102 protein-coding genes and 4 pseudogenes (1 of these 106 only partly in view) are annotated in these 112701 nt (G+C 66.1%); 45 read left to right on the top strand and 61 right to left on the bottom strand.

The genetic code is table 11. The features are described 5' to 3' along the window. Window positions 1-92, bottom strand: the start of a protein-coding gene (gene mnmE, locus KBY77_RS06825; RefSeq protein ID WP_255102811.1) for a tRNA uridine-5-carboxymethylaminomethyl(34) synthesis GTPase MnmE. The gene continues 1261 nt to the left of window position 1, outside the view; 92 of the gene's 1353 nt are visible here — the first part of the coding sequence; its start codon is at window positions 90-92; its stop codon lies beyond the left edge, outside the window. On the opposite strand from mnmE, the gene KBY77_RS06820 reads away from it, so the two are divergent. Next, on the top strand, window positions 73-594 hold the full coding sequence (locus KBY77_RS06820; RefSeq protein ID WP_255102902.1) for a DUF2062 domain-containing protein: 522 nt from the start codon (window positions 73-75) through the stop codon (window positions 592-594). The two genes, mnmE and KBY77_RS06820, sit on opposite strands and share 20 nt — an antisense overlap. A gap of 23 nt (window positions 595-617) precedes the next feature. Here KBY77_RS06820 and KBY77_RS06815 read toward each other — a convergent pair whose 3' ends face one another. Then, complete coding sequence (locus KBY77_RS06815; protein WP_255102810.1) at window positions 618-806, bottom strand: hypothetical protein; 189 nt, start codon at window positions 804-806, stop codon at window positions 618-620. Between the two features lie 225 nt (window positions 807-1031). On the opposite strand from KBY77_RS06815, the gene KBY77_RS06810 reads away from it, so the two are divergent. Then, window positions 1032-2732, top strand: a complete 1701-nt coding sequence (locus tag KBY77_RS06810; RefSeq protein WP_255102809.1) for a hypothetical protein — start codon at window positions 1032-1034, stop codon at window positions 2730-2732. Here KBY77_RS06810 and KBY77_RS06805 read toward each other — a convergent pair whose 3' ends face one another. Beyond that, on the bottom strand, window positions 2733-5090 hold the full coding sequence (locus tag KBY77_RS06805; protein ID WP_255102808.1) for a bifunctional (p)ppGpp synthetase/guanosine-3',5'-bis(diphosphate) 3'-pyrophosphohydrolase: 2358 nt from the start codon (window positions 5088-5090) through the stop codon (window positions 2733-2735). 105 nt (window positions 5091-5195) lie between these two features. On the opposite strand from KBY77_RS06805, the gene KBY77_RS06800 reads away from it, so the two are divergent. Then, the gene (locus tag KBY77_RS06800) at window positions 5196-6815 is read left to right on the top strand and encodes an ABC transporter ATP-binding protein (RefSeq protein WP_255102807.1); all 1620 of its coding nucleotides are present in this window, start codon (window positions 5196-5198) and stop codon (window positions 6813-6815) included. A gap of 3 nt (window positions 6816-6818) precedes the next feature. Then, on the top strand, window positions 6819-8129 hold the full coding sequence (locus tag KBY77_RS06795) for a chloride channel protein (RefSeq protein ID WP_255102806.1): 1311 nt from the start codon (window positions 6819-6821) through the stop codon (window positions 8127-8129). Here KBY77_RS06795 and KBY77_RS06790 read toward each other — a convergent pair. From KBY77_RS06790 to KBY77_RS06780, 3 genes are read right to left on the bottom strand one after another with little or no spacing between them, the layout of a single operon-like run. Next, complete coding sequence (locus KBY77_RS06790; RefSeq protein WP_255102805.1) at window positions 8080-9084, bottom strand: RluA family pseudouridine synthase; 1005 nt, start codon at window positions 9082-9084, stop codon at window positions 8080-8082. The genes KBY77_RS06795 and KBY77_RS06790 overlap by 50 nt on opposite strands. Next, entirely contained in the window at window positions 9081-10004 is a 924-nt protein-coding gene (gene ylqF / locus KBY77_RS06785) for a ribosome biogenesis GTPase YlqF (RefSeq protein ID WP_255102804.1), read from the bottom strand. The genes KBY77_RS06790 and ylqF overlap by 4 nt, the downstream gene beginning before the upstream one ends. Next, complete coding sequence (locus KBY77_RS06780; protein ID WP_255092290.1) at window positions 10004-10387, bottom strand: universal stress protein; 384 nt, start codon at window positions 10385-10387, stop codon at window positions 10004-10006. The genes ylqF and KBY77_RS06780 overlap by 1 nt, the downstream gene beginning before the upstream one ends. Window positions 10388-10524: 137 nt before the next feature. Between KBY77_RS06780 and KBY77_RS06775 the strand changes: the two genes are divergently transcribed. Continuing rightward, on the top strand, window positions 10525-11730 hold the full coding sequence (locus KBY77_RS06775) for a phosphoglycerate kinase (protein WP_255102803.1): 1206 nt from the start codon (window positions 10525-10527) through the stop codon (window positions 11728-11730). A gap of 6 nt (window positions 11731-11736) precedes the next feature. Here KBY77_RS06775 and KBY77_RS06770 read toward each other — a convergent pair whose 3' ends face one another. Beyond that, entirely contained in the window at window positions 11737-12144 is a 408-nt protein-coding gene (locus tag KBY77_RS06770) for a hypothetical protein (protein ID WP_255102802.1), read from the bottom strand. A gap of 72 nt (window positions 12145-12216) precedes the next feature. On the opposite strand from KBY77_RS06770, the gene KBY77_RS06765 reads away from it, so the two are divergent. Next, window positions 12217-13155 carry an NAD(P)-dependent oxidoreductase gene (locus tag KBY77_RS06765; RefSeq protein WP_255102801.1) on the top strand — a complete coding sequence of 313 codons (939 nt, stop codon included), beginning with the start codon at window positions 12217-12219 and terminating at the stop codon, window positions 13153-13155. Here the strand turns inward: KBY77_RS06765 and KBY77_RS06760 are convergent. Next, the gene (locus tag KBY77_RS06760) at window positions 13145-13900 is read right to left on the bottom strand and encodes a hypothetical protein (protein ID WP_255102800.1); all 756 of its coding nucleotides are present in this window, start codon (window positions 13898-13900) and stop codon (window positions 13145-13147) included. The two genes, KBY77_RS06765 and KBY77_RS06760, sit on opposite strands and share 11 nt — an antisense overlap. 72 nt (window positions 13901-13972) lie before the next feature. Here KBY77_RS06760 and KBY77_RS06755 point away from each other — a divergent pair, with 72 nt between their 5' ends. Further along, window positions 13973-15052 carry a glycosyltransferase gene (locus KBY77_RS06755; RefSeq protein WP_255102799.1) on the top strand — a complete coding sequence of 360 codons (1080 nt, stop codon included), beginning with the start codon at window positions 13973-13975 and terminating at the stop codon, window positions 15050-15052. Here KBY77_RS06755 and KBY77_RS06750 read toward each other — a convergent pair. Both KBY77_RS06750 and KBY77_RS06745 read right to left on the bottom strand, forming a co-directional pair. After that, the gene (locus tag KBY77_RS06750; protein WP_255102798.1) at window positions 15042-16163 is read right to left on the bottom strand and encodes a histidinol-phosphate transaminase; all 1122 of its coding nucleotides are present in this window, start codon (window positions 16161-16163) and stop codon (window positions 15042-15044) included. The genes KBY77_RS06755 and KBY77_RS06750 overlap by 11 nt on opposite strands. After that, entirely contained in the window at window positions 16136-16309 is a 174-nt protein-coding gene (locus KBY77_RS06745) for a hypothetical protein (protein WP_255102797.1), read from the bottom strand. Before KBY77_RS06745 ends, KBY77_RS06750 begins: the two co-directional genes overlap by 28 nt. A gap of 25 nt (window positions 16310-16334) precedes the next feature. Between KBY77_RS06745 and KBY77_RS06740 the strand changes: the two genes are divergently transcribed. Both KBY77_RS06740 and KBY77_RS06735 read left to right on the top strand, forming a co-directional pair. Next, window positions 16335-16631 carry a hypothetical protein gene (locus KBY77_RS06740; RefSeq protein WP_255102796.1) on the top strand — a complete coding sequence of 99 codons (297 nt, stop codon included), beginning with the start codon at window positions 16335-16337 and terminating at the stop codon, window positions 16629-16631. A 26-nt stretch (window positions 16632-16657) separates the two neighbouring features. After that, window positions 16658-17479 (top strand): pentapeptide repeat-containing protein, encoded by an 822-nt coding sequence (locus KBY77_RS06735; protein WP_255102795.1) that lies wholly within the window; start codon window positions 16658-16660, stop codon window positions 17477-17479. 23 nt (window positions 17480-17502) lie between these two features. On the opposite strand, the gene KBY77_RS06730 is transcribed toward KBY77_RS06735, so the two are convergent. The 6 genes from KBY77_RS06730 to KBY77_RS06705 form a co-directional block, all read right to left on the bottom strand. Further along, on the bottom strand, window positions 17503-20220 hold the full coding sequence (locus KBY77_RS06730) for a secretin N-terminal domain-containing protein (RefSeq protein ID WP_255102794.1): 2718 nt from the start codon (window positions 20218-20220) through the stop codon (window positions 17503-17505). 82 nt (window positions 20221-20302) lie between these two features. After that, window positions 20303-21133, bottom strand: coding sequence for a hypothetical protein (locus KBY77_RS06725; protein ID WP_255102793.1), 831 nt, complete (start codon window positions 21131-21133; stop codon window positions 20303-20305). Beyond that, window positions 21130-21843 carry a PilN domain-containing protein gene (locus tag KBY77_RS06720; RefSeq protein ID WP_255102792.1) on the bottom strand — a complete coding sequence of 238 codons (714 nt, stop codon included), beginning with the start codon at window positions 21841-21843 and terminating at the stop codon, window positions 21130-21132. The genes KBY77_RS06725 and KBY77_RS06720 overlap by 4 nt, the downstream gene beginning before the upstream one ends. After that, entirely contained in the window at window positions 21840-22811 is a 972-nt protein-coding gene (pilM, locus tag KBY77_RS06715) for a type IV pilus biogenesis protein PilM (protein WP_255102791.1), read from the bottom strand. The genes KBY77_RS06720 and pilM overlap by 4 nt, the downstream gene beginning before the upstream one ends. Before the next feature lie 63 nt (window positions 22812-22874). Next, the gene (locus KBY77_RS06710; protein ID WP_255102790.1) at window positions 22875-24080 is read right to left on the bottom strand and encodes a quinone-dependent dihydroorotate dehydrogenase; all 1206 of its coding nucleotides are present in this window, start codon (window positions 24078-24080) and stop codon (window positions 22875-22877) included. Beyond that, window positions 24077-24805 (bottom strand): ribonuclease H, encoded by a 729-nt coding sequence (locus KBY77_RS06705; protein WP_255102789.1) that lies wholly within the window; start codon window positions 24803-24805, stop codon window positions 24077-24079. The genes KBY77_RS06710 and KBY77_RS06705 overlap by 4 nt, the downstream gene beginning before the upstream one ends. Before the next feature lie 77 nt (window positions 24806-24882). Here KBY77_RS06705 and KBY77_RS06700 point away from each other — a divergent pair, with 77 nt between their 5' ends. After that, window positions 24883-25593, top strand: a complete 711-nt coding sequence (locus tag KBY77_RS06700; RefSeq protein ID WP_255102788.1) for a DUF3747 domain-containing protein — start codon at window positions 24883-24885, stop codon at window positions 25591-25593. A gap of 256 nt (window positions 25594-25849) precedes the next feature. Here the strand turns inward: KBY77_RS06700 and rplL are convergent, their stop codons facing one another. The 8 genes from rplL to gloA form a co-directional block, all read right to left on the bottom strand. After that, window positions 25850-26233: a 50S ribosomal protein L7/L12 gene (gene rplL, locus KBY77_RS06695; RefSeq protein WP_255102787.1), complete on the bottom strand. Its 384-nt coding sequence runs from the start codon at window positions 26231-26233 to the stop codon at window positions 25850-25852. A gap of 62 nt (window positions 26234-26295) precedes the next feature. After that, on the bottom strand, window positions 26296-26826 hold the full coding sequence (gene rplJ / locus KBY77_RS06690; RefSeq protein ID WP_255102786.1) for a 50S ribosomal protein L10: 531 nt from the start codon (window positions 26824-26826) through the stop codon (window positions 26296-26298). A 288-nt stretch (window positions 26827-27114) separates the two neighbouring features. Beyond that, complete coding sequence (gene rplA / locus KBY77_RS06685) at window positions 27115-27822, bottom strand: 50S ribosomal protein L1 (protein WP_255092315.1); 708 nt, start codon at window positions 27820-27822, stop codon at window positions 27115-27117. A gap of 120 nt (window positions 27823-27942) precedes the next feature. Further along, a complete protein-coding gene (gene rplK, locus KBY77_RS06680; RefSeq protein WP_255092316.1) occupies window positions 27943-28368 on the bottom strand; it encodes a 50S ribosomal protein L11 in 426 nt (141 codons plus the stop codon). A gap of 123 nt (window positions 28369-28491) precedes the next feature. Continuing rightward, entirely contained in the window at window positions 28492-29175 is a 684-nt protein-coding gene (gene nusG, locus KBY77_RS06675) for a transcription termination/antitermination protein NusG (RefSeq protein ID WP_255102785.1), read from the bottom strand. A gap of 63 nt (window positions 29176-29238) precedes the next feature. Beyond that, complete coding sequence (gene secE, locus KBY77_RS06670; protein WP_399212388.1) at window positions 29239-29487, bottom strand: preprotein translocase subunit SecE; 249 nt, start codon at window positions 29485-29487, stop codon at window positions 29239-29241. Between the two features lie 68 nt (window positions 29488-29555). After that, the gene (locus KBY77_RS06665; RefSeq protein ID WP_255102784.1) at window positions 29556-32411 is read right to left on the bottom strand and encodes an ATP-dependent Clp protease ATP-binding subunit; all 2856 of its coding nucleotides are present in this window, start codon (window positions 32409-32411) and stop codon (window positions 29556-29558) included. Window positions 32412-32465: 54 nt separating this feature from the next. Then, window positions 32466-32873 carry a lactoylglutathione lyase gene (gene gloA, locus KBY77_RS06660; protein ID WP_255102783.1) on the bottom strand — a complete coding sequence of 136 codons (408 nt, stop codon included), beginning with the start codon at window positions 32871-32873 and terminating at the stop codon, window positions 32466-32468. Between the two features lie 139 nt (window positions 32874-33012). Between gloA and eno the strand changes: the two genes are divergently transcribed. Both eno and KBY77_RS06650 read left to right on the top strand, forming a co-directional pair. Further along, on the top strand, window positions 33013-34308 hold the full coding sequence (eno, locus tag KBY77_RS06655) for a phosphopyruvate hydratase (RefSeq protein ID WP_255102782.1): 1296 nt from the start codon (window positions 33013-33015) through the stop codon (window positions 34306-34308). A 64-nt stretch (window positions 34309-34372) separates the two neighbouring features. Beyond that, entirely contained in the window at window positions 34373-34852 is a 480-nt protein-coding gene (locus KBY77_RS06650; protein ID WP_255102781.1) for a hypothetical protein, read from the top strand. A gap of 33 nt (window positions 34853-34885) precedes the next feature. On the opposite strand, the gene KBY77_RS06645 is transcribed toward KBY77_RS06650, so the two are convergent. After that, window positions 34886-36202 carry a hypothetical protein gene (locus KBY77_RS06645; protein WP_255102780.1) on the bottom strand — a complete coding sequence of 439 codons (1317 nt, stop codon included), beginning with the start codon at window positions 36200-36202 and terminating at the stop codon, window positions 34886-34888. Window positions 36203-36434: 232 nt separating this feature from the next. Here KBY77_RS06645 and KBY77_RS06640 point away from each other — a divergent pair, with 232 nt between their 5' ends. Both KBY77_RS06640 and KBY77_RS06635 read left to right on the top strand, forming a co-directional pair. Continuing rightward, window positions 36435-36737 (top strand): helix-turn-helix transcriptional regulator, encoded by a 303-nt coding sequence (locus tag KBY77_RS06640; RefSeq protein WP_255102779.1) that lies wholly within the window; start codon window positions 36435-36437, stop codon window positions 36735-36737. 322 nt (window positions 36738-37059) lie between these two features. Beyond that, complete coding sequence (locus KBY77_RS06635; protein WP_255102778.1) at window positions 37060-38010, top strand: outer membrane protein; 951 nt, start codon at window positions 37060-37062, stop codon at window positions 38008-38010. Window positions 38011-38024: 14 nt separating this feature from the next. Here the strand turns inward: KBY77_RS06635 and KBY77_RS06630 are convergent, their stop codons facing one another. The 6 genes from KBY77_RS06630 to argJ form a co-directional block, all read right to left on the bottom strand. Next, window positions 38025-39161, bottom strand: a complete 1137-nt coding sequence (locus KBY77_RS06630) for an FAD-binding oxidoreductase (protein WP_255102777.1) — start codon at window positions 39159-39161, stop codon at window positions 38025-38027. Window positions 39162-39209: 48 nt separating this feature from the next. Beyond that, complete coding sequence (locus tag KBY77_RS06625; RefSeq protein WP_255102776.1) at window positions 39210-40892, bottom strand: AarF/ABC1/UbiB kinase family protein; 1683 nt, start codon at window positions 40890-40892, stop codon at window positions 39210-39212. Continuing rightward, window positions 40892-41191 (bottom strand): hypothetical protein, encoded by a 300-nt coding sequence (locus tag KBY77_RS06620; protein WP_315856467.1) that lies wholly within the window; start codon window positions 41189-41191, stop codon window positions 40892-40894. The genes KBY77_RS06625 and KBY77_RS06620 overlap by 1 nt, the downstream gene beginning before the upstream one ends. Before the next feature lie 78 nt (window positions 41192-41269). Then, window positions 41270-41833 (bottom strand): hypothetical protein, encoded by a 564-nt coding sequence (locus tag KBY77_RS06615; protein WP_255102774.1) that lies wholly within the window; start codon window positions 41831-41833, stop codon window positions 41270-41272. 27 nt (window positions 41834-41860) lie between these two features. Further along, window positions 41861-43615: a sulfate permease gene (gene sulP / locus KBY77_RS06610; protein ID WP_255102773.1), complete on the bottom strand. Its 1755-nt coding sequence runs from the start codon at window positions 43613-43615 to the stop codon at window positions 41861-41863. Window positions 43616-43706: 91 nt separating this feature from the next. Beyond that, on the bottom strand, window positions 43707-44936 hold the full coding sequence (gene argJ, locus KBY77_RS06605) for a bifunctional glutamate N-acetyltransferase/amino-acid acetyltransferase ArgJ (RefSeq protein ID WP_255102772.1): 1230 nt from the start codon (window positions 44934-44936) through the stop codon (window positions 43707-43709). A gap of 37 nt (window positions 44937-44973) precedes the next feature. Here argJ and coaE point away from each other — a divergent pair, with 37 nt between their 5' ends. Then, window positions 44974-46452, top strand: a complete 1479-nt coding sequence (gene coaE, locus KBY77_RS16610; protein ID WP_315856466.1) for a dephospho-CoA kinase — start codon at window positions 44974-44976, stop codon at window positions 46450-46452. Here the strand turns inward: coaE and KBY77_RS06590 are convergent. Continuing rightward, entirely contained in the window at window positions 46449-47063 is a 615-nt protein-coding gene (locus KBY77_RS06590; RefSeq protein ID WP_255102771.1) for a chloramphenicol phosphotransferase CPT family protein, read from the bottom strand. The genes coaE and KBY77_RS06590 overlap by 4 nt on opposite strands. A 43-nt stretch (window positions 47064-47106) precedes the next feature. Beyond that, window positions 47107-48588, bottom strand: coding sequence for an Asp-tRNA(Asn)/Glu-tRNA(Gln) amidotransferase subunit GatB (gene gatB, locus KBY77_RS06585; protein WP_255102770.1), 1482 nt, complete (start codon window positions 48586-48588; stop codon window positions 47107-47109). 122 nt (window positions 48589-48710) lie between these two features. Between gatB and thiO the strand changes: the two genes are divergently transcribed. Continuing rightward, the gene (thiO, locus tag KBY77_RS06580) at window positions 48711-49958 is read left to right on the top strand and encodes a glycine oxidase ThiO (RefSeq protein WP_255102769.1); all 1248 of its coding nucleotides are present in this window, start codon (window positions 48711-48713) and stop codon (window positions 49956-49958) included. On the opposite strand, the gene KBY77_RS06575 is transcribed toward thiO, so the two are convergent. The 5 genes from KBY77_RS06575 to ndk form a co-directional block, all read right to left on the bottom strand. Then, entirely contained in the window at window positions 49855-51738 is a 1884-nt protein-coding gene (locus KBY77_RS06575) for an adenylate/guanylate cyclase domain-containing protein (RefSeq protein ID WP_255102768.1), read from the bottom strand. The genes thiO and KBY77_RS06575 overlap by 104 nt on opposite strands. 15 nt (window positions 51739-51753) lie before the next feature. Further along, a complete protein-coding gene (locus KBY77_RS06570; protein WP_255102767.1) occupies window positions 51754-52500 on the bottom strand; it encodes a FecR domain-containing protein in 747 nt (248 codons plus the stop codon). Window positions 52501-52542: 42 nt separating this feature from the next. Beyond that, window positions 52543-54381 carry an adenylate/guanylate cyclase domain-containing protein gene (locus KBY77_RS06565; protein WP_255102766.1) on the bottom strand — a complete coding sequence of 613 codons (1839 nt, stop codon included), beginning with the start codon at window positions 54379-54381 and terminating at the stop codon, window positions 52543-52545. Beyond that, on the bottom strand, window positions 54378-55019 hold the full coding sequence (locus tag KBY77_RS06560; protein ID WP_255102765.1) for a FecR family protein: 642 nt from the start codon (window positions 55017-55019) through the stop codon (window positions 54378-54380). Before KBY77_RS06560 ends, KBY77_RS06565 begins: the two co-directional genes overlap by 4 nt. Window positions 55020-55086: 67 nt before the next feature. Beyond that, window positions 55087-55545, bottom strand: coding sequence for a nucleoside-diphosphate kinase (gene ndk, locus KBY77_RS06555; protein WP_255102764.1), 459 nt, complete (start codon window positions 55543-55545; stop codon window positions 55087-55089). 209 nt (window positions 55546-55754) lie between these two features. Between ndk and speA the strand changes: the two genes are divergently transcribed. Then, window positions 55755-57731 carry a biosynthetic arginine decarboxylase gene (speA, locus tag KBY77_RS06550; protein WP_255102763.1) on the top strand — a complete coding sequence of 659 codons (1977 nt, stop codon included), beginning with the start codon at window positions 55755-55757 and terminating at the stop codon, window positions 57729-57731. A gap of 242 nt (window positions 57732-57973) precedes the next feature. Here speA and KBY77_RS06545 read toward each other — a convergent pair. Beyond that, a pseudogene (locus tag KBY77_RS06545) lies at window positions 57974-58637 on the bottom strand (IS5 family transposase); the annotation flags it as partial. Window positions 58638-59137: 500 nt separating this feature from the next. On the opposite strand from KBY77_RS06545, the gene KBY77_RS06540 reads away from it, so the two are divergent. Beyond that, window positions 59138-60112: a glycosyltransferase family A protein gene (locus KBY77_RS06540; protein WP_255102762.1), complete on the top strand. Its 975-nt coding sequence runs from the start codon at window positions 59138-59140 to the stop codon at window positions 60110-60112. Here KBY77_RS06540 and KBY77_RS06535 read toward each other — a convergent pair. Genes KBY77_RS06535 through KBY77_RS06525 form a run of 3 tightly spaced genes read right to left on the bottom strand, consistent with a single transcriptional unit; the run spans window position 60027 to window position 63271 of the window. Beyond that, complete coding sequence (locus tag KBY77_RS06535; protein ID WP_255102761.1) at window positions 60027-61310, bottom strand: glycosyltransferase family 4 protein; 1284 nt, start codon at window positions 61308-61310, stop codon at window positions 60027-60029. The genes KBY77_RS06540 and KBY77_RS06535 overlap by 86 nt on opposite strands. Window positions 61311-61322: 12 nt before the next feature. After that, window positions 61323-62282, bottom strand: a complete 960-nt coding sequence (locus KBY77_RS06530) for a glycosyltransferase (RefSeq protein WP_255102760.1) — start codon at window positions 62280-62282, stop codon at window positions 61323-61325. After that, window positions 62282-63271, bottom strand: a complete 990-nt coding sequence (locus KBY77_RS06525) for a glycosyltransferase (RefSeq protein ID WP_255102759.1) — start codon at window positions 63269-63271, stop codon at window positions 62282-62284. Before KBY77_RS06525 ends, KBY77_RS06530 begins: the two co-directional genes overlap by 1 nt. A gap of 402 nt (window positions 63272-63673) precedes the next feature. On the opposite strand from KBY77_RS06525, the pseudogene KBY77_RS16765 reads away from it, so the two are divergent. Together KBY77_RS16765 and KBY77_RS16760 are read left to right on the top strand one after the other, a co-directional pair. Further along, window positions 63674-63820 (top strand): annotated as a pseudogene (locus KBY77_RS16765) (IS5/IS1182 family transposase); the annotation flags it as partial. Between the two features lie 140 nt (window positions 63821-63960). After that, the gene (locus KBY77_RS16760; RefSeq protein WP_399212377.1) at window positions 63961-64233 is read left to right on the top strand and encodes a transposase; all 273 of its coding nucleotides are present in this window, start codon (window positions 63961-63963) and stop codon (window positions 64231-64233) included. Window positions 64234-64407: 174 nt separating this feature from the next. On the opposite strand, the gene asnB is transcribed toward KBY77_RS16760, so the two are convergent. Then, complete coding sequence (gene asnB, locus KBY77_RS06515; protein WP_255102758.1) at window positions 64408-66246, bottom strand: asparagine synthase (glutamine-hydrolyzing); 1839 nt, start codon at window positions 66244-66246, stop codon at window positions 64408-64410. A 240-nt stretch (window positions 66247-66486) separates the two neighbouring features. Between asnB and KBY77_RS06510 the strand changes: the two genes are divergently transcribed. Genes KBY77_RS06510 through KBY77_RS06480 form a run of 7 tightly spaced genes read left to right on the top strand, consistent with a single transcriptional unit; the run spans window position 66487 to window position 72788 of the window. Next, complete coding sequence (locus KBY77_RS06510; protein WP_255102757.1) at window positions 66487-66945, top strand: PqqD family protein; 459 nt, start codon at window positions 66487-66489, stop codon at window positions 66943-66945. Next, a complete protein-coding gene (locus KBY77_RS06505) occupies window positions 66942-67658 on the top strand; it encodes a glycosyltransferase family A protein (RefSeq protein WP_255102756.1) in 717 nt (238 codons plus the stop codon). The genes KBY77_RS06510 and KBY77_RS06505 overlap by 4 nt, the downstream gene beginning before the upstream one ends. Further along, complete coding sequence (locus tag KBY77_RS06500; protein ID WP_255102755.1) at window positions 67658-69016, top strand: glycosyltransferase family 4 protein; 1359 nt, start codon at window positions 67658-67660, stop codon at window positions 69014-69016. The genes KBY77_RS06505 and KBY77_RS06500 overlap by 1 nt, the downstream gene beginning before the upstream one ends. After that, entirely contained in the window at window positions 69009-70067 is a 1059-nt protein-coding gene (locus KBY77_RS06495; RefSeq protein WP_255102754.1) for a hypothetical protein, read from the top strand. Before KBY77_RS06500 ends, KBY77_RS06495 begins: the two co-directional genes overlap by 8 nt. Next, the gene (locus KBY77_RS06490; protein ID WP_255102753.1) at window positions 70064-71146 is read left to right on the top strand and encodes a hypothetical protein; all 1083 of its coding nucleotides are present in this window, start codon (window positions 70064-70066) and stop codon (window positions 71144-71146) included. The genes KBY77_RS06495 and KBY77_RS06490 overlap by 4 nt, the downstream gene beginning before the upstream one ends. Continuing rightward, window positions 71143-71847 (top strand): glycosyltransferase family A protein, encoded by a 705-nt coding sequence (locus tag KBY77_RS06485; RefSeq protein ID WP_255102752.1) that lies wholly within the window; start codon window positions 71143-71145, stop codon window positions 71845-71847. The genes KBY77_RS06490 and KBY77_RS06485 overlap by 4 nt, the downstream gene beginning before the upstream one ends. Next, window positions 71844-72788, top strand: a complete 945-nt coding sequence (locus KBY77_RS06480; protein ID WP_255102751.1) for a glycosyltransferase family 2 protein — start codon at window positions 71844-71846, stop codon at window positions 72786-72788. Before KBY77_RS06485 ends, KBY77_RS06480 begins: the two co-directional genes overlap by 4 nt. Before the next feature lie 25 nt (window positions 72789-72813). On the opposite strand, the gene KBY77_RS06475 is transcribed toward KBY77_RS06480, so the two are convergent. Both KBY77_RS06475 and KBY77_RS06470 read right to left on the bottom strand, forming a co-directional pair. Then, window positions 72814-74112, bottom strand: a complete 1299-nt coding sequence (locus KBY77_RS06475) for a glycosyltransferase (protein ID WP_255102750.1) — start codon at window positions 74110-74112, stop codon at window positions 72814-72816. After that, window positions 74109-75692 (bottom strand): glycosyltransferase family 39 protein, encoded by a 1584-nt coding sequence (locus tag KBY77_RS06470; RefSeq protein ID WP_255102749.1) that lies wholly within the window; start codon window positions 75690-75692, stop codon window positions 74109-74111. The genes KBY77_RS06475 and KBY77_RS06470 overlap by 4 nt, the downstream gene beginning before the upstream one ends. 135 nt (window positions 75693-75827) lie before the next feature. Here KBY77_RS06470 and KBY77_RS06465 point away from each other — a divergent pair, with 135 nt between their 5' ends. Together KBY77_RS06465 and KBY77_RS06460 are read left to right on the top strand one after the other, a co-directional pair. Then, window positions 75828-76724, top strand: a complete 897-nt coding sequence (locus KBY77_RS06465) for a hypothetical protein (RefSeq protein WP_255102748.1) — start codon at window positions 75828-75830, stop codon at window positions 76722-76724. A gap of 11 nt (window positions 76725-76735) precedes the next feature. Continuing rightward, the gene (locus tag KBY77_RS06460) at window positions 76736-77554 is read left to right on the top strand and encodes a hypothetical protein (RefSeq protein WP_255102747.1); all 819 of its coding nucleotides are present in this window, start codon (window positions 76736-76738) and stop codon (window positions 77552-77554) included. 24 nt (window positions 77555-77578) lie between these two features. On the opposite strand, the gene KBY77_RS06455 is transcribed toward KBY77_RS06460, so the two are convergent. Next, window positions 77579-78790 (bottom strand): nucleotidyltransferase family protein, encoded by a 1212-nt coding sequence (locus tag KBY77_RS06455; protein WP_255102746.1) that lies wholly within the window; start codon window positions 78788-78790, stop codon window positions 77579-77581. 121 nt (window positions 78791-78911) lie between these two features. Between KBY77_RS06455 and KBY77_RS06450 the strand changes: the two genes are divergently transcribed. Then, entirely contained in the window at window positions 78912-79808 is an 897-nt protein-coding gene (locus KBY77_RS06450) for a hypothetical protein (RefSeq protein WP_255102745.1), read from the top strand. Window positions 79809-80072: 264 nt separating this feature from the next. On the opposite strand, the gene KBY77_RS06445 is transcribed toward KBY77_RS06450, so the two are convergent. Both KBY77_RS06445 and KBY77_RS06440 read right to left on the bottom strand, forming a co-directional pair. Further along, window positions 80073-80495 carry a transposase gene (locus tag KBY77_RS06445; protein WP_255102744.1) on the bottom strand — a complete coding sequence of 141 codons (423 nt, stop codon included), beginning with the start codon at window positions 80493-80495 and terminating at the stop codon, window positions 80073-80075. Window positions 80496-80794: 299 nt separating this feature from the next. Beyond that, window positions 80795-80926, bottom strand: a complete 132-nt coding sequence (locus tag KBY77_RS06440) for a transposase (RefSeq protein ID WP_255102743.1) — start codon at window positions 80924-80926, stop codon at window positions 80795-80797. 227 nt (window positions 80927-81153) lie between these two features. Between KBY77_RS06440 and KBY77_RS06435 the strand changes: the two genes are divergently transcribed. Continuing rightward, entirely contained in the window at window positions 81154-82620 is a 1467-nt protein-coding gene (locus tag KBY77_RS06435; protein WP_255102742.1) for an NAD(P)/FAD-dependent oxidoreductase, read from the top strand. 15 nt (window positions 82621-82635) lie between these two features. Here KBY77_RS06435 and KBY77_RS06430 read toward each other — a convergent pair whose 3' ends face one another. Next, window positions 82636-82782 (bottom strand): hypothetical protein, encoded by a 147-nt coding sequence (locus KBY77_RS06430; protein ID WP_255102741.1) that lies wholly within the window; start codon window positions 82780-82782, stop codon window positions 82636-82638. Here KBY77_RS06430 and KBY77_RS06425 point away from each other — a divergent pair. The 6 genes from KBY77_RS06425 to KBY77_RS06395 all read left to right on the top strand — a co-directional run bounded on the left by KBY77_RS06425 (window position 82781) and on the right by KBY77_RS06395 (window position 89550). Next, the gene (locus KBY77_RS06425; protein ID WP_255102740.1) at window positions 82781-83728 is read left to right on the top strand and encodes a glycosyltransferase family 2 protein; all 948 of its coding nucleotides are present in this window, start codon (window positions 82781-82783) and stop codon (window positions 83726-83728) included. The genes KBY77_RS06430 and KBY77_RS06425 overlap by 2 nt on opposite strands. Continuing rightward, window positions 83725-84903, top strand: a complete 1179-nt coding sequence (locus KBY77_RS06420; RefSeq protein ID WP_255102739.1) for a glycosyltransferase family 87 protein — start codon at window positions 83725-83727, stop codon at window positions 84901-84903. The genes KBY77_RS06425 and KBY77_RS06420 overlap by 4 nt, the downstream gene beginning before the upstream one ends. A gap of 98 nt (window positions 84904-85001) precedes the next feature. Then, a complete protein-coding gene (locus KBY77_RS06415; RefSeq protein WP_255102738.1) occupies window positions 85002-86798 on the top strand; it encodes an ABC transporter ATP-binding protein in 1797 nt (598 codons plus the stop codon). A gap of 1010 nt (window positions 86799-87808) precedes the next feature. Then, entirely contained in the window at window positions 87809-88054 is a 246-nt protein-coding gene (locus KBY77_RS06405) for an efflux RND transporter permease subunit (protein ID WP_315856465.1), read from the top strand. Beyond that, window positions 88051-88308 (top strand): hypothetical protein, encoded by a 258-nt coding sequence (locus tag KBY77_RS06400; protein WP_255102737.1) that lies wholly within the window; start codon window positions 88051-88053, stop codon window positions 88306-88308. Before KBY77_RS06405 ends, KBY77_RS06400 begins: the two co-directional genes overlap by 4 nt. 249 nt (window positions 88309-88557) lie before the next feature. Then, complete coding sequence (locus KBY77_RS06395; RefSeq protein ID WP_255102736.1) at window positions 88558-89550, top strand: glycosyltransferase family 2 protein; 993 nt, start codon at window positions 88558-88560, stop codon at window positions 89548-89550. Window positions 89551-89564: 14 nt separating this feature from the next. Here KBY77_RS06395 and KBY77_RS06390 read toward each other — a convergent pair whose 3' ends face one another. The 5 genes from KBY77_RS06390 to KBY77_RS06370 form a co-directional block, all read right to left on the bottom strand. Then, the gene (locus tag KBY77_RS06390) at window positions 89565-90464 is read right to left on the bottom strand and encodes a glycosyltransferase (RefSeq protein WP_255102735.1); all 900 of its coding nucleotides are present in this window, start codon (window positions 90462-90464) and stop codon (window positions 89565-89567) included. A 47-nt stretch (window positions 90465-90511) separates the two neighbouring features. Continuing rightward, a complete protein-coding gene (locus KBY77_RS06385) occupies window positions 90512-91723 on the bottom strand; it encodes a glycosyltransferase family 4 protein (RefSeq protein WP_255102734.1) in 1212 nt (403 codons plus the stop codon). An 85-nt stretch (window positions 91724-91808) separates the two neighbouring features. Beyond that, the gene (locus KBY77_RS06380; RefSeq protein ID WP_255102733.1) at window positions 91809-92567 is read right to left on the bottom strand and encodes a DUF6817 domain-containing protein; all 759 of its coding nucleotides are present in this window, start codon (window positions 92565-92567) and stop codon (window positions 91809-91811) included. Further along, window positions 92554-93546 (bottom strand): NAD(P)-dependent oxidoreductase, encoded by a 993-nt coding sequence (locus KBY77_RS06375; protein ID WP_255102732.1) that lies wholly within the window; start codon window positions 93544-93546, stop codon window positions 92554-92556. The genes KBY77_RS06380 and KBY77_RS06375 overlap by 14 nt, the downstream gene beginning before the upstream one ends. Then, window positions 93543-94625: a Gfo/Idh/MocA family protein gene (locus tag KBY77_RS06370; RefSeq protein WP_255102731.1), complete on the bottom strand. Its 1083-nt coding sequence runs from the start codon at window positions 94623-94625 to the stop codon at window positions 93543-93545. The genes KBY77_RS06375 and KBY77_RS06370 overlap by 4 nt, the downstream gene beginning before the upstream one ends. 204 nt (window positions 94626-94829) lie before the next feature. On the opposite strand from KBY77_RS06370, the pseudogene KBY77_RS06365 reads away from it, so the two are divergent. The 3 genes and pseudogenes from KBY77_RS06365 to KBY77_RS06355 form a co-directional block, all read left to right on the top strand. Beyond that, window positions 94830-95573 (top strand): annotated as a pseudogene (locus KBY77_RS06365) (IS1595 family transposase); the annotation flags it as partial. Between the two features lie 210 nt (window positions 95574-95783). After that, a pseudogene (locus KBY77_RS06360) lies at window positions 95784-96225 on the top strand (arginine decarboxylase); the annotation flags it as partial. A 54-nt stretch (window positions 96226-96279) separates the two neighbouring features. Beyond that, window positions 96280-96828 (top strand): Crp/Fnr family transcriptional regulator, encoded by a 549-nt coding sequence (locus KBY77_RS06355; protein ID WP_255102730.1) that lies wholly within the window; start codon window positions 96280-96282, stop codon window positions 96826-96828. 6 nt (window positions 96829-96834) lie between these two features. Here the strand turns inward: KBY77_RS06355 and KBY77_RS06350 are convergent, their stop codons facing one another. Both KBY77_RS06350 and KBY77_RS06345 read right to left on the bottom strand, forming a co-directional pair. Next, on the bottom strand, window positions 96835-97251 hold the full coding sequence (locus KBY77_RS06350) for a DUF3307 domain-containing protein (protein WP_315856464.1): 417 nt from the start codon (window positions 97249-97251) through the stop codon (window positions 96835-96837). A gap of 58 nt (window positions 97252-97309) precedes the next feature. Beyond that, window positions 97310-98011: an SIMPL domain-containing protein gene (locus KBY77_RS06345; protein ID WP_255102729.1), complete on the bottom strand. Its 702-nt coding sequence runs from the start codon at window positions 98009-98011 to the stop codon at window positions 97310-97312. A gap of 149 nt (window positions 98012-98160) precedes the next feature. On the opposite strand from KBY77_RS06345, the gene KBY77_RS06340 reads away from it, so the two are divergent. Beyond that, window positions 98161-99639 (top strand): mechanosensitive ion channel family protein, encoded by a 1479-nt coding sequence (locus KBY77_RS06340; RefSeq protein ID WP_255102728.1) that lies wholly within the window; start codon window positions 98161-98163, stop codon window positions 99637-99639. 41 nt (window positions 99640-99680) lie between these two features. Here KBY77_RS06340 and KBY77_RS06335 read toward each other — a convergent pair whose 3' ends face one another. From KBY77_RS06335 to alaS, 4 genes are all read right to left on the bottom strand, one after another. Further along, window positions 99681-100328 carry a hypothetical protein gene (locus KBY77_RS06335; protein WP_255102727.1) on the bottom strand — a complete coding sequence of 216 codons (648 nt, stop codon included), beginning with the start codon at window positions 100326-100328 and terminating at the stop codon, window positions 99681-99683. A gap of 96 nt (window positions 100329-100424) precedes the next feature. Then, the gene (locus tag KBY77_RS06330) at window positions 100425-102329 is read right to left on the bottom strand and encodes a CHASE2 domain-containing protein (protein WP_255102726.1); all 1905 of its coding nucleotides are present in this window, start codon (window positions 102327-102329) and stop codon (window positions 100425-100427) included. Window positions 102330-102342: 13 nt separating this feature from the next. Then, entirely contained in the window at window positions 102343-104205 is a 1863-nt protein-coding gene (glsA, locus tag KBY77_RS06325; protein WP_255102725.1) for a glutaminase A, read from the bottom strand. Window positions 104206-104301: 96 nt separating this feature from the next. After that, a complete protein-coding gene (alaS, locus tag KBY77_RS06320; protein ID WP_255102724.1) occupies window positions 104302-106992 on the bottom strand; it encodes an alanine--tRNA ligase in 2691 nt (896 codons plus the stop codon). Window positions 106993-107025: 33 nt separating this feature from the next. Between alaS and KBY77_RS06315 the strand changes: the two genes are divergently transcribed. From KBY77_RS06315 to KBY77_RS06305, 3 genes are all read left to right on the top strand, one after another. After that, window positions 107026-107490 (top strand): hypothetical protein, encoded by a 465-nt coding sequence (locus tag KBY77_RS06315; RefSeq protein ID WP_255102723.1) that lies wholly within the window; start codon window positions 107026-107028, stop codon window positions 107488-107490. Between the two features lie 148 nt (window positions 107491-107638). Beyond that, complete coding sequence (locus KBY77_RS06310; protein WP_255102722.1) at window positions 107639-110752, top strand: DEAD/DEAH box helicase; 3114 nt, start codon at window positions 107639-107641, stop codon at window positions 110750-110752. Window positions 110753-110818: 66 nt separating this feature from the next. Further along, on the top strand, window positions 110819-111703 hold the full coding sequence (locus tag KBY77_RS06305; RefSeq protein ID WP_255102721.1) for an MOSC domain-containing protein: 885 nt from the start codon (window positions 110819-110821) through the stop codon (window positions 111701-111703). A 28-nt stretch (window positions 111704-111731) separates the two neighbouring features. Here KBY77_RS06305 and KBY77_RS06300 read toward each other — a convergent pair whose 3' ends face one another. Continuing rightward, window positions 111732-112403 carry a hypothetical protein gene (locus KBY77_RS06300; protein ID WP_255102720.1) on the bottom strand — a complete coding sequence of 224 codons (672 nt, stop codon included), beginning with the start codon at window positions 112401-112403 and terminating at the stop codon, window positions 111732-111734. A gap of 54 nt (window positions 112404-112457) precedes the next feature. Between KBY77_RS06300 and KBY77_RS06295 the strand changes: the two genes are divergently transcribed. Continuing rightward, the coding region (locus KBY77_RS06295; RefSeq protein ID WP_255102719.1) for a transposase at window positions 112458-112701 on the top strand (244 nt) is incomplete at its 3' end.

The raw sequence follows: 112701 nt of genomic DNA, 5'->3' as shown, positions 1-112701 counted from the left end.
GCCTCGGGGCCGGAGATTCTTACGATCGCCACACTTCCCTCACCGGGCGTCAACGCCGTGGCGATCGCAGCAATGGTGTCGTCCGAATCCAAGGAGCCGAAAGGCCGTGGTCCACGCCAGTCTGGGTGGCGGCGCTGGAGTTCTGGCTTCCTGACCAGGATCCGGCATTGGATCCACTGGCTGTGGATGCAGGAGGGAAGCCATGGCCAGCGGGCCCGAGGGCTGGCAGCCGGGGTGTTCTGTGGATGCTTTCCCTTCTTCGGGTTGCAGACCTTGCTGGGGGTGGGACTGGCCAGCCTGGTCAGAGGGAACCACCTGCTGGCGGCGGCCGGCACCTGGATCAGCAACCCCCTGACCTACGTGCCGCTCTACTGGTTCAACTATCAACTGGGCTGCTGGCTGCTCGGCACAGGGCAGGGCTGGCCCAGCCTTGACGTGCTCAAGGGGGAGGGCCTCTGGGAGCTGGGCTGGTCGTTCTCGAGCCGGCTGCTGCTGGGTTCGACGATCGTGGGCACGGTGGCCTCACTGGTGCTGGGCTTCGTTTATTGGCGCTGGTTAGAGCGCCAGAGCGGCAGAAACGTGACCGGCAGCTGACAGATCAACCGCCAGCTGAGGGCTCAGCTGTTGCCGAACCCAGGGCAGAGCATCAGGTCGATGTGGCCTCCGCTCGGCTGGCGCCACTCCCGGAACTCCTCGGCCAGTGCTTTGTGCTCACGCCGCTTCTGGACCGCATCAAGGGCCTGAAGCCGTTGATGCACCAGATCAAGGGTGTCGTCGATCAGTTGGGCCGCTTGCTCGGAGGTCATGGCAGCACATGCCAGAGGGTCATCGATTGCTGAATTCAGACAGAGCCCAGCTGTGGAAGCTGTAGCGCCGAGCACTCGGATCGTTCGCTGTGGCTGGATCCTCACTGGCCCTCCAGCGCAATGGCCTGCGCTCGGGCTCTGCTCCAGGGCCGTCAAGCTGTTCCGCTGGGACCGCTCAAACGGCCCATCCATGCAGACTGTGCGCTGGACGACCTGCAGCGAAGCTTGAGCAGACGACGCATCGTGCTGACGGCGCTGTGGCTGCTCACCCTGGTTGGCCTTGCCGTGCGTGTCTGGCGGGCCAGCAGCATCTCCGGTAGTTACGACGAGGAGATCGATTCGCTCGTCTATCTCAGCCAGCGCTGGTTGCAGGGGGGACTCCTCTATCAAGAGAGCTATCTGCGTCAGTGGCCGATCGTCCAGTTGCTCTACGCCCCCGCAGCCTGGCTGGGATCGATCCAGGCCCACCGAATCCTGATCCTGGGCCTCAACCTGCTCGGCGGCGTTCTGCTGGCCTCGGCGGTGCGGAACTTCTCACGCGCTGGCCTCATCCAGCTGGAGCCCAACTCCCTGGTCCCCCTGGCCAGTGGGATTCTGCTGGTGATCCTGAGCCAGAAAATTCCCGGCGGGATCGCCGGGAGCCCGCACCAGTTCGCCAACACCTTCCTGGTGCTCTGCGTCTACACGCTGGCTCGGGGCTTGCCCGCTGCGGGCGAACCCCATGGGCCGCGGGCCTGGCTGGTGGCCACCGGGGCGATGGGGCTGCTGGCGGTGGCCTGTTTCTTCACCCTGATCTATCCCCTCACCCTGGTGAGTCTCCTGGTGCTGGTGCACCACCGTCAGCCGGGTCGGGCCGCAGGAGCCCTCGCTGGTGGCGCCGTCCTGGCAACAGCCCTGATGGTCCTGCCCTATCTGTTCGTGGCGAATGGCCTGAGCCACGCCTGGGCCGGTGCCGTGGCCCTGCCGCTGGAGTGGATCAGTCAGCAGATCTGGAGGGAAGCCGACGTGGGCTTCCTGTTCGGAGCACTGATCCGCACGCCGATCGCAGGACTGCCGCTGTGGCTGCTTGTGCTGATGCCAGCGGCCGGGGTTCTCCTGATCGCCCGACAGACGTGGAAAACGTCTGGGCGACGCCGCGAACGGTTGTTGCTGGTGCCTGGCCTGGCCGTGGTGTTCCTGCTCGAGCTCACCTGGTCGTTCCAGCGCACCGATTTCAACGGTCATGACGGCCAGTTGGTCGTGGTTCCCGTGGTTCTGTTCGTGGCCTCGGGGATGGCGGCTCTGGAGCGCTCCGGCCGGCCCGCCGTTCGCCGGGCCGCCTTCGGTGGCACCTTGATCCTCTCGCTGATCCTGTTCAACAACATGTTCATCGCCGAAGTCTTCGGCGCCCCGTCACGACTCTCCAGCCGAGTGATCGCGCTGGAGCAGGACCGCACCATGCTGCGCACCTATCTGGCCTCCCTTCCCGCTGAAAGCCGCGGCTTCACGGCGCCTCAGGATCCAGCTCTGCAATGGCAGTTGAAGGTGCCGTCCACCACCGTGGGCATCGGCCCTGACTGGAGCCTCAATCCCCAGGGGATGAAAGCGTCCTGGGCCACCTCCGTGATCGGCCTGCCGGTGGGGGTGGCCCAGACCTGCGCCCAGCTGCTTCAGCCCGCCAACGCTCACCTGGTGTGGAAGCGGGTCGATCCGGAGGGTCCCAACACCGAGGCCTTCATGCGCCAGTGCCTCAGCCAGGAGCCTGGGCGCTGGGTAGAGCTCACCCAGGATCTGGGGCTGCGCACCGGCGAATTCAGACTGTTCAGCCGCCAGGGCGACCCCATTTCGGCTGCGGCCCCCTCTGACTTGACACGATCCGCCGGCCTGAGTGGTGAGCAAGACAAGCTGTTTGAAGGTCAAACCAGCTCCGCGGCAGACACCCCCTGATCAGCCGATGCCGGTGCGGCAGAGATCGAGCACGTCGGCCATGGAGCGGATCTGATCCATGGTGGTTGCAAGCTGGCTGGCGCTGGCGAGCTCCACCTTGAGGTCGATGCGGGCGGGCTTGCCGTAAGCCGTGCGCACCCTGGCATCACTGACGTTGATGCGGCTGTAAGAGAGGCGCGTGAGGATGTCCTTGAGCACACCGACACGATCGAGCACCTCGATCCGGATCTGAACGGGATAGCGACGACGCTGCTGGTCAGCGGCCGGATTCCAGCGCACCGGCAATCGCCGCTCCACCGGAACGGCGGCCACATTTGCGCAGTCCTGACGGTGAATCGTGATGCCGTGATTGCCCAGGGCGACGCTGCCGACAATCGCTTCCCCAGGCAGGGGACAGCAGCAGCCTCCCAGGCGGTACTCCAGGCCCTCCAGCCCCAGGATCGGACTGCCAGAGCCATCCGCCGAGGATGGCAGCGGCAAACTGGCCTGATTCGACACGCTGCGGGCAAGGTCCTCGTTGCTGAGCACCGGCGCCGCCGCCGCGGTCGCCAGCCGGACCTCCTCACGCAGGCGGTTGACCACCTGCTGCAGGGTGACGCCACCGAAGCCGATGGCCGCCAGCAGATCCTCGGTGCCCACCAGGTTGCATCGGCGGGCCACCTTCGCGATCGCCTCTCCGTTGAGCAGGGCATCGAAGCCATCGCGGCCCAGCTCCCGCTCAAGCATGGCAGTGCCTCGCTGGATGTTCTCCTGGCGATGGCTGCGTTTGTACCACTGCCGGATGCGGTTGCGGGCGGTGGGGGTAGCAACGAAGTTGAGCCAATCGAGGCTCGGATGGGCGGATTTCGCAGTGATGATCTGAACGAAATCACCGTTGCGCAGTGGCGTGGCCAATGGGCAGAGACGGTCGTTGATGCGCACGCCCTGGCAGTGGTTCCCCACTTCGGAATGAATGCGAAAGGCGAAATCCACAGCCGTGGATCCCTTGCGCAACCCCACCACATCCCCCTGGGGTGTGAACACGAAAACCTCCTCATCGAAGAGGTCTTCCTTGATCGAGGCGAGGTAATCGCTGCTGTCTTCACCTCCATCGTCCTGCTGCCAGTCGACCAGCTGGCGCAGCCAGTTGAAGCGATCGGCGGCACCGGCTGAGGCGGGTGATCCCCCCTCCTTATATTTCCAATGGGCGGCGATGCCGTACTCCGCCACCTGGTGCATCTCCGTGGTGCGGATCTGCACCTCAATCGGCCGATGCCGGCCGATCACGGCGGTGTGCAAAGACTGATAGCCGTTGGGCTTTGGCAGACCGATGTAGTCCTTGAAACGGCCAGGAATCGGACGGAAGGTGTCATGAACCACCGCCAGAGCGCGATAACAGCTCTCGAGATTGGGGGTCAGGATGCGCAGGGCCGCCACATCGAAGATTTCGTGGAAGGCCTTCTGCTGCATCTGCATCTTGCTCCAGATGCCATAGAGATGCTTGGGCCGGCCGCTCACCTCACAGTCGTGCAGACCCGCGCCCTGAAGCCGTTGCACCAGCAGGGCCACCGTGGCAGCCAGTCGCTCCTCACGGTCGCTGCGTTTGCTGGCCACCTGCTGCTTGATCTCGCCATAGGCCTCTGGCTCGAGGATCTTGAAGGCGAGGTCTTCGAGTTCCCACTTGAAGCGGCCGATGCCGAGCCGGTTGGCGAGGGGTGCGTAGATCTCTCTGGTTTCACGGGCGATCCGCTGCTGCTTTTCGGGTTTGAGGGCCCCGAGGGTACGCATGTTGTGCAGCCGGTCCGCCAGCTTCACCAGCACCACGCGGATGTCACTGGCCATGGCCAGGAACATCCGTCGCAGGTTCTCTGCCTGGGCTTCGGTGTGATTGGTGAAGTGAATGCCTCCGAGCTTGGTGACCCCTTCCACCAGAGCGCGCACCTCGGCGCCGAAATGAAGCTCAAGCTCCTCGGAGGTGACGTCAGTGTCCTCGACCACGTCGTGCAGGAAGCCGGCGGCGATCACACCGGCGCTGGCGCCGATGTCGCGCAGCAGATCAGCGACGGCGACCGGATGAATGATGTAGGGCTCGCCTGTGGCTCTCACCTGGCCGTCGTGGAGCTGGAAGGCGAAATCAAAGGCTGCCGCCAGCAGGGCTTCAGGGTCGGTCGGACAGGTCTCCCCGTCGCCGGGGGGCACGTGCACTATGCACTCCCTGAGCCAATCGGGGAGCTTCACCCCGTAGTCGTCGGGGGAGCGGATCGGCCGCCGTCTCAGAACTGGGACCGCGTCGATCGCCAGGGACGGCGGATCGCCAAAGCCCTCAACCAGGCTCTCGCCCGCAACGTTGTCCTTGATTCCAACGGCGGTATCGAGCATCACCGGACACTTCTGACTCCATCGTATGCAGATCACGCAACAAAACCACGAGTGCGCCCGCACGCCCCCCATGCTGTGCCAGCACGTCCTGATCCGCCGCGTCCCATGGCCGACACGCGTGCCGCCGAGCCGGTGCTGGAGATCAGCGACCTGGTCGTGAGCTACCCAGGCGGCAGCGCGGCCCCCACCCTCAATGGCCTCAACCTGCGCCTCTGCTCCGGTGACACCCTTGCCCTGGTGGGGCCCTCCGGCTGCGGCAAAAGCACGGTGGCGCGGGCGGTGCTGCAGTTGCTGCCCCCCGGCAGTCACTGCAGCGGACACCTGAGCCTGTCGGGTCAGGACCCCCGTGCTCTGAAGCGTCCGGCCCTGCGCCAGTTGCGGGGGGAAGCCGTTGGGCTGGTGTTCCAGGACCCGATGACAAGGCTGAACCCGCTCCTGCGCATCGGTGAACACCTCAGCGACACCATCTCGGCCCATCGTCCCGGCTGGGAGCGAGCCCGGGTGCGCCAGCGCGCGGAGCAGCTGCTGCTGCGGGTCGGCATCGGCCCGGATCGCTACAGCAGCTATCCCCATGAGTTCAGCGGTGGCATGCGCCAGCGGCTGGCGATCGCCCTGGCCATGGCCCTGGAGCCAGCCCTGGTGATCGCCGATGAGCCCACCACCAGCCTGGATGTGGCCGTGGCGGCCCAGGTGATGGCCGAGCTCACCGACCTCTGCCGCGAGAGTGGCAGCGCCCTGCTGCTGATCAGCCACGACCTCGCCATGGCGGGGCGCTGGTGCCAGCGCATCGCCGTGCTCGACCACGGGCAGGTGGTGGAGGAGGCGCCCGCCATCGGCCTGCTGCGCGCTCCCAAGGCACCGCTCAGCCAGCGGCTGGTGGCGGCGGCCCGTGCCCGCGAAGGCAGCCACACCCCGGCCACCGCCGAGGCGTCACTGCTGCTGGAGGTGGAGGAACTGCGCTGCTGGCATCCGCTGCCCTCAGCGCCATGGCGGCGGCGCTGGCTGAAGGCAGTCGATGGGGTGAGCCTGCGCCTGGGGCCGGGGGAAACCCTCGGGGTGGTGGGAGCCTCCGGTTGCGGCAAGAGCACCCTCTGCCGCGCCCTGATGGGGCTGACACCGGTGCGGGGTGGCCGGGTGAGTCTGGAGGGCCGCGACCTGCTCAGAATGGGCGGGACGGAGCTCGCCAGAGCCCGCCGCAGCCTGCAGATGGTGTTCCAGGATCCGCTGGCCTGCCTCAATCCGAGCATGACGGTGGGGGAAGCCGTGGCGGATCCGCTGCTGATCCATGGCCTCGCCAGCCGACTTGAGGCCCGCGCCAGGGCCCGAGAAGGACTGGCCACCGTGGGACTGGAGCCGCCGGAGCTCTACGAGAACCGCATGCCGCGGCAGCTCTCGGGAGGCCAGCAGCAACGGGTGGCCATCGCCCGCGCCCTGGTGCTGGAGCCGAAGGTGCTGCTATGCGATGAGAGCGTGAGCATGCTCGACGCCGAAGTGCAGGCTGAGGTGCTGGCCCTGCTGCGGCAGCTGCAGGGGCGCCTCGGTCTGGGGTTGATCTTCGTGACCCACGACCTGGCTGTGGCCGGCGGCTTCTGCCAGCGGCTGATCGTGCTTGACGGGGGGCGAATCGTGGAGGAAGGGCCCGCTGGAGCGATGCTCGAGCGGCCCCAGGCCGTGATCACCCGCCAGCTGGTGGAGGCCTGCCCGCGGCTGCCAGCGCCCGCCTGAACCATGCCCTTCCTCCGCCGGGTGTCATTGCGGAAGATCGCGAGCCTGCTGCGGCTGTTCCTGCTGGTGAATGCGATCGGCATCGGGGTGGCCCTGGCGATCTGGGTCTATGGACTGGAGATTCAGGCGGTGAATGCCCTGCGCCTGCAGCTGGCCAATCACCTGCCCCGCTGGTTCGTGCTGCCCATGATGGGCGCGCTGGGGGGCGGCATCGCCGGAGGCCTGATCAGCGCTGTGGAGCCCGGTGCCAAGGGATCGGGGATCGTGCAGGTGATGCTCTGGCTGCGGGGGGTGCCGGTGCCCATGGGCTGGCGGGTGGCGGTGGTGAAGCTGCTGGCCAGTGGCGTGGCGATCGGCGGCGGCATCCCGGTGGGGCCTGAGGGGCCATCGATTCAGATCGGCGCCTCCCTGGCCAAGGAAGCAGCTGGTGGGATTTATCCCCACGACCACCAGCAACGTCTGGCGGTGGCCATCGGCAGTGGCGCGGGACTGGCTGCCGTGTTCCACTCCCCCCTTGGTGGAACGCTGTACACGATCGAGGAGTTGCTCAAGCGCTCGGACGTGCGCACCAACGCCATCGCGACCTTCGCCACCTTTGCCACCATCGCCTGGACCCGCCTGCTCTCGGCGGCTCCCGTGGGACCGGCCTGGCTGCGTGATTTGTTGCCGACGATCCCCTATCCCAGCCGCCTCAATGATTTCCGCCTGGTGGATGTGCCGATCCTGCTGCTGCTGGGAGTTCTCGCCGGTGGTTTGGCGGTTTGTTATCAGCGGGGCATCCTGCGCCTGCGCCTGGTCCTGAGGCAGCTGAGTCTGGAGGCCTGGCAACTGCTGCCGCTGGTAGGACTGGCGATCGGCCTGGGCTGGTCACTCCTGCCCGGCAGCTTCGACAACCCTGACCGCCTCGACTTCGACGCCCTGCTGGGGCTCAGCGGCCCGTCCACCGCCCTGCTGGCCCTGGGGGTTCAAGGATTGGGGACGGCCGTGGCGGTGGCGGCGGAGGCACCGGGGGGGTTCCTGGCACCGGCCCTGGTGGTGGGCGCCTCCCTGGGCACCCTGGTGCAGCAACTCTGTCTGGTGCTGTTCTCCTATGCCCCGGCCACCCTGCTGTTCGCCGGGGGCGGCGCCTTCCTGGGCGCCCTCACACGCACCCCGCTGACGGCGATCCTGCTCAGCTTCGAGCTGAGCAAGAACTACGCCCTGCTGCTGCCGATCGGCTTTGCGGTGCTCACCGCCATCGCCGTGGCCGACCAGCTTGAGCGCCTCACTCTGTTCGATGTGATGCTTGAGGAAGCCATCCCGGGCTCCCGCTGACGGCTGGGTTGAGGCGCTGTCGCAGGGCGGTGAGCAGGGCCTCGAACACTGGCGGCAGTGGAGCCGCGAAAGCCAGTCGCTCGCCGCTGATTGGATGATCGAGACCCAGGGCCACCGCATGCAGGGCCTGCCCGGGCAGCTCCAGCGGGAGCTTGCGGCAGCGGCTGTAGGTGGCATCGCCCACGATCGGATGGCCGATGTGGGCGCAGTGGACCCGAATCTGATGGGTGCGGCCGGTGTCGAGCCGGAAGCGCAGCAGGGAGTAATCGCCGAGGCGCTCGATCAGGGTCCAGTGGGTGCAGGCGAAGCGACCCTTTTCATCGGCCACCACGGCGTATTTCTTGCGATCAGCAGGATGACGGCCGATCGCCCCCACGATCGTGCCGCTCTCGGCCGCAGGCGCCCCATGCACCACTGCCAGGTATTCCCTTGAGGCCACCCGCTTCTGGATCTGCACCTGCAGTCGCACCAAGGCCTCCTGGCTCTTGGCGACCACGATGCAGCCGGTGGTGTCCTTGTCGAGGCGATGCACGATGCCGGGACGCATCTCACCACCGATTCCAGGCAGATCGGGGCAGTGGTGCAGCAGGCCATTCACCAGCGTGCCGTCGCGGTTGCCCGGCGCCGGATGCACCGTGAGTCCGGCCGGCTTGTTGAGCACGATCAGATGGGCGTCCTCGTAGAGCACATCGAGGGGGATCGGCTGGGGCAGCAGGTAGGGCAGCGGCTCAGGCGGCGGCATCCACAGCTGCACCTCGTCGTGGAGCCGCAGGGGGGTCTTGGCCCGGCCCGTGACGCCATTGACACGCACGTAGCCGGCATCAATGAACTTCTGGATGCGGGCCCGGCTCTGCTCCGGCCGCTGGGCCACCAGCCAGCGGTCGAGGCGCATCGGCAGCGGCTTCGGGTAGTGGAGGGTGACCAGTTCACCCTCTCCTTCGCCGAAGCCCGTCATGCCTGATCAGGGGGCAGCTCCAGGGCGATCGGACCCAGAATGGAGCGGCGGAAGTCGTCAAGCAGGCGCTGGGCCATGCGGGCTGTGTCGCCACTGGTGTGGCGGGCGGCGGCGGCCTCCAGCCAGCCCCAGCCATCCACCACGTTGTTCTCCAGGCGTGTGATCGGCACGCCATAGCGCCCCAGTACGCCGCTGGAGGAGATACCCGCCGCCGGATGGACCTGCAGACCATCAAGCAGGCGCAGGAAGGCCACGGCCACGGCCTCACCGTCGTAGGCAGCCTGGCCGATGTCATCGCAGAGGGCTAGCAGCAGGGCGGCGCGCTGGTCATCGAGGCGGGGCGGCAGCACCCCGGGGGCATCGAGAAGATCCAGCTCCTGGCCCAGCCGCACCCAGCGCAGGGTGCGGGTCACCCCGGCGCGGCGGGCGCTGTCGACCACCTTCTGACGCACGAGGCGGTTTATCAGGGCCGACTTACCCACGTTGGGGAAGCCGAGCATCAGGGCGCGCACCGGGCGCGGCCGCATGCCCCGTCCTGCCCGGCGGGCGTTGAGCTGCCCGCCAGCGCGGATAGCCGCCTCCTGGAGCTGCTTGACGCCGGTGCCCACCTTGGCGTCGCACCACCAGGGGGTCTCGCCCCGTTCACGCAGCCAGTGGTCCCAGGCCTGGCGAGCTGCCTCACTGATCATGTCGCGGCGGTTGATCACCAGCAGACGCGGCTTGGCTTTCATCCAGCGCTGCAGACGGGGGTGGCCGGTTGCCCGAGGGATGCGGGCATCGCGCACCTCGATCACCAGGTCCACCTTGGCGAGCTGGGTGAACAGCTGCCGCTCCGCCTTGGCGATGTGCCCCGGATACCACTGGATCGCGGGGGCCGACTGGCTCAGACCCTCACCGACGGGGGTGGCGATCCCCTCCATCAGGGCACCACCAGCACAGGGCAGGGGGCCAGCTGGATCACCCGCGACGCGGTGCTGGGCTGATCGGCATCGAGGGAAAGGCCGCGGGTGCCCATCACGATCAGGTCGGCATTGATCTCATCGGCCACATCCCCGATCACGAAGGCGGGCCGCCCTTCCCGCTCGATCACCTCACAGGTCACACCGGCCTGCTCGAAGTGGCCGCGGGCCTGCTCCAGCAGCCGCGCCACGGCGGCGGCATCGTGCATGACACCCTCCTCGGGCTCCACCACGGAGAGCACCACCAGGCGGCTGCCGTGCTGGAGAGCCAGCTTCAGAGTCAGGGCCGCCGTGTCCATGGTCTGGCGGCTCTGGTCGATCGGAAACAGAACGGTGTTGAACATGGGTTCGCCATCGAGTGGTCGCCATCCCGGCGCAAGGGTCGGACAGAACGTGCCGCCCCACTTGTCCTAGCGCCAGCCTGGGACCCGGGCCGAGGGCTGCGGGTTAATCTCTCCCATCCTCGATCACCCAGACCCCCATGGCGAAGCGATCCCTGACCAGCCTGTCCGCGGCCGATCTGCAAGGCAAGCGTGTTCTGGTGCGGGTCGACTTCAACGTACCTCTGGATGAGAGCGGTGCCATCAGCGACGACACCCGCATCCGCGCGGCACTGCCGACCATCACCGACCTCACAGCCAAGGGCGCCAGGGTGATCCTGGCCGCCCACTTCGGTCGGCCCAAGGGCGAGGTGAATGAAGCGATGCGCCTCACCCCGGTGGCTGCCCGACTGAGCGAGCTGCTGGGCAAACCGGTTGTGAAAACCGAGAGCTGCATCGGCCCCGATGCCGAGGCCAAGGTTGCGGCCATGGCCGACGGTGATGTGGTGCTGCTGGAGAACGTGCGCTTCTTCGCCGACGAAGAGAAGAACGAGACCGAATTCGCCAGGAAGCTGGCGGCCCTGGCCGAGGTCTACGTGAACGACGCCTTCGGCGCCGCCCACCGGGCCCATGCCTCCACCGAAGGCGTGACCGAATTCCTCACTCCCAACGTGGCCGGTCACCTGATGGAGAAGGAGCTGCAGTATCTGCAGGGCGCCATCGATGAGCCGAAGCGCCCCCTGGCGGCGATCGTGGGCGGCTCCAAGGTGAGCAGCAAGATCGGCGTGCTCGAGTCGCTGATCGACAAGTGCGACAAGGTGCTGATCGGCGGCGGCATGATCTTCACCTTCTACAAAGCCCGCGGCCTGGCAGTGGGCAAGAGCCTCGTTGAGGAGGACAAGCTGGAGTTGGCCCGGGAGCTCGAAGCCAAGGCGGCCGCCAAGGGCGTGCAGCTGCTGCTGCCCACCGACGTGGTGCTGGCCGACGCCTTCTCCCCCGACGCCAACACCCTCACCACCTCGGTGACCGAGATCCCCGATGGCTGGATGGGCCTCGATATCGGCCCGGATTCGCTCAAGGCCTTCCAGGCCGCCCTGGCCGACTGCAAGACCGTGATCTGGAACGGACCGATGGGCGTGTTCGAGTTCGACAAGTTCGCTGCCGGCACCAATGGCGTGGCCCACACCCTGGCCGAGCTGAGCGCTCAGGGCTGCTGCACGATCATCGGCGGCGGTGATTCCGTGGCAGCGGTGGAGAAGGTGGGGGTGGCCGAGAAGATGAGCCACATCTCCACCGGCGGTGGCGCCAGCCTCGAACTGCTGGAGGGCAAGGTGCTCCCAGGCGTCGCCGCCCTCGACGACGCCTGAGGCCACTCAGATCTGGTCGGCCGGATCGCCCCAGCCCCCAGGGCCGCCCTTACCACGGCGGCCCTGGGGAGCCGGTAAACCCAGCCGCTGATGCAGGGCCCGGGCTTCCTCCCGGGTCCGGCTCATCAGCTCGCGCCTGGCCTGGCGTTCAGTTTGGCGGCAGGCGCTGAGTGCCTCCAGGTCCTTGGCCTCGTTCAGGCAGCGCTCACCCTTGCGGAGGATGGCGATCTGGTCGGTATGGGCCCGCAACGAGAGAGTGCGCTGCCCTTTGAACAGCTCACTTTTCTGGTTGGGGGTCAACTGAAGGCGGCTTGGCCCGGTCTGGGCCTGGCCCGAGCCCACCTGCAGCAGCATCGCCAGGGCAGCCGCGGCAGGAGGCATCAGCACAAGCTGGGCATTCCGGATGAACGACATGGCGGAAACGGTTCAGGCTCAACCATGCTCCCGTAGCCGGATCACCAGGGTCCAACTGAACGGGCAGAACTGATGACCAGATCTTTCCAAGACGGTCCAGAGCAACCAGGCCAGCTGGACCGCCCAGCCACGGCCTTCCTCGGTCTTGGAGCACTCGGGGCACCGATGGCGGCCCGGGTACTGGCGGCGGGATTTCCCCTGATCGTCCACAACCGCAGCCGAGGGGCGGAAGAGCCGCTGGCCGCCTCAGGGGCAACGAGAGCCGCCACAGCGGCTGAAGCGGCGGCCTCAGCCGAGCTGATCGCCGTCTGCCTCAGCGATGACACCGCCGTTGAGGAGGTGCTGTTCGGCCCAGCCGGGGTTGCCGAGGGCGTGGCCCCAGGCTCCCTGGTGATCGACTTCTCCACCATCGCGGCAGCCACCAGCCAGCGCGTCGCCGCCCGCCTGGGCGAGCTGGGGGTGGGATATCTCGATGCCCCGGTCACCGGCGGTACCGAGGGGGCTCGAGCCGGCACGCTCTCCCTGCTGGTGGGAGCCTCCAGCAACCACCTGGAGCGTGCCCGCCCCCTGCTGGAGGTGGTGGGTGGCCGGATCAGTCATTTCGGGCCGGTGGGATCGGGCCAGCAGGTGAAGGCCGTCAACCAGATCCTGGTGGCCGGGAGTTATGCCGCCCTGGCGGAAGGCCTGGCCCTGGCCAGGGCCCTGGGGCTGCCGCTGCGACAGGTCTGCGCCGCCCTCGAAGGGGGCGCCGCTGGCTCCTGGGCCCTGCAGCACCGAGCCGGAGCAATGATCGAGAACTGTTACCCCCTCGGTTTCCGCCTGGCGCTGCACCGCAAGGATCTGGCGATCGCCCTCGAGACAGCCGCCGCAGCCGGCGTGAGCCTGCCGATCAGCACCAGCGTGGCCGGGATCGAAGATGCCCTGATCGCCGCCGGTCACGGCGACGAGGATGTGTCAGCCCTGGCGCGGTGGTTCTGCCCAGACCAGGCCCCAGGTTTCCTCAGGGAGTGAGCGCGGCCTTGTCCGCTACCACCCGCACCCGCTTGGTGGTGCTGACGATGCCCTTGGGGTGGACCAGCAGCACAGCCCAGGTCTGGCTGCCGGGCTTCAGGGGTGCCTGCACCGACTTGAACAGGCCGCCACCGCCGAGGGCCGCCAGCTCCAGATCGGGGGTTTCCAGGGCGCTGATCTGCTCGGGGGTGATAGCGGCGATTCCACCGGCGGCCACCGCCCCATCGAGCGGTTCATCGAAGACCACGTCAACGTCGTAGCGCTGGCCCGTGAGCACCGCGTCCGGAATCAGCACACTCACCGGCAGGCTCGCCTCACCGCTGCGCAGGGTGGTGGTTTCGCGGATCAATTCCTGGCCGTTCAGCCGCGAGCCGTTGGCACTGAGGGCCAGCACCTGCTCGGCCTGCAGGCTGTAGCGGAAGGGGCCCTCCGAGCGGCTGCCGGTCACCGCGATGGCCACGGTGGGGCGACCATCGCGCAGGGGAGCGCCCGGGCTCACCGTCCAGCGGGCATCAGGGAAGCGGTCGCGCAGGATCTTGTAGCGGGCCTCCAGGCGAGCGGGATCCAGGCCGGGGCCCGCTTCCACCATGGCGGTCAGGTTGGAGGAGCTGCCGCTGTTGAGGGCGCCCTCCAGGCTCTGGAGCAGGGCCGGGGACGGTGGGGCGGCCTTGGCAGCCGGCAGGCTGACAACCACCGTGGCCGCCAGCAAAGCCAGAAGGAACGGGTGGAGGGGCGACTGCGACATCAGGGGCGGCCATGGCGGCCCTTTTAAGTTAGGCGCGCCCAGGTCAAGCGCCGTGCCCGTCAGTGAAGGTCCATGCCCAGGCTCCTGATTGCTGCCAGCGGCACCGGCGGGCACCTGTTCCCGGCCCTGGCGGTGGCGGAAGCCCTGCCCGCCGGCTGGCAGGTGCAATGGCTGGGGGTTCCCAACCGGCTTGAGAGAGAGCTCGTTCCCAGCCGCTTTCCGCTGCACACGATCCGGGCGGGGGGGTTGCAGGGCCGGGGCTTGCGCAAACTGTGGCAACTGCTGCGCCTGATCGCCGCCAGCGTGGCGGTACGCCGGCTGATCCGACGAGAGGGCATCGGCCTGGTGTTCAGCACCGGGGGCTACATCGCCGCTCCGGCGATCCTGGCGGCCCGCTGGTGCGGAGTGCCTGTGGTCCTGCATGAATCCAACGCCATCCCTGGACGGGTCACCCGCCTGCTGGGCAGGCACTGCAGCCGGGTTGCGGTGGGGCTGCGGGCGGCGGCGGAGCGCCTGCCCCAGTGCCGGCCCCTGGTCACGGGCACACCGGTGCGCGCCGACTTCCTGAAGCCAGCCCCCCTGCCCAGCTGGGTGCCCGAGGGAGAAGGCCCCCTGGTGCTGGTGATGGGCGGCAGCCAGGGTGCCCTCGGTCTCAACCGCATGGTGCGCCCCCTGGTGCCGAGGCTGGTGGCCGCCGGCTGCCGCGTGGTGCACCTCACCGGCAGCAGCGATCCGGACAGCGGCAGCCTGCAGATCCCCGCCTACATCGAGCGGCCCTTCAGCGACGAACTGCCCGGCCTGTTGCAGCACGCCCAGCTGGCCATCAGCCGTGCGGGGGCAGGCAGCCTCAGCGAACTGGCCGTCTGCGGCACCCCCACGATCCTGGTGCCGTTCCCCCAGGCGGCCGACCACCACCAGGACGCCAACGCCGAAGCAGCCGCCGAAGCCGGAGCCGCCGTGATCGTGTGGCAGCACGCCCCGGAGCACCCGGCCCTGGAGCAGGCGGTGTGGCGGCTGCTGGGGCCACGGCTTCGCGGGGCAAGCGCTGGCCTCGATCCGCTCCACACCCTGAGGGCGGGCATGGAGCGCCTGGCCGTGCGCGACGCCGATCAGCGGCTGGCGGAACTGCTGATCGAGCTGGCTAGCGGCTGATCTCCTGCCGCAGGGCCCGCAGCAGCCGTCGGTTGTTGCGGCGGTTTTGGAGGGCGATCCGCAACCAGCGCTCCCCCAGGCCAGCAAAGGAGCGGCAGTCGCGCAGCAGCACGCGATGGTGCCACTCCAGTCGCTCACGCAGCGGCACCAGGGAACTCTCCGAACGCACCAGCAGGAAGTTGGCGGCCGAGGGCAGCGGTGTCAGGCCAGGCAGCTGCTGCAGGCCCTGCTCCAGCCAGGGGCCCTCCACCGCCACCCAGCGCTGCACCCGCTCCTGCCAGCGCCGATCACCCACCACCGCCTCCCCCACCGCGGCGGCCAGGCCATTCACCGGCCAGGGGTCGCGCCAGCCGGCCCAGCGCCGCAGCCGCTCGGGATCGGCCAGGGCGTAGCCCAGACGCAGGCCGGCGATCGCCAGCAGCTTCGTGAGGCTGCGGATCACCACCAGCTGGGGGTGATCCTTGAGCAGCGGCACCAGCGACTGCTCTTCCCCGCCGGGCACCAGGGGCAGGAAGGCCTCATCGACGATCACCAGCTCGAAGCGCTCCAGCAGGGGCTCGAGCGAGGCGCGGCTCCAGAGCTGGCCGGTGGGGTTGTGGGGATTGGTGATCCACAGGGCCTGATGCGCACCGGCCGGAGGTGGCGGCAGTGGCTGGGGCCAGGTCAGCGCTCCCGGCAGCGGCAGCTGCAGGGGCCAGGCGCTCCAGGCACCACCCCAGCAGGCCAGGGCCCGGGGATAGTCGGCAAAGCCCGGGGTGGGCAGCAGGCTGACGCCCGCTGTGGCCGCATCGCGGGCCAGCCAGGTGAACAGCTCGGCGGCCCCGTTGCCGGGCAGCACAGCGGCCGGATCGAGCTGGTGGTGGGTGGCGATGGCCTGGCGCAGCCGCAGCTGCTCGCGGTCGGGGTAATCCCGCAGGGGCGAAGGCCGGCCTGGTGAGGTGCGCACCGCCGCCGCCAGCACCCGCCGCACCGAGGCCGGCGGCCCGAATGGCACCAGGGAGGCGCTGGCATCCAGCAGATCGGTCGGGCGGCAGCCCAACCGCCGGGCCACGGCCTCCAGATTGCCGCCATGGAGATCGGGCGTCAGCAGATCCAGAGGGGCAGCGTCCATGCCAGCTCCAGCAGGCCTCCAGCGTGAACGCCGATGGGCCCCAACATGGCCCAGGCCGGACCTGAGAGGTTGATCGTGCTGGCGAACGACCCCCAGGTGAGGAGGTCGCCATAATCGGCCCCGTGAAGAGAAAGATTGGTGGGCAAGGGCTGGGGCAGCGCAAACGGGCTGATGGCGGGCCTCACCGCGGCGGTCAGCCTGCTGTCGCCAATGGCCCAGGCCGCCCCCTACTGCCTGGCGGCGCAGCGATTCTTCAGCCAGGGACCGCAACCGCCCGACGCCTCGGTGGAGCGGGTTAATGGGCGCAACATCCAGAGCTGCTCCAGCGGCCAGCTCTGCCTCAACCAGCTGATCGCCGGGATGGTGGGCCTGGAGCCCTTGCCGGCGGCCTACGAATGGAAGAAAATCGGCCCTCGCTGGTGCATCGAGCCCCGCGATGTCACGGCGTCCCCTGCGGCCGCCCGCTGAGTCCACCCCCATCTCCCCCCTCCGGCATGGCATCCCCGCCGCGATTCCATGGCCCCCTCCTTGGGGGAGCTCTGCTGCTGACCGCCGGCGCCCAGCTCCTGGGCGGAGCGGGCCTGGCCGCGGAAGCCAACGACTTGATGCGCCTGCTCGACAAGAAGGCCTGCTCCAGCTGCCGGCTGCAGGACGCGGATCTGGTCCATGCGGACCTGCGCGACGCCGACCTGAGCAAAGCCCAGTTACAGCGAGCCAACCTCAGCCGTGCCCAGCTCGATGGCGCCAATCTTCAGGGCGCCAACCTCACCTTCACCTCCTTGCTGGGGGCCTCCCTGCGCGGCGCCGACCTGCGCGGTGCCCAGCTGGAGGGCACCGATCTGCGCGAGGCCGACCTCAGCGGCGCCCTGCTGGATGTGGACAGCCTGGCCCGCAGCCACTGGAAGCGGGCGGTGGGGGTGAATCCCAGCGCCAGCAGCTACGCCGACCTGCACAATTCCGGCGTGGAAGCGGCCCTGCAGGGCCGGGCGAGCGAAGCGGAAACCTATTTCAACCAGGCGATCCTGAAGCAGCCTGATGCGGCCCTGAGCTGGCTGGCGCGGGGCATCAGCCGGGCTGAGCAGGCCAAGCGTGAGCAGGCCGCCGCCGATTTCACCTACGCCGCCAGCCTGTTCGAGCAGCAGGGCAACACGGTGGTGGCCAAACAGGTGCTGCAGGGCGCCGAACAGCTCAAGAAGAACCCCCAGGGCGGGGCCGGCGGCAATGGCTGGGGCGGCCAGTTCCTGCAGAGCGCCACGGCGATCTTCCAGCAGCTGGCACCACTGGCGATCAAATACTTCGCTCCGCTGGCCTTCTGATCACAGGATCTGGGTCCCTGGGCTCAGGGGCTGTAGATCAGGCGGCGAGCATCCTGGGTGGAGGGGGTGTAGCCATAGCCGTAGGTACCTCCCTGCTCGTCATCAATGATGCGGGGGGTCACGAGGATCACCAGTTCATTCTTGAGGCGGGCGCCATTGGTCCTGCGGAAGAACTGACCCACCAGGGGCAGATCACCAAGGATCGGCCATTTCGACACTTCCTGATTATCTTCATCGGAGATCACACCGGTGAGGATCAGGGTCTGACCATCGCGCACGCGCACGCTGCCGGTGTCGAGACGTCGCAGGCGCAGGATGTCGATGAAGCCACAGCCCGGCACCGGTTGCTGGTCGACCACGCCGGAAATCGCCGGAGAGAGGGTGAAGGTGACGAAGCCATTGTCGTCGATTTTCGATATCCGCGCCCCAAACGTGAGGCCAGCTGTGCTGAACGTGGGCTCGCAGCTGGTGCCCACATTGGCGGTGTTGGTGACTTCATAGGCCGACACGACCTGGCGACCCACGGTGACGAACGACTCATTGGCCCGTGAGCGGCCGATCGTGGCGGGGCTGAGGCCAGAGGTGTCGCCAGCCTGCCCACCAAGACCACCTCCGCCAACATTGGCGCCACCCTCGATCAGCTCAGGGTTCTCACTGAGAATCAGGGTGGGGCTGGCCAGCACCTTGGCATTGCGTGACACGATCTGAGCCTGCAGGAAGCTGAAGAATTCGTTGTCGGGATAGTTGAGGCCGGGGTTGCGGCGGCGTGAGCCGGTGTAGCGCTGGAATGAGTCTGAAGCAGAATCAGAAAAGGAATCAGATCCTGATCTGGAGGTGCTCGAACCCGTGCGACCCGAGGCAGAGCTGGAAGTGGAACCGGAGTTGGCGAAGCCCGATCTGCTGCGTGTGATATTCACTCCGCTGTTCACCCGTGAAGATACAATCTGGGAAATCCTGGATGTGAGATCATCCGTGATACCCCGCGTGGTGCGGCCTGTGGGCACAATACGATATTCGGTATCAGTCACTTCGATATTGGGTAGCTGGTCAGGCGCTCCAGCATTTGGATTCGGAATAAACCGTGTCACTTCAAAGGGCTGAATCTCCGTGCCCGTCTCCCGGAACAGTCGCCGGTTCAAATCGCTGATCTGACTCTGATCCAGCGAGCGGCCGTTATTGAGCGAGAGGGTGAGATCTTCAGTAAAACTGGAAGCATTACCAGTTCCTGAATTGCTGCCAAATTGATCGCTTGAGTTGGCACCGGATGTCGCATTATTAGAAGAATTATTGAGGGAGTTATTCGACGAAGTCGACGAGGATCCAAAGAACTCTCGCGTGTTGGCATCGCTGAAATCGCTGGCATTAGCCGGCAGATTGCGTCCAAAAGCTGCCAGCAACCTGCCGCCATCGTTCACGATGAAGTTGTTGCCGAAGCGGAAGGCAAAGCTGTTGTCAATCTCGGTGTCGTTCGTGAGGGTCACGTCGAGAATCTTCACCGAGAGAGCCACCTGACGCTGGCGCAGATCCAGCTGCTTGAGGTATTGCTCGCCGATGGCCACCAGCGCCGGCTCGCCCACGATCGTGATCGTGCCCAGGCGTGGGTCGGTGGTGGCGCGCAACCCCACCAACGGGCCACTGGAAGCCCCGAAAGCCTCCACGGTCTGCTGGGTGGAGGTGGTGCTCTGGGAGGTGGCGGTGAGACCGCTGCCGGCAGGCTGAGCCCCCAGGGGCACACCCTGGGACACGGCCGTGGTGACGGACGTGGTTTTGGTGACCTGGGCCCCGAGGTTGGCGAGGTAATCCGCCGCTGAATTTGGTGACACCTGGTTGAGGCGGTACACCTTCGACATCTGCGGGCCGATCGTCTTGCCCAGCACGTCGGAGCCCACCAGGATGGTGTTGCCCTCTTTGCGCGCCTGCAGGCCGGAGGAGAGCAGAACGAAGTTGAACGCCCGCTCATAGGGCTCGTTCTGGAACGCAACCGTGACCGGGGCGGGAGGCCTTGGCGCAGAAGGGGAATTCACTCCCCCCTGCAGCGAGGCATCGGAGAAGGCAAAGCCATACCCACCCATCTGCGAGAGCACCATCAGCACGTCGCGCGGATTGGCGGCCCGGGTGGTGAGTGTCACCGGCGGGCCGTAGAGGCTGAGGTAGCCGCGGTTGCGGATTGTCATCGTGCCCACAGCGATGTCTCCCGAGGGAGGCGCCACGGCCCGCGGGCGCAGAGGCGGCACATAGGGCGCCGTAGGCACCCGCGCCGGCGCACGCAGATCCACCCTGGCCGTCTGGCTCACGGCCAGCTGCGGGGCGTTGAAGCGCACCGTGAGATCACGGCCGTCGCTGCTCACCAGCGGTGTGCCCAGGTTGCGCCCGGGCATCGGTGTCACCTTCAGCTGGAATTCCGTGCCGGTGCCATCGAAGGTGATCGAATCCACGCCGGCGTCAGTCATCGACAACGACTGGGGGCCGGCCTTGAGTCCACGGATCTGCGAGGTGCGCAGCTCGCCCAGCCAGGCCTGGCCCTGCATCTGCTGGCGCAGGTCGCTGCCCGTGCCCGCATCCTGGATCACCAGCTCCAGGGCATCGGGCAGGCGGCGCAGCTTCAGCTGCAGGCCGTCGGAGCGAATGGCCGCCTGGGCCAGCACGGGAGCGGGAGACAGCGCCAGAGGGAAGCTCGCCAGCAGTGTGCTGCTGGTGGCCAGCCACAGTCCGGCGCGGAATCCAAGACCAGCTGAGCCCATCAACACATCCATCACGCCGGAATGTTATTAGGAGTGCTCTGTAAAAACCAGATGACCAAATGCGACTGTGGCCCCTGCCTGCTCATTGGGGTGGAGCCGGGGGCTGCGCTGTGGGTTGGGGTTGGGGAGCCGGCGGTGACACCGGTGCAGTGGGGCTGGCCGCTGGTGGCGGACCAGCAGGGGCTGGGGCGACGGCAGTGTTGGCCGGTTTGCCGGCGGGCTTGACGGCTGGGCCTTCGCCGTAGAGCGCCAGGTTCAGCTTCAGCACCACCTGGGGAATGGGCGGCGCCTGGGCTGCGGGCCTGTTGGCGACCGGCTGGGCCTGGGCACGGACGGCTTCCAGATCAAGATTGAGATCGCTCTGGGCCACCAGCAGGCTGAGACGCTCCAGCCGGCGCAGGAACACCAGCAGGTTCGGATAGCGACCACGGGCGCTCAGCAGCAGCGTCGTGCGGCGCAGGCCATCGGCTTCGAGCGGATCCGGCGGGGGGGCAGGCTCCTTTTCATTTCCGCCAGCAGGCGCCGGAGCCGCAGCGGGCTTGGCCTCCACCGGCTCGAACACATCGAGCTGAACCCCAGTGGCTGCGGCTTCCCGGTTGAGCTGGGCCAGAAAGGTGCTGATCTGGCCGCTGCCGGCGATCAGCTTCAGCAGGCTGGAGCGCTGACCATCCACGGTCTTGACCTGGTCAAGCTGGCGCACCCGCTGGGCCCGCAGCAGCGGCAGCCGCTCATTCATGCCCCGAAGCTCATCAAGCTGGAGCTGATTGCGGCGCAGCTGATCCCAGGGCTGAAACACTCCCCCCAGGGCCACCAGGCCGGCCAGCACCACCCCAGCCGCCACGGGCAAGCCGATCAACACACCATTGCGCAAAAGCAGAGACCGGGGCGGCGCGCCCTGCTGAAGATTGGTCATCGCAGCAGGCCCTCCTTCTGCAGCAGCTCCAGGCGGCGTGCCATGCCGCCGGCACCCAGCTCCTGCAGCTGGGTCAACTGGGCCGGCCCGGACGGTGGAGGGCTGAAGGCCGCACTGACCTCAAACTCCACAAAGCCACTCTCGGGGCCCTTACCGGTCTGGTTGGGATCTGTGTCGTTGCGGATCGCGCGATTGAGATTCACGCTGGCAGGGTTGATCAGTGGCGAGCCCTTCAGGCGCAACACCAGGGCGTTGATCCGCTCAAAGGCCCCGGGGTCGCTGGTGCGGCCCTTGAGCTGCAGATCGTCCTTGCCCACCAGAACCGACGTGAGCTGCAACTCAGCCGGTGTGCGGCCGGCCAGGTCGGTCATCAGGGCTGAGCCTGAGCGCACAGCCACCAGGCCGGTCACCAGCTCAGCATTTCCTTTGCTCTTGCGCTCCAGGTTCCCCTTATCGGCGGCGAGTTCAGCCTCCAGCGTCTCCACCTGGCCCCGCACCGGTGCCAGCCTGGCGAGTTCCTGCTCCAGCAACATGGCCTGCAGCTTGAGCAGCAGCGTCGCCCCCAGGGCGCAGAGCACGAGGCCAGCGCCGATGGCCGATCCGATCAGCAGCAGCCGCCTGGCGTCGGGCGGCCTGGGCGGCTCAGCGGGCAGGCCCAGCTCAAGGCGGCGTTCACGCAGCAGGTCAAGGCCGGGAAGCATCGGGCTCATAAAGCCAGCTCCGCTTGCATCAGCCCATGCAGAGTGAGCAGAGCCGGGCCGGGGGGCAGCTCCTCTTCGCCGTCATCGGGGGGGAGAGCGATCCAGCCCAGGGCTACAGGATCGAGGATCTCCACGGGCCAGTCACCGCTGCGGCGCAGGTTCCCGGCCAGCAGGGGCAGATCCGGGCTGGCTCCTGCCAGCCAGATGCGAACGTCCGTCGCGCCGGGATCCCGGCTGCGCCAATAGGCCAGGTATCGCTCCAGCTGATCGCCGAGGTCGTCCATGGAGCCGTTCAATTCCTGCCCATACTCCGGCAAACCATGGCGCACCAGGGTGAGCCGTGCCCCCCGCTCGTACGGCACCAGCAACGCGTCGAGCCGATCAGGTCCGGCCCCGTCCAGCAGAGGGGCCAGGGCCCGCAGTTCACACACCTGGGCGGCTTCCAGCCTCTCCAGCTCCACGCCGGCGATGTCGAACACCTCGATCCAGTTCAGCACCCGCTGGCGGGGCGCAGTCACCAGGAGGGAGGAACAGCCAGTGGCCTGGATTCCATCAGCCTCCAGCGGCAGAAGGCTGATGGTGGCCTGGGATAGCTCATAGGGCAGAGCCAGGGCGGGATCGATCTCGCGCAGGGCCTCGCCTGGTTCCTCTGGCCAGTCGTCGAAGGGCCATTGCACCACCCTCCAGGCACAGGCCGCAGCCGGAAGCACCGCCACCACCTCAGCCCCCACCAGACCCAGCTCCACCAGCAGATCGCCGATCAGATCGCCCAGGGCCATCACCTGCTGGGGCTCGCCGCCGGAGCAGGCACCGGCGGGCAGGGACACCCGCCGCAGAAGATCCAGCTGCAGCGGCTGGCCGCGACCCTTGGTGGTGAGCACCGTGACCGCACGATCCTCCAGAGCGATCCAGACCCTGCGGGGAAACAGCCTTGCGGTGAATGGCTGGAGTTGTTGCCGCAAACCGGCAAGGACCAATCGTCTCGTCCTGGAATCCGCAGGCAGCGTATCGGCCTCCAGGCGTTTGCGCACCTCCCCCGCTCAGCGCCAGGGCAGACCGCTGCCCACGACCTCACTGAGGTGGCTGCAGCCATGACGATCCAGCTGGTCGCCCAGGCCCTCGAGAATCGCCGGCACCAGGCCCGGACCCTGGTAAATCCAGCCTGTGTAGAGCTGAATCAGCGAAGCTCCCGCCGTGATCCGCTCCCAGGCGGCCTCGGGAGAATCGATGCCTCCCACCCCGATCAGGGGCAAGGCTGGACCGGCCGTGGCCCGTAGCCGCCGGATCACTTCCAGAGCCCGACCGCGCAGGGGAGCGCCGCTGAGGCCGCCGGCCTCCTGGGCGAGGGTTTTTCCGGTCTGGGGCAGGCGCCGGTTCTCCAGCCCCAGCCGGTTGACGCTGGTGTTCACCGCGATCACCCCGGCCAGCCCCTCCTCATAGGCCAGTCGCGCAATCGTGTCGATGGCGTCGTCTTCGAGGTCGGGGGCGATCTTGACCAGCAGGGGCGGGCAGGCCGAGAGCCGCCGCAGCCGCTCCACCAGACGCCGCAGCTGCACGGCGTCCTGCAGCTCGCGCAGGCCCGGGGTGTTGGGTGAACTCACATTGATCACCACGTAGTCGGCCAGGGGCGAGAGCAGCTCCAGGGAGGAGGCGTAGTCGTCGGGGGCCAGCTCCAAAGACGTGATCTTCGACTTGCCCAGATTGAGACCCAGCACCGCAGGCCGCTGGCCCGGCAGGGGCAGGCGCTGGCGCTCCAGGTTGCGCTTCACCCCCAGGGCGCCGTCATTGTTGAAGCCCATGCGGTTGAGCGCGGCCCGCTCCTTGGCCAGGCGAAACAACCGCGGCCGCGGGTTGCCCGGTTGGGGGTGCCAGGTGATCGTGCCCAGTTCAGCGAAGCCGAACCCGAACAGGTGCCAGATCCCAGCCGCCACCGCATTCTTGTCGAAGCCGGCGGCAAGACCAACCGGATTGGCGAAGCGACAACCGAACAGCATCTGCTCGAAGCGATGGTCTCGCCGTTGCAGCTCGGCGCCGAGCCCCGCCAGGCTGCCTGACACCAGGGGCCAGTCGCGTCGCAGGGAGGCCTGGGCCAGGGCCGCGAGGGTGAGGCTGCTGAGCTGCTCGGCATCGGCCCCCTCATCCCTGGCCAGCAGCGGGCCCACCCAACGGCGGTAGAGCGCACCCGTGCTGGTGCTGGTGCCGCTGCTGGCGCCTGAGGAGGCGTGATCCGGATGCTCCAGGATCATCGGGACTCCTGCAGGGCTGGATCGGTGCGCTCCAGACGCCAGCGGCCCTCGCTGGTGGGACTCACCCGCCAGTCACGCCAGATCCAGGGGCCCTGCCGCTCCTGCAGACGGGCCAGGGGCTGCTCCACCAGGCGGGCCAGTTCGGCGGTCGTCAGGGCGTAGCCGCCGCTGGCGAGGCGGTCGGCCACCTCGAGGCGGGTGAGCAGTTCGCCAAGGGCCGCGGGCGCCGGCTGATCGAGCCCGTCCCCCTCAGGCTGGGCCAGCTCGGGGGAGCTTCCGCGCGAGTAGGCCACGGCGATCGCATCGCAGCGATCGTTATCGGGATCACCGCTGTGCCCTTTGACATGGGCCAGGCTCAACCCCGGCAGCCGCGCCCGGTCCAGCTCCTCCCAGAGGTCGCGGTTGAGCACGGGGCCGCCGGAGGCGGTCCGCCAACCCTTCCGCTTCCAGCCCGGCATCCACTTGGTCAGACCATCGATCAGATAGCGGCTGTCGGTGCGCAGGCGCAGGTCGGGATGAAGGGGCAGATTCCGCAACTCCTTCATCATGGCCAGGGCCGCGGTGAGCTCCATGCGGTTGTTGGTGGTCGCCGCGGCTGCACCCCCCAGTTCGCGCACGCTGCCGTCCTCGAAACGCAGCAGGCAGCCCCAGCCACCAGGGCCAGGATTGCCGCTGCAGGCGCCATCACAGGCGGCCGCCACCACCCGCACCGGCTCAGTTGCCACTGGGCAATCCGGCAATTGTTCGGTAGACAGTGGTGCCGTAGACCTTGGTGACGATGTTGGGACGCATGAAATCCACCATGCAGCGAACCTACCTGGCCCTTGCTGGGGCTGGGCTGGCCGCCGCCGCGCTCCAGGCCGTCACAACGCCCCTGGCGGAAGCCGCCGGGGTCTTCGACAGCCAACCGGTGGAAGCGTCCCGCTTTGCGGTGCTGGCCAAGCCGGTGGGCTTCGCCGACTGGTCATTGGTGCTGATCGAGCAGACGGCCAACGGCCAGCCCTGCTGGCAGGCCAGGCCCGACGGCCTGGTGGATGCCTCGATGAACCGCTTCGATTCCAGGGGGATCTGCACCAGCTATGCCGGCAGCAACGCCTACTCCCTGCGCGTGGCTGGCCAGGACCTTGCCAGCCGCTACCGCCTTCGCCTTGCTCAGGTGGGCAACGAGCTCCAGTTGCAGGCCATGAGCCCCGCGGACACCACCCTGCTGCTGCTGGGCCGGGGCCAGATCAGCCGCCGGGATCCCGATGGATTCGTTCCGATCAGGCTCGAAACCGACTGGCAACTGAACCGCCGCGTCTTCGGCCAGCAAACCCTCAACCACATCTATTTCGCTGCCAGCAATCCCCTGGAGCAACTGATCGCCCAGGCCGGCGGGCGCAGCCTCGAGAGGGTTCAGCCCATCGCCAGCACGGGACCGGACAACCTGGGACGCGCCATGGAGAACATGGCCAGAGGTGGCGAGCTGGAGAGTGGTCCGATCGCCCTGCAGGTGATCCCCTTCCGGGAGTGACAGTCGACACAGCGGCCCTCGCGGCTGGCACCCTACGGATCCATTCCGTATCTTTCACTTGTGTGAGGAGTGCAGAACGCTCTCCCGGGGTCGAAACGAGGACAGACTCCCGGCATCGTTCCACCTCGAAAGCCTGCCTTCGGCGGGCTTTTTTTTTGGCCTTGTCGTCCCACCAGCAAAAAGCCGGCCCCGGGAGGCCGGCTGAGTGAGATGGGTGGGGTGGTGCTGGCGGAGGGAAAACCTCCGCCGGGCGCGATCACTTGATGGTGACTTTGCCGCCCACTTCTTCGATGGACTTCTTGAGGGCTTCGGCTTCGTCCTTGGCGATGCCTTCCTTGACGGCCTTGGGAGCCGCCTCGACGAGGGCCTTGGCTTCGCCCAGGCCGAGGCCGGTGGCCTCGCGGACGGCCTTGAGGACCTTGATCTTGGCTGCGGCATCGAAGCCGTCGAGGATCACATCGAACTCGGTCTGCTCTTCAGCGGCCTCGGCGGCAGCGGCAGGAGCAGCCGCCATCATCACGCCGGCGGAAGCGGCGGCGGACACGCCGAAGGCCTCTTCGATCTGCTTGACGAGCTCGGAAGCTTCCAGCAGGGAGAGGGTCTTCAGTGACTCGAGAATGTCGTCAGTTTTGGTGGTCATGGTTGAGAATCAGCAACAGATCTGTGGAATGGAACCGGCCGAACCGGTGGATTTCGAGGGGCTCAGCTGGCGTCGCCGCTTTCGGCGTGCTGCTTGAGGGCCCGGGCGAGACCGGAGGGAACTTCGTTGATACCGACAGCCAGCTTGGTGGCCACCGCATTGATCGCACCAGCGATCTGGGCGATGAGCACCTCTTTCGAGGGCAGCTCACCAAGGGCCTTGATGTCGTTCTGGGAGAGGAGCTTGCCTTCGAAAAGGCCGCCTTTCACATCCGACTTCTTGGTGTCCTTCTGGAAGGCCTGAATGGCCTTGACGGCGCCACTGACATCGCCACTGATCAGGACGAAGGCGTTGGTGCCGGTGAGCAGGGAATCGAGTTCCGACCAGGCACTGTTTCCATCGATGGCACGGCGCATCAAGGTGTTCTTGGTCACCTTGCAAATACCGTTACTGGCCTGCAGACGGGTCCGCAGATCAGACATCTCCTTGATGGAAAGACCCTTGTAATCAAGGACCAGTGCCATTTCGGCCTCACCGAGGAGCCCCTTGAGCTCTTCGATGATCTGTTGCTTGTTCTCCAGCGTGCGGCCCATGGGTTTGGTACGGAGTTGGGGGGAACAAGCCGGGACGCGGCCGCCGACTCCCCAGCCGGTGTGAACCGAAGGGGGAGCATCGAGGCCGCTGAACGGTGATCTGCCCGGAGAATCCGAACCGAAAAGAGTCGCGTGCACCTCGGCAGGGTTTACAGGACCCGAGCCACTGGGATCTCCCACCGAAGCGGAGAACCCGAAGCCGAACCACTGACCTGCTGTCTTGGGCCGGGCGCGTGCCCGATCCATGAGCCTACACGGCAGGATGCGCCGTCACTTCACCTCCAGTGCTCAGCCCTCCAGCTTGATGTCCTGCAGGGCGGTGAAATCGACGGAAACGGAGGGGCCCATCGTGGAGGTGAGATAGAGGCTGCGCCAGTAGCGGCCCTTGGCACCACTGGGCTTCTGGCGATCGATCGTTTCCTGCAGGGCCTTCAGGTTCTCCAGCAGGTCGTCGACTGAGAAGCTGGCCTTGCCGAAACGCACGTGCACGATGCCGGTGCGATCGGCGCGAAATTCCAGCTTGCCCGCCTTGAACTCGTTGATGGCTCCCGCCAGATCGGTGGCCACAGTGCCGGCCTTCGGGTTCGGCATCAGACCACGGGGACCGAGCACTCGGCCCAGCTTGGCCACCTTGGGCATCATGTCCGGGGTGGCGATCAGCAGGTCGAAGTCCATCTGACCGCCGGCGATGGCGTCCACCAGCTCGTCGTCACCGGCCAGGTCTGCCCCGGCCGCTTTGGCTTCGGCCACCTTCTCACCACGGGCGATCACGGCGATGCGGATGGTCTGGCCGGTGCCCTTGGGCAGGGCCACGGTGGTGCGCAGTTGCTGGTCGGTGTATTTGGGATCGATGCCGAGGCGAACGTGGGCTTCGATCGTTTCATCGAACTTGGCGTTGGCGTTGGCCTTCACCAGCTCGAGGGCCTCGAGCGGGGTGTAGTCGCGGTCCTCGATCGTCTCGAGCAGGGCGGTGAAACGCTTGGATTGTCTGGGCATGGGTTTCAGCGGGGTTCAGGCGACAGGCTCTGCGCGGCCAGGGCCGGCGGTGACCGTCTCCCCCGGGTGGGGTGATGTTGGTGGTTGAAGCGGGAGTCGCGGAGCTTGGCTCCAGCGGGATCAGTCGCTGATGGCGACGCCCATGTTGCGGGCGGTGCCTTCGATGATGCGCATGGCCGACTCCAGGCTGGAGCAGTTGAGATCGGGCAGCTTGGTGCTGGCAATCTCCTGGAGCTGGGCACGGCTGATGGCGCCCACACTGCCCTTGGCCGAGGTGGCGGCACCCTTATCGATGCCTGCGGCCTTGGTGATCAGCACCGAAGCCGGAGGGGTCTTGGTGATGAAGGTGAAGCTGCGGTCCTCGAAGACCGAGATCTCCACCGGGATCACGTAGCCGGCCTTGTCCTGGGTGCGGGCGTTGTACTCCTTGCAGAACGCCATGATGTTGACCCCGTGCTGGCCGAGGGCAGGGCCCACCGGTGGTGCGGGGTTGGCTTTGCCGGCGTTGAGCGCCAGCTTGATTACGGCAACGACTTTTTTGGCCATCGGCTGGTCTACGGAGGGAAGCGCTGCGGATCGCCTGACCCTTGGGTCAAGGCGTTGGGCGGCGACACCGGAGCGATGCCGCCAGGTCGGGCCACCCTCCGCAGGGAGGCGGCCCCGTGGCGATCAGCTTTGCTTGCTGATCTGGGCGAACTCGAGTTCCACCGGGGTTTCCCGGCCAAAGATCGAGAGCAGGGCCTTGAGCTTGCTGCGCTCGCCGGAGACCTCGATCACCTCGCCCTGGAAGTCCTTGAAGGGACCCGCCGTAACCAGAATCTGATCGCCTTCGGCCAGATCGACCTTGACGACGGGCTTCTTCTCGGCGGCGCGCTTGAAGATCCGATCGACTTCCTGGCGGGTGAGGGGCCTGGGCTTGATGTGACCACGGGCCCGGCCGGTGGAGCGACGCTCCTCCTGGCCCACGAAGTTGATCACGTTGGGGGTGCTCCGCACCGCCATCATCGTGTCTTCATCGAGCATCATCCGCACCAGCACGTAGCCGGGGAAGACCTTTTCCTCGGCGGCCTGGCGGCTGCCGTCCTTCTTGAGCTTCACCGCCGGGGTCTGGGGAATCTCTATCTCGAGAATGCGGCTGTCGACCCCCAGCGTGATGGCACGTTGCTCCAGGGTGGCCTTCACCTTCTTCTCACAGCTGGAGGCCACCTGCACCGCATACCAGCGGGCCACCATCGGCTTGCCTTCGCGCTCGGCCGCCGGGGGGGGAGCTTCAAGGGCGGGCCCGTCAAGGCTGGCGGCGTCCTCAGGGGCGCCGTCGAGGCTGGCGGCAGTGACGAGATCGGCTTCGGACACGGGGACGGAGGAGTGGGTGCTCAGAAGGAACGGGACCGGGAGAGAGGAGGAGCCACCGGCTCCTCAGGGGAAGACCTGGCTGGAGGCCCAGCTGTAGAAGCGATCGACGGCGGCGATGGTGGCGGCCGAGAGACTCACCATCAGGATCACCGCCACCGACTCGCTGAAGAGCTGCTGACGACTGGGCCAGACCACCTTGCGCAACTCCTCCAGGGTGGAGGAGACGAATCCACCGACACCAGTGGGCTGGGCAGGCTTGGTCTCCGGCTCAGCGATGTCGTCGGGGGCGTTAGTGCGGCTGGGAGAATCCACGGGCGCGGGCGCACCGGACGGCAAGGCGAACCGGCAAACGAACACCCTACCGGACACCCTTTCAACCCTTACTCCAGGGGAAGGAAGCGCAGACTGTCGGCACCTCCGGGGCCGGCTGGATCGCAGAGGCAGACGCGCACGCCTCGGGCCCCGCGGAAGTGGTCTTCGAGCAACTCGGTGGCCAGGGGATTCTCGATGCGACGGCGCAGCACCCGGCGCAGGGGCCTGGCGCCGAATTCCGGCTCATAGCCCAGCTCCGCCAGCCGGCTCACCACCGCCTCATCGATCTCAAGCTCCAGCCGTTGCTCCCGCAGCAGCGCCGCCAGCTCCGCCACCTGCAGGCGCACGATGCGTTGCAGGTCGCTCGGCGCCAGGGGCCGGAAGCGGATCACCTCGTCGATGCGGTTGAGGAACTCCGGCCTGAACTGTCCGGACAGGGCGCGCTCCACCGCCGCCTCAAGGCCGGATTCGTCGCCGCTGCGGGCACTTTCAAGAATGGCCCGGCTGGCCAGGTTGCTGGTCATCACCACCACGGTGTGGCGGAAATCGACCGTGCGCCCCTGGGAATCAGTGAGGCGCCCGTCGTCGAGCACCTGCAGGAGCAGGTTGAACACCTCGGGGTGGGCCTTCTCCACCTCATCGAGCAGCAGCACCGCGTAAGGACGGCGGCGTACGGCCTCGGTGAGCTGTCCACCCTCCTCGTAGCCCACATAGCCGGGAGGCGCCCCCACCAGCCGGGCCACGGCGTTGCGCTCCATGAATTCACTCATGTCGAGCCGCACCAGGGCGTCCTCCTCATCGAAGAGAGCCGCCGCCAGGGCCTTGGCCAGCTCGGTCTTGCCCACGCCGGTGGGGCCGAGGAAGAGGAAGGAGCCCACGGGCCGACGCGGATCCTGCATGCCGGCCCGGGCCCGCCGGATCGAGGCGGCCACCGCCGCCACCGCCTCGGGCTGGCCGATCACCCGTTCCGCCAGCCGCTGCTCCAGCTCCAGCAGCTTCTGCCGTTCTCCAGCCAGCAGGCGCTGGATCGGGATGCCAGTCCAACGGGCCACCACATCGGCGATGTCGCCCTCCTCCACCTGCTCGCGCAGCAGGGAGAAACCGCCGCGCTGATCGTCGAGCAGTTCCTGCTCCAGGGCGGCGCGGCGCTGTTGCACCAGTTGCAGCTGATCCACCTGCAGGCGAGCCGCTTCCTCGAACTCGCCGTCCCGTTCGGCCTCGGCGATCGCCAGCCTCAGCTCATCGTCCTGCTGCAGCAGCTCCCTGAGCTCCGCCAGCTGATCGCGCTCCGCCTGCCAGCGCCGCTGCAGATCCTGCAGCCGCTCCAGGGCGGTGCGCCGCTGCTCCTGGAGGCCCACCCGCTCGTCCTGGGAGGAGGCCTCAGCCCCGAGCAGGGCCAGCTCGATCCGGCGCAGGTCGAGTTCGGCGGCCTCCACCACCTGGGGCTTGGAGGTGACCTCCATGCGCAGCTGGGCGGCGGCCTCATCGATCAGATCGATCGCCTTGTCGGGCAGGCAGCGGTCGGCGATGTAGCGGTCGGCCAGACGCACCGCCGCCTGCAGGGCTCCATCTGTGATGGTGACGCCGTGGTGGAGCTCATAGCGCTCCTTCAGGCCCCGCAGGATCTCGAGGCTCACCTCCTTGCTGGGTTCACGGATCACCACCTGCTGAAAGCGGCGGTTGAGGGCGGGGTCCTTCTCCACCGTGCGGCGGTAGTCCTCCGGCGTGGTGGCGCCGATGCAGCGCAATTCACCCCTCGCCAGGGCCGGCTTGAGAATGCTGCCGGCATCGGCACTGGAGCGGTCAGTGCTCACCACGGTGTGCAGCTCGTCGATGAACAGCACCACACCGCCATCGCCGTCCGAAGCGCGGCGTCCCTGCTCCGGCTCCTTCACCTCCGCCAGCACACTGCGCAGGCGTTCCTCGAACTGACCACGGAACTTGGCGCCGGCGATCAGGGCACCGAGGTCGAGGGCGATCAGGCGGAGGCCTTTGAGGGAGTCGGGCACTTCGCCAGTGGCGATGCGCTGGGCCAGGCGTTCAGCGATGGCCGTCTTGCCGACACCGGGCTCCCCGATCAGGACCGGATTGTTCTTGCCGCGGCGGGAGAGCACCTGGATCAGCCGGCGGATCTCGGTGTCGCGCCCGATCACGGGATCGAGCAGGCCCGCGCGGGCGGCGGCGGTGAGGTCGCGGCCGTACTGCTCCAGGGCGCTGGGCTCAGCCTCCAGAGTCAGCTCCTGATCGGGGGCTTGGGCCTGAGTTGCCGCCGCCGGACCGGGCACCGGACCGGGCGCGGGGGCAGGCCGGGGGCGGCGGGGCATGGAAGTGGCAGCGGCTGCAGCGGGGCCAGGGATCGGCGACAGCGCAGCCGGCTCCTGGGAAGGGCTGTCGATCCAGTCGTCGGATGGGGCGGGAGGCGCTTCGAAACGGCGGGGGCCAGAGGCTGGGGCGGCCGCGGGCCGCAGCTGGCGCAACAGCTGCGGCTCGTTCAGCCCCTCCTCCGCCAGCAGCGCTCCCCCCAGGCGAGGTTCATCGAGCAGGGCCAGCAGCAGATGGGGAATGTCGAGCAGGCGCGAGCCCCAGCCGGCGCGGCGGCGGTCGGCCTCCTCCAGCAGGTCTTCGAGGGCATCGCCGATGTAGAGCTCGTCCCCAGGGGATGAGGGCTGCTCGGCGCAGAACGCCTCCAGACCATCGAGCAGGCGCTCGCGCTCGATCGGCAAGGGATCCACCCAGGCCGCGAAGCGTGGATCCTGCAGCAGAGCCTGGAGGAGGTGCTCCACATCCATCTGGTCATGACGCCAGCGGCGGGCCTGATCCTGGGAGGCCAGCAGCAAGTTCCAGGCGGCCTCGCTGAACCGGTCGGGATCGCTGGTGAGGCTGACGGGCTGGGGAGTGCTCAAGGGCAGGGACTCAGGGCGCATCGGACCGCGAGGCCATCGGACTCAGGTCAACCCATCTTCATGCGCCGCTGGCGTTCAGGCAGGGCTCCGCTCGGGGCTGGACGACAACTGAATCAGCTCGACCTTGTAGCCGTCTGGATCCTCGACGAAGGCGATCACGGTGCTGCCGTGCTTCTTCGGGCCCGGCTCCCGCACAATCCGCCCTCCCTTGGCGGCAATGGCGGCGCAGGTGCCGTGGATGTCATCGACGCCGAGGGCCATGTGGCCGTAGCCCTCGCCCAGCTCATAGCGCTCGATGTCCCAGTTGTGGGTGAGTTCCAGCACGGTGGAGTCGCTCTCGTCGCCGTAGCCCACAAACGCCAGGGTGTAGCGGCCGGCGGGATAATCCTTGCGGCGCAGCAGACGCATCCCCAGCACCTCGGTATAGAAGGTGATCGACCGCTCCAGATCGCCCACGCGGAGCATGGTGTGCAGCAGGCGCATCGTGTTCGGGAGGGCAGATCCAGTCAACTCTGGCGGCAGGGCCGACCCAAACGGCTGGTCCGTCGGTACCGACCGTCACATCGGAGCGCCCCGGGGCGGCCCATAGGATCGCCGCAAGCCCTGACCGCCTGCAGTTTTCGTGTTCGACTCCCTCGACCTCGTGATCGATTCCATCGTGGCTCGGGAGGTGCTCGACTCCCGGGGCACCCCCACGGTGGAGGCGGAAGTGCGGTTGGAAGGGGGCGCTCAGGGCCACGCCATCGTGCCCAGCGGCGCCAGCACCGGCGCCCATGAGGCCCATGAGTTGCGCGATGGCGGCAGCCGCTACGCCGGCAAGGGCGTGCTCCAGGCGGTGGCGAACATCGAGGAGAAGATCGCCCCGGTGCTCTGCGGTCTCACCGCCATCGAGCAGGTGGCGGTCGACACCGCGATGATCGAGCTCGACGGCAGCGACAACAAATCAGCCCTGGGGGCCAACGCGATACTGGCCGTGAGCCTGGCGGTGGCGCGGGCAGCCGCCGATGGAGTGGGCCTTCCCCTCTACCGCTACCTCGGCGGTCCGATGGCCACCCTGCTGCCGGTGCCCCTGATGAACGTGATCAACGGCGGGGCCCACGCCGCCAACAACCTGGATTTCCAGGAATTCATGCTGGTGCCCCACGGTGCCCCCAGCTTCCGGGAGGCCCTGCGCATGGGCACCGAGGTGTTCCATACCCTCAAGGGTCTGCTGGCGGCCCAGGGCCTGTCCACCGCCGTGGGTGATGAGGGCGGCTTCGCCCCCAACCTGGAGAGCAACGACGCAGCCGGCGCCCTGCTGGTGGCAGCAATCGAAAAAGCCGGCTACAAGCCCGGCGAGGAGATTTCCCTCGCCCTCGATGTGGCCAGTACCGAGTTCTATGCCGAGGGCCGCTACGCCTTCGGCGGCGGCAGCTACAGCTCCGCCGAGATGGTGTCTCAACTGGAGGCGCTGGTGAGCCGCTATCCGATCGTCTCGATCGAGGATGGCCTCGCCGAAGACGACTGGGAGGGCTGGGCGCTGATGACCGAGCGCCTGGGCAGCCGGCTCCAGCTGGTGGGCGACGACCTGTTCGTGACCAACACCAGCCGCCTGCAGCGCGGGATCGACGCCGGCACCGCCAATTCGATCCTGATCAAGGTTAATCAGATCGGCTCCCTCACCGAAACCCTGCAGGCGATCGATCTGGCCGGCCGGGCCGGCTACACCAGCGTGATCAGCCACCGCAGCGGCGAAACCGAGGACACCACCATCGCCGACCTGGCGGTGGCCACCCGCGCCGGCCAGATCAAGACGGGCTCCCTCAGCCGCAGCGAGCGAGTGGCCAAGTACAACCGGCTGCTGCGCATCGAGGACGAACTGGGCAGCCAGGCCCTCTATGCCGGAGCCGAAGGACGGGGACCCCAGGGGAAAGCCTGAGCAGCCACTCCTCGCTGGTTGATTCCTAGGCGGTACCATCGCCGCCATCCTTGTTGGCTGACTGGTGATCCCTTCCACTCCGGCGCGTCTGACCCATGCCCTGGCAGTTCTGACGATCGGTGTGATGGCTGGTGGACCATCGCTGGCCCAGCCCACTCCCACATGCACGTTCCTGATGCCCATCGGTGGCTCCGAGCCGGTGGTGAGCAAACGGATCGGGCGAGGACGACTGCTGGGGCGCAACAACTGGAACACCGATTTCATCGTCGATCAGCCCTTCACCAGCTACCGCTTCTTCTTCACGGCCACCTCCACCGACCAGGCCAGTTATCCGGTGCAGGGGTTCATGCGTTTCACCGACGGGACGAGCCTGCAGCTGTTCAACGAAACGATCACGCCCCCCCAGGGCACCGGACGGATGTGGGGCCCCTTCGCCTCCGTGCCGGGCAAGCGCACCAGCCAGATGAACTTCAGGATCGGCTCCTCCAGCCAACCTGGAGCAGTGGGGTTCAGCTATCGGATCTCCGTCCAGGGCTGCAATTGAAAGCGGCCGGCTCGGCCTCGGCCCCCCTCAGGCTCAGACGGGGGTGGCATCCCTGACGCTGGAGAACAGGTCGATGTCCCAGCCCACCAGATCTCGGCGGATGGCTTCTGCTCGCGGACGCGGCAGCTGGCGGGCCAGGTCTTCACCGGTGATCACCCCAGGCAGCTCTCCACCGTCCTCGCGCAGGAAGGCCAGCGCGTGCCAGGTCAGGATCGCCGCCCCCACCGCAGTGGGGTAGGCGATGTAGGTGGCGCCGGCATAGGGGCTGTTGAGCAGCCCGTGGTAGCGCAGATAGCTGAGCCCCACCGTCTCGATCACGGTCTGACGCTCGTTGCGAACCGTCTCGGTGACTCGGATTTCGGCGGCAGCCGCAAAATGGGCGCGGCGGATGACACCATTGCGCAGGTAATCCTCGATCCGGCGTGGCTTGTTCATCCCCGGCAGAATGGCCCTCACCATTGCCTCCACCGTCAGCTCACTCTGCTGCGGCAATGTGCGCTTCGAGAGCAGGTTGAGCTGGAAGAGGGCCTTCACCAGCTCAACCTCTGAGCCACCGGTGTAGATGCCGATCGACTGGATCTCTGGGAAGGAGCGATGCAGCGACAGCAGCTCCTCCTGGTAGAGGGGGTACTGGCGAACGGGCTTGCTTTCGTTGGGAAAGGTGTAATCGCGCGGGTCCTTGAAGGGTTCCAGGATCTGCAGCCGGCCATCACGGATCTGGCGCGGCTGCTGGGCCAGTTCCTCGAGCGCCACCAGCGGCGACCAGGAGAACACCACCTCGTCGGAGTCGATGTCCTCAAGCAGATAGAGATCGACGCTCTCGATCTCCAGGTCGCGACGACGGGCCGCGCACAGCTCCACCAGGCGCTGACCGATCAGGAAATTGGTTACGCCCGGAGAAATGCCTAGGTTGATCAGGGCCGTCAGGCCACGCGCACGGAGATCGGCATCGGCCTGGTACTGGGCGAAGGTGAGGCTGCGCTCGGTCTCGGCGTCGTACATGTCGGAGGCGAGGTCCACCAGGTGTGCCCCCAGGCGAAGTCCGAGTGCCAACAGCGGCTGGTTGAAGGCGGGGTGGGCCGCATTGATCAGTACCTGTGTTCCGATCAAGGACGCGGGCGGTTCAGCATCGGCCGCGAGCAGCGGAGCGAAGTCGACGACGCCGACGAAATCGATGCGATCGAACAGGCGCTCGGCATGGCAGAGCGCATCCCGGGCCAGATCGGGATCGAGCACCACCACGACGAAGCGCAGCGGAACGCCGTCGCGTTCGGCCAGTTCGGCCAGACAGATCAGCATCGAGGAACCAACGGCACCGAGGCCGAAGAAGGCGATCGTGATCGGGTCCATCGTGGTCGGGTCCGGGGTCTCGGGAATGCGGCGTCCCCGAGGTCGGAGGACCCTTCAAGGGGGAAGACGCGCCGGTGGGACGGCCGTCGCTGCTTTTCTACCGCAGGGATCTGCCACGGTCCGGAACCAAGGCCAGCCATGACCGTTCCTGCCGCATCCTGCGGCCGTTCACCGCCCCCTCCGCCCGGTTCCCCAGCCGCGGGAGCAGGCGTTCACCGACTTGCTGGAGTGGATGAGGGCCCATCTGCACAGCCCGATCACCCTCACCCAGATGGAACTGCGCAGCGCCTACTCCCGCCGCAATCTTCAGATCCTGTTCCAGGAGAGGTTCGGCTGCAGCCCGATGCAATGGCTCAAGGCTCAGCGCCTCGAAGCGGCCCGGCAGGCCCTGCTCCATCCTGAAGCGGATGACACGGTGGCGTCGATCGCCCGCCGCCACGGCTTCGCTGATCTCTCCGGCTTCGCCATGGGGTTTAGGCGTCGCTACGGGGTGCTGCCCTCGGGTGTGTTGCGCCTGGGGCGTTCACCGGACTGAGCAGACTGCCAACGGATTGCCGCGTTGGCACAGGTGTACAGGCAGACCGCAATCTCCAACCGGAGCGAGGCAGGAATTGAGATGGTATGGAATAGTTTCCCTACCTTGTTCGATGCCGCCGGCTGGCGCTCGCGAATGGGTTGGGTTCAATTCTTGTCTTGATCACGTGGCCTGGTTCCTTCATTCTTCTCCAGAACGCCGTTCATGGGCCCGGGTCCTGCCGATCAGCAGCAGTTTGCTGACTGGCCTCCTGGCTTCGACCATTTCCCTGGAACCCTGTGCTGCCAGGGCCGCCGAACCGCCTTCAGCGGAGCCCTCCCTGATGGGGCCGATCCTGCGGGAGACCGCTCAGGCTGAACCAGTCCAGAACGAATCAACCCAGGTTGAACCCGCCTCCGTTGAGCCGGGCGCCAGCGAAGCCCAGCCAGCGCCGTCGCCCTGGGCCGCCACCTTGGAGCTCTACGGCTTCGCGCCGCTGCGCACTTCTGGGACCACCACCGTCCGAGGCTTCACAACCGACCTGGATCTGGACCTCGGCCAGGTGCTCAGACCCCTGACGTCCGCGGCCTACTTCCGGGGCAGCGTCGAGTACGGCCGGCTCGGACTCCTCACCGATATCAGCTATGTCTCCGTCAAGGGAGAAGAGGGAAAGCTCAAGGAGATCAGGACACGCTCCATCGAAGGCCCCCTTGGCGAGCGCAGCCTCACCTTCACTCCTGACGGCCAGCGCAGCATCGAGGCCAGTATCGGAAATATCCAGGGGATCTATGACCTGGCCCTGCGCTATCGCTTCGGAGAGCGCGAATCGGCCGTGGCACGCTCCGGCAGTTTCACGATTATTCCCTATGCCGGGGTGCGGTTCGTCGACATGCAATACGACCTGGAGGTTCAGAGCCAGGCATCTGGCGGAACCCTGACGTTCAAGGGGCCGAGCCTGGAGAAGTCACGGACGTTGCAGGGCTTGAATCTGCAGCGGCAGCAGTCGTTCAGGAGCACCGTGGCCCAGCCCCTGGTGGGGACCCAGGCCATGGTGTTTCTCTCTCCCCGCCTGAGGCTCTTCGCCCGTGCCGATGTCGGCGGCTTCGGCGTGAACAACTCCGATGACTACTCATGGAACGCCCAGGCCGGCCTCGGCTATGCCATCGGCAACTCCACCCAGCTCAACCTGTCGTGGCGCTATCTGCACCTGGGGGGAAGCAATGATCAGACCCCCGAAAATGCGTACAGCATCAATCAGAATGGCGTGGAAGCCGGTGTGAAGTTCTTCTTCTGACGGCGTCACCAGCATCAGCCCAACGCCGAACCCGGCATGGCATAGAGCTCCGCGAAACCCTTGAGGATCTCCGTTTCCGCTTCGGAGTCGAACGTGGTCGTTGGGTCGCCATGGACGTACGTCCCCCCCAGCAGAAGTCCCTCGGAGCGGGGATGCAGGTAGAGGGAGCCAGCTGAGAGCGTGTAGCGCAGGCGCGGATCGGGGGGAAGCATGGTCAGCTGACCCTTGACGGGCACCAGCTCGTTATCACCGAACAGGGCGGCGCTGCCGAGCCCGGTGCAGTTCACCACCACGGACTCCGGCAGCACAGCGATCTCGCCTGGCGCCTCGAAGCGCCGCTGCACCAGCTCTACGCCCAGGCGCCGCAGATCACGCTGCATCGCCAGCAGGTACTGAGGCATGTCGATCAGCAGCCCAGGCGTGGCCCCCACCCAGGCCGCCTGAAAGGGCAGGCCACGATCTGAGACATCCTGGGGTGGCGGGATCAGATCGGCCAGCAACGTGTCGGCCCAGCCGGGTGAGGGCGGCTGTGAGCCCAGGCGGAGGTGAGGGAGGAGCGCCACGCCATAGCCTCTGCCGACCAGGCGGCGGAAGCGCTGATGCGAGAACAGCAACGCCTGCCGCAGGCTGGCATCGAGCTCGGGTGAGCGGAAGGCGGGGTCGACCAGCTGGGAGGGGAACCAGCGCGCCGCCGCCACATCCGAGGTGGTGTGCGGGGAGAAGCGATCGGCGTACAGCCGCACCGGGCGGCCCCGCTCCCGCAGCAGCCAAGCGGTCGCCAGGCCCACCGCGCCGCCGCCGAGCACTGCAACCGCCCCGCGGCCTGGTGCCGCCAGCGCCAGGTCCACCGCCTGCCGGGCCGTCCCCCAGGAAAGGGTGACGCCGGAGCCACCGTGGCCGTAGTGGTGGATCAGCGTGGTGCGGCCGATCGCTTCCGCCTCGAGCCGGACACCCATGGGCCGGAAGGGTCTCAGACCCACCAGCCGCCGCACGATGCGCTCGGGGGCGAGGTCCGGCACCGCAACGGTGAAGTCGGCGGGGAGGAACGATCCTTCCGCTGTGGGGGCCGCAGCGACGGGTCTCCAGGCCCCGGCCAGGACGGAGCCGGCCAGCGCCGTGGATCCAAGCAGGAACTGACGGCGCGACGGCATGGGACTCAGGTGATCGACCAGCTCACCCCCAAGGGGACGCTCAACTGATCAGCTGCCCCCTCCGCTGGTTCCGGGCAGCTTCTCCAGCCGTGCGTCGCGGCGCAGCCGCCCCTGCAGCTTCAGCCAGCTCAACGCCACCGGTGCGGCCAGCACCAGCGGCACGGCCACAAGAGCCGGGATCGGGCCGGAGGCCAGGAGCGCCGCCGCCACGGCGAGGCCGCCGAGCAGGAAGGACTGGCCGGAGACCTGTTGGGCCAGCGCCAGACGCCGCAGCAGGCGGTCGGTCTCACCGGCACGGATCTGCACCTGAAGATCACCCTGCTCGATCCGGGCGAGGCTGTCGTCCAGCCGTCGAGGGATGCCGAGCGCGCGGCTGCCGAGGTCGCCGGCCTGGCGCCCGAGTTCACCTAGAAAATCATTCGGTCCGTTCCCGCTGGCGGTCATCAGGGGCAGCAGGTAGGGGCGGGCAATCGAAACAAGACTAAAGCCGGGATCGAGGCTGCGGCCGACGCCCTCGAAGGTGGAGAGGGCTCGCATCACGAAGATCAGCTCAGATGGCAGCCGGAACGGCTGGCCATAGACCAGGTCGTAGAGGTCACCGGAGAGCTTCTCGAGGATGTTGGCGGAAAACGGCGGCGTGAGCGCTTCAGTGAGCATCACCCGCACCAGCCGTCGCACCGGGCCGGGATCGATGCCGGCCGCGATCACTCCGGCCCCCTGCAGTTCCACCACCAGGGCCGAGGCATCCCGTGCCGCCGCGGCCCGCACCATGCGGCCCAGCCGGCTGCGCAGACGCTGGGAGATCTGCCCCATCATTCCGAAGTCGTAGTAGATGAGGGCACCATCAGCCGCCACGGCCAGGTTGCCGGGATGGGGATCGGCGTGGAAGAAGCCGAAGCGCACCAGTTGCTGCAGGTAGCTGGCCGCCCCCTTTTCGGCCACTGCTGCCGGATCGATGCCTGCCTCCACCAGGGCGCTGCGATCGGTGATCTTGATGCCGGGCAAAAAATCGAGGCAGAGCACCCGGCGGGTGCTGAGTTCCCAGATCACAGAAGGGATGCGGATGCCGGCGTCATCGAAGAACTGCTGGCGGAAGCGGGCGGCGTGTTCGGCCTCGAGGCGGAAATCCAGCTCCCGCAACAGCACCCGGCGACACTCCTGGGCGATCGACACCCAGTCGCGGCCCTCGCCCCAGCGCGGATGGCGCTGCATCACCGCCGCCACCTGCTGCATCACCTCCAGATCGAGGCGGAACAGCCGCTCCAGCCCCGGCCGCTGGATCTTGAAGACCACCTGGCGGCCACTGCGCAGGCTGGCGCGGTGCACCTGGGCCAGGCTGGCGGAGCCGAGAGGCTGCTCCTCGAGATCGATGATCTCGGCGCAGCGCTCCCCCAGTTCCTGCTCCAGAAGAGCCTGCACCGTGACGAAGGGGAAGGCCGGCACCCGGTCCTGAAGATGGGCGAGTTCCTCCACATATCCCGCTGGCAACACATCCGGGCGTGCCGAAAGCAGCTGGCCCAGCTTGATGAAGGCGGAGCCGAGGCTGATCAGTTCATTCGTGAGCCAGCGGGCGCGCCGCTGCTGCCGCTCCTGCCGCCGCTGCTCGCTGACGCCACCTGGATAGGTCCAGTCCTTTCCGTCCCACCAGAGCCCCGCCACAAGGCTCAGTACTGCCGACCAGATCCGCAGTGAACGGGCCAGGGCACGCCACTGTTGGCGCAAGGTCCCCATCAACCCCGGTCCTCGAGCTGGCGGGAAAGGGTGGCCACGCGGGCACGCAATTCGTCGATCTGGTCCAGGGGCGAAGAAACAGACCATCCTCGGGCGCTTGAGCCTCCGGAGGATGGGCCAGTTTCTTCGTCATCTGCGGCGAAGCCAGCTCCTGCTTCGGTTTCCAGCCGTTGGGCCTCCTGCTCCACTTCACTCCAGAACAGTTCCAGTTCACGGCGAAGGCGCTCCGGGGCTTCCTGGGCCAGCACCGCCAGGCTGGCTGCCGAATCGGCGAAGCCGCTGCCAAGGCGGGCTCCCAACCGATTCAACGCAGCCTGCAGGAGGGATTGGGGGGCATGCATCGAATGGACCGTCCGCTCTGGCCAAACTGTGGCAGATCAGGGCTGGAGGTCGGGAGAGCGCGGTGGTGGCGGCGCTAACGGCGGGGCTGCTTCCCCGGCAGGTTCAACCCCCTGGGGTTCAGGCGTGGAACCTGAGCGCTCGGAGGCAGCCTCGCTGGCTGGCTGCTCCTGCCGGGGCTCGCTGGCTTCGGGATTGGCCGCTTCGCTCTGCCTGCTGCTCTCGTTCTTACTGCTGTCCGTCTTGCTGCTCTCCTGCTCAATCAGCTCCGGATTGCCCGGAAGCTCCTTCTTGTCTGCACCGAAGCGCAGACGCAGGCTCTCCAGGCTGGTTCCTGGAAAGGGCTTGACATCAAAGCTCTGGTCCAGCTTGACCGCCTCGCCCTTGCCCAGGCTCAGCAGCCGGTCGGTGAGGCTGTAGCCCACGCCAAAGCAGAGGCCAGCCGCCAGGGGCAGCACCCACGGGGCCCAGCGCTTCGGCGGTGACGGCGACTCAAGGCTGGATCGACGGGATCGGCGCCGGGCTCCGCCCTCTGCCTCTGGCATGGGAGCTGGATGCAACTGCCCTGCCATCCTGACCTCCAGGGAGGCAGGCAGGGTCATGGCTTCACCTCACGCTCTCGATCAGGCTCAACCGACGGACCCAGCGGCGCTTCTCGAAGCCTGGTCCTGAAAGGCGGCGATCGCCGTTGGCAGGGTGGGATAAAAGTGCTCGGCGCCGATCCTCTCCGCCACACCGGCTCTGGCGAGCTGTAGGTAGAGATCCTGCTTGACCCGGGCCATGGCGAAGACGATGTGCCGCCCAGCCAGCTCCTGCTGCAACTCCCGCAACACATCAGCAGCGGTGATGTCGATCTCCACGATCGCCTCCGCATTGAGCACGAACCAGTCGACGGCAACGGTTTCGGCATCGATCGCCAGCAGGGCGCGGCGGCGGAAGTCCTCGGCATTGGCGAAGCAGAGCGGCGCGTCATAGCGGTAGAGCACCAGCCCGGGGATCGTGCTGGCGCCCTCCCAGTCCTCGACGTCGTGGAGGCCGGCCAGGTTGGGCGCGTTACCCAGTACCGCGTCATGGGGGCGCACCAGGCGGGCAAACAGATCGATCACCGACAGCGCCACCGCCAGCCCCACGCCCATCAGGAGGTCGGTGAGGAGCACCCCGGCGAAGGTGACCAGCGCCAGGCGGAACTCACTGAGCTGGAAGCGCCGCAGGCGCTGGAACTCGGAGATGTCGATCAGGCGCAGGGCGGCGTAGATCACGATCGCGCCCAGGGCCGCCTTCGGGAACAGGGCCAGCAGCGGCCGCAAAAAGAGCACAACCAGCGACACCGCCACGAAGGCCACCAGCGAAAACAGCTGGGAGCGGCTGCCAAGCGCCGCGCCGATGGCCGTGCGGCTGCCGCTGCTGCTGACCGGAAAGCCCTGCATCAGACCGTTGCCCAGATTCACCGCCCCCAGCGCCAGCAGCTCCTGGTTGGCATCGATGCGGTAACCGCCACGGGCTGCGAAGGCGCGGGCGGTGAGCACGTTGTCGGAGTAGCCCACCAGGGCGATGCCCACAGCTGCGGACAACAGGAATCTGAGTTTCTGAGGAGCAACGCCCTCCGGCAGGTGGAAACCTGGCAATCCGGCGGGGATCTGCCCGATCACGGCGACGCCCTGCTGATCAAGATGCAGCACCGCCACCACCGCCACCGCCAGCAGCACCGCCAGCAGCGGACCTGGGGCGGCGGGGAAGCGGCGCTGCACCAGCAGAAGAAACACCAGCACCCCGATGGCCAGCAGCAGGGTGGGGCCATGGATCTCACCGCTGCGGCCGGCCAACTCCCGCAGCTGACCCAGCAGCGACTCAGCCTGAAGATCCAGGCCGCTGATCTTGCCGATCTGGCCGCTGATCATGATCACGGCCACCCCGGCCATGTAACCCACCAGGATCGGCTTGGAGAGCAGATCGGCCAGGAAGCCCAACCGGCCCCAGGCCCCCAGGAAACAGACGAGGCCCACGGCCAGGGCCAGCAAGCTGGCGAGGCTGGCGTAGGCCAGCGGATCACTCCCGGCGAGCGGCGCGATCGCCACCGCCGTCATCACGGCCGTGGTGGATTCAGGCCCCACCGAAAGCTGGGGGGAGGAACCGAGCAGGGCATAGAGCAACATCGGCGGCAGGATCGCCCACAACCCAGCGACCGGCGCCACACCGGCCAGTTCCGCATAGGCCATGCACTGCGGAACCAGATAGGCCGCCACGGTTACTCCCGCCAGCAGGTCTCCCCTGATCCAGGCGGGTTGATAGGAGCGCAGCTGCCGCAAACCGGGCAGGATCGATGTCAGAGAGATCGCTCGTACCAAGGCCTGTTCAATCGGGAGCCGCCACCCGGCAGCCGCCACCGACTGGAAGATTCGTGACTGGAGCGTTGCACGGAAGCCAGCGCAACCCTGAGCCGATCGGTGCGGCTGTCACCGCTTGGCACACCGGCGTTCAGGTGGTGTAGTCGGCGTTGATGCGCACGTATTGATCGGAGAGATCACAGCCCCAGGCCCGACCCTGGCCGGGGCCGTCGCCCACCACCAGGCGGATGGTCACGGTGTCGCCACTGAGATAGGCGCCGGCGGCGCGCTCAGCCATGAAACGGGAAGCGGCCTGGCGGTCGAAGGACACGGGCTGACCTGCGGCCATCAGCTGGTGCTCCCCCAGCCAGAGGGCCACCGCCTCGGGGTCGAACTCCACACCGGCGCGGCCAGCCGCGGCCACGATCCGGCCCCAGTTGGGGTCACGGCCGTGGACCGCGCACTTCACCAGCGACGACCCGCAGATGGTGCGGGCGATGGCGCGGGCGCCGGCGTCATCCGTCGCCCCTTCCACCCGCGTCTCGATCAGGCAGGTGGCCCCCTCGCCGTCGCGGGCAATCGCCCTGGCCAGGTGCTGCGACACCGCCGTCAGGCCAGCCTCCAGCGCGTCGAAGTGCTCCGGGCTCAAGGGCTCGCCGGCTGCAAAGGCCAGGAACGTGTCGTTGGTGCTGGTGTCGCCGTCGACCGTGATCGCATTGAAGGAACGATCCACCGCCCGCCGCACCATCCCTTGCCACAGCTCCGCCGGCACACCGGCATCACAACTGAGGTAACCGAGCATCGTGGCCATGGTGGGGTGAATCATCCCGGAGCCCTTGGCCATGCCGCCGAGGCGCACACGCCGGCCGCCCAGGTCGGCCTCCAGGGCGACCTGCTTGTCGATCAGATCGGTGGTGAGGATGGCCGTGGCGGCAGCGGCGCCCCCCTCGGGGCTCAGGGCCTCCACCAGGGGATCCAGGCCCGCCAGCAGGATCTGCATCGGTATCGGCACGCCGATCACGCCGGTGGAGCAGATCAGCACCTCCTCGGCGGCCAGCCCCAGGAGATCGGCGGTGGCCTGGGTGGCGCGCAGGCTGTCGATCAGGCCCAGATCGCCCGTGCAGGCATTGGCCTGGCCGGAATTGGTGAGCACCGCCCGGGCGCGGCCGCCGCTGGCCGCCAGGCGCTCGGCGCAGAGATCCACGCAGGCGGCCCGCACACGGTTGGTGGTGAAGCTGCCCGCGCAGACGGCCCCTGTCGGAGCCAGCAGCAGCGAGAGATCAGGCTTGCCGGAGGCCTTGAGGCCAGCGGTGCTGCCGGCCGCCAGGAAGCCGGTGGGAGCGGTGAGGCCGCCGGGGATCGGGTGCCAGGGAAGGGACACAGCGGCAGGATGACTCACACCATCCTGCCGAGCCGCCGTGGCGGATCCAACCACGCCCGAATCGCCGTCTCCGCGGGAGGTGGAGGCCCTCTGCTGCGAGCTGGCCGGCGTGCACTTCCCCTGGGACACCACCCGCTCCCTGGAGCTGGCCCTGCTCAAGACCTTCTGCGTCCCCTCGATCTCCGCCCTGCTGGAGCGCACAGGTGAATTCACGCACAGACCTCGCAAGCGCTACGACGACACCGGCCTGATGGTGGCGGAGCTGTTGCGCTGGGGCCCGCGCAGCCCGGAGGGACAGGCGGTGATCACCCGGATGAACCGGATCCATGGCGCTTATGCGATCAGCAACCGTGATTTCCTCTACGTGCTCTCCACCTTCGTGGCCGAACCGATCCGCTGGTTGGCCCGCTACGGCTGGAGGGCCCTGAGCACCCGGGAGCAGACGTGTCTGTACCTCTTCTGGCGCCAGGTGGGCGAGGCGATGGGAATTCAGGCCATCCCTCACAGCCTGTCAGCGCTGATGGCGTTCAACCACAGCTTCGAGCTTGAGGCTTTCCGGAGCGCCCCCAGCAACCGGCGGATCGCCGAGTCCACCCTGGCGATGCTTCTGGACGACTGGCCTGCTCCCCTGCGTCCTGCACTACGCGGAGTACTGCTGGCGCTGGTGAGCCGCGACGTGTGCGGCAGCCTGGGGTGGACCAGCAGCCCCGACTGGCTGCAGCACCTGGTGCTGGGGGGCTTGCGCCTACGCAGCCGCCTGGCCCGCCGTTGGCCGCAGAGGCAGGGCGACACCCGCTTTTACTCCGAACGCCCAACCCCCAGCTATGGAGCCCGCTTCCACCTGGAGCAACTGGGGCCACCAGCCATGCTGGAGCAGCTGAATCGGCCCCGCTGGCGGGGCGGCCAGCGGCGGATCGGCCTCACCGGCGGCATCGCCAGCGGCAAGAGCAGCGTGGGCCGCTGGCTCGCCCAACGGCATGGGCTCCCGGTGCTGGACGCGGACACCTACGCCCGCGAGGCCCTGGCCTCCGGCAGCCATGGGGAGCAAGACGTACTGGAGCACTTCGGCGCGCGAGTGCGAGCGCCTGCGGGAAGCATCGATCGCTCCGCCCTCGGACGGATCGTGTTCAGCGACCCAGCCGAGCGGGCCTGGCTGGAGCAGCTGGTGCATCCGCTGGTGCGGAAGAGGTTCGAGATGGAGCTGAAGCGGTTGGCGGCCGCACCGGTGGTGGTGCTGATGATCCCCCTGCTGTTCGAAGCCGGCCTCGAGGGACTGTGCAGTGAGGTGTGGCTGGTGGACTGCGATCCAGAGCACCAGCTGCAGCGACTGATGGCCCGCGATGGGCTGCCCGAAACCGAGGCCAGGGACCGCATCACCGCCCAGTGGCCTCTGGAGCGAAAACGGTTACTGGCCGATCTCGTGCTCGACAACCGCGGCCCCGTCGAAGCCCTGCATGAGCAACTGACGACCGCGTTGACGGGAGGTTCAGCTGACGGCCCAGCACAGCAGACCTAGGTGGTCGCATCAACCCGCTTGAGAGCGGAGACCACACAATCCACGCAGGCCTCTGGCCCCAGCTGGCCGGAATCCAGGGTCAGGTCGTAGGTGCAGAAGCGATGAACCACATCCACCAGGCCCCGGGCTCGACCAAGGACGCGGTCGCCGCGGGCCCTCTCCCGGGCCTCGAGGATGGCGAGGTCACAGGTGATGCCCACGCTGAACACGCCCAGCCCCGCGAAGGCGGCCGTGCAGCTGTCCATCATCTCCTGGTCATGCAGGACATGGTCGAAGATCACCGGGTTGCCTCCCTCCACCAGCGTGCGAACCACCGGAGCCATGGTCCCGATCAAGCGCCGGAAGACCGGGCCAAAGCAGGGGCGCACATCCAGCGGATCCCCCTCCCCGGAAACCCGACACATCTGCACCCCCTGGGCGGTGAACGGATCGGATCCGTCCTGCCTGGGCGTGTCTGCCCCCCTGTAATAGCGAGGAGCAGCGAAAAAGATCAGGTCATCGAAGCCCAGGCACAGGTAGGGGTGCTCGATACGCTCCTGCAGCCGGCGGCAGAGAGTGGACTTACCGGCACTGGACGGTCCGTTGACAAGAATGACGTCCGGCCAGTTCACGCCGTCGGCCTGATCAAGGAAGCCTCGAGGCTATCCCGGAGGTTCAGCCCTTCAGCTGCTCGTTGAGGATCCGGTTGGCCAGCTTGGGATCGGCGCGGCCACCGGTGCGCTTCATCAGCTGCCCCACAAAGAAGCCCTGGAGTTTGGTCTTGCCGCCACGGAAGGCCTCCACCTCTTCGGGGTGAGCTTCCAGCAGCTCCTGCACCACCTTGGTGATGGCGGCGGGGTCGCTGATCATCCCGAGGCCGCGGTCGGCCACGATCGCCTTGGCGGAACCGCCCTGCTCCAGCAGCTCCGGCAGGATCTCCTTGGCGATCTTGCCGCTGATCGTGCCGTCGTCGATCAGACCCACCAGCTCCGAGAGCTCCTCTGGTTTGAGGGGCAGCTCGATGATCGAGAGCTTGCCCGCATTGAGATAGGCGGCGATGTCGCCCGTCACCCAGTTGGCCACTCCTTTCGGGTCGCCGCCAGCAGACACGGCAGCTTCGAAGTATTCAGCCATCGCGCGCTCATCGGTGAGCACCCGGGCGTCGTAGATCGAGAGGCCGAACTCCTCGGCGTAACGGTGACGCTTGGCCGCCGGCAGCTCGGGCAGCTCAGCCCGCCATCCCTCACGCCGCTCTGCGGTCACCTCGATCGGGCCCAGATCCGGTTCGGGGAAGTAGCGGTAGTCGCTGCTGCCTTCCTTGATGCGCATGCTCTTTGTGAGCTGCTTGGCCTCATCCCAGAGGCGGGTTTCCTGCACCACCGGCTCGCCGGATTCGTAGGCCTTGATCTGGCGCTGGATCTCGTGGTCTATCGCCTTCTGGATGGCCGAGAAGGAGTTCATGTTCTTGATCTCCACCTTCACGCCGAAGGGGGCCTCAGGGCCGCGACGCACGGAGATGTTGACGTCACAGCGCAGAGAACCCTCCTGCATGTTGCCGTCGCTCACGCCCAGATAGCGCATGATCCGGCGGATCTCGGAGGCGTATTCGGCAGCCTCCCGGCCTGTGCGCAGATCCGGCTTGCTCACGATCTCGGCCAGGGCCACACCGGCGCGGTTGTAATCCACCAGGGAATGGCTGCTGCCCGCCAGGCGATCGCTGCCGGCATGCACCAGCTTGCCGGCGTCTTCCTCCATGTGCAGCCGCTCGATGCCGACTGTCTTGAGGTAGGTGTCTTTGCCCTTCTCGGCCACCTCCACCTCGATCCAGCCGTTCTCGGCGATCGGCTCGTCGTATTGGGAGATCTGGTAGTTCTTGGGCAGATCGGGATAGAAGTATTGCTTGCGGTCGAACTTGCTGTGTTCGGCGATGTGCAGATTCAAGGCCAGGGCCGCCTTCACCGCATACTCCAGCACCTTCTCGTTCAGCACCGGCAGCGTGCCCGGCAGGCCGCACACCACTGGGTCGATGTGGGTGTTGGGATCGTCGCCGAAGCTGGTGGAGGCGGCCGTGAAGATCTTGCTGGCTGTGCCCAGTTGCACATGGGTTTCCAGGCCGATCACCGCCTCCCAGGCCCCATCTCCCATCGCCGCACCCATCCCGCTCTCCTGGCTTGAGCCGATCCTATTCAGAGGGCAGGGCCCTGGCGCCGAAGCCGGGAGGTAGCCGCAGGCTCAGCAGGGCCATCACCGAGCTGATGACGCTTGGATAGCTTGAAGGGATGACACCCCGTCGCGTGGATGGAGTCTCGACAGGCAGAGCCCCATCCGAGTCAGGTCCGGAACCAGTGCTGATCCTTGGCGGCGGCCTGATCGGTCTGGCGGTGGCCCACCAGTTGGCCCGCCGGGGCGAAAAGGTGCGAGTACTCAGCCGACGCCGCAGCGAGGCAGCCGGGTTCGTGGCGGCCGGCATGCTCGCTCCCCACGCCGAGGGGCTCTCGGGCCCGATGCTGAAGCTGGGGCAGATCAGCCTGGCGCGCATTCCGGCCTGGGTGGAGCAGATCGAGACCGACAGCGGCCTGAGTTGCGGCCTGCGCGCCTGCGGAATCGTGGTGCCCTTTGCCACGGCGCAGCAACGCGACGCGTACCCCACCGCCGCCTTCGGCACGACACTGACGCGCGCTGGACTGGAGCTCGAGATCCCAGGCATCGGCCCGCGCTGGCAGGCCGGGCTGCTCTTCCCCCAGGACGGGCAGATCGACAACCGCCGCCAGCTGATGCGGGCCCTGGAGCGGGCCTGCGTGGAGCGGGGCGTGGCTTTCGAGGAAGGGGCCGAAGTGCTGGGGCTGATCCGCCATCAGGGCGGAGCGCTCGACGCGGTGCGCATCCGTCGCGCCCAGGGTGACGAGGCCACATTCAGCTGCCGGCGGGCGGTGCTGGCCTGCGGCGCCTGGAGCGCCCGGCTGCTGCCCGAGCTGCCGGTGGTCCCCGTCAAGGGCCAGATGCTCTCGCTGCAGGGGCCCCGAAACGCCCTCAAGCGGGTGCTGTTCGGCCCGGGCACGTATCTGGTGCCCCGCGAAGACGGTCTGCTGGTGGTGGGGGCCACCAGCGAACCGGACGCCGCCTTCAGCGAGGGGCTCACCCCTTTCGGGCAGCGGCAACTGCAGGCGGGCATCGAGGCGCTGCTTCCGGAAGCGGCCAGCTGGCCGCCGATGGAGCGCTGGTGGGGCTTCCGGCCAGGCACGCCGGATGAAGCGCCCCTGCTCGGGCCCAGCCCGGTCCCGGGTCTGTGGCTGGCCACGGGCCATTACCGCAACGGCGTGCTGCTGGCGGCGATCACAGCGGAGCTGATCGCTGCGGCCATCCCCCAGGCCGGCGATCCAGATCTCGCGCCAGCGCCCATCGAGCCTGAGGCGGCAGCCCTGCTCAGGCCCTTTCGCTGGGATCGCTTTCCAGGGTGTAAACAGGAATCTCTCCCATCCCCTTCACCAGCACCGGCCCAAGCGGGCGCACGGGGAACTCCCCCCTGACCAGTTCGGCTGTGGCCGCATCGAAGACCACCGGCACCTGCAGCGGACGAGTCTGGCCCTCCAGCCGGCTGGCAAGGTTCACCGTGTCGCCGATCACGGTGAACTCCAGGCGCTGGGGACTGCCGATCTGGCCCACCATCGCCGGGCCGCTGGCCAGGCCGATACCGCTGTTGAGGGGCTCGACCCCTTCGGCCCGCCAGGCGATGTTGAGCTGCTCGAGGGCACGGCGCATGGCCCGAGCGCAGGACAGGGCCGCCAGGGCCTCCTGGCGCTCACCCCGGCCCAGGGGCGAGCCGAACACCGCCATCACCGCATCGCCGATGAACTTGTCGATCGTGCCGCCGTGGTCGGTGATCACCGCCACCATGGCGCCGAGATAGCGGTTGAGCTGGCGCACATGCAGTTCGGTGTGCCCCTCCTTGCCGCGCTTCTGGGTGAGCTGGGTGAAACCGATCAGGTCGGAGAACAGCACCGTCACCGGACGGACGCGCCCGCGCAGCATGCCCTCGGCGGCGGCGGGGTCGGACAGGATCTCGGCCACCACGCTGGGGGCCACGTAGCGCTCGAAGGTGCGCCGCAACCGGCGCCGCTCCGACTCCTCCCGCTGGTAGGCCTCACCGCCATAGAGCAGGCCCAGCAGCACCAGACCCCCGGCGGGCCCCAGGAGGGGCAGCCAGCGATGGCCGTGCAAGAAGGTGAACCAGCCAGCCAGGACCAGGGCCAGCAGGCCCACGCCCACCCAGCCGAGTCGCCAGCTCAGGTGTTTCCCCCGCAGGGCCACGGCCGAGACCACCAGGAGAGGGAGCATGGCCAGCAGAGCCCGCCAAGGCGCAGCGGTGGGCCAGGGGGCCAACCCGTCACCGCCCAGGGAGTTGGCGGTGGCGGTGGCCAGGATTTCCAGGCCTGAGAGGCGACCGAACGGCGTGGGGTTTCCGGCCTCGCCCTGGGACACCACAGGCCCGATCAGCACCACGGAGCCCCGGACGGCGGGGCGCAGGGGATGCCCCCGCCAACGACCAGGATCCAGCACCTCCCAGGCCGGGATGCGTGGGAAGGTGCCCTCCGGCCCATAGACGTTGAGAGCCATGGCGGCGTCGTGCTGGCGGCTGCTGCGCCCCGCCAGGCGCAGGGTCGTGGCAGAGAGCGAGGGGAACGGCTCCACCCCATTGGCCGGCAGCAGACGGCGGCCATAAGCCTCGGGGTGCCGCGGCGGCTCCCCTGGTTCGGCCGGCAGGGTGTTGCCGAGCCCGAGGCGCTCCGGCCCGCCCAGGGCCTCCAGAACCGCCTCCGGCCGGATCAGGGTCAGACCGGAGGACCCCGTAAGCGCATCCTCGGGCTCCAGCATTTCGGCCGCCAGGGCCACGCGGCCTGGGTAACGCCGAAGTTGCGCCGCCAGGTCCCGGTCGTCGGCTGGACCCCGGCCGCTGGGGCCAGCGAAGACCACATTGACGGCCACGGCGCTGGCTCCGGCCTCGATCAGGCGGGAGGCCAGCAGGCCGTAGGCCGCCCGGGGCCAGGGCAGGGTGCCAGTGCCCACCGCCCAGGCGGGCGGGCGTCCCTGCGGCTGACTCTGGTACCAGTCGCCCTGCTGAAGGGTGGCATCGTCGATCGGCACCACCACCACCTGAGCCGGCGGCCGGCGCTGGCCACGCAGCGCCAGCATCTGGTCTTCCAGACCCCGCTCCCAGTCACGCCAGCGGCCGATGGGCCAGCCGCTGATCACTCCCGCCAGCACGGCTACCCCAAGGGAAGCGGCAGCCAGGCTGCGGGTACGGGTCATGGTGGGGATCCCCTATCAGAAGAAACGCGGCAGACCGAACGAAGGAATCGAAGGCGCCGACCGTACCGATGGAATCGTTACCGAGGGCAGGTTGGAGCGCAGGTAGCTCTCCAGGGATCCGAAGGCCGGCAATGGGGTGGTGAAGCCCTGGAACAGGGGCCCGCCCAGGATGGTGCTGTAGTCGCCGCTGCTGAGCTTGAGCAGCGTCAGCACCACACCGGCCGGGGAAAGCTGCACTTTCTCGCCGGCATTCACGGTGGTTGAGCCGCCAGGGGCCGGCTGGCCGTCGCTGAGGGGCTCCACCTCGACCGAGCCTTCCAGCACCGAGAGCTCGGTGCCGCCGCTCTCATCGACCGAGAGCAGGTAGTTGGTGCCCCGCACGCTCAGGCGCGACGAGCGGGTGCAGCCGGCCTGTTTGCCGGAGACCAGCACCTGACCCTTGCTGAGCAGGAAGCAGTCCTGGCCAAGGCGCAGCAGGGAAAAACGATTGAGGCGGCCAGCGGCGCCGGAGGGGAAGGCCAGCTGGCCGCGACTGTTCTGGGTGCTCACCTGCTGGGGAGTGACCGCCTTGTCGTTCACCCTGGCCTGACGGGTGTCGATGAACAGTTCCTTGCCATCAAGGATCTCCCGCACCGTGGCCGCTTCGGCGGCCAGCAACGCCGTCGGCTGTAACGGCACCATCAGGCTGACGAGGGCCAGCAGCCCCAGCCGCGATTGCCTCCATAGCATGCCGACACCAACTGCAGCAGACGAAGGTGACATGGGCGATTCCGCAGAGGGACTATCAGGCAGACCGGGTCTCAGTCATGGGCATTCTGCTGGCTCCAATTGCGCTGGAGCACGCAGTCCCAGCAGGGCCAGCACCTCCAGAGGCTCGGGCCAGCCCTTGAGCTGGTGGGCTCCCAGGGGCTCCACCTCCAGCTCCCCGGGCAGCAGGGCCAGCAGCTCGGCGCTGATCAGGATCGGATGCTGTGGATAGTGGCGCGTGAGGCCCTCCAGGCGGCTGGCCACGTTCACGCTGGCGCCAACCACGGTGTACTCCAGCCGCTGGCTGGAGCCGAGATTGCCGGCGATCACCTCACCCACATGCAGGCCGATGCCGTGGCGCAGGGGGGGGCGATTGGCCGCGGCCAGCTGCTGATTGAGGTCCCGCAGACCACGCTGCATCGCCAAGGCGGCGCGTACTGCTGCCCTGGCCTCGATCTGATCGCCACGGCTGCGTGGCACACCGAACTCCGCCATCACCGCATCGCCGATGAACTTGTCGAGCAGGCCCTGCTCCGCCAGCACCGCCTCGGCCATGACCTCGAAGTAACGGTTGAGCAGAGCGAACAACTCCGGCGGCTCCAGAGCCGCACTCAGGGGAGTGAAGTCGACCAGATCACTGAACAGGAGCACGCAGCGGCAACGCTGGCCCCCCGCCTGGTTCCAGATCGCTGCGGGGTTGCGCAGGATGTCGTTGAGCAGGGTCGGGGAAATCCGGCGAGCCAGCACCTGGTGGAGGTAGGCCCGCTCCTGCAGCTCCTGACGGGCCTGGCCAGCCACACGCAGGCCGCCACCAAGCAGGGGGGCCAGAAGCAGGGCCGCCAGTGGCAGGTTGAGCTGGGCCCACAGCCAGAGCCCATAGGCCAGGCCAAGGCCCGTGGCCATCAGCGCGACGGCTGTGGCTGCCGTGCCCAGGGCCGCAGCCGGCCGTCCCAGGAGCACCAGAACACCAGCACCCCAGACCAGCAGCAGCAGCCCCTCTGCCGCCCCTGGAACTGAACGCAGCCCATCGCCCTCCAGCACATTGCCCACGGCCGTGGCCAGCACTTCGCTGCCGCTCATGGGCCCATAGGGTGTCTCCTGCTGATCCCCCAGCTCCGCCGCCGTGGCGCCGATCACCACCGTGCGTCCCGTCCAGATCCCCGCCTGGGCCTGCTGGATCCGCCAGGCCGGCAGCACTGGCAGGGTGCCCGCCGGGCCGCGGTAGTTGAGGCCAAGCGGTTCCTCAGCCAGAGCATCCGGCCGCACCAGAAAGGCCATGGGCAGCGGATTGGGGGGCGCAAATCCCGCAAGCTGCTCACGCCACCAGAGCCGACCCGGCACTGCCTCCGCCACCCCATCGTCCGCGTGCAACAGGGCAGTGAGGCCGGATGGCCCCAGGGCCAGCACCGGACGGCGCAGTTTGGTCTGCTCCAACCCCTGCCCCTGCTCCAGGGTGTAGCCGGTGGCGAGATGCACCCGATCCCGCCAGGGGGTAAGCAGCGCCAGAGCAGTCGCGTCATCGGCCGGGCCGTAACGACTGGGCTGGCTGTACTCGATGTTGACCAGCACCCCCCTGGCGCCACCCCGCAGGGCAGTGGCGGCCAGCTCCGCCTGCAGGGCGCGGGGCCAGGGCCAGGGGCCCATCCGCCGCCAAAGCGGCGATGCCTGGCGTTCGTCGGACCCCAGCAGATCCGCCAGGCGCAGGGACTCGGAGTCGATCGCCAGGATCAGGGGATCCCGCGGCGCGGGCCTGGGACCCCGCCAGCGAAAGAACGTTCCACGAGCCAGGCGATCGAATCGGGCGAGAGCCGCCGCCGGGGAGGTGTCGCGGCAGGAAGGGAGCGCCACGACCAGGGGAAGGGCCAGCGCCAGCCACCAGACACGGGCACGCTTCACGGCATGCGATCCAGCTCCCGCTCCAGGGCCGGCAGGGTTTCCATCGGCGAGCTGAAACCTTGGAGCAAGGTGCTGGCACGGCGTCGCTGGCTTGCCTCGGCTCGGCTTAACTGCCGCGGCCCACTCCAGGCGCCGTTCTCATGAATCACCTCCTCACCACTGCTGAGGATGAAGCGCTGACCGTCAACGGCTTCCACCTGAACTGACCCTTCCCAGCTGAAAATCCGCAGCCGCTCTGGGCCGGCTTCAAGAAACACGGTGGTGCCTGAGATCGAGGCGGTACCAACCCTTGTCCTGATCCGCAGGGGCGCCCCACCGGTGCGGCCGGGCAGCAACCAACCGATGATCTGGCCGCGGCTGAGTTCCACGTCGCGGTGGCCGATCAAGGCGAGAGAATCGCCCCCCAGACGGAATCGACGGCCATCGGGGAATGCCACCTGAACCCGCCCTGGTTTGCGTGTACGCAACACCGTGGAGGGAACCAGGCTCTGGCCGGGGCGAGCGTCGGATTCCTTCTCCCGGGGCGGGATGACATAGGCCGGCCTGGAGGGCACCTCCACCACCTTCGGCAGAGAAGACACAGCCCCACGGGCCTGGGCCGGCGGCAGGAAGCCAGCTACAACGACCAGGCCGGTCAAGGCCCATGGGACGAGAGGGTTGAGGCTGGCGATGACTGCAGGCTGCGGCTGGATCCAGCCTGGCCTCTCAGTCTTCGCAGCGCCACACCTGATCGGCCGGCGACCAGTCGCTCAGCTCTGAGGGCTGGAACCAGAGGCCGATCTCAAAGACGGCGGTTTCCGGAGCGTCGGAGCCGTGGATCACATTTCGGCCGATGTTCACCGCCAGATCGCCGCGGATGGTGCCGGGCTCAGCCTCGAGGGGCTTGGTGGCGCCGATCAGCTTGCGGGCGCTGGCGATCACGCCGTCGCCCTCCCACACCATCGCCACCACCGGACCACTGGTGATGAACTCCACCAGGCCGGCGAAAAAGGGGCGCTCGCGGTGCACGCCGTAGTGGCTTTCGGCCAGCTCCCGACTGGGCACGAGCTGCTTGAGGCCCACCAGCTTGAAACCCTTGCGCTCGAAGCGGCCCAGGATCTCGCCCACCAGTCCCCGCTGCACCCCATCGGGCTTGATTGCGAGGAAGGTGCGTTCGGTGGCCATGGCAAGAGAAGACGGCTGATCGAGCCATCGTCCGCGCTGGGCCTGCCGCTTGGCAAGCAAGCCCTGGCATGACAACCGCCATACGATCGGGTCTGCGGCCGGAACTGCGTTGATGCCAGCAGCGCCGGCAGTGCTCTCTCTGGCCCCAGTCTGGCAGCGGCATCCCGCCTAGATTCCCACCGACAGGCTTCGCCGCAACCCAGCCTCCGATGGTGCTCGCCGACCCGACCCGCCCGCCGGAAGCTCTCCCCGGTGCTTCCGCCCCCTGGACCGTGGCAGACAGCACGCGGCTGTACGGGTTGGAGGGGTGGGGCGAGCCCTATTTCAGCGCCAACAGTCGCGGTCATGTGATGGTGCAGCCCCGTGGTGATCGCGGTGGTTCCCTCGATCTGGTCGACCTGGTGGAGGGCCTGCAGAGCCGCGACCTCTCCCTGCCGCTGCTGATCCGCTTCGACGACATCCTCGAAGACCGGCTGGAGCGGCTCCATGCAGCCTTCGAGCGGGCGATCGCCCAGTACGGCTACGCCGGCCGCTATCAGGGGGTGTTCCCGGTGAAGTGCAACCAGCAGCGCCACGTGGTGGAGCAGCTGGTGGAAAGCGGCCGCCAGTGGCATTTCGGTCTGGAGGCCGGCAGCAAGGCGGAGCTGCTGATCGCGCTCTCGCTGGTGGAGGACCCCGAGGCCCTGCTGATCTGCAACGGCTACAAGGACCAGCGCTACATCGAAACGGCGATCCTGGCCCGACAGCTGGGCCGGCAGCCGGTGGTGGTGATCGAGCAGCCCGATGAGGTGGAGAGGATCATCCGTGCCAGCCGGGATCTGGGAGCAGCTCCCCTGATCGGTGTGCGCGCCAAGCTGGCCAGCCGCAGCACCGGCCGCTGGGGCAGCTCGGTGGGCGAGCGCGCCAAGTTCGGCCTTTCTGTGCCGGATCTGCTCGCCACGGTCGAGGCCCTGCGCCAGGTCGATCTGCTCAGCGAGCTGCGCCTGCTCCACTTCCACGTGGGCAGCCAGATCAACGACATCGCCGTGCTCAAGGACGCCCTGCAGGAGGCGGGCCAGATCTATGTGCAGCTGGCCGAGCTCGGAGCGCCGATGGGCTATCTCGATGTGGGCGGCGGCCTCGGCATCGACTACGACGGCAGCCGCACCGCCACCGCCGCCTCCACCAACTACTCCCTGCAGAACTACGCCAACGACGTGGTGGCCACGGTGCGGGAGTGCTGCGAACACCGCTCGGTGCCGCTGCCCACCCTGGTGAGCGAGAGCGGCCGTGCCATCGCCAGTCACTTCAGCGTGCTCATCTTCGATGTGCTCGGCAGCGGGGGGGTGCAGGGGGAGGAGCCGGCGCCGCAGGAGGTGGAACCGCTGATCGTGCGCAACCTGCGCGACACCCTGGCCTCGATCCAGGCCACCGTCCTCGATGCCCCAGGCCACGCCGAACACCTGCAGGAGGGCTGGAACGACGCCATCAAGTTCAAGCAGGACGCCCTCTCCGCCTTCCGGCTTGGCTACCTCAGCCTCACCGAGCGGGGGGCGGCCGAGCAGCTCTACTGGGCCTGCTGCCAGGCGATCGCCGCTCAGCTGGAGAACTGGAGCTCGAACACTCCCATTCCCGACGATCTCAAGGCATTGCAGGCAGCCCTGGCGGGCACGTACTACGCCAACCTCTCGATCTTCCGCTCCGCTCCAGACACCTGGGCGATCGATCAGCTCTTTCCGGTGATGCCGATCCACCGGCTCGATGAGCGCCCCAGCCGCCTGGGCAGCTTTGCTGACCTCACCTGCGATTCGGACGGCAAGCTGGCTCGCTTCATCGGCCCCGGACAGGCCAAACCGCTGTTGGAACTGCATGAACTTCGCGAGGGTGAGCCCTACTGGATCGGCCTGTTTCTCGGCGGTGCCTACCAGGAAGTGATGGGCAACCTGCATAACCTGTTCGGCAGCACCAATGCAGTCCATATCCGTCTGGGCGCCAACGGCCGCTATCGGGTCGACCATGTGGTGCGGGGGAACAGCAACGCGGAGGTGCTCAAAGCGATGGAACACGATCCTGAGGCCCTGCTTGAGCGTCTGCGGGTGGCCAGCGAGGCCGCCATTCACCGCGGCACCCTCACGGTGACTGGCGCCGGCCGGCTGATGGCCCATCTGCAGAACAGCCTGCGCCAGAGCACCTACCTGCAGACCTGAGCCTCAGCCGAGCGGGCCGCCTTTGTTCAGCACTGCTGCCCAAGCCCCCTTGCTGCCCAGATGCAGCACCTAGGGAAACTCTGGGCAACGCCCTCCGTGCGGTAACAAACAGCGGCACCATGTCCTAAATGTGCGCATCTATGGGCATCAAGGCTTCAATCAGGCAATTACTGCCGATTCCGAAGTAGATCTGCCCAGTTTCTTCTGCTGATCAGTGCCTAATAGGCACACTGATCCCTCATTCAGCTTGTCAACAGCAGTTGGCGGCGGGCCAAGAACAGGTTTATCAGTGTGGCCAGCACCTTGAATTTGCAGCCGTTCTTGGTCATGCCCCGCAGCCGCGTCTTCTGGAAGCCGAACTGTTGTTTTATCACGCGAAAGGGATGCTCAACCTTCCAAAGTGCCACTGCTTGCCCTTGCAGGTCTGGTGCATCTCAGGATCACGCTCCCCAGCTTTGTTCTTGGTGGAACTCGGTGCGGCGATCAAGGTGGCATCGATGATCGTGCCCTGCTTCATCGCCATTCCCCGCTGCTTGAGATGGCCTTTCACCGTCTCAAAGATCTGCTCTCCCAGGTTGTGCCTCTCCAGCAGATGCCGGAAGCCAAGATCGTGGTCTCATCCGGGATTCGATCGTTGATCATTTCGATCCCAGCGAAACGGCGCATGGTGGGCACCTCAATCAGCGCTTCTTCCATGCCTGGATCGCTGAGGCTGTACCACTGCTGCATAAGGTGGATCCGCAGCAACCGCTTCGCGGAAGCCAAGGGCTACGTGGCCAGCGGGTAAGGCGGACGGCCGCATTTCTTGCTGGTACTGGGGTAGTAGGCGTCGATCAGTTCAATCAGCGCCTGCCAGGGCACCACTTGGTCCATATCAGCGAGGAACTTCTCGCGTTTGGTGCGTTTCTAGTGGCTCCGCCACGCTCGCCCTGCGGGCTCGGTAAGGGCCGTGGTCTGCTCGTAATCACCGTGGGCCAAGCCCTCCGCGAAGCGACAGCCAAGCTGCTTGCCACCCATCAACCCAGTCCTGGCCAAAGGTCATGGGGCCATTATCCCGCGATGAGGCTCAGTTTTCCAGAGCCCCCCCTAGTCGATGCCGGGGCCATAGCAATGCCGGCATTGACCTATCCCGATGAGGTCATGGAGCAGCCATTCGGCCGCTGCCAATCACACCATGCCGTCAACGCGGCCAGAAGAGCTTGAGATATTAAGCAGGGCATTTCTCGACGGCCACTTGATCACTCTGGAGCGCAAAGTCGGCCTCGATATGTCACTTTTCCAGCAGGCAAACCATCGCCGGGCCAGAGAGACTATAGGCATGGGCTGACGACACAACAGCACCACCGGCTTGAACCCGAACGCCCGGACCGAGGACCAGTGAATGCACCTGTGCTGGCAGAACCAGCATGCTGAGACCCGTCCCACTGCTCACGATCCCCTTGACCTGCGATCCTGTGTTGACAGTGCTGGTCGTCTCCGATTACCGCGGCGGAGAGGGCAAGGGGTGGGAGGACATGCGCTGTTGTTTAGCCGGCCTTGCCGATCAGGATTTCGATGGCTGCGTGGAGGTGCTCCTGGTGGAGAACGAAAGCTGTCTGGCGGCCATGCCGGCTGATCTGCCGGGCCTGCTGCCGGGGTTAAGGCTTGTCAGAGGCAAGGCGGATGGAAGCTACGAGCTGAAGAACACCGCAATCAGCCAGGCCCGCTCGGAACTGCTGATGGTGCTTGATGCCGACAACGTTCCCGATCGATCGTGGATCTCAGCCGGCGTTGCGGCGATGGGAAGGCATCCGGAGGCAGTGGCCATCAGCGGACGCACCACCTATGCAGGCCGCACGAGGGTTGAGTGCGTACTGGGACTGCTGTCCCGTTCTTACACCGACATCGGCCGTGAAGGCAGGATCGAGCTGCTCGCCACCAACAACATGATCGCTCGCCGCGACGCTTTGCTGGCGACCCCGCTGCCCGAGGGTATGGGTCCATTTGCCTATCGATTGCTCACCGAAACCTGGCGGCGCGAGGGTCTGCCTCTGTTCTTCTGTCCCGAGATGCGGGTGGTGCACGACTTCGAGGGCTGGCCGATGGAGCGGGACGTGCGACGTGGCGTGGGCTGGACCGAAATCCGCATCCGCCAGCTCGACACCAGGATCCGCGGGGCGCTTGTCGTCCGCAGGCTGGGTACTTTGGCAATTCCGCCCCTGGTGCTCTATCGGGTTGTGGATCGCCTCGTCCGGGCGCTGCCGCTGCTCCGCCCGTTCGGTCTGCGCCGGGGTGACCTGCCCCTGGTGATCATCCTCACCCTGGTGGTGCATGCCCTTGAGATCCCTGGCATGGTGCGTGCGCTGCGGGGGCTTGATGTGGGGCCTTCGGCGTATCGCTGAAGGCCGTGGAAGCGTTCGTTCCGACGCGGCCCTCGGAGGCGGCGGCGAGGATCTCTCGCCAGTGCTCAAGGGTGGCTTCGGGATCGAAGCGCTGCGCCACCTCCTGCACCACCGCCCCTGCCACGTGGTGCTCCGGGAAGTCCGCCTGAGTGGCGATCCGCGTCAGGCAGGCGGTCAGGGCCACGCCATCGCCGTTGGGAAACAGCAACCCATGGCGCCCGTCCTGCACGATCTCGGACAGCCCACCCGCAGCGCTGGCGATCACCGGCACTCCGGCAGCGATGGCTTCCTGGGCCACCATCCCCAAAGGCTCGGCCCACAGGGAGGGCACAACTACTGCCCAGGCAGTGGTCAGCTCACGATCGATCGCCTCTCGCTCCAACCAACCAAGGAAGCGCACTCGATCGCCCAAGCCGAGTGAACGTGCCAGGGCTTCGAGATCGCGCCGGCACGGCCCCACACCGGCCAGGTGGAGACGGCCCGGCGAGGGCATCCTCGCGAACGCCCCAAGCAACAGGTCAACTCCCTTCTCCCGATCAAGCCGACCAATGAACAGGAAGCTGGGCTCCGAGGATGGCCGACGGGGGCGGGCAGGCCGGGGGACGACGGGAGTGGGGAGCACCTGCGAAGGCCAGCCGGCCCTCTGCAGTTCCTTCTGCACCCAGGCGCTGCACGCCACCATCGTGTGCACCCGGCAAAGGGCACGGCGGACGGCCGCGTAGCGGAGCTGGTCGCGCAGCCAGTGGGGCGGGCTCAGGCAGCCGGCCGCCAGGCAGGCGATGCCGGCGTTCTGTTTGCAGAGGCTGCCGTCAGGCAGCAACCGGGAGCTCAGCGGACAAAGGAGCTTGTAATCGGAGACGAACAACACCGAGGGAGTGGATCCGAGTGCCCCGAACACCGAGGGAGAAAGCTGGAGGGCAAACATATTGATCCAGGCAACATCGGGACGAAACTCCCGAACAGCACGACGCACCGTGGCTGCGGCCCGGGGATCGTGGATCTGGAGCAGGGCCCGGACGGCCCGCCTTTGGCTGGTCGGCACCACATAGTCCGCAGTGCCATCGGCGGCGCTACCTGCTGCGCTGGTGAGAAGGCGTACCTCATCGCCAGCCTGCCGCAAGCCATTCCGGAGCCGCAGGGCAAAGGCCTCGGCGCCGCCACGGCCGGGGTTCCATTCGATCAACATCAGGATCCGCACGCCGCAGCCTTCTCAGAACCGTTGTCCCGGCGGGAGGGCGGCGTAGTCGAGCTTGTGCAACTCGTAGTCCTGCATCCGCCGTTCTCCGTCAGTAGCCGATAGACCGAGGTAGCCCAGAAACTCTCCCCAGGCCCGCAGAACCATCCCTGCCAGGATCCAGAGCAGCAGGAGCGGAGAGAGCCGCTGCCGCCGGATCGTTAGCCAGGCACCAGGCAGCACCCGCCGGAACAGTACGAGGGCAATCAGCGGCGAAGCCAGCAGGTAGACCAGACGCCACCCGGCCCCCCAGATCCTGGTGCGATGGGCCGCCACCAGATGGCCGGTGAGCATCCGTTCATCGATCCAGGTGCGGGGTTGAGCGATGTTCACATGGGCCAGCCGTGCCGTCGGTTCGAAGAGCGTCCGCGCTCCCCGGGCCTGAAGGGCGCGCGGCAGAGAGTCGCTGCGGGCCAGCAATCGCTCAAGATCTGCCCCGAATTCCTGCAGCAAAGAAAGGCGGTAAGCGGCGTTGTAGATCGGCGCGGCGGCACATTCTCCGGCCGGCAGGGCCGAAGACCAGCAAGCGTAGTCGCACAGATAGGCCGCCCAGCTCCAGTGAGTGCTGGGATTCCCATTGCCGATGCCTGGCGCCACCACCGACCAATCACCTTTCGCGAAGGTGCGCATGAGCGTTTCGACGAAGCGGGGATCGGGAAAGGAATGGGTCTCACCGAGGAAGACGTAAGGACCCATGGCCTTATGGATGCCCTGAGCCAGAGCGTGGGCGTAGTTGTTGATGTCGGCCTCGACGACGACCACCCGTCCGATCCCGGCGGCCGCAGCAGGCAGCTCATCAATGGCATGGCGTGATGGGGTGACAAGCACGAGCTCGATCCGCTCTACGGCGCTCTGCCGACGGAGATGACTCAGCAGAGGGGCAATCGTGGCGCAGGTATCCGTGACCACCACATAGCTCAGGGCGAGAGAGACCATCAGCGGGATCTACGGACGGTCAGGTGTCGGTGGAGCAGGGTGCCCCAGCTTTCCAGCGGATAGAACCAGGGGCGCAGTCGCGAGCGTTCCCAACACCTGGCCAGGTCGGTGCTCAGGCGATGAACGGGACGGGTACCCGCCCAGTCTGTGCGGTCGACCACAGCATAGAACTGGCGGCTCCAGGCGTCGCTGCCGCGATGGGTCCAGGGCTTGAGCCTGCCGCTGAAATGAATCACTGCCGGATGTGGGGGAGCGGGTGATCCGGGAATCGGCGCCAGGGAAGGGTGTACATTCCAGCGCACCGGCAGTGGCTGCCAGAGACCCTGGCAGAGAACTGCATTGAGAGCTTCCTGATCCCAGAAGGAAACGCCATCGGCGAAGCGCTCGAGGTAGGCGAGGCAGCGTCCTCCCACGTTCTCCCTGCGCCAATGGGCCAAGTTGATAGCCATCACGCCAGCATTGAAATAGGGCGCGTCCGGATTCATCCCGAGGACTTCCCAGCCGGCGACTCCGAAGCGCGAAGCCAGCCGAGGTACTCGAGGGTCGATAACAGCGGCTGCAACTATTCCGGGATCGGGGACGTGGGCGAGGCGACCCGGATCGTCGAGCACCAGCAGATCTGCATCGAGCCAGAGCACCCGGTCCACATCCCGGGGCAGCCAGTCGCCGAGCATCAGCTTCTGATAGGTGGTCGCCGTCATCCGTCCCCATAGAGGTAGCGACGGCAAGATCCGTTGCGGAACGCACCACTCGATGCACACCCGGGGTGGCAACGAAAGCTCAATACGGCCGCGGTCCTCTGGGGTGAGGCCGTCGTCAAGCACGCAGGCCCTCAGCCAGGTGCTGGCCGCCAGCTGCTCCCCGGCCGAACGAAGCATCACGGCCAGAGGAAGCGCGTAGCGACCGTCGGCCGCACAGGCCACCGTGACGCACGCCTCGCCCGGGAGGCCACCGGGGGAGGGGTCTTTGCAGATCGCGCCATCAAGCATTCAAAGACTCTGTCACAGATTCCTGTTGGCGGAGGAGCAAAGACAGTCGCTTTACATCAACATCGAGAGACAAGAATGCAACTTCTTTTAGAAGTGATAATGGAAGTCAGCACCTTGGGGGGTCTCTGACTGCTCGCCATCGCAATACTGCACCGGATACCGGTCAGGTCGCCTTCAAAACAGCATTTGACCGGGCCATCCAGCTGAGCCAGGGAAACTCTGGAAAACCATACCAATCTACTCAAAAATGGCTTTGTGATCGTAGGCCAGCACTGGGGTGTTGGGCAGCAAGCAGCTCGGCTACCGCTTCGCGGAGGGCTTCGCCCACGGCGTCGCCCACGGCGATTACGAGCAGTCCACGGCCCTTACCGAGCCCGCAGGGCGAGCTGGCGGAGCCACTAGAAGCGCACCAAACGCGAGAAGTTCCTCGCTGATATGGACCAAGTGGTGCCCTGGCAGGCCCTGGTTGATCTGATCGATCCGCACTACTCCAAGACCAGCAAGAAAGGTGGGCGGCCTCCGTATCCTCTGATGAGCATGCTGCGCATCCACCTCATGCAGCAGTGATGCTCCTGTAGATCTTCAACCCCCAAGCGCCTCCCATCGACTACGTTGCCGAGCTGTTGTATGGCGAGGAGGAGGTGGTCTACACCGATGCCAGATAACAGGGCATTGAGAAGCGACCGGAAATGGAAGGCTCATCCGCGCAATTCCGTGTGGCGATACGTCCGGGCAAGCGGCGAGCACTACCCGATACGCCGGAAGGGCGATTGGACAACTGGGCTGAGACTGCCAAGGCACATATCAGGGCCAAAGTGGAACATCCATTTCGGGCGATGAAACAACAGTGGGGCTATCAGAAGGCCCGACTGCGAGGGATGGCCAAGAATCACTGCAAGGTGAAGGTGATGGCAGCGCTGACCAACCTGTACCTGGCGCGCCACCAACTGATGGCTACGTAATAATCAGTGGAATGGTGCGCCTTCTGACTCTAATTAACCATCCGAATAATGGGCCGAGAAGATTTCTAAATCGCATAGATCAGGAGCGATGTCGGCCTGATCAGCAACAATCCGGATTAAACACAAGCTTTGGTGCGAAGAGCCGCTCATCAAGTGGCATTTCCCAGAGATTCCTTAGATCGAAAGCTCAAAGTCCAGGTGGGTGGACATCCACCAGCCCAGCGTCATCAGGGCCCAGCGTCGCTGCCAGGGATGGGTGTCAACCGTTTCGGGAACGGGAAGGGAGGGCAATCTGCTGAAGGTCTCGGCGAAGCCTCCATCCGGGGAATCGAGCCAACGCTGGAAAGGAAAGGAGAAAGTCCGCTTGGCGCAGTTGCCCAGCAGCGGATCCAGCTCAGGAACAGCTCTGCGGAGAAGCTCCTTTCCCGGACCGAATCGCTGCTCCCAGGGCAGGCGTGCGACCACCGCAACCAGCGCCGGATCGACCATCGGTAGGCGGAGCTCCACGCCGTGCGCCATCGCGAACACGTCAGCGTCGCGGAGCAGCTGACCGGCCATGTAGTGGCTGCTCTCCAAGCAGGCGATCCGCTCGCAGACATGGGGAGCTGGTTTATGTTCAAGAATGTTGCACTGCGTGTGTGGCTCCACAGACAGCGACGCCGTAGCGGCCGCTTCCCCCAAGCCCCAGCTCTCCAGCAGAGCCTGCACTTCTGGGGGCGCGAACAAGCCCCGCAGGCATCGATAGGCTGAATCGATCGAGGCAGCGCCCCCAAGAAAGCCCGCCAACCTCTGCGATTCGGCTCCAGGGCATCGCCCATGCAAGAGGGCGAGGGTGGTGCTGCGGTGCCCTAGTTCAGCATGGAGGCGCAGCAGGTGCGGGATGCGCTCGAAGGTGGGGTAGCCCCCGAAGAGTTCATCGCCGCCGATGCCACTGAGAACCACCCTGACCCCGCTCTCCCGGATCAACCGAGCCAGGCAGTACGTGTTGAAGCCATCGGTGCTCGGCTGATCCATCGCCGCCAGATAGGAATGGAGCTCCAGGGCGGCCCGGTGTGCCCCGATGTGCCGAAGGTGATGGGGCCTCTGCCAGGCGCCGGCGAGTCTGGAAGCCAGGCGGGATTCATCAAAGCCGGGCTCCGCGAAGCCCAGTGTGAAGCAGGGGAGGGGGAAGGGCGAGAGAGCCATCAGGGTCGCGGAGTCGCGCCCGCCAGAGAGGCAAAGTCCTACGGAGGGGTCATCGGTCAGGTGAGCCCGGGTGGAGCATCGCAACGCATCCCGAACCAGCTCTACCGCATCCCCATCCGCGACCACCGCTTCGGCAGGGAAGGGTGGCGGCTGGAACAGTCCCTGGCTCCATCGCCCCTCTTCCCAGATCCCGAAACATCCGGCCGGCAGGCTTTCAATCCCCTGCACCAGGCTGAATGGCTCGGGAACGAACCCCCAGCTGAGGAAGGAGGCAAGCGCCGCCACATCCAGTTCCCCACGCCTGGTGGACACCCGCAGCAGGGCACGCACTTCTGAAGCGAACCAGATCTCACCCTGCTCACCGTGTCGCACATACAACGGCTTGATTCCAAAGGGATCACGTGCGAGCAAGCAACGTTCGCGCTCACGGTCCCAGAGCGCGAAGGCGTACATTCCCCGCAGACTTGGAAGGGCATCAACCCACCGTTCTGCAAGGAATTCCAGCAACACCTCACTATCACTTCGGGTGCGAAGACGCCGGCGCCGTGGAGGCAATAACCTGACGACCTCCTCTAGGTTGTACAGCTCGCCATTGAAGACCAGCACATAACGCCCACAGCTGGATGTCATTGGCTGACCAGCGAGTGGAGAGGGATCTCGAATCGCCAGCAGGGTATGAACAAAACTGACGCTGCAGGTTTTCGTCTCCTGCCAGTCTCCCCTTCCGTCCGGCCCGCGGTGACTAAGGCTTCGCTGGAATTCATTCACCAGCTGGTGATGATCATACGCAGCGGCATCAGGCCTGATAACTCCGGCGATCCCGCACATCAGGACGTGTCAACTGGATGCATGGTAGAGGTGGTTGAGGCATCAGGAACAGCATCATGATCTCTACGGAAAGCGCGGGCGGCATTGCCCCGCTCACTGCGTGAGCGACGCGGCAAAAGGGCTGTCCATGTCTTACCGACGCAACTGTGCAGACGAATCGGCGAGAAGTGGTTACACTCGGGCGCAATCATGACAAGGTAGTTTCGGCCTTGCAAATTCCTAGCCAGTGAACGCAGCTTTATGACAACGACCCAATCACACGCGGCTCTAACAATCAATGCCGACAAGGTGGCCCATGAAACCATCGAGGATGAGGTGATCATCATTCATCTTGAAACAGGCACCTACTACAACCTCGTGGATGTGGGCAGAGATGTATGGCTCGGCTTGGAAGTAGGCGTTCCGTCCCAGGAGATCGTCAAGGCGCTTAGCAGCGCCTACGGCGTGGCACCTGAGCTGGCAGGAGAAGCGGTGGAAGCTTTGCTTGCTTCCCTGCTGGCCGAGGAGATTCTGGTTGCGGCGGATTCCTCCCCGGCATCCATCGAGCCGTTCAAACTATCGGATCGCACTGGGTGCCCCTTCACGACGCCGGAGCTGACCATTCACACCAACATGGCCGACCTGCTGATGCTCGACCCGATCCATGACGTGGATGAACAGGGATGGCCGAGTGCCTCACCCCAGGACCGAGCTCTGTGACACCTCCGCTGGCCTCCGCTCCCGCGGTGAGTGTGATCCTGGTGGTGCGCAACGGTGCTGCCTACCTGGCGGAAGCGCTGGAGAGCCTCTGCCGTCAGTCCCACACCCCGGCCCAGGTGCTGGTGGTGGATGGCCACTCCAGCGATTCCACCGTTTCGGTAGCCGAATCCTTTCCTGGGGTGACGGTGGTGCAGCAGGAGGGGATGGGCCTGGCCAACGCCCGCAACCAGGGACTGGCGCTGGCCCGTCATCCCTATGTGGCCTTCCTCGACCACGACGATCGCTGGCTGCCCGGCATGCTCTCCCTGCAGCTGGCCACGTTGGAGCAGCAGCCCCGGCTCGGGTATGGCCTCTGCCATCTGCGCTTCATCTCCGCCCATGGGGAGCCGATCGTCCCTCCCGCCAACCGCGCCGGCGCCTCCCGTCGCTTTCCTGCGGTCACGCCAAGCGGCCTTGTGGCCAGGCGCTCGCTGTTCGACGCGCTGGGGGGCTTTGATCCGGCCTATGCGATCGGCTGCGATGCCGCCTGGTTCACCCGTGCCCGCGATGCCGGCATCCCATCGGCGCTCCTGGAGGATGTCCTGCTCGAGAAGCGTCTGCACGACACAAACCTTTCGAACCGCAGCGCCATCAATCGCAGTGAGATGTTCCGCATCGCCGCCGCCTCCTTGGCTCGGCGCCGGTTGCCGCAGTCAGGCAACGGTGGAAGCTGATGGCCGTGGTGCTTCACATCCTCGATCGGCTCAGTGCCGCTGGCCCCACCCGCTCCCTGATCAGCCTGGCGGCCCTGCAGCGGGAGGCCGGCGCCCCCTGGCAGCACCGCGTCGTGACTCTTCAGGCGGAGCTCTATCCCCACGCCCTGCTGATGGCACGCAGGGCCGGTCTGCAGGTGCGCAGGGCCGTGGACGCAGCGGAGCTGGCCGAGGAGATCGCCCAGGCCGACATCGTTCAGCTGCATTACTGGAACAATCCAGCCTTCCTGGATCTGCTCGGACGCCGCCTGCCTCCCCACCGCCGCATCCTGTGGTTCATGGTCGCCGGTGGGTCCCCCCCGCAGACCATCACGGAAGATCTGGCGGCCTGCGCCGATCTCTGCGTGGCGACGGCCTCCAGCACCTTGCGCCTGCCCGCCCTTCAGCGCCTGTGCAAACAGGGCCGGGTTGAGCTGATCCCCGGTCTCGCCGACTTCGATCGGGTGCAGGGCTTCCGGTCCGCCAGCCATGCCGGGATCCGGGCGGGCTATCTCGGCACCACCAACTTCAGCAAGATGCATCCTGGCTTCGTGGCGATGAGCGCGGCCACCACCAGCGCCGAGCTCAGCTTTTCCGTGGTTGGGGCCGGTGGGGGAGAAGCGGAACTGCGCCGGCAGGCGGAGGCGCTCGGGGCCTCCGGCCGGTTTTCGTTCCTCGGCTTCCAGGAGAACATCCGCACGGTTCTCGAAAGCCTCGACATCTTCGGCTATCCCCTCTGCCGCGACACCTACGCCACCAGCGAGAAGAGCCTGCAGGAAGCGATGGCGGTTGGCCTTCCGCCTGTGGTCTTTCCCTATGGAGGCGTTCCGGACCTCGTGGAAGACGGGGTCACCGGCAGGGTGGTCTGCAGCCCGGAGGAGTACACAACGGCGCTGGACCAGCTGGCCCGGGATCCGGCTGAGCGCCGCCGGCTCGGCGAGGCCGCCCGCCGCTATGTCCGCCAGGCCTTCGATCCCCGCCGGGCGGCCGCGGCCTTCGCGGCCCTCTACGGCCGCTTGATGGACCTGCCGAAACGGGAGCAGCACCGCTTCGCACCCGGGCTCACCGCCGGCGAGCGGTTCGCCCGGATGCTGGAGGCGGGTGAGGCGCCGTTCCTCCGATCGATGGGCGGCAACGACCCGGAGGCGGACCGCCAGATCGCCGCCGCCTCCTTCCTGCTCTCCCAGGGGGAGGGGGGCATCATCCAGTTCCGCAATGCCTACCCTCAAGATCCCTGGCTGCGGCACTGGAGCAGTCTTGTGCTGGAGGCGGCGGGCCGCTTCGAGGCCGCCGCCCGTGAACGGACCGAAGCGCTCCGGCTCGGAAAAGGCGATGGCTGAACCCGCCGTGGTGCTGATCCTGTTCCGCCGCCCCGCCAAGACGGCCCGGGTGCTGGAGGTGGTGCGCCAGGTCCGGCCGGCCCAGCTGTTCGTCCTTGCCGATGCACCCCGCCCCACGCATCCGGAGGACGACGCCCTCTGCGCCCGCACCAGGGCTCTGATCGACACGATCGATTGGCCCTGCCTTGTGCACCGCCACTTCGCCGCCACCCACCTGGGCCTGGCCGCCCGTGTGATCAGTGGCCTGAACGCGGTGTTCGAGCAGGTGGAGGAGGCGATCATCCTGGAGGATGACTGCCTTCCGGCTGCCTCCTTCTTTCCGTTCTGCCGGGAACTGCTGGAGCGCTTCCGCAGCGATCCACGGGTGGTGATGGTCAACGGCAGCAATCCGCTGGAGAGCTGGCGCTATCCGCAGCAGAGTTATCACTTCTCGGCCTTCGGCTGTCACTGGGGCTGGGCCACCTGGCGGCGAGCCTGGCAGCGCGTGGATTTCACCATGCACAACCTGGCCCGCCCCGGGCTCAGGGAGGAGCTGATCGCCGGCACCGGCCTGCCTGAGCTCGTGGATCTCTGGTTGGCGCTCTGGCGGGCCACGGCCGGCGGCAGGGTTGACACCTGGGATGGCGCCTGGACGCTGAGCCAGCTGTGCGAGGGCGGCCTGGCCGTGGTGCCGGCCCGCAATCTGATCAGCAACATCGGCATCGATCCCCAGGCCACCCACACGGTGGGGCTGGCCGCGAGCCAGCCCGCCGTGGCTCTCTTCTCCCTGCCAGCCCCGTTCCAGGGACCCGCCGCTGTTGCCCCGGACCGGGCGTACGACCGTCGGGTCGCCGACTGGCGGGTGGGGCGGCCAGCAGCCGAGGATGTGCTGCGTCGCATCGACAGCCTTCAGACGGAGGGACGCGCGATGGCGGCCCTGCTCCTGGCGCGGGCGTTCAAGGCCGCGGCCCTGCCCGCCAGCGCCGATCAGCGCCTCGGGATCGAGGCTCGTGCCACAGAGGCGCTCTCCAGCCTGCGGTCGAGGGCACAACGCCCGGGCAGGACCCCTTGAGCAGTGGCGCCCGGGCCTACGTCGAGCATGTGCGCGCTCTCCAGGCCGCCATGGAGGTCGAGGCCGGCCCCTGGCCCCAGCGCTCCTTCCGGATCGCCGACCAGCGAATCCAGCTGCACATCGGCAGCCCGGCCCTGGAGCCGCTGCTGACCGCCTCCCTGCAGCATCGATCCCTGCCCGCCTTCGCCGCGAACGAGGCCTCTCCCGCTGCAGATCTCCACCTGTATCTCTGGGATTCGGGCCGATCCGGTTGGCCCGCCCCGCCCTCTCCCCCCGCCTGGCTGCGCGGTGCCGTCACCGACCGCTTTCCTTGCCATGGCGAACTCCCCGAGGGCAACAGGGAAGGGATCCGCTGTTCGTTCAACCTCTGGCCCCACACCCTTCAGCTGCTGGATGGGGCCGCTGGCCAGGGCTTTTTCTGGATCGAGGATGCGGAGCGTCTGCGCATCCACGAACAGGCGGCGCCCCTGTTGCGGCTGCTCTCCTGGTGGATCGCCGGGCGCGGCGGAGCGCTGCTCCATGCCGCCGCGGTGGGCACTGCGGCGGGAGGCCTGCTCGTGGCCGGTGCCGGCGGGCGCGGCAAATCCACCACAGCCCTGCTCGCCCTCTGTGCGGGGCTGCGCTACGCCGGCGACGATTACAGCCTGGTGACAGCGGGCGAGCCGCCGCGAGCCCATGGCCTCTATGGGTCCGCCAAGCTCAAGACCTTGGCGGATCTGCACCGGTTCCCAGCGCTGGCGGGCTGCGTGGTGAATCCCTCGCCGCAGCCGGGCGACAAGCTGCTCCTGCAGCTGGCCGCAGCGTTTCCGCAACAGCTTGGCGATGGGTTTCCGCTCAAGGCCGTGCTGATCCCCCAGGTCGGCGCGGAGGGACCGGCTCGCCTGGAACCTCTGAGCGCCTCGGCCGCCCTGGCTGCCGCCGCACCCAGCGCCGTCGCCCAGCTGCCCGGCACGGCGCGCGAGGCCTTCCGGCTCCTGGGCCAGCTGGTGCGGCAGCTTCCCTGCTTCCTGCTGCACACGGGCGCGGAACCCGCCGCCATCCCCCCCCTCCTCGCCGCCTGGCTGGAGGAGAACCGGTGAAGCGTCCGGGCGGGAAGGCCAGTCGCGCCGAAGGCCCCACGATCAGCGTGGTCATTCCGGCTTATCAAGCGGCCGCCACTCTCGGCAGGGCACTGGCCTCGGTCCGAAACCAGACGGTGAGGCCGCACGAGATCCTGGTGGTTGATGACGGCTCAGGCGATGACCTCGTCGCTGCCCCTGGCCTGGAGCTCGGCGCCATCGAGCTGCTTCGTCGTGAGAACGGTGGCCCCGCCGCGGCCCGCAATGACGGCCTGGCGCGGGTGCGCGGGGATCTGGTGGGGTTTCTCGACGCCGATGACGTCTGGAGCACGCGGGCCCTGGAGCTGCTTCAGGCTCCTTTCCTTGCCCCCGATCCACCTGATGTGGTGCAGGGGCGATTGGTCGACGCCTGGCCACGGGAAGCGGGGCTCGCCGCACAGTCCGCCCCGCGTCATTCCTTCAATGTGGGCGCGGCCCTGTTCCGCCGCAGTGCCCTGCTGCGGATCGGGGGCTTTGATCCGGCCCTGCGTAGCGGCGAAGACGTCGATCTCTGGATCCGTCTGCGCGCGGAAGGGGCCGTGGTGCGCAGGGTCGAAGCCGTCGTCCTGACCTATGTCCGCAAGCCCCTGGAGCAGGGGTTCTCGCCTTCGCACCTGCATGCCGCACGCCTCCGCAGCCTGAAGCGCCTGCTTGATCGGGAACGGGCCCGGCACCGCCCATGACCCTGGCCAACCCGCCAGCCTTTGCGATCCCTGTGCTGTTGCTGCTGTTCCGGCGGCCTGACACCAGCCGAAGGATTCTGGACAGGCTCCGCCTGCTGAGGCCGACCCACCTGGTGGTCGTCGCTGACGGCCCTCGCGGCGATGTCCCCGGCGAGGGGAGACTCTGCCAGGCGGCCCGCCGGGAGTTGGGGCGCATCGACTGGCCCTGCAGGGTCGAGAGGCTTTTTTCAGCCACGAACCTCGGCATCGCCGCCAGCCTGGATCTGGGCATGCGGCACGTCTTCCGCAGCCATGAACGCGTGATCGTGCTGGAGGACGACTGCCTTCCCGATCCGAGCTTCTTCAGTTTCTGCGCGGAGCTGCTGGAGCGCTACGCCGACACGGAGCGGGTGATGGCGATCGCCGGCAGCAACCTCGGCGTCGGGATCCAGCCGGAGGGAGGCAGCTATGCCTTTTCCCGGTACCAGCTGCTCTGGGGCTGGGCCACCTGGAAGCGTGCCTGGCGGCACCAGGACATGGCCATGGGCCAATGGCCCGCGCGCGCCGCAGCCGGCTGGCTGGACACCGTGCTGGAAACGCCCCAGGCGCGGCGCTACTGGTGCTACCACTTCCGTACCAACCACCGCACGGCGGAGAACTGGGACTACGCCTGGACCTTCAACTGCTGGCGCCGCGATGGGCTCTGCATCCACCCGGCGGTGAACCTGGTGCGCAACCTGGGCTTCCGGGAGGATGCCACCCACACCGCCCTGGCATCGAGCCCCGGGGCGCAGCTGGAGGCGCACGCCCTGCCGTTTCCGTTGGTGCATCCGCCGGCCGTGCGGCGCGATGCAGAACGGGATCGCTGCGTTGAAGCCCAGGCCTACAGCGGCCCGGAGTTCCTCGCCCCCCTGTTCCGCTCGATCCGCCACCACCTCCACCCATCCGGTCCGCGCGCCTGAAGGGCGGCTCCCTCAGGCTCCAGGTTCACCGGCTCAGGTCGCCCAGCCCCAGTCGACGAAAGAAGGTGCCCGCGAAGCGTTCGCCGGTGTGCCGGGCAGCGAGGTTCCGCATCGACGCCCCATCGCCAAGGCTTCCGGGGACGGCCTCGATGCAATGGATCATGGACGCCGTCACGGCCAGGGGGTCGCCGATCTCCACGCTCAGACCAAGGCGCTCCTGTGCCACGATCTCGCCCATGCGCCCCTCCCGGGAGCTGAGCACCGGCCGTTGCGCCGCCGCAGCCAACAGGATCACATTGCTCAGGCCGGCATGGCCCTCGTAGAGCGTGAGCACCACATCCGCCCGGCTGAAGAGAGCCGCCACTTCCTCCTCAGTGAGGAAGTGGCGCAGCTCCAGCACCTTGAGGCAGGTGTGTTCCTGCAAAGCGCTGGCGGCGGCGCTGATCCGAGCCTTGAACGCAGGGTGGCTCTGGCCGGCGATCACCAGGGCGGCCCGCCGCTGGTGTTCAACCGGCAGGCGCGCCATCGCCTCCATAGCCGTCATCACCCCCTTGCGAGGGGTGAGGTCGCCGAAGACGAGGAACACCACCCGGCCCTCGAGGGAAGCGAGACGGAGCCTCAACGCGTCGGCCGCGGCTCCATCGCCGCCGCTCAGCTCCGCCACTTCCGGCAGGTGGACCGCCCGCTCGCCGCAGGAGAAGCTCCGCAGCGTGTCCAGCCAGATCGGATCGTTCACGAACAGGGTATGGAGCTGGGGGTGACGGAGGGCGCGGGCCAGCAAGAACGCATCGGCAGGCAGGGGTCTGGGAGCCGAGCCGTCTGATCGGTTCTGCAGGCGCCCGCCGGGGAAGGTGGCACAGAAGCAGATCCCGGAGAACCGCTCCGGTGTGCTGTGGCCAGCCGCCAGGAGGGGAAGGAACTGGTCCAGGCGCGCCATCACCGCATGGGTGACCCCCTCCCGCCGGGCATAGGCGCAGAACAAATTCCAGTCGAACAGCAGGGGGAAATCCTCTGCACCTGTGGAACGGAGCAGCCGGTGGAGCGGCCACTCCTGATGGTCATGGCACGCATATCGGCGTTTCCGCTCGCTCTTTTCTTCGGGCGTGATGGTCAGCAGCCGAACGCCTGCGCCGCAGAGCTGTGCCAACGCCGCCAGGCCAGGATGCCGCTGGAGAAAAAAGGGATCCAGCACCACCGAAAGCCGTCCCGGTGGTCTGTGCCTCTCCCACCAGAGCAGCCAGTGCCTCAGGAAGCTGAAGACATGGGCCTGCTGGGTGAGATCGAAGAGGAGCACATGCTCGTCTCGGGAGGCGGGCAGGGTCACAGAGGGGCCGAACGTCTGGGACAGTCGAGGATCTCAAAGAGCTCGTAGAGGGATCCTCCTTCCCGCCGCTCGGCGTACCTGCGCTGCAGCGTGCAACCCATCCTCTTGGTGATCGTCTCTTTCAGCTCAGCCGATGGCTGATAAAGGAAGGTCTCGCCCTCGTGAGGCGGCAGGCGGAGCGTCTGCGGGGAACGGGTTAAAAGAAACGAGCCATGGCCGCGTAGCTGGTGGCTGAGCAAGGCCAGCACAGCGAAGGACCCGTCCGCCACGATGCGTGGCTGATGGGCCTCTCGCAGCAGGCGGCCCAGGTCGTTGTCCACTTGAGACAGGCCCCACCAGGTGGGCGCCCGAAGCAGAAACAGACTGGATACGAACCCGAGACTCAGCAGACCGGCGGCCAGCAGCCGCACGATCCGCCCCCGTGCCGCAAGGACCAGCCAGCCGGCCAGAGCCAGAAAAACTCCGATCGATCCAGGCAGCAGATACTTCACCTGCACTGATCGCTGACCCCCGAGCAGCAGGTCGGCGATAACGAAAGGCAGCACGGGTACCAGGGAGATCAGCACCAGGAAGAGGCCCTGGCCGTTGTGCCGCCGCCGCAGCGCGGCCCACAGAACAGCCGCGACGCCCAACAGAAGCAGGACGGAAACGACAGGTCCGAGCGGGCCTGGGAACCGGGGCCAGGCCGTGAACAGGGTGTTCAGGTTGTCGAGCCCGTGGCCCAGCAGCGCCACCGTGGGCATGGGGCGAAGCAGGTGGCGTGTGGTGGCCACGGCGGTGGAATGTTTCACCGCCAGCACCACCGCCCAGGGCGAGGCGACCAGAAGCGCCAAGGTCGTCGCCACCAGGTAGGAACGCAGGATCAACGCCCGCCAGGCGGCTCCGCTCAGGACCAGGTGCAGTGCATGGGAGAAAAGCGTGAGGACGGTAAGGAGCTGGGTGAGCAGGGCAAGGCCCAGCACCAGCCCGTATGAGAGAGCGGCGGTTCGGCCGGGCTGCCGGACCAGGCGCAGATAGGCCACATGGGCAAGGATCACCAGCAGCAGCCAGAGGCTGTAGGGGCGGCCGTCCTGGGCGAACCGGATCCAGAGGGGCGAAACCGCCGCAAGCGCTCCCGCCAGGAGCGCGATCGCCCGATCGCCATAGGCTTCCAGTGCCAGCAGCACCATGGCTGGAACCGTCAGCGCTCCGCAGAGAGCGGACACCGACCGCATGCCGAGCAGGCTGTTCCCCATCAGCAACGACGCCGACCTTGCCAGCAGGAAATAGAGCGGGGGATGCTGGGGTTCCTTTCTGGCAAGGCCCCGCACCGTTCCAATCAACGGTGACCCCGGCTGAGCTTCCTGAAACGGTTCGAAGGCCGTAGGTGGGATCGGCCGACCTGTGAACAGGCTGGAAATGGCCTCGTCATGTTCGTCTCGGCCGGAAATCCGCAGGCGGGTGAAACCTTCGTCAAACCACAGAGGTTTGTCCGGCAGGTAGGCAAACCGCAGGCAGCTCCCTGTCAACACGATCAGCAGGAGCAGGATTGTGAAGACCCCGCTCTGGTGCCGCCGAGCTGGAAGGGGCCTGCTCCTCATGGGAATGTCCTCAGCACGGTGGTTCTGCCTGGGACTCGCCAAGTTTGCCGTGACCAGATCATGCTGCTGACTCCCCTTCTTTGCTGAGCCCATGTCACCGCATGACCAGGGATGAAGACCGGACCAGGTTCCAGGTTGGAGTCCCCTGGATTTTTCCGGCGCGCCATTGAGCGGGCGCTTACCGACGGTGTGGGCTTCGCCAGCGGCAAGCTCGGGATTTCGGAGATCCAGCGGCTGAACTTCTCGATCGCAGCGTCACGCCCAGGTGTCGATCCGCGCCTGCTCAAGCTGATGGAGCCGAACCTCCATTACCACTCCTTGCAGCAGTCGGCGTTATTCCCGGCGAGCACAGAGTTCTACCTCCGCTTCAACGATTTCTTCGTTGATAGCCTCTCCCAGCTCAACTGCCTGGGCGTGTTCCCAGATCTGCTCGCACGTATGGCCGTGCTGCGTGGGGCCCTCGGCCTCACGATGCCGTGGGTCGACTACCGCCACCAGGAGCCCGATCGTTCGTCCCCGGCCCGAGAGGATCTCTGTTACTTGCCGTTGCTGGAGGGACGCCGCCTCCTGCTGATCTCTTCCTGCGCCGAGCTACTGCGTGAGCGGGCTCGGCGCGAGGTGTTCGAAGCGGTATGGGCCCGCACGGGCAAGCGCTGGTTCAACCCCGCCGCTGTTTTGGCGATTGAGTTTCCGTATGGGTACAGCCCGGACACGCACCGGCTCTTTCCTGATTCGATGGCCCTGTTCCGCCACCTGGAAGAGCGGATGGCCGCCACCTCCTTCGACATCGCCCTGATCGCAGCCGGTGGCCTTGGCATCCCTCTCGCTGCCGCTGCCGGGAAGCTGGGCTGCATTGGCCTTTCACTGGGCGGCCATCTCCAGGTTCTCTTCGGCGTCCATGGCAAGCGCTGGCTGGCGGAATCCGAGTGGCGCCACCGCCATTTCAACGACGCCTGGATCCGAATGCCTGTCGCCTATCGCCCTCCCGGCACCGACCTGGCCAGGGTGGCCGATGGGGGGGCGTATTGGTGAACGAAGCAGCCATGGTTCCTCCTGCTCGGGTTGTCCTGGTCACCGGCTGCGTTCGCGATGGCGCCGGCACGCTCCGCTCCGATATCGACCGACTGAAGGAGGCACTGATCGATGTGCCGGAGCTGCGCTGGTTCCTCGTGGAGTCCGACAGCGAGGACGACACCCTCGCCATGCTGGCGACTCTGGCGGAGGAGATGGAATCCTTCCGGTTCAAGGCGCTGGGTCAACTGCGACGGCGTTGGCCTGAACGCACGGAACGGCTGGCCCATTGCCGCAACCAGTACCTGGACGAACTCCGTTCGCCACGCCATGACGATGTGGACAGCGTCGTCGTCGTCGACTTCGATGGCATGGGGCAAGGCTTCAGCCAGGAGTCGTGGCGAAGTGCCTGGATCCGGGACGACTGGACCGTCTGTACGGCGAATCAGAAAAGCCTGTACTACGACATCTGGGCTCTGCGTCATCCCGAATGGTGCCCGGATGATTGCTGGCAGCGCTTCCACTCACTTTGCGCCGCGGGCCTGCCCCGCTCGGAGGCCCTCGAGCAGGCCGTCCATGCGCGGATGATCCAGATCCCTGTGGATTCGGAATGGATCGCGGTTGACTCCGCCTTCGGGGGGCTGGCGATCTACAGGCGCTCGGCTCTGGTGGCCGGTCGCTACGAAGGGATCGACGGCGATGGCCGGCCCGTCTGTGAGCACGTGTCGCTGCATCGGCGCATCCGTGACGACGGTGGGCGGATCTTCATCAACCCGCGACTGATCAACGCCGGGCTGACGCGGGTCGCCGCCGAAGCGATCGCCCGTCGGCTGCAACGCGGGCGGCGCTGAGCGGGCGGCGCCACTTTGGCACCCTCATCCCTGCAGGTCCCAGCGACGGGTCAGCTCAGATCTGGCGTAGCTGATGACGCTGCCGGTGTCCGGTGCCCCGAGGATGTCGCAGACGAAACGGGGGAAGGGAGGCACGACCTGCCCTCCTGCAGCTTCGCGGCGCAATCGCCGGTGGCGACGGCGCAGGTAGCGCAGCTCCTCCAGCCCACTGCCCCAGCCCGGTCGCTCTCCGGCTGCAGCGACCAGCCGGCGCACCTGCCGTGAGTTTGCCGCCCCTGTCAGTTCGCGCAACACCTCGGCTGGCAATCCCACCTGGAACCTTTGCTCCAGCCAGCGAAGCATCACGAGCGCTGTGGGGGCCAGGTCACGACGCACCGCTTCGGCCACGAAGCAGCTCCAGTCGACAGCCGTGGTGGCCCGCAGCAGGAGGACGGCATCGGGGATCCAGCGGATCGGGGGGACCGGGTTCCAGCGCGCACCATGGGCCAGGAGCAGCAGCAGATGGTCGGCGCTCCCCAGGCTCTGCAACGTGGCAAGGGGCTGAACCTGCCGGACGCGGCAGCGTGAAGCGAGGCCAGAGGCCCGCTGCCAGGGGCCGTCGTCGGTGCCAGGGTCGCACTGCCCCTCGAACAGGAACCAGTGCAGGTCCATCTCCGTGCCATCGGGATGATGGAAGCCGTGGCTGTGGCGTACCCGCAGGTAGCAGGGGTCGAACCGCTCCAGCCGACGGGGCTGGCTGAGCCAGGCGGAAGACAGTGTGGCTGAGTCCTTCCCTCCACCCTTCAGGGGCGTAGGGGCGGGCTGCCAGCCCGCTTGCAGCAATCGCTCCACGGCGGTGCGCGCCTGCTCAAAGGGAACAACCAGGTCGATGTCGGCCATCGGACGGTTGCCCAGATCGGCATAGGCCTCCAGGGCCAGAGGAAGCCCCTTGATGAGCAGCGTGGGGATGGCGTCGCCGGCGAACAGCTGCCCCAGCCGGTTGGCCCGGGCCGCTGCGAGCTGACCCTTTCTCCAGCTGCGCAGGTAGTCGTCTTTCCACGCGGATGGGAGTCGCTGCATCCCCATCCCCGCCCAGCGCTTCCACAGCAGGGGAAGGAGTCGACGTGATGCTGCATCCTCCGCCTCATCACCGCCGCCGCGCCAGGCGACGAGGGCGTCATGGGCTTCGTGTGGTGGAGCCAGGCAGGCCTTCAGCAGCAGGAACTGACGATCCGTCGGTAACCAACCCGATCCCATCGCGGCCTGGGCCAGGGTCCCTATGTTGCCGAACGACTGCGACAGCTGCCGAAGGTCAGTGTTCGATCCAGACAGACTCCATCTCTGGCATGGACCGGCGCCGGAACCCCGCCACGCTCTGTTGCTGAAGGCCTGCCTGGCCAGTCCGGAGATCGCTCGGCCTGCCTGGCAAAAGTGGGTGCGGCAGTGTGACTTCGACCACGAAGATGCGGCCAGCCATGAACTGGCGGCCTTCGCCGTCCTGCGGTTCGGCGATGAGGTGCCAGCTGGAACGCTTGCCAGTCGCAGCCGCGGTTGGTTCCGGCGGAGCTGGTTTCTGTCCCAGTTGGCGCTGCAGGCGCTCGAGGGAATCGCCTCCCTGGCGAGGCGGCGCGGCAAGCCTCTGATCGTCTGCGGTGACGCGGCGGTGGCCCTCCGGGGTACGACCTTCCATGGACATCCGTTCCCCGTGCGATCCCTGCAGCTCAGGTCGCCCGCCGCCGCAACGTCGTTCAGCAGTGAAGAGCTCCTTTCCGCCGTCACGGCAAGGCCAGCCAGGGAGGCGCTGCGCAGTGGTCAGTTGCGGCTCGTCTTGGATCATCCCCATGGCCGGCGGAACTTGCACCCTCTGACCCTGGCGGCCTCCGCCCCCTTCGACGGGCTGCTGGTGCCGGAACCGGCCTCCCTGCTGGCCGAGCTGATTGGCTCCAACTGGCGCTGGCACCCCCCCGGACAACTTCGCTGGGTACTGGAGCTGGCGGCCAGCCTGGAACAAGGCGATCGCGGCCAGTGCGACCCCGATCAGCTCATCGAGATCGCCCGTCGCTGGGGCTCCCTGGCGGCGATCCAGCAGGCCGGTGCCTGCTTCGTTGCCTTAGGGCTGGGGGACCCTCTCGAGCAGATCGGTCGTGCCGCAGCCATGCTGCGGGTGCCACGCCGGCAGCACTGGGCACTGCGAGGGGAAATGAGTCCACCGGAATCCATCTGGTCCAGAGGGCTGCGGCTCGTAGAGCGGGCCCGTTCCATCCTCCAGGGCTGATGCCCTCGCTCCGGATCCTGCCCCCGGTGGGTAGCGCCGATGTCACTGGAATGGCCATTTTCTGGCAAGGCTGGATTTACGAGCAAAGTCGCTAGGGAAGCTATGGGCGACAGCGGTTTTAGCAGCTGACGAGACCTGAAATTGGGAGACTTAGTATCCTGCTAGCCTCAGAGCCTGCTTTGCATCGATTCAAGGTGATTCTCTGGCCAGTTCTGGATGTATTGGACCTGTAGCTGGACCCAGTTGGGCACACGTCTCTCCTGGTCAAGATGTCGCCAGCAGGTGACGCCAGGCCAGGAACAGGTTTGTTAGCGCAGCCAGAACGTTGACCATGCAGCGGTTCTTGGCCATCCCCCACAGCCGGGTCACTTGGAAGCAGTACTGCTGCTTGATTACACGGATGGGGTGCTCGACCTTGGCACGGATATGCGCCTTCGCCGCCTCGATCAGATCCTGCAGCTTCCCGTCTGGGTTATTGGGCAGGGAACGGCGTATTCCTGGTCGTATCGCCACCCGAAACTCCATTGATTTCCCAACCATCGCTGATCTCATAGCGATTCCCTGGTGGCCGGCGTCGCCGAAAACCACCTGCTCATTTCCATGCAGCAGGTCGGCAGATGGGGTGAGGCGATGAACGCTGGCAACAGTGGTCACCACCGAATGGATAAGGCCAGAATCCTTGTCCAAGGAGTAGCACTTGGCTTCCGCGAAGCAGTTGTACGCCTTCAATCCGTAGTACTACTGGTTCTTTTCCTTGGTCTGGTGCATCTCTGGATCCCTTAGCCAACAAAGTTCTAGTGGCTCCGCCACCCTCGGCCTGCGGCCTCGGAAAGCTTGGAACTGGGCCCTACGATCAAGGTGGCACGCACGAACGTGCTCTGTCGCATCGTCATGCCCCGCTTGCTCAGGTGGGCCTTGTCGGTCTCAAAAATTTGCTTGCCCAGGCCGTACTCCTCCAGCAGGTCGTGGAGGGTGAGGATTGTGGTCTAATCTCCAATCCGGCCGCTGATCAAATCAAAGCCCTCGAACCGGCGCATGGTTGGCTCCTCAATCAGGGCCTCTTCCATGGCTGGATCGCTGATTGAATACCTATCTTGAAGCAGGTGGATTCGCAGCATGATGAGAAGCGGTTAGGGAGAGCGCCCACCTCACAGGAGCCCACCCGGGGGATCCCCAGGTCGGCGGGTTCGATGCTGGTGCGCTAGCCTTGAAGATGACTCCAGGGGCGCCCCCAGAGAAACACGCGATGATCCCTTGAGATGCACCCGGGGTAGCAGGGTCCTCTCAACCAAGGGGGCTTGAGATATCGTGTTAAGATGGTAGTGATTTTGACTGCCGTTGCTAGATGCAACCGGGGACAAGAGTTGCAGTCATTGGCGCTGGGCCTGCGGGCCTTACAGCAGCCTACATCCTTCGCAAGGCTGGGGTAAATGTTGATGTTTTCGAGGCCGACCCCATTTATGTGGGTGGCATTTCACGCACGGTTGTGCATAATGGGTTCCGATTCGATATCGGCGGCCATCGTTTTTTTTCGAAGTCCAACGAGGTAGAAGCCTTCTGGAGCGAAATACTTGGGAAGGATATGATCACCCGGGATCGTCTATCTCGGATCTTCTACGACGGCAAGTTCTACAGCTACCCACTGGAAGCCAGCGAAGTCGTCAGGAACCTTGGCAAGCGGGAATCGCTGCTCAGCATTGGCTCTTACCTGAATAAAAAGCTATTCCCAATACCTCGGCCATCCAATCTGGAAGACTGGGTCACCAATAAGTTTGGTCACCGGCTCTATGCCAAGTTTTTCAAGTCTTACACGGAAAAGGTATGGGGCGTTCCCTGCCGAGACATCGCCGCCGACTGGGCTGCCCAGCGAATCAAGGGTCTGTCGCTCACACGAGCCGCCCTGGCCGCGCTCTGGTCTCCCCAACCCACCAAGCCTTCTGACGATCGCTCCAGGGTGATCAAGTCGCTGATCGGATCGTTTCGCTACCCAAGACTCGGACCCGGCATGATGTGGGAGGCCACAGCCGCGGGCATTCGGGAGTTGGGTGGCCGAGTCATCCTTGGCGTCCGTGTCACCAGCCTCACCCATCCGGGCCCATCCCAAGGCTGGACACTCGAAATTGAGGGCTCCGGCCTGAGGGCTGCCGGCCTGGAATCCGGCCTTCAGAACTATGATCAGGTTATCTGTTCAGCTCCACTCAGCTGGTTGGTGAGCGCGATCCGCCCAGGCCTGCAGGCCGAGGCTTTAGAAGCAGCTATGGCACTGAAATACAGGGATTTCATCACCGTGGCGGTGATGATCAAGACAAGCACCACTTTTCCGGATCAATGGATATACATCCATGACCCGGGGATCCAGGCAGGGAGAATTCAGAACTTCGCCAACTGGTCACCTGAGATGGTCCCCGATCCATCCGTAACCTGCCTGGGCCTTGAATACTTTTGCTTCCAAGGAGATACCCTTTGGAACATGACAGACGACGCACTGATCGCACTGGCGTCCAGGGAACTCGTGTCCCTGGGCCTGGTTGATTGCGAAATGACCTTAGATGGAGCGGTAGTTCGCCAACCCAAGGCTTATCCCGTTTACGATGAGAACTACAAAAACCACATCAAGCGCATTCGCGAGGCCCTGGCCACGGTTGGCGAAGGATTGCAGGCAGTAGGAAGAAATGGCACGCATAAATATAACAACCAAGACCATTCAATGATGACAGGGATGCTGGCTGCCAAGAATATCCTTAGCGGCAAGCAGGTTTATGACCCCTGGAATGTCAACCAGGATGCCGAATACATCGAGGAAACAGAATGACGTTCCCCGTACTCCTCAACGCCGCCAGGGACATGCTCCCGCCCGTGCCACAAGCCCATAACCGCCGGAGACCGAACCGTTGAGCAGACCGCTGTCCTGCTCGGTTGTGATGCCCACCATCACCTGGGATGGGTGCTTCGCCCACTGCGCCCGGCGGGTCATGGAGTTGCTCGCTACCACCGATGGCGAAAGCGACAGTTTCCTGATTGTGTTCGACGGTGATCCACCGCCACCACCCGACTGGCTGGTTAGCTCCAAGGCCCGGTTGCTGGCCACCGGCAGATGTTCCGGGCCAGCGGTGGCTCGCAACCTGGCCGCCGAAAGTGCCGACGGAGAGATCCTCGTGTTCGTGGATGCCGATGTGGAACTTCACCGAGACGCAATCGGGCGCATCCGTCGGCACTTCGAGAACGACTCCCAGCTCGATGCGGTCTTCGGCAGCTACGACGACAGCCCCACGGCCCCCGGGTTGGTGAGCCAGTTCCGCAACCTGCTTCACCACCACACCCACTCAAGCCACGCCGGCCCGATACGCAGCTTCTGGGCCGGCTGCGGCGCCATGCGTCGGAGCCGGTTCCGGGCCCTCGGTGGTTTCGACAGCCGTTATAAGCGACCCAGCATCGAGGACATCGAGCTGGGCATGAGGCTGGCTGCGGCGGGCGGCCAGCTACTGCTGGATCCCACCATCCTCTGCACCCACCACAAGCACTGGAGCCTGAGTTCGGTAGTGGTCACCGACATCCGGCAGCGGGCGCTGCCCTGGAGTCGCCTGCTGCGCCGCCGCCCCAATCAGCCGGTGGGGCTCAATCTGACGCCCACCGCCCGGTTGAGCGGTGTGCTGACGCTGGTTCTGGTGGCCTGCCTGATCACCCAGCCCTGGCTGGGGCTGGCGGGCTGGGGGGCTCTGGCCTGCCTGCTGGCGCTGCTCTGGCTCAACCGGAGCTTCTACCGCTTCTGCCTGCGGGCCCGTGGACCTGGTTTCATGCTGGGGGCGATCCCGCTGCACCTGCTCTACTTCCTTTATTCCTCCCTCACCTACGGGGTGGTGGCTGTGGAGAGCTGGGTGCAGCCAGAGCGGGCCCCGGACCCTGCCGCTCCCACCCCATGAGCAGGCTCAACCGCCCCTGGGTACGTGGGCTGGGACTTTCGCTGCTCGCGCTACTTGCTCTGGCCACGCTCCTGAACGGCCTCCTGCACGCCTGGCTGGCCCCCGGCGGCGACATGTACTTACGGCTGAACGAATACGGCTACTTCCGCACCGGCGTGTTCCCCCATCCCCTGCTCGCCCTGCGGAAGGGGCTGGAGATCACCGCCGTCAGCGTCTACCCCCCCTACGCCATGCCGATGTTCGCCCTGTTCTTCCACTGGGGCGGAGCTTTGCAGGGTCAAGTGGTGATCCAGGTGATGAGCCTGCTCAGCCTGGGAGTCATCGGCTGGTGCGGCCACCGGCTGCTGAAGGGAGCCGGCCCCGCTGCGGGCATGCTCGGAGCCCTGGCCGGCGCCGCCATCTCAGGCAACAGCAATGCGCTCGCTCAGGGACAATTCTCGCTGATCTGCATGGGGCTGATCACTACCCAATGGCTGCTGCTGGCCCGGCAGCAGCGGATTCCGGCAGGTCTGTGCTGGGCCATGGCGATGATCAAACCCCAGATCGCTATGCCCTTCGCGCTGCCCTTCCTGCAGGCTCGCCGGCTGCGCGCTCTGGTGGTGGGCGTCGCCCTGCTGCTCGCCCTCAGCGCCGTGGCCCTCTGGCACACAGGCATCACGCCGCTCGACTACCTCCAGATATGGATGCGCCCCCAGTCCATGGATTTCATCCGCGGCGGCAGTCAGTCTTCGGCCGGGGATCTGGCCGACAGCTTCGGTATCAGTGCCGCAGCCAGCCAGCTATTGGTGGCCGGGCTCACGGCCATGAGCATGGGCATGTGGTGGTGGTGCCGCCGGGGGCAACCGGAAGACCCTCTGCAGACGGCCGCCGTGTGTGCCGTGGCAAGCGCCGTGGGGTTCTACCACCTGAACTACGACAACATCCTGATGGTTCCGGCCCTGCTCGCCACGCTGCGACTGGGGATCACGGGAGACCGCCCACACTGGCGTCCGCTGGCGGTGGCCATGGCGCTGTCGCTCTGGACCCCGCAAAGGATCATCGAGCTGGTGCCGCTCGGCGGACAGGCCCAACTGCTGCTCTGGCTGGTGGTGGGTGTGTTGCTGGCGCTGCAGGCGCCGGTGCTGAACGCCGACGGTGAATCTCTGTCGGAGCCGAGGCACGCAGGCCTGTCGTGATCCCCACCTCACCGCCAGCGACGGGTCAGCCTGCTCGGTCCGAACGGGGCTGGAGGGCAAATCTCAGCGCCGTGTTTCATGCAGTGGGCAGCCCCTTCGTGGCGACCACGCCCGTGGCAAGCCTGATTCGCCACACCGCCCGCCAGGAATGGCGTCTGCTGCTGGTGAACATGATCACGACCCTGTTGCTGGCCGTCACCGAGGCCGGCAGCTTCGCAGTGATCTTTCAGGCTGCTGGATTGCTGGCCGGAGCGGAACCGGCCGGTCCTCCCTGGTTGGCCGACCTCCCCAGGGGAACCCTTTTCCAGCTCTACCTGACGGCGGCTCTGGGCCTGCAGCTGCTGGCCAGCGGCAACCGCTACGTGAACGGTGTCACAGCCGGATACTTCGCTGCCCGCTGCCAGGCCTGCATCACACCTGAGGTGCATCGCCACATCCTGCGGATGAGCTACGCCTGCGCCAGCCGGTTCAATGTGGGCGACCTGGTGCATCGGGCCACCGTGTCCCCCCTGGCGGTGCAGCTGGAGATCGAGCAATTCGGGCAGATCTGCTCCAACCTGATGCTGGCGCTGGTCTACGTGGCAACCCTGGCGATCCTCTCCCCCGCTCTGCTGGTGGTGGCCATCGGTCTTGGGCTGGCGGTGGCCGGGCTGCAGCGGGCCCTCCGCCCCCGGCTGCGCCACGCCAGCTGCGCCCTGGAAACGGAACGTCGCGAGGTGGCTGCCGGCATTACAGAAGACATCCAGGTGCTGCGGCTGCTGCACAGCAGTGCCGCCACCGGGCACGCCGAACGCCGGATGGCCCAACGGATGGCCGGTCTCGAGCCACCGATGCGGCGGCTGAGCCGGCTGCTGAGCATCCAAGAGCCGGTCAGCGATCTGCTGCCACTGATGGCCGCGCTACTGATCGTGGCGCTGAGCTGGCAGCTGTTCGGAGGCAGCACCGAAGCGCTGATCCCAAAGCTGGTCACCTTCGTACTCGCCCTGCAGCGGCTCAATCTGCGCCTGATCAAGACCGCAAACAACTACAACCAGCTGGCGGAGAACAGCGGCCGGATCGAGCAGCTCGACGACCTACTCCAGACCCGGGACAAGACCTTCCGCCGGCAGGGGGGGCTCCCCTTCAAGGGCCTGAAGCAGGGCGTGCGGCTTGAGGCCGTCGGGCTCCGCTTCGAGGCCCGACTGGAAAACACACTTGATGACATCGATCTGTCGATTGCGGCTGGAACCACCGTCGCCCTGGTGGGGACCTCCGGGGCGGGCAAGTCTTCGCTGGTTGATCTGGTTGCGGGCCTGCAGGATCCCACCAGCGGCATGGTGCTGGTCGATGGCGTCGACTTACGCAAGATCAATCTTGACAGCTGGCAGCGGCGCCTGGGCGTCGTCACCCAGGACGTTCTGCTGCTGAACGCCTCGATCCGCGCCAACATCGCCTTCGGGCTCGAAGAGCCCAGCGATGCCGCGATTGAAGCTGCCGCCCGCACCGCTGGTGCCCATGACTTCATCGCAGCGCTTCCCCAGGGTTACGACACCCCCATCGGCGAAAGGGGCTACCGCCTGAGCGGCGGCCAGCGGCAGCGCCTCTCCCTCGCTCGGGCGATCCTGCGCGACCCACAGATCCTCATCCTCGATGAAGCCACCAGTGCGCTCGACAGCAATTCCGAAGCCCTGATTCACCGGTCACTCCAAGCATTCCGGAACAATCGAACTGTGGTCACCATCGCCCACCGGTTGGCCTCGATCATGCATGCCGATCTGATTGCGGTGATGGAACACGGAACAATCGTGGAACGGGGGAGTCACCTGGAGCTGCTGGCACTAAATGGCAAGTATGCCAGCCTCTGGCGCCTGCAGAAGCGGGGCATGGCGGTGAGAAAGGCAGGGCCAATACCTTGATATTTCCCCTCGCCAATTGTCCACAAAACTGACCGGATCAGCCTCCACAGAGATAACTGAACAACTGCGGGCGCGGCAAAGAATTAGGCCTGCTGGCAGTAGTCAACCGAAGCCGCAAGATAGCTGACAAGGGAAAGCCTGCAAGGGCAAGACGCAAAGTCATCAAATCTTCAGCGACTGGCAGCTCCGAGGAGACGAGTATCACCTCACTTAAGGAAACTCTGATCAAGACAGCTTAATCCAAACAACCTAGTCTCATACTCGCCGTCTCATACTCGCCAATGAGACGATACTGAGTAGATATTGCCCTCCCATTCACTCACGGCAGTCCTTACAGAGACGTCCAGGCAGTTTCCACCATGCATTTGCAGCAGATGGATCCGCAGCATCACCTCCAAAGGAAACGGCGGGGGGCCTCCTTTGCTGAAGGGCTTGTGATACACGGGCTCAATCAAGGCCAGAAACAATTCCCAGTGAACCGTAGCCTCCATCTCATCCAAGCAGTACTGGCGACGCGTCCTCTTTTGGCGTAGATCTGCTCATAGTCCTTGAAGCCCAGCTGGAGGGTTTCGGCCACCCGTTCCAGTCTCAATCTTGGATCTGGCCTGATATTAGCGGGTTTTTCAGATGTTCCTTAACGCGGCCGAAGGACCCCGCTGCACAGACCGGGACGCCACGGTCATTACCCGGGCCAGGGAATCGTCCTCCTGTCGCATGAGGGCATCAAGTTGCAGCTACCAGCCCAGATATCCCGGAGAATCGCGTCACCAAATCATCGCCATAAGCAGCTCCAGGTGCTTAGCCGGATTAGGCAGCAGCAGGCCGGGATGGATCCCGTCCCCGCAATTCCTCGGCAGAGTGGACGTGACGCCCCTGCGGCGAAGGGGACGGAGCCGGATAGGATCTCAGCTCGCCTTGCTGCCTACAGTCTGCGTACTCTAAGCAAGCACGCTGTTGCCTTTGGTGTGCGATTACTCTGTCATGAGGAAACACACCATCTGCTGCGGTACTTGATCGCCACCTCCCTGTCGCTGCTGGCCGTGTTCGTGCCGGTGGCCTACTTCCCCGGCGCCACCGGGCGCATCTATCAGCAGTTTGCGGTGACGCTGAACTTTGCGGTGATCCTTTCCACCTTCAACGTGCTGTCCTTCTCCCCCTCCATGGGCGCCCTGCTACTGCCGCCGAAGGCAGAGGCCTGCCGGGCGGGCTTTTGGGGCGATTCTACGGCTGGTTCAACCGCACCTTGGAGCGCTTGAGCGCAGATTATGCCGCCTTGCTGGAGAGGCTGGAACGCTGGGGCTCGCTGCTGCTCGCCAGCCTGCTCTTCGGCGGCTGCGGCTACGTGATCGGCCTGGTACTCGCCTCCGAGCGGTTCGCCGTGTTCGACTCCCAGATCTACCGCGCCCTGCGCCGACTGTTGCCGCCAATCTGGGCGGTGCTCGGGGCGCCTGCGGCTGCTCATCGATCTGGTGCGGCAGGCTCAGCGCGGGAGGTGATGGCTTGGGTCTGACGGGCCCAGCCACCGTCGATCGTTGAAGCTCAGAAGCCCCAGGGAGGACAGGAATGGGGCCATCTTCGGCGATGCCGGGGATACAGAGCGGCCTGTTTCCATGCATTCCAGGCCATGCCGACACTTGCGATTGAGCAGCCTGAACAGCCGAGCCCCTCAGCCAATCATCCAGTCGATGGAACTCACCTCGTCCCATTAAAGTTCCCACTCTCAGGGTGCCAGCGGTTCGACACCAACCCTCCCCATCCCATGACCTCCCACTCATTGCCGCGAGTCTCGGTGATCATCGAGGGGTACAATGAATCCCGTGGGCTTGGCACTGCAGAGGCCACCCTTGAAGCCCTGACCCGGCAAGACATGCCGTTGGGCGCGGTGGAGGTGATTCTCGTCGGCCGTTCAGCATGCACGCAGCCATGGCAACAGCGCGCGGCCGACCCTCGCCCCTTCCAGCGAATCCAGCTGATCGATGACGGCGATACGCTCGCCTATCTGGAGATCAAGAACGAAGGAGCTCGACACGCCTCCGGGCCGATCGTGGTCTGTACCGATTCCGACGTGCTGCCAGCCACCACCTGGTTGCGCTCGATCGTGGAGACGATTGAAGCCGGCGCGGACGTTTCTGTCGGACCGAGCCTGTTTCAGGGCCACTCCTTCCGGGGGCCATTGGGAGCGATGCGCCTGGCAGCAGCATCGATTACCTGGGGCTGGATTGTGGGTCCGCTGGGGGCGGACGGCAGGCCGACGCCCCGCGGCTTCATGGATCACAACGTAGGCCTGCGGGCCGAGGTCTTCGCTGACCACCGCTATTGCACCGAATACGGCCGCATTCTTGGTGCTCCCCTGCTGTTCCGTGCTCTGAGCGCTTCCGGTGCCCGGATCAAGTTCCATCCCGACCAACAGGCCGCCCATCACTTCTCCTGGCACTACTGGCTCGTGAGCCTGCATTTTCGCTATGGGTATGAAGTGATGACACTGAGGCGCATCGACCCGCATTACCCCAACCAGTGGATCCGGCACACCGGTCCGCTGGAGCCGATCGTCAGCATGGGCTGGCATGTCGCGCTGGACCTGCCCCGATGGTTTCGCTTCTCGAGACTGGTTGGGGTGCCCATGAAACGCCGACTGCGCCTGTTCCCGCTGCTCCTCTCACTCTCGCTGCTAGCCCGGGCCAGCGAAATGGTTGGTGGTTACGCCACCCTGATCTCACCGGCTGCCATGAGGCGCTGGGCGGAGGCAGTGTGAAGGTAATTTCTCACTCACTGACAGACCTGCCATGGACGGGCCCAACCTAAACTAGCCATTCCCTCACGCGCTTTCTCATAGAAGAAGCCAACGACATTCGCCAACTGGGAAAGCAACAAAAGAATACTGACCATGGTCGCCCGGAACAGGGGCATCTTCTGATAGGGCGTCCTCAGCAACAGACCGTAGAGCCGAAATGACTCGAGTTGGTGTCGGCCGCGACCATCGCGCTTTCGGGCTTCGTGGAAGTGAAAAGCGCCGCGTCCATAGTTAAAGTGCTGCCGAAGAAAGCTGGCAGCGCCGAGAACGTGGTGGTGCTCGATGATGGCATGGCCAGCCTCGCTCAATTGACCGCCATCGTGCTGCCAGCGATCGCAAAAATCACGATCTTCAGCGGCTGCGTAGGCCCAGTTTGCAGCGAAACCACCGAGCCTGCGATATTCCTTGATTGGCACCACGAGGTTATTCGAGGTGAAGAAGCGTAGGCGACTTTCGCGTCGAAAATACTCATAGAGAACGTCTACCAACATCTGACTGGCAGTGGAGAAGGGGTTGGTTGCAACACCGTTCACCGTGCGACCACCCACCATCGCATGAGGATAGTGTTCCAAGTGCAGGTCAATCTGCCGTAGGTAGTCCACTCTTGGTGCACAGTCGTCGTCGATGAACACCAGCCACTGCCCACGGGCTGCTGCTGCACCGGTATTGCGGGCCGCCCCCGGACCGGCATGTGGTTGACGACAAAGCTGCAGCTGCAGACGGGATGAAAAGCCGGCAACGAGCGGCTCAAGTGGACTGCGTCCACCATCGTCGACGATCAGCACTTCAAAGTCTTCTCTCGTGTAGTCCAGCTTCGAAAGGGCATCCAGGCAATGTCTGAGCTGGCTTGGGCGATTACGCGTCGGAATCACCACGGAGTGGCGGGGGGCCGTGCCCGACGGGCATGGTCCAGATCCTTCGCTCATGGCGCCGCTCGTGACGCCGTGAGCTCGGCCTCTCTTGCCAGAACGGTTGCGTAGAACCGCAAAAAGCGCTCTGCGGAGAGGTTTTCACTGAAGCGTTCCAAGGCATCCTCTCGGGCGACTTGACCCATACGTTCACACCTGTTCCGATCATTCAGCAGGTTGATGATGGCTTCGGAGAGGGCGCCAGTATCCCCGGGGCGCACCAGCAGTCCAGTTTCTCCATGGCGAATTATATCAACCAGCCCTCCAGAAGCACTGGCCACCACCGCGGTGCCCCTCATCAGCCCCTCGGCTGCCACCAGGCCGAAGGGCTCTTCCCAGAGCGAGGGCACGACCTGGACCCAGGCACGGCGCAAGGCGTTCTCCATGTCGACACTGCCCAGGAAGCCGAGGAACTGCACGGCCTTGCCAAGCCCGAGCCGGACAGCCTGTTCCCGCAGTGCAACGCTTTGGCCGCCACTCCCAGCGATCAGCAGCCTGGCCTGTGGAATCACTTGGCACACCCGAACCATGGAATCCAGCAGCTGTTCCACTCCCTTTTCCGGCTCAAGCCGACCCGCAAAGGCCAGGGTCGGAGGAGTGTTCAGTGGCGGCCGCTGGCTGCAGATCGGCACGCCATTGGGTATCACCTCCACAGCCGGGAAGCCGTCCTCCAGCAGCCGTTCCCGCACGGCCTGACTGTTCGCCACCACCCCGCGGAAACGCTGGCGCCAACGCCGCAGAAGAGCCATCTGGCCGATCATGAGGGGCCAGCATTGGGCTGAGAGGCAACCCCTTCTCAAGCAGGCTGACCCCCAGGACACACGACAGGGGGTGCCATCCGGAAACCGTTTGCTGCCTATCGGACAGACAGCCCTGTACCAGCTTGCATGGTAGATCGCTGGCACTGCGGCCAGGCTCTTCAGGATCAGAGGCGAGAGCTGGGTAAGAAACATCTTCACGTGCACGATCTCTGGCCGAAATCGCCTGAGTTCCGCCTGCAGCGCGGAGAGGGCCCATGGATTAGCCACCTGCAGGGCGGTGCGTGCCGCCGTGAGGGTGCCCAGACAGGTGGTGTCAGCGAGCTGCGGCAACCCTTGTGGCCGTGCCGTACTGGTCAGCAGTCTTACCTGGTGTCCACGGGCGCGGAACGCCTCCCTAAGTCCCACCAGCTGGCGTTCGGCACCACCAATCGGGGCTCCATAGTCGTTCAGAAGCAGGATTTTCATCCTTCCCGGCGCCCAGGCGCATGCTGCGGTCGAAACCGCAGGCCCCGGCCACGCTGCGGAAAGGATTCTGCCGGGGGGGACGTGATCAAGGACTGGCTCCAGGTCCCCACCTTTGCCGCAGCCCGTCCAGACGACGCGAGATCAAGGACAACAGGGAATCGCGGCTGCTCAAGGTGCGGAAGTAATCCGTGTCTGACAAGGCCTTCTTCCAACCCGTCGTCGAGGCTGCTGCGATCACAGCTTCGATGCAACTATCCAGCTGTTCGGCCAGCACCGGCTGATCGAGGAATCGGGCCAGCCTCACCATCGGTTCTCGGCAACGGCGCAGCCGGTCAACCTGCTGCGACCAATCGTCGCGGAACAAGGGCTGGCCGTCACGACACTGATCCCAGGCGTTCACCAATCGCATCAGAACCATCGGTCGATCGAGTGCTGGCGCTCCAGGTGGTCGAGCAGCAAGAGCGGCGATGGCCTCCTCACTCCAGGGCATCACTTCATAGCGGTAGACGAGTCCTTCCACCGCTGATCCGATCCGGCGGCGGAGCCAAGGCCGCTTCCAGGGGGAAAAGCCCCGGCTCCCTTCGCCGAAATCCCCATGGCGGTAGGCGGAATGCAGCAAGCCGGCAGCAGTCACCTCGATTGGTTGCCCCAGGATGTCCAGGAGGCTGGCCGTTCTGAGCAGATGCAAAAGAAACGGTGTGCCGCAGGGTTGGAATCCGGAGCAAAGACTGGCGGCGCAATGATAGGCCTCGAAGACCAGCCGACGGGCCTCTCCGCCGTGCCCCGAGCCGGTCAGCTGGGCGAGCAGCTGGATATGGGTGTGGGCAGGTTCAGGATTCGGCATCCAGCAGCCCCTCAGCTCGCAACCAGGCTGCCGTGGCCTGCAGCATCTGTCGCGCCGAACGCCTTGGCTCGAATCCGAGCTGGGCCCTGGCCTTGCCGATGTCATAGCCACGATCGTTCAGGAAGAGATCGATCCTGTCCGCCTTCGGCAACCGATGGCCGCTGCAGCGGTAACTGAGCCAGTCGGCATGCTTATAGAGCCGTAGCAGAACGCCGGACGTGCACGGGCCCGGTGGCGGAGCACCCACGGACTCGGCGATCAGGGCCACCAGCTGCCTGAAGGGCAGCGAAGCCTGTCCAGCCAACAGGTAGGTGTTGCCCTCGATTCCAGTGATGGACGCGCAGTGCAGAAGTCCGTCCACCACATCCAGCACGTCGGCTGGATGATAGTGACCTGAACCGGTTCCCAACATCCGGAACCGTCCGCTGGCGATCGCCCGGAACAGGCCGGCCCAGTCACGGGCGCCAGAGCCGAAGACCGTGCTGAGCCGGGCGATCACCAGCGGCAGCCCGTCACTGGCAGAGAGCGCGAGAAGCCTTCTCTCGGCCTTGAGTTTGGAGGCGCTATAGGGGGAATCCGGTCGTGGCGGCGTACGTTCAGTAATCGCCTGATTGCTCAGTCGTCGTCCATAGACCGATACGGAACTGGCATAGATCAAGCGCTCGACACCGGCCTTGAGACTGGAACGGCCCACCTGCTCCGATCCCTCCACGTTGACGCGGCGCAGGTTTGATGGAGTGGCGTTGGCGCCATGGATCACAGCCCCGAGATGAAACACCTGCCGGCAACCGCGAATCGCCCGATCCACGCTGGCGGGATCGACGAGGTCTCCGATGGAAACCTCCGCACCCATGGCCTCCATTGCCGCGGCATCGCTACCAGGACGCACCAGGGTCCGCACGGGTTCAGGACCGGCGCACAGGTTCCTGACCAGGTTGCGCCCAATATAGCCAGTCGCCCCCGTCACGAGGATGGTCATCGTGGACCGTCCGTCGTGGAGGCCGCCGGTCGAATGGCTGGGGGCACCGCCACCGAGGCACCGCTGCGGAGGGACTCCAAGGCTGCGGCAATCACCTGCTGGTTGCAATAGCCATCCCAGGCGTCCGGACTGGAGACTTCTCCTGCCTCCACCGCTGCCGCGAAATGGTTGAGACAGCCCAGAAACGAGGGTTCCTGCCAGGGGGAGCGAAGCTTCTCGATCAGATGGAGCCCTCGTACCGGAAGAGACCGACGGGCAGCGTGCCGTCCCAGCCAGCCACCTTGCCCACTGGGGAACCCAGGACTGAACTCCACACCATGGGACCGGTAGAGGTCCACGGCCAGTCGCCCATTGCTGCCGCTCACCACCACCGTGGCTGTGGCCGCTGTCTGCAGGGCGAATGAGCAGTGCACGAGCACGCCCGTGCTCATGACGAGCTGGAGGTGGATGTTGTCCTGATGGGAGTTCAGTGAACGGGCTTTGGCCGCCACCTCGGAGACTTCCGCATCGAGCAGGAAGCGGGTCAGGTCGATGTGGTGGGGGGCGATGTCGAACAAGGCACCGAAGCTTCCATGGCGAGTGAGCTGCCAATCCACCCCGACCTGGCGCGAGAAGTGGAAGGCTGATCGCAGGTCCAGCACCTCCCCGATCGCACCTGACCGGATCGCGTCGCGCATCTGCCGGTGAAAAGGATGAAAGCGGTAGTTGAAGCCCACCATCAGGACCCGGTCGCTGCGCAGCGACTCCGCCAGGATGCGCCCGGCTTCGTCGGGATCTGTGGCGAAGGGCTTCTCCAGATACACGTGCTTGCCGGAGGAGAGCGCCGCAATGGCTGCTGTTGCATGCTCCTCATATGGCACACCGACGATCACGGCATCCACATCGGGCAGCTGAAGCAATCCATACGGATCATCGAAGACGCGCGCCGAAGGAGCCATGCCGTGGGCCCGCTCACGTCTGAGATGATCCCGATCCGCCAGTGCAACAAGGCGCAAACGAGAATGACGGCGCAGATTTCGTAAGTGCACCCCCAGGGCGACCAGTCCGCACCCCATCAAACCGATCCGCAACTGCGTCATTCACGCTCGCCAAAGAGAAGGACTACATCGGCCTGTTGCACATTGCTCATGACCATGCGCGACCAAATTCAGGGGAGCAGCCAAGATGCACAACTCATCTTTGCTCCTGCTGTAGCCCCCGATCCATGAATGGGCCGGATCCCACTGTGGCCTCTCAGGTGTGGAACAGGTCGAGGTGGTCGGGATGCGCGGCGACCTCGATGAACAGCAGCTGCCGGCACCATCCTGGAGGCCACCAAGTAACCGCTTACCACCTGGTTCCTCGCCCTGTACCTGGCCGGACAGGCCAAGACCGGCATCTCCTCACTCGCTCTTAGGCGCCATCTCAGCGTGAACTACCGCACGGCATGGCTGATTCACAAGAAGATCATGCAGGCAATGAAAGAGCGTGACGGCGCCGATGTCCTGTGAGGACGGGTGCATGTGGATGATCCCTACCTTGACGGAGAACGATGTGGTGGCAAGGCCGGACGGGGATCAGAGAACAAGGTGCCGATCGCGGCAGCCGTCTCTCTCGATGATGCGGGCCATCCCCGGCACGTGAAGCTTGCCACCGTGGCCACGTTCTCCTTTGCCGCTATCGCTGACTGGGCGCAGGATTCACTGGCGTTAGGATGTGAAGTGAACTCAGATGGGCTTGCCTGCTTCTGCGCCGTGACAGAAGTCGGTTGCCTGCATCAAGCTGTGGTCGTAGAAGGACGCCAACACAATGAACTGCCAGAATTCCTTTGGATCGACACGGTGCTGAGCAACTTGAAAACCAGCTTTAGCGGCACCTTCCCTGCCCTGAAATTCGATGAGTACGCTCATCGCTACCTGGGTGGCTTCAATTGCCGCTTCAACCGGCGCTTCAACTTGGCAACGATGACCGAGCGGGTGGCTCATGCCATCTGCAGATGCGACGCTCGGGCGGAAAGCATCTTGAGGAGTGCGGAGCTAGCTACCTAATCAAGACACTGGTTGACAAGCCTGCCTTATCTCGGAAACCTCAGGTCTCCCGGCCTTTGGTCTGGATGCCGCCAGTGGCTCGGGCGAGGAGCAAGGCATAACGGCACCAAGGAGAACTTTCCCGCTTCATCACAGGCAAACCATCAGCCTTCAAGGCATCGCGTTGTTTCAGGTACACCAGCACCGCAGGGCCTGCCGCAGCGTCGATGAACCCCACAGGGGGAGGCGCCGGCGCCGCAGGAGATGGAACCGCTGATCGTGCGCAACCTGCGCGACACCCTGGCCTCGATCCAGGCCACCGTCCTCGATGCCCCTGGCCACGCCGAACACCTGCAGGAGGGCTGGAACGACGCCATCAAGTTCAAGCAGGACGCCCTATCAGCCTTCAGGCTTGGCTACCTCAGCCTCACCGAGCGGGGGGCGGCCGAGCAGCTCTTTCCGGTGATGCATAACTTGTTCGGCCGCACCAATGCGGTCCATATCCGTCTGGGTGCCAACGGCCGCTATCGGGTCGACCATGTGGTGCGAGGCAACAGCAACGCGGAGGTGCTCAAAGCGATGGAACACGATCCTGAGGCCCTGCTTGAGCGCCGGCCGACTCATGGCCCATCTGCAGAACAGCCTGCGCCAGAGCACCTACCTGCAAACTTGAGCGGAGAGCACCATGTGGGGAGATGAGCCGCAGCTGAAGGTGGTCAGGGAGCGGATGAAACTGCTGCTCGACATTCATCACGAGGAGCTGGCCCCAGTGAGTCGCCATGCAGACGTGGGGGAGCTGGTGATGCGGCAGGGTCAGACGGCTGACAGCCTGATGCTGCTCACCAAAGGAAAGGTGGCGATCCAGATCCGGCTGATCGAGGCCGAGCCCCACACCCTCGCCGTGATTGAGGCCGAGGAATTGCTGGGGGAGATGGGGCTGTTCGGCTCAGGTCAGCACTCCGCTGATGTGCGGGTTGTGGAGGGCCCCGCCGAGCTGGTGGAGGTGAGCGGCGACAACTTCCTCAAGACCCTGCTCTTCGATGTCGACCTGGCCATGGAGATGCTGGCGCTGGTGAGCCAGCGCTGCATGCGCAGCAATCAGGTGATCGGCCTGCTGCTTGACGGCATCGCCGCCAGCGAGCGGGGTGACACCGACCAACTGGACCGGCTGGCAACCGAGATCAAACCCCTCAATTACTGCCTGAGCAAAGCGATGGATCGGTTGCTGGTGATCGGCAGCGGACGCTCAAGCCAGCCACCGGACTCAACGGGCTGATCCCGGTCAGCGGGGGAAAGCCTGCAGCAGCCCGCCGGACCCCAGAGGAGCGCGGGTGACCAGAATCAGTACCCAGACCACTTTGCAGGTCATGTGCAGGACTTGATCGACCCCAAGTCCATAGCGGTGACGGCACTTGCCGTAATCGATCAGGGCGTGAATCACCCACTCGGCCAGGCCGAGCCAGACCACACCAGTGAGCCAGGTCACGACGAAGGCATGGATACCCGAATGGGCGAGCAGCCACCAGGGCCAGGGGAGAGTGTGATCTTTCCCCGGGCACTTCTCCACGGCCATCCGATCACTCTGAAGACCGAAGTCGGCGACGAAGTGGCCCATGGCCAGCAAGGCAAACAGCCCGAAGCCTGAGATGGCCTGGGCGCCGTCTGATGACATCACCGCGATCAGAGATACATCAAGCATGCCGCCTCAAGGTCGATGGCGATGGGGTGCATGGTCACCCTTGGCCCTGGAGAGGCCTTCAGCGGGCGCAGAACCGCACCACCATCCCGAGCCGATCCGTGGGCGCCGGCAGTTCAGCGGGATCGAATGCTGGGACGGCTTCAGCCGCCATCCCCCTGGCCTGGACCGGCCGGAACCCGCCCTCGATCTGCACCTCCAGGGGCGTCGGTGTCCCCAGCCCCATGGTCTCGGCCAGCTCTCTGGCCTGGAGCAGCGCATCCTGGTAGGCCAGCCGCAGCAAACGGCGGCGCACAGAGGTGTCGCTGGTTTGATCCGCCTGGGCCGACACCGGGTTGAGGCGCACCCCCGGCAGCGCACCCACCTCTCGGACCAAGGCCTGCAGCTGGGCCGGGGCTAGCTCACCGCTCACCTGAAGACTGGCCTCCACCGCCGCAGGACGGTTCCGGCTCACTGGCCTCTGCCAGCTGGAGGGCGAACTCACCGCCAGCTCCTTCACCTCAAGGCGCTGAAGGGCCTGCCGCACGGCTGCCAGGCGCCGCTGCAGCTCACCGAGGGCACCGTCCGCCGAGGCAGCCTCCGCTGAGAGCTCCAGGGACAGCTTGAGCACGTCGATCGTGCGCTTCTGCTCGGCATTGCCGCGGGCTTCGAGCAGGGTGCCATCGCAGCGCAACTGAACCTGCTGGGCTGCAGCCGGCGGGGTCAGGTGGAGCAGCATCAGGGCCAGTGGCAGCGCCCCCATGGGGCGAACAGTACGAACCATGGGCTCTCGATGGCAGAGGGCAGGGACGATCCAAGCCTGGCAGTGGCTGGCGTGATCAGAGCAGCTCTGCCCGTCACCCCTATCCTGCGACGTGGGTCTGCCGGGCTATGGACTGGGCGGCCTGCGTCGTTTGACTGCTGAACCAAAGAATGCCCGTGCTGGAGGTGTGGCTCACCGCCATCGTCTTGATGGTCCTGCTGCTGCCTCTGCAGCTCCTGATCAGGCGGCTGCGCCTGCCGAAGCTGCCAATCCAGCTGGCGACCCTGGCGATCCTGAGCTGGTCGGTGGTGCGCACCCTGCCGCTGATCGTTCTGCCTGCCCAATATCAGGCCTGGATCTCCACCATCGACGAATTGATGTTCAGCTATCTGGGCATCCGCATGGCTCTCTGGGGATTCCTGGAGCTGCCTGCTGCGCTGCGTCTGAGGAAGGAACCGGCCCAGATTCTGCTGCAGTTACTGATGCTGGGCGGAGGCACCGTGGCCACGGTGATCGTGGTCCAGGAGCAGGCCCGCTTCAATCTCGTCAGCCTGGTCACCACCTCGGCTGTGCTCACCGCCATGCTGGGCCTGGCCGCCCAGGAGCCACTCAAGGATCTCTTCGCCGGCCTTGAGCTGCAGTTCGATGATGTCTTCTCCGTGGGGGATTTCCTCGACTTGGGCGATGGAACCCTGGGAGTGGTGGTCTCGATCAACTGGCGCGACACATGCCTGCGCGACCTCACAGGTGCATTGGTGGTGGTGCCCAACACCAAAGTCACCGAAGTGGTGGTGCGAAATTACGTGGCCTTTGGGGCCATGGGCAACCGCTTCAACCTCGGGCTCGATTACTCGCTGCCGCCCTCAAGAGCCAGACAGTTGCTGCTGGATGTTCTGGAGAAACATCCCCGGGTGCTCAAGCAACCCTCGCCAGCGGTGCGGGTACAGGCTTTTGCCGATAGTGCCATCACCTACGACCTCCTGGCCTTCCAACAGCCGGGGAACCTGGGAGACATGCTCGACCTGCGCAGTGAGCTGCTTGAGCAGATCTGGTTCAGCCTGGAGCGGGCCGGCCAGAGCGTGCCCTATCCGGTGCGGGAGCTGCGTCCGAAGCGCGTCATCCTCGACTCCGGACATCCCGAGCAGCGCAGCTTGCAGGAGCGTTGCAACCTGCTCAGCCGCAACCCACTCTTCGGCGACCTGAGCGAGGAGGAGATGCTGCAACTGGCCACGACCACCAGCTGTCTGCGCTTCGCCCCAGGGGAAGTGGTAGTTCGTGAGGGCAACCGTGGCGATTCCCTCTTCCAGGTGGTGCAGGGGCAGGTGGAGGTGCTCAAGAACCAAGACAACGATGAACCGTTCCGGGTCGCCTGCCTCAAACCTGGCGATGTCTTCGGAGAGATGTCGATGCTCACTGACACCAGCCGCAGCGCCACCGTGCGGGCCCTGGAGGAATGCGTGCTGCTGGAGGTGTCACGTCCCAGCCTGGGTCCCTTGCTGCAGCAGAATCCACCGCTGATGAACCGGCTGGCCCACCTGGTGAGCCAGCGCCGCGGCGAACTGGAGGGGATGGAGCGAGAGAAGGTGAGGCAGCACGAGAATCAGCTGCTCAAGCGCATGAAACAGCTCTTCGAGACGCTAACCCTCTGAGCGTTACCTGGAAGCCCGGGTCGCGGCGCGATCGAAAGTGATCAGCTGGCGCTGTAGCACTTGGAGAAGGCGTCCTTGATCTCAGCGCTTTTGGGAAGGTCACTCTGACCTGTCGTGTGCCGGCTCAACAGGGCCTCGTACTGGCTGCGGCTGAGCTTGCCCTGGCTCACGAACTCGCCATCTGGGGTAAACCGAGCCACCTCACAGGCACAGACATAGGTGGTGTTGCCTGAGGGATCGCCGGCTACTACCCCCCCAGAGCCGGAAGTAGAGGACTCCTGCTTCTCCTCGTAGCCATCCTCAGGGCCCACGTACCCCTGGCCCTCCAGCACCACGAAATCAAACAGGCCGTCGTCGGCGCGGGTGAGCACGAAGGTGGTTCCCTTAACCCCCAGCACCTTGGTTCCGAGGCAAGCCTTCTGGGGACCGCTCACCAGCACGGCTCCCTTGTTGAGGCGGAAGCAGGCGTTGCCGAGCGTGATGACACTGGAGCGGCCCAGAAACCCTGTGGCGCGTTGATCGAAGAGCAACTCAGCCCGGCTCTTGCCTGTGCGCACCTGCTGCCCGGAGCGAGCGACTTGATTCACACTGGCGGCCTTGCCGTCGATGTAGACCTCACGACCATCCACAACCCGCTTGATGGTGGCCTGCTCAAAGACCGCAGCCTGAGTCGGGCCGGCGGGCGCCATCAGCACGGCTTGCAGCAGGCCAATTTGAAGGACGCCTGCAAAGGTTGCAACAAGGCGATGGTTCATGAAGCCTAAACGTGGTCGATGGACGGCAGCTTAGCCCTGTTTCTGCTGATAGAAATCCCTGGGCTTCATGGTGAACACTTCCTGGGCACCCTGACCGCGGATCTCGAATTCACCCACCCGCTCCAGAGCCCAGTCGGGTGCTGCATTCTCCCCCACCACACGACTGAGAATGATGTCGCGTCCCGACTGCTTGGCGACGCCCTCCAGTCGGCTGGCCATGTTCACCGTGTCACCGATCACCGTGTAGTCCATTCGCGAGGCGCAGCCGATGTTGCCGCTGATCACAGGCCCCGCGCTCAGGATCATCACCTGCTCCCAGGGGTCCTTGCCCTGGTCGGCCCAGCGTTGGTTCAGGGCCACCATCTGGTCCTGAAGCTCCAGAATCGCCTCCAGCGCCGACTGCACCTCCACCGCCATCCCTCGGTTCAGGGGCACTCCGAAGACGGCCAGAACTGCATCACCCATGTATTTGTCGATGATCGCTCCCTTGCGCTGAAGAGTATCAACGACAACAGCAAAGTACTCATTGAGTTGCAGAACCAACTCGCTGGCTTTGCCCTCCAGACTCATCTGGGTGCTGCGCTGGGTGAAGCCACGTACATCGCAGATGAACACCACCACCTCCGACACCTTGCCCCCCAGCATTTCATCGGCTTCCTCCGGCTGGCTGGCGATCTGGGCCGCCACCGCCGGTGAGAGGTAGCGCTCCAGCATCCGGCGCAGCCGCAGCCGGTTCCACTGCAGCCGCACCGTGGCGTCGCCGGCACTCACCAACCCGGTGGCAAAGGTGACAGCGGAGATGCCGAGCAAGCCGATGCCGGCCCCAGTGCTGCTCAGCAGGATCAGTCCCACAAGCACCATGACTCCAGCCAGCAGCGCCAGGGCTCCAAGGCGCACCTGTGGCTTTTCGGCCCGGGCGCTGGCCAGTCCCAGAGCCAGGACCCCCAGACCCAGCAAGGGGGCCACATACCAGGCCGTGGGAGGGATGTACAGGGCCCGGCCCTCCAGCCGGTTGGCAATCTCGGCGGCGTGAATCTCGACGCCAGGCATGCCCTCGGCGCCAGCGAAGGCTGTCCGGTGGATGTCCTGAAGCACACTGGCGGTAGGGCCGATCAAAACCACCTGATCGCGGAAGGTGCCCTGTTCATTGAGTCGGGCGAAGCTGCCAGACTCCAGCACCTCCCAGATCGGGATCGTGGGGATCGTGCGAGGCGGGCCGTAGGGATCCACCAGAGGCCGCCAGTTGGAGAAGATCGGCAGCGGTGGGATCTCCGCCAGTCGGCCCTTGGCGATCAGCTGGCTGGAGAGTCCGGGCGGCACATCCAGCATCCCCGACGTCCGCAGCTGCTCGGCGTAGGTGCTGGGGCGAAGGCGGATGTAGCCATCGGGATCCTGCAGACCATTGAGCAACCCCGAGCTGCGGGGCCCCGCAGCCTCGCTGAGGAAGGGCATGGCGGCGCTGAGGGTGAGCCCACCCACCCGTCCACGGCTCTCGAACACCTGGGCCCCCAGCACCACCCGGCCGTTGTGGCGGCGCAGGGCCGCGGCCAGGGCCGCATCATCCTCGGTGCCGTGGCTGCTGGGGGCATCGAAGAGAAGGTCGAAGCCCACCACCCGGGCACCGGCGGAGAAGAGGCGATCCAGCACCCTGTCGTAGATCGCCCGCGGCCACGGCCAGTTCGCCAGGCGGCGCAACTCCTTGTCCTGGCTGAGGTCGGCGTTCTGCCCCTGCACAAGGCTGTAGTCGTCAATGCCGACGATCACCACCCCGGACGGAGGCTTGCGTGGTCCGCGCAGCTCCTGGGTGCGGGAGGAGAGATCCAGCTGCCAGCGCTCATAAATGTCCGGGAAGAGTCCGTAGCCGAGGGCACAGGCGCTGGCCCAGGCCACGAACACCCCGTAGCGCCGCAGCCAGGTGATCGCTCGAGGGGTCATGGGCGCAGGGGCTTCACAGATGTTCCATCAAGGTGAGCTGATAGCTGGTAAGAGCGAGCTTGGTCCCCAGATCACGGGTGAGGGCCAGCAATAATTCAGTGACAGCATCAGGTTCCCACTGGCGCAGGCTATCGAAATCGTGGCGCTCCAGCACCCAGCAGCTGCCGTCGAGATCGGCTGTCACGTTCGCTGTGCGAGGTGTGCCGGAGAGAAAGGCGATTTCCCCGAAGCACATCCCCGGCTCAAAGGTGGCCAGGCGCGATTCATAGATCTGCCCGTCACTGCCGCGCAGTTCGACGGTGATGGTGAAGCGCCCCTCCCGGACCAGAAAAAGCTCATGCCCAGAATCACCCTTCTTGATCACATGATCCCCCTTGGCAAAGCTGCGGCACTGCATCAGATCGGCCAGGGTCTGGCGGTGGGCAGGTTGCAACATGCCCAGAAAACCGAGTGTCTGATCGATCTCAGAACTGAAAGGAGGATCGCGATCCTCTCCTTTGGTTGAGTCCAACAACAGATCTTCGGCCCATTCGAGGGCCTGATCCAGCTGTTCGAACTGGGGCATCTCCTCCATCCCCCCGGCCACGCTGAGCGTGCGAGGAAGACTGAGATGGCGGGCCCGGGCCAACAGCACGATCACTCCCCGGCGCCGAAGAGCCGTGAGCTCATTCAGGAACAGCCCCTCGGATTCCTCCGGAAGCTCCGTGACATGGGCCAAATCCAGCACCAGAATCCAGGCATCAGACATGATCTCGCTGAGCTCGGAGAGCAGCCTCTCGATTGCGGCGAAATCGAGCACCCCCTGGGTATGCACGATCCGGATCGCGTCACGCCGCTCCTGAAGCAACCTGGCCTGATTCGTCGCACGCCAACGGCGCGACTGGCGCTGGGAGCCTTTGTAGGAGCGCCGGATCGTGGAACTGGTCTGGGGATATTGATTGAAGAGGCTGAGACCGAGGCTGTCGGAGAGCTCGTTGCAGACCGCGATGCCGCGCACGCTGTTGCCCAGCTCATCGAGCGGAGGTGAATAGGTGGCGATGCCGAGCCTGCCGGGCACCACCGCCAGCACGCCCCCACCCACGCCGCTCTTGGCCGGCATGCCGACGTCATAGAGCCACTGACCGGCAAAGTCGTAGGTGCCGCAGGTGGCCATCAGGGCCAGCATGCGCACCGTGATCTCGGGGGTGAGCGGCCGGGAACCGGTGAAGGGATTGTGCCCCTGGCACGCCAGGGTGGCGGCCATCACCGCCAGATCGTGGCAGGTGACGGTGATCGAGCACTGCTTGAAATAGAGGTCTAGGGACTCCTCAGGGTCATCCTCGATGATTTCGAAATTGCGCAGCAGGTGGCCGATCGCCCGGTTGCGGTGGCCGGTGGCACGTTCCGACTCGAACACGGCCCAGTCGATGCTGAGGCGCCGCCCGGCCAGCTCGCTGAAGAAGTCGAGCATCAGGGCTTCGGCCTGATAGGGATCATGGTTCCAGATCTGCGCCGTGGTGGCGATCGCACCCGCATTGATCATCGGATTGCGGGGACGGCCCGACTTCTGATCAAGGCTGATGGCGTTGAAGGCATCCCCGGAGGGCTCCACCCCCACCTTCGTGGCCATATGCTCGTCTGAGAACAACTTCAGCGCGAGACCATAAGCGAATGGCTTGGAGATCGACTGGATCGTGAATGGTTTGCGGGTATCGCCCACCTCATAGACGCGACCATCCACAGTAGTGATCGAGATACCGAAATCAGAGGGATTAGCCTTGGCCAGCTCCGGGATGTAGTCAGCAGGAGCTCCGTCCTCCAGCAGTGAATAGCGCCGATGGAGATCCGCTAGCAGCCCCTGAATGACATCTGCGGTACCACCGGGAGTATCAATCATGCGATCAGGATCCAGCGGGGCAGGGGGAGGCCGCATGGCACTGATACCAATCCCCAGCCAGGTAGTCGGTCTGTAGCGAGCGCTACGAGAGGTCGATCATGAGAGCTGGCTGATCAGGTCAGCGCGGGCCTGCTCCAGAGCCGGGTCGAGGGCGGCTGCATCGCGCCCGCCCGCCTGGGCCAGCTGGGGACGACCGCCGCCGCCGCCGCCGCAACGTTTCGCCACGGCGGCGATGAAGCTGCCGGCCTTCGACCCGGCAGCGATCACCTCAGCGCCGAAGGCCGCCACCAGCACCAGCTTGCCTGGCTCCTCAGGGGCGGGCAGGCCCCCCAGCACCACCGCCCCGCCTGGTCCCAGTCTGTCCTGGAGTTGCTGGGCGGCCGTCTGCAGAGCGGCACCCTCCACCCCATCCAGCCGTGCCACCAGCACCCGGAACCTCCCCACTTCCTGGGCGGCGGCGGCCAGAGCTGAGGCCCGGGCCAGGGCCAGCTCGGAGCGGGCCGTCGCCAGCGACCTGGCACAGGCCCTCAGCTCGTCCTGGAGGCTGCTCACCCGCTCGAGGATCTCCCCGGGCTGCACCTTGAAGCGATCTCCAAGGGCTCGCACCACGGTGTCGCGCTCCTTGAGGTAGTCGAGGACCGCCGGACCAGCCACGGCCTCGATGCGACGGATGCCGGCGGCCACCCCGCTCTCGCTCACGATCCGGAACAGACCGATCTCCGCGGTGTTGGCCACATGGGTGCCACCACAAAGCTCCATCGACACCCCGGGGACGTCCACCACCCGGACCGTATCCCCATACTTTTCGCCGAACATGGCCACAGCTCCAGCCGAGCGGGCCCGCTCCAGCTCCATTTCGCGCACCTCCAGAGCGTGGGCGTCGCTGATCCAGCCGTTGATCCGCTCCTCGATCCGTTCCAGATCCTCCGGACTGATGGCGTGGGGGCAGTGGAAATCGAAGCGCAGCCGCTCGAAATCCACCAGGGAGCCGGCCTGGGCGATCGAGGGATCCACCAGTTGCTTCAGAGCCGCCTGCAGCAGGTGGGTGGCGGTGTGGTGGGCCTGGACCCGGCGGCGGCAGGCGCGATCCACCAGGGCGGTCACGGTGTCACCGAGAGCCAGCTCGCCCCGCTCGATCCGGCCGTGGTGGACGATCAGCTTGCGCTGGTGGCTGACCGCCTCGATCCGCACGATCACACCGGCCTCGGGTCCTGCCCCAGGGACGCCACCAGCCAGGACGCCACGATCGCCGATCTGGCCTCCGGATTCGCCGTAAAACGGGGTGGAATCCAGCACGATCTGCACCTCATCCCCCGCCCGGGCGGCCTGGGCCGGCTCCCCGTTCGCCACCAGGGCCATCACCTGGCTGGGATGCTCCAGGGCCTCGTAACCGCGGAAATCAGTGGCGGGCAACTGCTCGGCCATGGCCTCGATCGCCCCCTGCAGGGTGAGATCAAGGCGGACCGCCGCGGCCTTGGCCCGTTGGCGCTGGGCCTCCATCGCGGCCTCGAAACCCGCCAGGTCGACCGCCAGCCCGTGCTCCTCGGCGATCTCCTCAGTGAGCTCCAGGGGAAAGCCGTAGGTGTCGTAGAGCTCGAAGGCCTGCTCACCGCTGATCTGGCTCGGCCCTGCGGAGAGCACATCCGCGAGCAACTTCTCGCCGCGCTCGAGGGTTTCCAGGAACCTCGCCTCCTCCCGGGCCAGCTCGGCCATGATCGCGTCGCGCCGCTCCACCAGCTGGGGATAGGCATCCACCATCAAGGCGATCGCCGCCTCCCCCATCGCCGTGAGGAAGGGGGTGGTGATACCCAGCAGGCGGCCATGGCGCACCACCCGCCTCAGCAGGCGCCGCAGGATGTAACCGCGACCCAGATTGGAGGCCGTCACCCCATCGGCGATCAGCTGGGTGATGGCGCGGCTGTGGTCGCCGATCACCTTCAGGGAGGTCTGGCCGCGGGCATCGAGCTGGCGGTAGTTGACCCCCGCCAGGGTGGCGGCGGTTTCGATCAGGGGATAGATGAGATCGGTTTCGTAGTTGTTCGGCACCCCCTGCAGGATCTGGGCCATGCGCTCGAGGCCCATGCCGGTGTCGATGTTCTTGTTCTCCAGCGGCGTGAGGTTGCCCTCAGCATCGCGATTGAACTGCATGAACACCAGGTTGTAGAACTCGATGAAACGGCTGTCGTCCTCGAGATCGATGTGTTCATCACCCAGCTCGGGATTGAAGTCGTAGTAGATCTCGGAGCAGGGGCCGCAGGGGCCGGTGGGGCCTGACACCCAGAAGTTATCGGCCTCCCCCAGGCGCACGATCCGCCGGGGATCGACCCCCACCGTGTCGCGCCAGATCGCCGCCGCCTCCTCGTCGTCACGAAAGACGCTCACCACCAGGTGCTTCGGATCGAGGCCGAAAACCGTGGTGGTGAGCTCCCAGGCCCAGGTCATCGCCTCGGTCTTGAAATAGTCGCCGAATGAGAAGTTGCCCAGCATTTCGAAGAACGTGTGATGCCGGGCCGTGCGGCCCACGTTCTCGATGTCGTTGGTGCGGATGCACTTCTGGCTGCTGGTGGCCCGCGGCGCCGGGCGCTCGGCCTGCCCCAGGAACACCGGCTTGAAGGGCAGCATGCCGGCGATGGTGAGCAGCACCGTGGGGTCGTCTGGCACCAGCGAGGCGCTGGCCATGCGCCGATGCCCCCGGGCTTCGTAGAAGGCAAGGAAGGCCTCGCGGATCTCAGCACCGCTGTGGGGGGATGAGCGCCGCTCGGAGCGGCTGGAGGAGGTGGCAGCCATGGCCGGACGCGGCAAATCAACCCTGGAGAGGGCATGATCGCCCAGCACAGGCCCTTCCCGATTCGCGCTGTCCCCGTGCCCGCCCTGACAGCCCCAACCGACCACCGCGCCCAGCTGCGCCTGCAGTCGATCGCCTGGGCCCTGCTGGCGGGCGCCACCGCCCTGGCCCTGGCGCTGGTCCTGGGACTGGGGCCGGCCCTGCGGGCGGGGGGGTGTGGCTTCTTCTACGGCCTGCTGGCCTTTCACCTGCAGCGAGTGGATCCCGACGACAGCCACCTGCAGGCGGGCCTGGTGGGGGCGGTCTGCGGCATCCGCAGCCTGGGCACCAGCCCCGAGCTGCCGGGCTTGGCGGAGCTCCTGGGCCAGGGAGGACCGCGCCTGCTGCCTGGGCTGGCGCTGGATCTGCTCCTGGTCTGGCTGCCGCTCTGGCTGCCCCTGGCTGGCAGCGCCCTGGTGCTCCAGGCCCTGCAGCGCTGGCTGCCCCCTCTGCGGCCGTGAGTTGGGGCCTGGGGGCGCGCCATCCGGCAGAGTGCCCTGGGAGTCGCCACGCTCACGCGAGCCGAGGCGATGTCCGTGGTCAATGTCCGTGGTTGCTGCCGGTGTTCACGATGCGACGCCACACCTGGTCTGAGCGAGCCCAGCGGCCATGAGCCTGCTGCACGCCACTTGGCTGTCGGCCGACACCGCCGCCGTGCCCGCGCTTGGGGGCGGCTACCGCCCGGGCCTGCTGCTCTGGGCCGACACCTGGCGGGTGGCGGAACCCCAGGCCCCAGGCAGCGAGCCGCCCCTGCACCCCCTCAGCCTCGATCAGGACGACCTGGGCGCCTGGCTGGAAGAAGCGGACCTCTGGACAGAGGATTTCCGGCCGGCCGGAGCCACCCTCTGCCTGCCCAGCCGCCGGCAGACAGCCAGGGGCAAAAAGAAAACCGACAGCAGCAGCTGGAGCGGCCTTCCCCTTCAGGCAGGCGAGCCGCTGCCGAAATCGGTGGAGTGGTGGCCCTGGCGGGTGGAGGGCTGGTGGCTGGAGCCCGGCGCCGCGACCCTCTGGCTGGGGCGCCTGCCCCTCTCGGGAGACCATCCCGACCTGGCCGATGACCTGCGCTGGTGGAGCCACCTGCAGCGCTGGTCGCTGAGCCTGCTGGCCCGGGGCCGGCTACTGCCCCAGGTGGAGGAAGGCCGCGCCCGCTGGCTGCCCCTGATCAACCGCGAAGACGACCGGCGCCGGCTGGAGGATCTGGCCTCGCGTCTGCCCCAGGTGGCGGTTGCGGCTCTGGAGCCGGGCCAGGGGGAGGCCGGGGTGGCGATGGCGTGCTGGCGGCCGGGGTCCGGCCGGCGACGGCTGGCTTCGATCCTCACCCACCTGGTGGATGCGCGCATGCGTGCGGGCTTCATCCCCACCGAGGCAGGGCTGGATCCGCTGCTGGCGGCCTGGCAGCGGGCCCTCGGCCCCGGGGATGGCCGCCTCGACCTGGGGGACGACGACTGCGAACGCCTGCAGGTGGCCACCCACCACTGGCGCGAAGCGGTGGCCGGGCGGGTGGAGCCGGCCCGGGCCTGCCTCGAGCTCGATACCCCCGGCGAGGGAGAGGAGCTCTGGCCCCTGCGCTTCAGCCTGCAGGCCGAGGCCGACCCCAGCCTGCTGCTGCCCGCCGCCGGGGTCTGGGCCGCCGGGGCAGGCTGCCTGCAGCTGGGCGAGACCGAACTCCAGCAGCCCGGTGAACTGCTGCTGGAGGGACTGGGGCGTGCCCTCCAGGTGTTCGAGCCGATCGAGCGGGGTCTCGACACGGCCACACCGGAGCGGATGGAGCTCACCCCGGCCGAAGCCTTCGTGCTGGTGCGCACCGCCGCTGTGAAACTGCGCGACGTGGGCGTCGGCGTGGTGCTGCCCCCCAGCCTGAGCGGCGGCCTGGCGAGCCGGCTCGGCCTCTCGATTGTGGCCGATCTCCCCGAACGCTCCAGGGGCTTCAGCCTCGGAGAAACCCTGCAATGGGACTGGGATCTGATGATCGGCGGCGTCACGCTCACCCTGCGTGACCTGGAGCGGCTGGCGGGCAAGCGCAGCCCGCTCGTGCAGCACAAGGGGGCCTGGATTGAGCTGCGGCCAGGAGACCTGCGCAACGCCGAGAAGTTCTGCGCTCTTGCCCCGGTCCTCAGCCTCGATGACGCCCTGCGCCTGACCGGCAACGAGGGGGAGACCCTGCAGCGGCTGCCGGTGCACAGCTTCACGCCCGGTCCAAGGCTGAAGGCAGTGCTGGAGCAGTACCACCAGCAGAAAGCCCCCGATCCCCTGCCGGCTCCCGAAGGTTTCGCCGGCCAGCTGAGGCCTTACCAGGAACGTGGCCTTGGCTGGCTGGCCTTCCTGCACCGCTTCGATCAGGGGGCCTGCCTGGCCGACGACATGGGCCTGGGCAAGACGATTCAGCTGCTGGCCTTCCTGCAGCACCTCAAGGCGGAGCAGGAGCTGAGGCGGCCCGTGCTGCTGGTGGCCCCCACCTCGGTGCTCACCAACTGGCTGCGTGAAGCAAAGGCCTTCACCCCGGAGCTGAACGTGGTGGAGCACTACGGCCCCCGCCGGCCCTCCACTGTCGCCGCCCTCAACAAAAAGCTGGAAGGGGTGGATCTGGTGCTCACCAGCTACGGCCTGCTGCAGCGCGACATCGAGTTGCTGGGCAGCCTCGATTGGCAGGGGGTGGTGATTGATGAAGCCCAGGCGATCAAGAATTCCTCGGCGCGCCAGTCACAGGCGGCCCGGGAGCTCGCACGCCCCCTCAAGCAGAGCCGCTTCCGCATCGCCCTCACCGGCACGCCGGTGGAGAACCGGGTGAGTGAGCTCTGGGCGCTGATGGACTTCCTCAACCCCAAGGTGCTGGGGGAGGAGGAGTTCTTCCGTCAGCGCTATCGCCTGCCGATCGAGCGCTACGGCGACATGGCCTCGGTGCGCGACCTCAAGGCCCGGGTGGGCCCGTTCATCCTCAGGCGCCTCAAGACCGACCGCTCGATCATCTCCGACCTGCCCGAGAAGGTGGAGCTGAAGGAGTGGGTGGGACTCTCTCCCGAGCAGGTCAAGCTCTACCGCCGCACCGTGGAGGAGACGCTCGATGCCATCGCGCGGGCTCCGCTTGGCCAGAAACACGGCCAGGTGCTGGGGCTGCTCACCAAGCTCAAGCAGGTTTGCAACCACCCGGCCCTGATGCTCAAGGAAGGAGAGGTGGGTGCCGGCTTCAGCGCCCGCTCAGCCAAGGTGCAGCGGCTAGAGGAAATCGTGGAGGAGGTGATCGCTGCCGGCGACCGGGCCCTCCTGTTCACCCAGTTCGCCGAATGGGGTCATCTGCTGCAGGTGCACCTGCAGCAGCGCTTCCACCAGGAAGTGCCCTTTCTTTATGGCAGCACCAGCAAGGCCGAACGCCAGGCGATGGTGGATCGCTTCCAGGACGACCCCCGTGGGCCGCAGCTGTTCCTGCTCTCGCTCAAGGCCGGCGGTGTCGGCCTCAACCTCACCCGGGCCAGCCACGTGTTCCACATCGACCGCTGGTGGAATCCGGCGGTGGAGAACCAGGCCACCGACCGGGCCTACCGCATCGGCCAGACCAACCGGGTGATGGTGCACAAGTTCATCACCAGCGGCTCGGTGGAGGAGAAGATCGACCGCATGATCCGCGAGAAGGCCCGTCTGGCGGAAGACATCGTCGGCAGCGGCGAGGAGTGGCTCGGAGGCCTGGATCCCGGACAGCTGCGCGACCTGGTGGCCCTGGAGGAGTGATCCGCCGAAGCGGACGCAGCGGGAAAGGTGTGCCCTGAACCCCGCCCGCCAGGGACGACAGCTGGAATGCTGGTGCACGTGGACACAGCGGCGGCGATGGCAGAGCAAGCGGCGGGAGAAGTGGTGGGACGGGTTGAGGCGCTCTGGCGCTACCCGGTGAAATCGATGCTGGGCGAACCTCTCCAGGTGGCGAGAGTGGGGCGGAGCGGCCTCCTCGGCGACCGGGACTACGCCCTCTGGGACCATGCCACCGGCCGGGTGGCCAGCGCCAAGAATCCAAGGCTCTGGCAGAACCTGCTTGGCTTCATGGCCCGCTGCCTGGAATCGGCCGATCCAGCCTCGGGCCCAACAGGCGTGACGATCACGGCTCCCGCCGAGGGGGAGATGGGCGGAAGGCGCGCCAGCGTGGTCAGCAGCGATCCAGACGTCAACAGCTGGCTCTCCCAGCGCCTGGGCCGGCAGGTGAGCCTGCTGGATCAGGCGCCGGAGGGGGCCAGCCTTGATCAGTACTGGCCAGCTGTGCAGGAGCGAGCTTTTCAGGATGTGGTCAACGAACTCGTGCTTCCCAGCGGCACCTTTTTCGATTCCTGCCCAGTCCATGCCATCAGCACCGCAAGCCTGGAGCGGCTGCGACAGCTGGAGCCCCAGCTGGATTTCGCTGTGGAGCGCTTCCGCCCCAATCTGCTGATCCGCCCGGAACCGGGTACCAGCGGCTTCGTGGAGGAGTCGTGGATCGGGCGCAGCCTGATGGTCGGGGAGACCCTGCGCCTGCAGGTGAGCGATGGCTGCCCGCGCTGCGTCGTGACAACCCTCAGCCAGGGAGACCTACCGGACAATCTGGAGATCCTGCGGGCCACAGCGCGCCACAACAATGTGGTGGCCGGCATTCGCTTAAGCGTGAGCGAGCCCGGCGAAATGAGAGTGGGAGATCAGGTGCGCCTGCTGGACTGAGGTAAGCGAGGCAAGCTTCTAAGACACCTCAGATCTCACTCAGCCAGTAGAACTGACCGCCACGAAGAGCGATACTCCCATCATGCTGAGACGGGCTTGTACCACTGTAGAGATCACAGTACTTCGCTCGCGGATTGATGCCGTAGCGGCTGTAGCTATCGAGCTCAAGCCGTTGGGGCCCATCGTCGAAGTTGGCGATGACGAACACCTTTTCGGAACTCCTGAGATGATTGTACCGGAGGAAGCAGAGAAGGTGCTCATTATCAGAATGCAGCAGCTCCCGATTGTTGAAGTCGGCAAAAGCAGAGATTTCCTTACGAATGGCAATCATCCGCTTCATCGCCGTGAAGATCGTGCACTCCACCGTGCCGCGCTGGTTGCGGCGAGCGGCCTTCTCCCAATCAATCTTGGCGCGATGCACCCAACGGCTGTCATTGCCCTTGCTGGGATCGTTGATGTAACTGTAATCGTTGAGCAAGCCGAGGGCGTCCCCGTTGTATATCAGGGGGATTCCACCAAACGAGAAAATGATCCCGTTGAGTAGCAGAATCTTGTTGATAGCCAGATCAATCAGTCCTTGATCTCCCTTCTCAAGAGCCGATTCCAGTCCGGCCAGCGAAGCCAGGGAACCACAGATTCTGGCATCACCAGTAGAGTCATTGCGCATGAACTCAAGGGCACCTCGAAAAATCCTCGCCACGCCCTGACAGCTTGTTAGATATGGCATAGAATCGATTCAGCTTGGTATAGCAGAATGGGACAGCGTGGATTCTGGGATGAGGAGAAGCGCATCCACAGACTTCAGAAGAAGAAGCCTACGTTAGCGACCTTATCTGAGGCGATTCCCTGGGAGGCCTTCAGGCCATTGCTTGAGCAAGGTTACAGCCATGAACGCAAGAGCAATGCAGGCAGGAAGCGGATTGATCCACTCATCCTCTTCAAGATGCTAGTGCTGCAGCAGCTGTTCAATCTCAGCGATGAGGAGCTGGAATTCCAGG

Source organism: Synechococcus sp. Cruz-7E5, from assembly GCF_024345995.1.
In the GTDB taxonomy this organism is placed as follows: domain Bacteria; phylum Cyanobacteriota; class Cyanobacteriia; order PCC-6307; family Cyanobiaceae; genus Regnicoccus_A.
Note: the sequence above shows the minus strand (reverse complement) of the source record. Positions and strands in the feature narration are given on the sequence as shown.

Excerpts from the sequence above, each read along its gene's own strand:
- KBY77_RS06470 (WP_255102749.1), bottom strand. The coding sequence starts at position 75,692 with ATGAGGAGCAGGCCCCTTCCAGCTCGGCGGCACCAGAGCGGGGTCTTC.
- KBY77_RS06345 (WP_255102729.1), bottom strand. The coding sequence starts at position 98,011 with ATGGTTCGTACTGTTCGCCCCATGGGGGCGCTGCCACTGGCCCTGATG.
- KBY77_RS06370 (WP_255102731.1), bottom strand. The coding sequence starts at position 94,625 with ATGACGCAGTTGCGGATCGGTTTGATGGGGTGCGGACTGGTCGCCCTG.
- alaS (WP_255102724.1), bottom strand. The coding sequence starts at position 106,992 with ATGGCTGCCACCTCCTCCAGCCGCTCCGAGCGGCGCTCATCCCCCCAC.
- gatB (WP_255102770.1), bottom strand. The coding sequence starts at position 48,588 with ATGGGTGCGGCGATGGGAGATGGGGCCTGGGAGGCGGTGATCGGCCTG.
- KBY77_RS06355 (WP_255102730.1), top strand. The coding sequence starts at position 96,280 with ATGAAACTGCTGCTCGACATTCATCACGAGGAGCTGGCCCCAGTGAGT.
- KBY77_RS06775 (WP_255102803.1), top strand. The coding sequence starts at position 10,525 with ATGGCGAAGCGATCCCTGACCAGCCTGTCCGCGGCCGATCTGCAAGGC.
- KBY77_RS06630 (WP_255102777.1), bottom strand. The coding sequence starts at position 39,161 with ATGCCGTCGCGCCGTCAGTTCCTGCTTGGATCCACGGCGCTGGCCGGC.
- KBY77_RS06800 (WP_255102807.1), top strand. The coding sequence starts at position 5,196 with ATGGCCGACACGCGTGCCGCCGAGCCGGTGCTGGAGATCAGCGACCTG.
- rplA (WP_255092315.1), bottom strand. The coding sequence starts at position 27,822 with ATGCCCAGACAATCCAAGCGTTTCACCGCCCTGCTCGAGACGATCGAG.
- KBY77_RS06375 (WP_255102732.1), bottom strand. The coding sequence starts at position 93,546 with ATGACCATCCTCGTGACGGGGGCGACTGGCTATATTGGGCGCAACCTG.
- KBY77_RS06570 (WP_255102767.1), bottom strand. The coding sequence starts at position 52,500 with ATGTCACCTTCGTCTGCTGCAGTTGGTGTCGGCATGCTATGGAGGCAA.
- KBY77_RS06330 (WP_255102726.1), bottom strand. The coding sequence starts at position 102,329 with ATGACCCCTCGAGCGATCACCTGGCTGCGGCGCTACGGGGTGTTCGTG.
- KBY77_RS06720 (WP_255102792.1), bottom strand. The coding sequence starts at position 21,843 with ATGAGCCCGATGCTTCCCGGCCTTGACCTGCTGCGTGAACGCCGCCTT.
- rplK (WP_255092316.1), bottom strand. The coding sequence starts at position 28,368 with ATGGCCAAAAAAGTCGTTGCCGTAATCAAGCTGGCGCTCAACGCCGGC.
- speA (WP_255102763.1), top strand. The coding sequence starts at position 55,755 with ATGGTGCTCGCCGACCCGACCCGCCCGCCGGAAGCTCTCCCCGGTGCT.
- KBY77_RS06495 (WP_255102754.1), top strand. The coding sequence starts at position 69,009 with ATGGCTGAACCCGCCGTGGTGCTGATCCTGTTCCGCCGCCCCGCCAAG.
- KBY77_RS06790 (WP_255102805.1), bottom strand. The coding sequence starts at position 9,084 with ATGACGGGCTTCGGCGAAGGAGAGGGTGAACTGGTCACCCTCCACTAC.
- KBY77_RS06435 (WP_255102742.1), top strand. The coding sequence starts at position 81,154 with ATGCAACCGGGGACAAGAGTTGCAGTCATTGGCGCTGGGCCTGCGGGC.
- KBY77_RS06420 (WP_255102739.1), top strand. The coding sequence starts at position 83,725 with ATGAGCAGGCTCAACCGCCCCTGGGTACGTGGGCTGGGACTTTCGCTG.
- KBY77_RS06765 (WP_255102801.1), top strand. The coding sequence starts at position 12,217 with ATGACCAGATCTTTCCAAGACGGTCCAGAGCAACCAGGCCAGCTGGAC.
- KBY77_RS06525 (WP_255102759.1), bottom strand. The coding sequence starts at position 63,271 with ATGCTTGATGGCGCGATCTGCAAAGACCCCTCCCCCGGTGGCCTCCCG.
- KBY77_RS06635 (WP_255102778.1), top strand. The coding sequence starts at position 37,060 with ATGGGGCCGATCCTGCGGGAGACCGCTCAGGCTGAACCAGTCCAGAAC.
- KBY77_RS06795 (WP_255102806.1), top strand. The coding sequence starts at position 6,819 with ATGCCCTTCCTCCGCCGGGTGTCATTGCGGAAGATCGCGAGCCTGCTG.
- KBY77_RS06615 (WP_255102774.1), bottom strand. The coding sequence starts at position 41,833 with ATGACCCTGCCTGCCTCCCTGGAGGTCAGGATGGCAGGGCAGTTGCAT.
- KBY77_RS06640 (WP_255102779.1), top strand. The coding sequence starts at position 36,435 with ATGAGGGCCCATCTGCACAGCCCGATCACCCTCACCCAGATGGAACTG.
- KBY77_RS06350 (WP_315856464.1), bottom strand. The coding sequence starts at position 97,251 with ATGCTTGATGTATCTCTGATCGCGGTGATGTCATCAGACGGCGCCCAG.
- KBY77_RS06770 (WP_255102802.1), bottom strand. The coding sequence starts at position 12,144 with ATGTCGTTCATCCGGAATGCCCAGCTTGTGCTGATGCCTCCTGCCGCG.
- KBY77_RS06820 (WP_255102902.1), top strand. The coding sequence starts at position 73 with ATGGTGTCGTCCGAATCCAAGGAGCCGAAAGGCCGTGGTCCACGCCAG.
- KBY77_RS06730 (WP_255102794.1), bottom strand. The coding sequence starts at position 20,220 with ATGGGCTCAGCTGGTCTTGGATTCCGCGCCGGACTGTGGCTGGCCACC.
- KBY77_RS06815 (WP_255102810.1), bottom strand. The coding sequence starts at position 806 with ATGACCTCCGAGCAAGCGGCCCAACTGATCGACGACACCCTTGATCTG.
- KBY77_RS06645 (WP_255102780.1), bottom strand. The coding sequence starts at position 36,202 with ATGGACCCGATCACGATCGCCTTCTTCGGCCTCGGTGCCGTTGGTTCC.
- KBY77_RS06305 (WP_255102721.1), top strand. The coding sequence starts at position 110,819 with ATGCTGGTGCACGTGGACACAGCGGCGGCGATGGCAGAGCAAGCGGCG.
- KBY77_RS06340 (WP_255102728.1), top strand. The coding sequence starts at position 98,161 with ATGCCCGTGCTGGAGGTGTGGCTCACCGCCATCGTCTTGATGGTCCTG.
- KBY77_RS06310 (WP_255102722.1), top strand. The coding sequence starts at position 107,639 with ATGAGCCTGCTGCACGCCACTTGGCTGTCGGCCGACACCGCCGCCGTG.
- KBY77_RS06540 (WP_255102762.1), top strand. The coding sequence starts at position 59,138 with ATGCTGAGACCCGTCCCACTGCTCACGATCCCCTTGACCTGCGATCCT.
- asnB (WP_255102758.1), bottom strand. The coding sequence starts at position 66,246 with ATGTGCGGGATCGCCGGAGTTATCAGGCCTGATGCCGCTGCGTATGAT.
- KBY77_RS06805 (WP_255102808.1), bottom strand. The coding sequence starts at position 5,090 with ATGCTCGATACCGCCGTTGGAATCAAGGACAACGTTGCGGGCGAGAGC.
- KBY77_RS06425 (WP_255102740.1), top strand. The coding sequence starts at position 82,781 with ATGGAGTTGCTCGCTACCACCGATGGCGAAAGCGACAGTTTCCTGATT.
- KBY77_RS06665 (WP_255102784.1), bottom strand. The coding sequence starts at position 32,411 with ATGCGCCCTGAGTCCCTGCCCTTGAGCACTCCCCAGCCCGTCAGCCTC.
- KBY77_RS06750 (WP_255102798.1), bottom strand. The coding sequence starts at position 16,163 with ATGGACGCTGCCCCTCTGGATCTGCTGACGCCCGATCTCCATGGCGGC.
- thiO (WP_255102769.1), top strand. The coding sequence starts at position 48,711 with ATGACACCCCGTCGCGTGGATGGAGTCTCGACAGGCAGAGCCCCATCC.
- KBY77_RS06510 (WP_255102757.1), top strand. The coding sequence starts at position 66,487 with ATGACAACGACCCAATCACACGCGGCTCTAACAATCAATGCCGACAAG.
- KBY77_RS16760 (WP_399212377.1), top strand. The coding sequence starts at position 63,961 with ATGGAAGGCTCATCCGCGCAATTCCGTGTGGCGATACGTCCGGGCAAG.
- KBY77_RS06430 (WP_255102741.1), bottom strand. The coding sequence starts at position 82,782 with ATGACCCGCCGGGCGCAGTGGGCGAAGCACCCATCCCAGGTGATGGTG.
- rplJ (WP_255102786.1), bottom strand. The coding sequence starts at position 26,826 with ATGGGCCGCACGCTGGAGAACAAGCAACAGATCATCGAAGAGCTCAAG.
- KBY77_RS06710 (WP_255102790.1), bottom strand. The coding sequence starts at position 24,080 with ATGATCCTGGAGCATCCGGATCACGCCTCCTCAGGCGCCAGCAGCGGC.
- ylqF (WP_255102804.1), bottom strand. The coding sequence starts at position 10,004 with ATGGAGGGGATCGCCACCCCCGTCGGTGAGGGTCTGAGCCAGTCGGCC.
- KBY77_RS06395 (WP_255102736.1), top strand. The coding sequence starts at position 88,558 with ATGACCTCCCACTCATTGCCGCGAGTCTCGGTGATCATCGAGGGGTAC.
- KBY77_RS06740 (WP_255102796.1), top strand. The coding sequence starts at position 16,335 with ATGGCGGGCCTCACCGCGGCGGTCAGCCTGCTGTCGCCAATGGCCCAG.
- KBY77_RS06500 (WP_255102755.1), top strand. The coding sequence starts at position 67,658 with ATGGCCGTGGTGCTTCACATCCTCGATCGGCTCAGTGCCGCTGGCCCC.
- KBY77_RS06780 (WP_255092290.1), bottom strand. The coding sequence starts at position 10,387 with ATGTTCAACACCGTTCTGTTTCCGATCGACCAGAGCCGCCAGACCATG.
- KBY77_RS06575 (WP_255102768.1), bottom strand. The coding sequence starts at position 51,738 with ATGACCCGTACCCGCAGCCTGGCTGCCGCTTCCCTTGGGGTAGCCGTG.
- KBY77_RS06385 (WP_255102734.1), bottom strand. The coding sequence starts at position 91,723 with ATGAAAATCCTGCTTCTGAACGACTATGGAGCCCCGATTGGTGGTGCC.
- KBY77_RS06335 (WP_255102727.1), bottom strand. The coding sequence starts at position 100,328 with ATGGCGCCCGCCGGCCCGACTCAGGCTGCGGTCTTTGAGCAGGCCACC.
- KBY77_RS06755 (WP_255102799.1), top strand. The coding sequence starts at position 13,973 with ATGCCCAGGCTCCTGATTGCTGCCAGCGGCACCGGCGGGCACCTGTTC.
- gloA (WP_255102783.1), bottom strand. The coding sequence starts at position 32,873 with ATGCGCCTGCTGCACACCATGCTCCGCGTGGGCGATCTGGAGCGGTCG.
- KBY77_RS06530 (WP_255102760.1), bottom strand. The coding sequence starts at position 62,282 with ATGGTCTCTCTCGCCCTGAGCTATGTGGTGGTCACGGATACCTGCGCC.
- KBY77_RS06315 (WP_255102723.1), top strand. The coding sequence starts at position 107,026 with ATGATCGCCCAGCACAGGCCCTTCCCGATTCGCGCTGTCCCCGTGCCC.
- KBY77_RS06480 (WP_255102751.1), top strand. The coding sequence starts at position 71,844 with ATGACCCTGGCCAACCCGCCAGCCTTTGCGATCCCTGTGCTGTTGCTG.
- KBY77_RS06380 (WP_255102733.1), bottom strand. The coding sequence starts at position 92,567 with ATGCCGAATCCTGAACCTGCCCACACCCATATCCAGCTGCTCGCCCAG.
- ndk (WP_255102764.1), bottom strand. The coding sequence starts at position 55,545 with ATGGCCACCGAACGCACCTTCCTCGCAATCAAGCCCGATGGGGTGCAG.
- KBY77_RS06760 (WP_255102800.1), bottom strand. The coding sequence starts at position 13,900 with ATGTCGCAGTCGCCCCTCCACCCGTTCCTTCTGGCTTTGCTGGCGGCC.
- KBY77_RS06440 (WP_255102743.1), bottom strand. The coding sequence starts at position 80,926 with ATGCTGCGAATCCACCTGCTTCAAGATAGGTATTCAATCAGCGATCCA.
- KBY77_RS06700 (WP_255102788.1), top strand. The coding sequence starts at position 24,883 with ATGCAGCGAACCTACCTGGCCCTTGCTGGGGCTGGGCTGGCCGCCGCC.
- rplL (WP_255102787.1), bottom strand. The coding sequence starts at position 26,233 with ATGACCACCAAAACTGACGACATTCTCGAGTCACTGAAGACCCTCTCC.
- KBY77_RS06735 (WP_255102795.1), top strand. The coding sequence starts at position 16,658 with ATGGCATCCCCGCCGCGATTCCATGGCCCCCTCCTTGGGGGAGCTCTG.
- KBY77_RS06625 (WP_255102776.1), bottom strand. The coding sequence starts at position 40,892 with ATGGGGACCTTGCGCCAACAGTGGCGTGCCCTGGCCCGTTCACTGCGG.
- KBY77_RS06460 (WP_255102747.1), top strand. The coding sequence starts at position 76,736 with ATGGTTCCTCCTGCTCGGGTTGTCCTGGTCACCGGCTGCGTTCGCGAT.
- KBY77_RS06725 (WP_255102793.1), bottom strand. The coding sequence starts at position 21,133 with ATGACCAATCTTCAGCAGGGCGCGCCGCCCCGGTCTCTGCTTTTGCGC.
- glsA (WP_255102725.1), bottom strand. The coding sequence starts at position 104,205 with ATGATTGATACTCCCGGTGGTACCGCAGATGTCATTCAGGGGCTGCTA.
- KBY77_RS06455 (WP_255102746.1), bottom strand. The coding sequence starts at position 78,790 with ATGGGATCGGGTTGGTTACCGACGGATCGTCAGTTCCTGCTGCTGAAG.